Annotated in this window: 112 protein-coding genes and 1 tRNA gene (2 of these 113 running past the window's edge); 60 read left to right on the forward strand and 53 right to left on the reverse strand. The window is 55.8% G+C overall.

What is annotated here, in order from left to right:
* Positions 1–865, reverse strand: the 5' portion of a protein-coding gene (locus tag AC2VLR_RS04590; RefSeq protein ID WP_486881054.1) for an ABC transporter permease. 242 nt of this gene lie to the left of the window's left edge; only the first 865 of its 1,107 coding nucleotides appear in the window; its start codon is at positions 863–865; its stop codon lies off the left edge, out of view.
* 71 nt (positions 866–936) lie between these two features.
* Here AC2VLR_RS04590 and AC2VLR_RS04595 point away from each other — a divergent pair, with 71 nt between their 5' ends.
* A complete protein-coding gene (locus AC2VLR_RS04595) occupies positions 937–1,443 on the forward strand; it encodes an LEA/WHy family protein (protein ID WP_486881055.1) in 507 nt (168 codons plus the stop codon).
* Here the strand turns inward: AC2VLR_RS04595 and AC2VLR_RS04600 are convergent.
* Genes AC2VLR_RS04600 through AC2VLR_RS04630 form a run of 7 tightly spaced genes read right to left on the reverse strand, consistent with a single transcriptional unit; the run spans position 1,382 to position 8,121 of the window.
* On the reverse strand, positions 1,382–2,164 hold the full coding sequence (locus tag AC2VLR_RS04600) for an endonuclease/exonuclease/phosphatase family protein (RefSeq protein ID WP_486881056.1): 783 nt from the start codon (positions 2,162–2,164) through the stop codon (positions 1,382–1,384). The two genes, AC2VLR_RS04595 and AC2VLR_RS04600, sit on opposite strands and share 62 nt — an antisense overlap.
* Positions 2,157–2,522 (reverse strand): hypothetical protein, encoded by a 366-nt coding sequence (locus tag AC2VLR_RS04605; protein ID WP_486881057.1) that lies wholly within the window; start codon positions 2,520–2,522, stop codon positions 2,157–2,159. The genes AC2VLR_RS04600 and AC2VLR_RS04605 overlap by 8 nt, the downstream gene beginning before the upstream one ends.
* On the reverse strand, positions 2,519–3,289 hold the full coding sequence (locus AC2VLR_RS04610; protein ID WP_486881058.1) for a HesA/MoeB/ThiF family protein: 771 nt from the start codon (positions 3,287–3,289) through the stop codon (positions 2,519–2,521). The genes AC2VLR_RS04605 and AC2VLR_RS04610 overlap by 4 nt, the downstream gene beginning before the upstream one ends.
* The gene (locus AC2VLR_RS04615) at positions 3,270–3,713 is read right to left on the reverse strand and encodes a hypothetical protein (RefSeq protein ID WP_486881059.1); all 444 of its coding nucleotides are present in this window, start codon (positions 3,711–3,713) and stop codon (positions 3,270–3,272) included. The genes AC2VLR_RS04610 and AC2VLR_RS04615 overlap by 20 nt, the downstream gene beginning before the upstream one ends.
* A gap of 25 nt (positions 3,714–3,738) precedes the next feature.
* Positions 3,739–4,911 (reverse strand): lipocalin-like domain-containing protein, encoded by a 1,173-nt coding sequence (locus AC2VLR_RS04620; RefSeq protein ID WP_486881060.1) that lies wholly within the window; start codon positions 4,909–4,911, stop codon positions 3,739–3,741.
* The gene (locus tag AC2VLR_RS04625) at positions 4,904–7,411 is read right to left on the reverse strand and encodes an ABC transporter permease (protein WP_486881061.1); all 2,508 of its coding nucleotides are present in this window, start codon (positions 7,409–7,411) and stop codon (positions 4,904–4,906) included. The genes AC2VLR_RS04620 and AC2VLR_RS04625 overlap by 8 nt, the downstream gene beginning before the upstream one ends.
* Positions 7,408–8,121 carry an ABC transporter ATP-binding protein gene (locus AC2VLR_RS04630; RefSeq protein WP_486881062.1) on the reverse strand — a complete coding sequence of 238 codons (714 nt, stop codon included), beginning with the start codon at positions 8,119–8,121 and terminating at the stop codon, positions 7,408–7,410. The genes AC2VLR_RS04625 and AC2VLR_RS04630 overlap by 4 nt, the downstream gene beginning before the upstream one ends.
* A gap of 122 nt (positions 8,122–8,243) precedes the next feature.
* Here AC2VLR_RS04630 and AC2VLR_RS04635 point away from each other — a divergent pair.
* From AC2VLR_RS04635 to AC2VLR_RS04670, 8 genes are all read left to right on the forward strand, one after another.
* Positions 8,244–8,336 (forward strand) — tRNA-Ser (locus AC2VLR_RS04635).
* A gap of 400 nt (positions 8,337–8,736) precedes the next feature.
* Entirely contained in the window at positions 8,737–9,063 is a 327-nt protein-coding gene (trxA, locus tag AC2VLR_RS04640; RefSeq protein ID WP_101538327.1) for a thioredoxin TrxA, read from the forward strand.
* Positions 9,060–10,433, forward strand: coding sequence for a transcription termination factor Rho (gene rho, locus AC2VLR_RS04645; protein WP_486881063.1), 1,374 nt, complete (start codon positions 9,060–9,062; stop codon positions 10,431–10,433). Before trxA ends, rho begins: the two co-directional genes overlap by 4 nt.
* Positions 10,434–10,507: 74 nt before the next feature.
* Entirely contained in the window at positions 10,508–10,714 is a 207-nt protein-coding gene (rpmE, locus tag AC2VLR_RS04650) for a 50S ribosomal protein L31 (protein ID WP_010639220.1), read from the forward strand.
* A gap of 47 nt (positions 10,715–10,761) precedes the next feature.
* Positions 10,762–11,958 carry a malic enzyme-like NAD(P)-binding protein gene (locus AC2VLR_RS04655; protein ID WP_486881064.1) on the forward strand — a complete coding sequence of 399 codons (1,197 nt, stop codon included), beginning with the start codon at positions 10,762–10,764 and terminating at the stop codon, positions 11,956–11,958.
* Between the two features lie 6 nt (positions 11,959–11,964).
* Positions 11,965–13,017 carry an AI-2E family transporter gene (locus tag AC2VLR_RS04660; protein WP_486881065.1) on the forward strand — a complete coding sequence of 351 codons (1,053 nt, stop codon included), beginning with the start codon at positions 11,965–11,967 and terminating at the stop codon, positions 13,015–13,017.
* 207 nt (positions 13,018–13,224) lie between these two features.
* Positions 13,225–14,901, forward strand: a complete 1,677-nt coding sequence (ilvD, locus tag AC2VLR_RS04665; RefSeq protein WP_486881066.1) for a dihydroxy-acid dehydratase — start codon at positions 13,225–13,227, stop codon at positions 14,899–14,901.
* Between the two features lie 6 nt (positions 14,902–14,907).
* Complete coding sequence (locus AC2VLR_RS04670) at positions 14,908–15,861, forward strand: LabA-like NYN domain-containing protein (protein WP_486881067.1); 954 nt, start codon at positions 14,908–14,910, stop codon at positions 15,859–15,861.
* Between the two features lie 10 nt (positions 15,862–15,871).
* Here AC2VLR_RS04670 and argA read toward each other — a convergent pair whose 3' ends face one another.
* The 4 genes from argA to AC2VLR_RS04690 all read right to left on the reverse strand — a co-directional run bounded on the left by argA (position 15,872) and on the right by AC2VLR_RS04690 (position 18,454).
* Positions 15,872–17,179, reverse strand: coding sequence for an amino-acid N-acetyltransferase (gene argA / locus AC2VLR_RS04675; RefSeq protein ID WP_486881068.1), 1,308 nt, complete (start codon positions 17,177–17,179; stop codon positions 15,872–15,874).
* Positions 17,180–17,247: 68 nt separating this feature from the next.
* Entirely contained in the window at positions 17,248–17,559 is a 312-nt protein-coding gene (locus tag AC2VLR_RS04680) for a BolA family protein (RefSeq protein ID WP_486881069.1), read from the reverse strand.
* The gene (locus AC2VLR_RS04685) at positions 17,556–17,858 is read right to left on the reverse strand and encodes a YciI family protein (protein WP_486881070.1); all 303 of its coding nucleotides are present in this window, start codon (positions 17,856–17,858) and stop codon (positions 17,556–17,558) included. Before AC2VLR_RS04685 ends, AC2VLR_RS04680 begins: the two co-directional genes overlap by 4 nt.
* A 44-nt stretch (positions 17,859–17,902) precedes the next feature.
* Positions 17,903–18,454 carry a septation protein A gene (locus tag AC2VLR_RS04690; RefSeq protein WP_486881071.1) on the reverse strand — a complete coding sequence of 184 codons (552 nt, stop codon included), beginning with the start codon at positions 18,452–18,454 and terminating at the stop codon, positions 17,903–17,905.
* Between the two features lie 63 nt (positions 18,455–18,517).
* On the opposite strand from AC2VLR_RS04690, the gene AC2VLR_RS04695 reads away from it, so the two are divergent.
* On the forward strand, positions 18,518–19,381 hold the full coding sequence (locus AC2VLR_RS04695; RefSeq protein ID WP_486881072.1) for an ATP-binding protein: 864 nt from the start codon (positions 18,518–18,520) through the stop codon (positions 19,379–19,381).
* 36 nt (positions 19,382–19,417) lie between these two features.
* On the opposite strand, the gene AC2VLR_RS04700 is transcribed toward AC2VLR_RS04695, so the two are convergent.
* Positions 19,418–20,215 carry an inositol monophosphatase family protein gene (locus AC2VLR_RS04700; protein ID WP_215843356.1) on the reverse strand — a complete coding sequence of 266 codons (798 nt, stop codon included), beginning with the start codon at positions 20,213–20,215 and terminating at the stop codon, positions 19,418–19,420.
* 174 nt (positions 20,216–20,389) lie between these two features.
* Between AC2VLR_RS04700 and AC2VLR_RS04705 the strand changes: the two genes are divergently transcribed.
* The 38 genes from AC2VLR_RS04705 to tilS all read left to right on the forward strand — a co-directional run bounded on the left by AC2VLR_RS04705 (position 20,390) and on the right by tilS (position 58,254).
* Positions 20,390–21,157 (forward strand): RNA methyltransferase, encoded by a 768-nt coding sequence (locus AC2VLR_RS04705; RefSeq protein ID WP_486881073.1) that lies wholly within the window; start codon positions 20,390–20,392, stop codon positions 21,155–21,157.
* 50 nt (positions 21,158–21,207) lie between these two features.
* A complete protein-coding gene (gene cysE, locus AC2VLR_RS04710) occupies positions 21,208–21,978 on the forward strand; it encodes a serine O-acetyltransferase (protein WP_486881074.1) in 771 nt (256 codons plus the stop codon).
* A gap of 45 nt (positions 21,979–22,023) precedes the next feature.
* Entirely contained in the window at positions 22,024–22,515 is a 492-nt protein-coding gene (locus AC2VLR_RS04715) for an Rrf2 family transcriptional regulator (protein ID WP_486881075.1), read from the forward strand.
* 23 nt (positions 22,516–22,538) lie between these two features.
* Complete coding sequence (locus AC2VLR_RS04720; protein WP_486881076.1) at positions 22,539–23,804, forward strand: IscS subfamily cysteine desulfurase; 1,266 nt, start codon at positions 22,539–22,541, stop codon at positions 23,802–23,804.
* 24 nt (positions 23,805–23,828) lie between these two features.
* Positions 23,829–24,260 (forward strand): Fe-S cluster assembly scaffold IscU, encoded by a 432-nt coding sequence (gene iscU / locus AC2VLR_RS04725; RefSeq protein ID WP_486881077.1) that lies wholly within the window; start codon positions 23,829–23,831, stop codon positions 24,258–24,260.
* A gap of 10 nt (positions 24,261–24,270) precedes the next feature.
* Positions 24,271–24,594 carry an iron-sulfur cluster assembly protein IscA gene (iscA, locus tag AC2VLR_RS04730; protein ID WP_215844607.1) on the forward strand — a complete coding sequence of 108 codons (324 nt, stop codon included), beginning with the start codon at positions 24,271–24,273 and terminating at the stop codon, positions 24,592–24,594.
* Positions 24,594–25,211: a Fe-S protein assembly co-chaperone HscB gene (gene hscB / locus AC2VLR_RS04735; RefSeq protein WP_486881078.1), complete on the forward strand. Its 618-nt coding sequence runs from the start codon at positions 24,594–24,596 to the stop codon at positions 25,209–25,211. Before iscA ends, hscB begins: the two co-directional genes overlap by 1 nt.
* Before the next feature lie 39 nt (positions 25,212–25,250).
* Entirely contained in the window at positions 25,251–27,116 is a 1,866-nt protein-coding gene (hscA, locus tag AC2VLR_RS04740) for a Fe-S protein assembly chaperone HscA (RefSeq protein ID WP_486881079.1), read from the forward strand.
* The gene (gene fdx, locus AC2VLR_RS04745; RefSeq protein WP_486881080.1) at positions 27,117–27,455 is read left to right on the forward strand and encodes an ISC system 2Fe-2S type ferredoxin; all 339 of its coding nucleotides are present in this window, start codon (positions 27,117–27,119) and stop codon (positions 27,453–27,455) included. It abuts the gene before it with no gap.
* A complete protein-coding gene (gene iscX / locus AC2VLR_RS04750) occupies positions 27,455–27,649 on the forward strand; it encodes a Fe-S cluster assembly protein IscX (protein ID WP_486881081.1) in 195 nt (64 codons plus the stop codon). Before fdx ends, iscX begins: the two co-directional genes overlap by 1 nt.
* A 12-nt stretch (positions 27,650–27,661) precedes the next feature.
* The gene (gene mnmA / locus AC2VLR_RS04755) at positions 27,662–28,729 is read left to right on the forward strand and encodes a tRNA 2-thiouridine(34) synthase MnmA (RefSeq protein ID WP_486881082.1); all 1,068 of its coding nucleotides are present in this window, start codon (positions 27,662–27,664) and stop codon (positions 28,727–28,729) included.
* Positions 28,730–29,044: 315 nt separating this feature from the next.
* Positions 29,045–30,322, forward strand: a complete 1,278-nt coding sequence (locus AC2VLR_RS04760; RefSeq protein WP_486881083.1) for a DEAD/DEAH box helicase — start codon at positions 29,045–29,047, stop codon at positions 30,320–30,322.
* 90 nt (positions 30,323–30,412) lie between these two features.
* Positions 30,413–31,123 carry a phosphate regulon transcriptional regulator PhoB gene (gene phoB, locus AC2VLR_RS04765; protein ID WP_486881084.1) on the forward strand — a complete coding sequence of 237 codons (711 nt, stop codon included), beginning with the start codon at positions 30,413–30,415 and terminating at the stop codon, positions 31,121–31,123.
* Positions 31,124–31,173: 50 nt separating this feature from the next.
* Complete coding sequence (gene phoR, locus AC2VLR_RS04770; protein WP_486881085.1) at positions 31,174–32,514, forward strand: phosphate regulon sensor histidine kinase PhoR; 1,341 nt, start codon at positions 31,174–31,176, stop codon at positions 32,512–32,514.
* Between the two features lie 99 nt (positions 32,515–32,613).
* Positions 32,614–33,381 (forward strand): phosphate ABC transporter ATP-binding protein PstB, encoded by a 768-nt coding sequence (pstB, locus tag AC2VLR_RS04775; RefSeq protein ID WP_486881086.1) that lies wholly within the window; start codon positions 32,614–32,616, stop codon positions 33,379–33,381.
* 13 nt (positions 33,382–33,394) lie between these two features.
* Complete coding sequence (gene phoU, locus AC2VLR_RS04780) at positions 33,395–34,108, forward strand: phosphate signaling complex protein PhoU (protein WP_486881087.1); 714 nt, start codon at positions 33,395–33,397, stop codon at positions 34,106–34,108.
* Positions 34,109–34,110: 2 nt separating this feature from the next.
* Positions 34,111–35,622 carry a Ppx/GppA phosphatase family protein gene (locus AC2VLR_RS04785; protein WP_486881088.1) on the forward strand — a complete coding sequence of 504 codons (1,512 nt, stop codon included), beginning with the start codon at positions 34,111–34,113 and terminating at the stop codon, positions 35,620–35,622.
* A gap of 33 nt (positions 35,623–35,655) precedes the next feature.
* Positions 35,656–36,243, forward strand: coding sequence for a DedA family protein (locus AC2VLR_RS04790; protein WP_486881089.1), 588 nt, complete (start codon positions 35,656–35,658; stop codon positions 36,241–36,243).
* 184 nt (positions 36,244–36,427) lie between these two features.
* Entirely contained in the window at positions 36,428–37,180 is a 753-nt protein-coding gene (rpsB, locus tag AC2VLR_RS04795; RefSeq protein WP_486881090.1) for a 30S ribosomal protein S2, read from the forward strand.
* Between the two features lie 30 nt (positions 37,181–37,210).
* Positions 37,211–38,089, forward strand: coding sequence for a translation elongation factor Ts (gene tsf, locus AC2VLR_RS04800; protein WP_486881091.1), 879 nt, complete (start codon positions 37,211–37,213; stop codon positions 38,087–38,089).
* Entirely contained in the window at positions 38,090–38,815 is a 726-nt protein-coding gene (pyrH, locus tag AC2VLR_RS04805) for a UMP kinase (protein WP_215844391.1), read from the forward strand.
* Positions 38,812–39,372 (forward strand): ribosome recycling factor, encoded by a 561-nt coding sequence (gene frr / locus AC2VLR_RS04810; RefSeq protein WP_215844390.1) that lies wholly within the window; start codon positions 38,812–38,814, stop codon positions 39,370–39,372. The genes pyrH and frr overlap by 4 nt, the downstream gene beginning before the upstream one ends.
* A 4-nt stretch (positions 39,373–39,376) precedes the next feature.
* Positions 39,377–40,141: a polyprenyl diphosphate synthase gene (uppS, locus tag AC2VLR_RS04815; protein WP_486881092.1), complete on the forward strand. Its 765-nt coding sequence runs from the start codon at positions 39,377–39,379 to the stop codon at positions 40,139–40,141.
* The gene (locus AC2VLR_RS04820; RefSeq protein WP_486881093.1) at positions 40,123–40,941 is read left to right on the forward strand and encodes a phosphatidate cytidylyltransferase; all 819 of its coding nucleotides are present in this window, start codon (positions 40,123–40,125) and stop codon (positions 40,939–40,941) included. The genes uppS and AC2VLR_RS04820 overlap by 19 nt, the downstream gene beginning before the upstream one ends.
* Positions 40,938–42,116, forward strand: coding sequence for a 1-deoxy-D-xylulose-5-phosphate reductoisomerase (gene ispC / locus AC2VLR_RS04825; RefSeq protein WP_486881094.1), 1,179 nt, complete (start codon positions 40,938–40,940; stop codon positions 42,114–42,116). The genes AC2VLR_RS04820 and ispC overlap by 4 nt, the downstream gene beginning before the upstream one ends.
* A gap of 12 nt (positions 42,117–42,128) precedes the next feature.
* Positions 42,129–43,484, forward strand: coding sequence for an RIP metalloprotease RseP (gene rseP / locus AC2VLR_RS04830; RefSeq protein ID WP_486881095.1), 1,356 nt, complete (start codon positions 42,129–42,131; stop codon positions 43,482–43,484).
* Between the two features lie 55 nt (positions 43,485–43,539).
* On the forward strand, positions 43,540–45,825 hold the full coding sequence (gene bamA, locus AC2VLR_RS04835; protein ID WP_486881096.1) for an outer membrane protein assembly factor BamA: 2,286 nt from the start codon (positions 43,540–43,542) through the stop codon (positions 45,823–45,825).
* An 18-nt stretch (positions 45,826–45,843) separates the two neighbouring features.
* Complete coding sequence (locus AC2VLR_RS04840; RefSeq protein WP_486881097.1) at positions 45,844–46,377, forward strand: OmpH/Skp family outer membrane protein; 534 nt, start codon at positions 45,844–45,846, stop codon at positions 46,375–46,377.
* A complete protein-coding gene (gene lpxD, locus AC2VLR_RS04845; protein ID WP_486881098.1) occupies positions 46,374–47,435 on the forward strand; it encodes a UDP-3-O-(3-hydroxymyristoyl)glucosamine N-acyltransferase in 1,062 nt (353 codons plus the stop codon). Before AC2VLR_RS04840 ends, lpxD begins: the two co-directional genes overlap by 4 nt.
* Positions 47,425–47,874, forward strand: a complete 450-nt coding sequence (gene fabZ / locus AC2VLR_RS04850) for a 3-hydroxyacyl-ACP dehydratase FabZ (protein WP_226818696.1) — start codon at positions 47,425–47,427, stop codon at positions 47,872–47,874. Before lpxD ends, fabZ begins: the two co-directional genes overlap by 11 nt.
* Positions 47,871–48,653, forward strand: a complete 783-nt coding sequence (gene lpxA, locus AC2VLR_RS04855; protein WP_486881099.1) for an acyl-ACP--UDP-N-acetylglucosamine O-acyltransferase — start codon at positions 47,871–47,873, stop codon at positions 48,651–48,653. Before fabZ ends, lpxA begins: the two co-directional genes overlap by 4 nt.
* Positions 48,650–49,603, forward strand: a complete 954-nt coding sequence (locus AC2VLR_RS04860; protein WP_486881100.1) for a Gfo/Idh/MocA family protein — start codon at positions 48,650–48,652, stop codon at positions 49,601–49,603. Before lpxA ends, AC2VLR_RS04860 begins: the two co-directional genes overlap by 4 nt.
* Positions 49,604–49,618: 15 nt before the next feature.
* Positions 49,619–50,722: a DegT/DnrJ/EryC1/StrS family aminotransferase gene (locus AC2VLR_RS04865; protein ID WP_486881101.1), complete on the forward strand. Its 1,104-nt coding sequence runs from the start codon at positions 49,619–49,621 to the stop codon at positions 50,720–50,722.
* 3 nt (positions 50,723–50,725) lie between these two features.
* Positions 50,726–51,853, forward strand: coding sequence for a lipid-A-disaccharide synthase (gene lpxB / locus AC2VLR_RS04870; protein WP_486881102.1), 1,128 nt, complete (start codon positions 50,726–50,728; stop codon positions 51,851–51,853).
* Entirely contained in the window at positions 51,850–52,449 is a 600-nt protein-coding gene (locus AC2VLR_RS04875; protein ID WP_486881103.1) for a ribonuclease HII, read from the forward strand. Before lpxB ends, AC2VLR_RS04875 begins: the two co-directional genes overlap by 4 nt.
* Entirely contained in the window at positions 52,446–55,943 is a 3,498-nt protein-coding gene (dnaE, locus tag AC2VLR_RS04880) for a DNA polymerase III subunit alpha (RefSeq protein ID WP_486881104.1), read from the forward strand. Before AC2VLR_RS04875 ends, dnaE begins: the two co-directional genes overlap by 4 nt.
* A gap of 30 nt (positions 55,944–55,973) precedes the next feature.
* Positions 55,974–56,924, forward strand: coding sequence for an acetyl-CoA carboxylase carboxyltransferase subunit alpha (locus tag AC2VLR_RS04885; RefSeq protein WP_486881105.1), 951 nt, complete (start codon positions 55,974–55,976; stop codon positions 56,922–56,924).
* Positions 56,902–58,254, forward strand: a complete 1,353-nt coding sequence (tilS, locus tag AC2VLR_RS04890) for a tRNA lysidine(34) synthetase TilS (protein ID WP_486881178.1) — start codon at positions 56,902–56,904, stop codon at positions 58,252–58,254. The genes AC2VLR_RS04885 and tilS overlap by 23 nt, the downstream gene beginning before the upstream one ends.
* A 13-nt stretch (positions 58,255–58,267) precedes the next feature.
* On the opposite strand, the gene dksA is transcribed toward tilS, so the two are convergent.
* A complete protein-coding gene (gene dksA, locus AC2VLR_RS04895; protein WP_486881106.1) occupies positions 58,268–58,762 on the reverse strand; it encodes an RNA polymerase-binding protein DksA in 495 nt (164 codons plus the stop codon).
* 119 nt (positions 58,763–58,881) lie between these two features.
* Here dksA and AC2VLR_RS04900 point away from each other — a divergent pair, with 119 nt between their 5' ends.
* Entirely contained in the window at positions 58,882–59,640 is a 759-nt protein-coding gene (locus tag AC2VLR_RS04900; protein WP_486881107.1) for an HAD family hydrolase, read from the forward strand.
* Positions 59,641–59,695: 55 nt separating this feature from the next.
* Here the strand turns inward: AC2VLR_RS04900 and AC2VLR_RS04905 are convergent, their stop codons facing one another.
* The gene (locus AC2VLR_RS04905; protein ID WP_486881108.1) at positions 59,696–59,935 is read right to left on the reverse strand and encodes an HP1242/YdcH family protein; all 240 of its coding nucleotides are present in this window, start codon (positions 59,933–59,935) and stop codon (positions 59,696–59,698) included.
* A gap of 325 nt (positions 59,936–60,260) precedes the next feature.
* Between AC2VLR_RS04905 and AC2VLR_RS04910 the strand changes: the two genes are divergently transcribed.
* On the forward strand, positions 60,261–61,010 hold the full coding sequence (locus tag AC2VLR_RS04910; RefSeq protein ID WP_486881109.1) for a PilZ domain-containing protein: 750 nt from the start codon (positions 60,261–60,263) through the stop codon (positions 61,008–61,010).
* A gap of 30 nt (positions 61,011–61,040) precedes the next feature.
* Here AC2VLR_RS04910 and AC2VLR_RS04915 read toward each other — a convergent pair whose 3' ends face one another.
* Together AC2VLR_RS04915 and AC2VLR_RS04920 are read right to left on the reverse strand one after the other, a co-directional pair.
* On the reverse strand, positions 61,041–62,210 hold the full coding sequence (locus tag AC2VLR_RS04915; RefSeq protein ID WP_486881110.1) for a glycosyltransferase: 1,170 nt from the start codon (positions 62,208–62,210) through the stop codon (positions 61,041–61,043).
* 27 nt (positions 62,211–62,237) lie between these two features.
* Positions 62,238–63,362, reverse strand: coding sequence for a glycosyltransferase family 4 protein (locus tag AC2VLR_RS04920; RefSeq protein ID WP_486881111.1), 1,125 nt, complete (start codon positions 63,360–63,362; stop codon positions 62,238–62,240).
* A gap of 97 nt (positions 63,363–63,459) precedes the next feature.
* On the opposite strand from AC2VLR_RS04920, the gene AC2VLR_RS04925 reads away from it, so the two are divergent.
* From AC2VLR_RS04925 to AC2VLR_RS04935, 3 genes are all read left to right on the forward strand, one after another.
* The gene (locus AC2VLR_RS04925) at positions 63,460–65,592 is read left to right on the forward strand and encodes a DNA topoisomerase IV subunit B (RefSeq protein ID WP_486881112.1); all 2,133 of its coding nucleotides are present in this window, start codon (positions 63,460–63,462) and stop codon (positions 65,590–65,592) included.
* 89 nt (positions 65,593–65,681) lie between these two features.
* Positions 65,682–68,057, forward strand: coding sequence for a DNA topoisomerase IV subunit A (gene parC / locus AC2VLR_RS04930; protein WP_486881113.1), 2,376 nt, complete (start codon positions 65,682–65,684; stop codon positions 68,055–68,057).
* Between the two features lie 303 nt (positions 68,058–68,360).
* Entirely contained in the window at positions 68,361–68,885 is a 525-nt protein-coding gene (locus tag AC2VLR_RS04935) for a hypothetical protein (protein WP_486881114.1), read from the forward strand.
* A gap of 10 nt (positions 68,886–68,895) precedes the next feature.
* On the opposite strand, the gene AC2VLR_RS04940 is transcribed toward AC2VLR_RS04935, so the two are convergent.
* From AC2VLR_RS04940 to AC2VLR_RS04965, 6 genes are all read right to left on the reverse strand, one after another.
* Positions 68,896–69,018, reverse strand: a complete 123-nt coding sequence (locus tag AC2VLR_RS04940) for a YrhK family protein (protein ID WP_486881179.1) — start codon at positions 69,016–69,018, stop codon at positions 68,896–68,898.
* Positions 69,019–69,600, reverse strand: a complete 582-nt coding sequence (locus AC2VLR_RS04945; protein WP_486881115.1) for a lytic transglycosylase domain-containing protein — start codon at positions 69,598–69,600, stop codon at positions 69,019–69,021.
* A 126-nt stretch (positions 69,601–69,726) separates the two neighbouring features.
* Positions 69,727–71,034 (reverse strand): diguanylate cyclase, encoded by a 1,308-nt coding sequence (locus tag AC2VLR_RS04950; protein WP_486881116.1) that lies wholly within the window; start codon positions 71,032–71,034, stop codon positions 69,727–69,729.
* Positions 71,035–71,160: 126 nt separating this feature from the next.
* Positions 71,161–71,367, reverse strand: a complete 207-nt coding sequence (locus tag AC2VLR_RS04955; RefSeq protein ID WP_486881117.1) for a DUF1289 domain-containing protein — start codon at positions 71,365–71,367, stop codon at positions 71,161–71,163.
* Positions 71,357–73,174, reverse strand: a complete 1,818-nt coding sequence (locus AC2VLR_RS04960; RefSeq protein WP_486881118.1) for a cation:proton antiporter — start codon at positions 73,172–73,174, stop codon at positions 71,357–71,359. The genes AC2VLR_RS04955 and AC2VLR_RS04960 overlap by 11 nt, the downstream gene beginning before the upstream one ends.
* Positions 73,175–73,186: 12 nt before the next feature.
* Positions 73,187–73,444 carry a GlsB/YeaQ/YmgE family stress response membrane protein gene (locus AC2VLR_RS04965; RefSeq protein WP_303646325.1) on the reverse strand — a complete coding sequence of 86 codons (258 nt, stop codon included), beginning with the start codon at positions 73,442–73,444 and terminating at the stop codon, positions 73,187–73,189.
* Between the two features lie 290 nt (positions 73,445–73,734).
* Here AC2VLR_RS04965 and AC2VLR_RS04970 point away from each other — a divergent pair, with 290 nt between their 5' ends.
* Together AC2VLR_RS04970 and AC2VLR_RS04975 are read left to right on the forward strand one after the other, a co-directional pair.
* Positions 73,735–74,676, forward strand: coding sequence for a sulfotransferase family protein (locus tag AC2VLR_RS04970; RefSeq protein WP_486881119.1), 942 nt, complete (start codon positions 73,735–73,737; stop codon positions 74,674–74,676).
* Positions 74,642–75,481, forward strand: coding sequence for a glycosyltransferase family 25 protein (locus AC2VLR_RS04975; protein WP_486881120.1), 840 nt, complete (start codon positions 74,642–74,644; stop codon positions 75,479–75,481). Before AC2VLR_RS04970 ends, AC2VLR_RS04975 begins: the two co-directional genes overlap by 35 nt.
* A gap of 38 nt (positions 75,482–75,519) precedes the next feature.
* On the opposite strand, the gene AC2VLR_RS04980 is transcribed toward AC2VLR_RS04975, so the two are convergent.
* The 7 genes from AC2VLR_RS04980 to AC2VLR_RS05010 all read right to left on the reverse strand — a co-directional run bounded on the left by AC2VLR_RS04980 (position 75,520) and on the right by AC2VLR_RS05010 (position 83,651).
* A complete protein-coding gene (locus AC2VLR_RS04980) occupies positions 75,520–76,068 on the reverse strand; it encodes an HdeD family acid-resistance protein (RefSeq protein WP_486881121.1) in 549 nt (182 codons plus the stop codon).
* A complete protein-coding gene (glgP, locus tag AC2VLR_RS04985; RefSeq protein ID WP_486881122.1) occupies positions 76,065–78,605 on the reverse strand; it encodes an alpha-glucan family phosphorylase in 2,541 nt (846 codons plus the stop codon). Before glgP ends, AC2VLR_RS04980 begins: the two co-directional genes overlap by 4 nt.
* Positions 78,606–78,659: 54 nt before the next feature.
* The gene (locus AC2VLR_RS04990) at positions 78,660–79,577 is read right to left on the reverse strand and encodes an aldolase (RefSeq protein WP_486881123.1); all 918 of its coding nucleotides are present in this window, start codon (positions 79,575–79,577) and stop codon (positions 78,660–78,662) included.
* A 151-nt stretch (positions 79,578–79,728) separates the two neighbouring features.
* Positions 79,729–80,073 (reverse strand): hypothetical protein, encoded by a 345-nt coding sequence (locus AC2VLR_RS04995; protein ID WP_486881124.1) that lies wholly within the window; start codon positions 80,071–80,073, stop codon positions 79,729–79,731.
* A gap of 53 nt (positions 80,074–80,126) precedes the next feature.
* A complete protein-coding gene (ppk2, locus tag AC2VLR_RS05000) occupies positions 80,127–80,945 on the reverse strand; it encodes a polyphosphate kinase 2 (protein WP_486881125.1) in 819 nt (272 codons plus the stop codon).
* Between the two features lie 166 nt (positions 80,946–81,111).
* Positions 81,112–82,191, reverse strand: a complete 1,080-nt coding sequence (locus tag AC2VLR_RS05005; protein ID WP_486881126.1) for a cytochrome d ubiquinol oxidase subunit II — start codon at positions 82,189–82,191, stop codon at positions 81,112–81,114.
* A gap of 11 nt (positions 82,192–82,202) precedes the next feature.
* Entirely contained in the window at positions 82,203–83,651 is a 1,449-nt protein-coding gene (locus tag AC2VLR_RS05010; RefSeq protein WP_486881127.1) for a cytochrome ubiquinol oxidase subunit I, read from the reverse strand.
* Between the two features lie 329 nt (positions 83,652–83,980).
* Between AC2VLR_RS05010 and AC2VLR_RS05015 the strand changes: the two genes are divergently transcribed.
* The 4 genes from AC2VLR_RS05015 to AC2VLR_RS05030 all read left to right on the forward strand — a co-directional run bounded on the left by AC2VLR_RS05015 (position 83,981) and on the right by AC2VLR_RS05030 (position 86,637).
* Positions 83,981–84,613 (forward strand): SPOR domain-containing protein, encoded by a 633-nt coding sequence (locus AC2VLR_RS05015; RefSeq protein ID WP_486881128.1) that lies wholly within the window; start codon positions 83,981–83,983, stop codon positions 84,611–84,613.
* Positions 84,614–84,669: 56 nt separating this feature from the next.
* Entirely contained in the window at positions 84,670–85,320 is a 651-nt protein-coding gene (locus AC2VLR_RS05020; RefSeq protein ID WP_486881129.1) for a Crp/Fnr family transcriptional regulator, read from the forward strand.
* 120 nt (positions 85,321–85,440) lie between these two features.
* Positions 85,441–86,127, forward strand: coding sequence for an MBL fold metallo-hydrolase (locus tag AC2VLR_RS05025; RefSeq protein ID WP_486881130.1), 687 nt, complete (start codon positions 85,441–85,443; stop codon positions 86,125–86,127).
* Between the two features lie 18 nt (positions 86,128–86,145).
* Positions 86,146–86,637: a hypothetical protein gene (locus AC2VLR_RS05030; RefSeq protein ID WP_486881131.1), complete on the forward strand. Its 492-nt coding sequence runs from the start codon at positions 86,146–86,148 to the stop codon at positions 86,635–86,637.
* A 13-nt stretch (positions 86,638–86,650) separates the two neighbouring features.
* Here the strand turns inward: AC2VLR_RS05030 and AC2VLR_RS05035 are convergent, their stop codons facing one another.
* From AC2VLR_RS05035 to AC2VLR_RS05130, 20 genes are all read right to left on the reverse strand, one after another.
* Positions 86,651–87,760: an ABC transporter permease gene (locus AC2VLR_RS05035; protein WP_486881132.1), complete on the reverse strand. Its 1,110-nt coding sequence runs from the start codon at positions 87,758–87,760 to the stop codon at positions 86,651–86,653.
* The gene (locus AC2VLR_RS05040; RefSeq protein ID WP_486881133.1) at positions 87,760–88,875 is read right to left on the reverse strand and encodes an ABC transporter permease; all 1,116 of its coding nucleotides are present in this window, start codon (positions 88,873–88,875) and stop codon (positions 87,760–87,762) included. The genes AC2VLR_RS05035 and AC2VLR_RS05040 overlap by 1 nt, the downstream gene beginning before the upstream one ends.
* Positions 88,876–88,903: 28 nt before the next feature.
* Positions 88,904–90,616 carry an ATP-binding cassette domain-containing protein gene (locus AC2VLR_RS05045; RefSeq protein WP_486881134.1) on the reverse strand — a complete coding sequence of 571 codons (1,713 nt, stop codon included), beginning with the start codon at positions 90,614–90,616 and terminating at the stop codon, positions 88,904–88,906.
* Positions 90,617–90,622: 6 nt separating this feature from the next.
* On the reverse strand, positions 90,623–91,651 hold the full coding sequence (locus AC2VLR_RS05050; RefSeq protein ID WP_486881135.1) for an HlyD family secretion protein: 1,029 nt from the start codon (positions 91,649–91,651) through the stop codon (positions 90,623–90,625).
* A 224-nt stretch (positions 91,652–91,875) separates the two neighbouring features.
* On the reverse strand, positions 91,876–92,175 hold the full coding sequence (locus AC2VLR_RS05055; RefSeq protein WP_486881136.1) for a type II toxin-antitoxin system RelE/ParE family toxin: 300 nt from the start codon (positions 92,173–92,175) through the stop codon (positions 91,876–91,878).
* The gene (locus AC2VLR_RS05060; RefSeq protein ID WP_486881137.1) at positions 92,176–92,445 is read right to left on the reverse strand and encodes a type II toxin-antitoxin system Phd/YefM family antitoxin; all 270 of its coding nucleotides are present in this window, start codon (positions 92,443–92,445) and stop codon (positions 92,176–92,178) included.
* Positions 92,446–93,037: 592 nt separating this feature from the next.
* The gene (gene atpC / locus AC2VLR_RS05065) at positions 93,038–93,553 is read right to left on the reverse strand and encodes an ATP synthase F1 subunit epsilon (RefSeq protein ID WP_486881138.1); all 516 of its coding nucleotides are present in this window, start codon (positions 93,551–93,553) and stop codon (positions 93,038–93,040) included.
* Positions 93,554–93,581: 28 nt separating this feature from the next.
* Positions 93,582–95,921: a plasma-membrane proton-efflux P-type ATPase gene (locus tag AC2VLR_RS05070; RefSeq protein WP_486881139.1), complete on the reverse strand. Its 2,340-nt coding sequence runs from the start codon at positions 95,919–95,921 to the stop codon at positions 93,582–93,584.
* A 10-nt stretch (positions 95,922–95,931) separates the two neighbouring features.
* On the reverse strand, positions 95,932–97,227 hold the full coding sequence (eno, locus tag AC2VLR_RS05075; RefSeq protein WP_486881140.1) for a phosphopyruvate hydratase: 1,296 nt from the start codon (positions 97,225–97,227) through the stop codon (positions 95,932–95,934).
* 2 nt (positions 97,228–97,229) lie between these two features.
* Positions 97,230–98,663: a pyruvate kinase gene (gene pyk / locus AC2VLR_RS05080; protein ID WP_486881141.1), complete on the reverse strand. Its 1,434-nt coding sequence runs from the start codon at positions 98,661–98,663 to the stop codon at positions 97,230–97,232.
* Positions 98,660–100,048 carry an FAD-dependent oxidoreductase gene (locus AC2VLR_RS05085; protein ID WP_486881142.1) on the reverse strand — a complete coding sequence of 463 codons (1,389 nt, stop codon included), beginning with the start codon at positions 100,046–100,048 and terminating at the stop codon, positions 98,660–98,662. The genes pyk and AC2VLR_RS05085 overlap by 4 nt, the downstream gene beginning before the upstream one ends.
* A gap of 15 nt (positions 100,049–100,063) precedes the next feature.
* Entirely contained in the window at positions 100,064–101,023 is a 960-nt protein-coding gene (locus AC2VLR_RS05090) for a 1-phosphofructokinase family hexose kinase (RefSeq protein WP_486881143.1), read from the reverse strand.
* On the reverse strand, positions 101,020–101,946 hold the full coding sequence (locus AC2VLR_RS05095; protein WP_486881144.1) for a bifunctional enoyl-CoA hydratase/phosphate acetyltransferase: 927 nt from the start codon (positions 101,944–101,946) through the stop codon (positions 101,020–101,022). The genes AC2VLR_RS05090 and AC2VLR_RS05095 overlap by 4 nt, the downstream gene beginning before the upstream one ends.
* Positions 101,946–103,160 carry an acetate/propionate family kinase gene (locus tag AC2VLR_RS05100; RefSeq protein ID WP_486881145.1) on the reverse strand — a complete coding sequence of 405 codons (1,215 nt, stop codon included), beginning with the start codon at positions 103,158–103,160 and terminating at the stop codon, positions 101,946–101,948. The genes AC2VLR_RS05095 and AC2VLR_RS05100 overlap by 1 nt, the downstream gene beginning before the upstream one ends.
* Positions 103,148–104,362: a dihydrolipoamide acetyltransferase family protein gene (locus tag AC2VLR_RS05105; RefSeq protein WP_486881146.1), complete on the reverse strand. Its 1,215-nt coding sequence runs from the start codon at positions 104,360–104,362 to the stop codon at positions 103,148–103,150. The genes AC2VLR_RS05100 and AC2VLR_RS05105 overlap by 13 nt, the downstream gene beginning before the upstream one ends.
* Positions 104,359–105,354 (reverse strand): alpha-ketoacid dehydrogenase subunit beta, encoded by a 996-nt coding sequence (locus AC2VLR_RS05110; RefSeq protein ID WP_486881147.1) that lies wholly within the window; start codon positions 105,352–105,354, stop codon positions 104,359–104,361. The genes AC2VLR_RS05105 and AC2VLR_RS05110 overlap by 4 nt, the downstream gene beginning before the upstream one ends.
* Entirely contained in the window at positions 105,351–106,415 is a 1,065-nt protein-coding gene (locus tag AC2VLR_RS05115; RefSeq protein ID WP_486881148.1) for a thiamine pyrophosphate-dependent enzyme, read from the reverse strand. Before AC2VLR_RS05115 ends, AC2VLR_RS05110 begins: the two co-directional genes overlap by 4 nt.
* Complete coding sequence (locus tag AC2VLR_RS05120; protein ID WP_486881149.1) at positions 106,408–106,758, reverse strand: carboxymuconolactone decarboxylase family protein; 351 nt, start codon at positions 106,756–106,758, stop codon at positions 106,408–106,410. The genes AC2VLR_RS05115 and AC2VLR_RS05120 overlap by 8 nt, the downstream gene beginning before the upstream one ends.
* 39 nt (positions 106,759–106,797) lie before the next feature.
* A complete protein-coding gene (locus tag AC2VLR_RS05125) occupies positions 106,798–108,978 on the reverse strand; it encodes a plasma-membrane proton-efflux P-type ATPase (RefSeq protein WP_486881150.1) in 2,181 nt (726 codons plus the stop codon).
* Positions 108,879–109,385 (reverse strand): cation-transporting P-type ATPase, encoded by a 507-nt coding sequence (locus AC2VLR_RS05130; protein ID WP_486881151.1) that lies wholly within the window; start codon positions 109,383–109,385, stop codon positions 108,879–108,881. The genes AC2VLR_RS05125 and AC2VLR_RS05130 overlap by 100 nt, the downstream gene beginning before the upstream one ends.
* A 220-nt stretch (positions 109,386–109,605) precedes the next feature.
* Between AC2VLR_RS05130 and AC2VLR_RS05135 the strand changes: the two genes are divergently transcribed.
* A complete protein-coding gene (locus AC2VLR_RS05135) occupies positions 109,606–110,985 on the forward strand; it encodes a dihydrolipoyl dehydrogenase (protein ID WP_486881152.1) in 1,380 nt (459 codons plus the stop codon).
* A gap of 48 nt (positions 110,986–111,033) precedes the next feature.
* On the opposite strand, the gene AC2VLR_RS05140 is transcribed toward AC2VLR_RS05135, so the two are convergent.
* The 3 genes in view from AC2VLR_RS05140 to ppsA are tightly spaced (each overlapping or abutting the next) and all read right to left on the reverse strand, a layout consistent with a single transcriptional unit that may run on beyond the window.
* Positions 111,034–112,515, reverse strand: coding sequence for an MFS transporter (locus AC2VLR_RS05140; RefSeq protein WP_486881153.1), 1,482 nt, complete (start codon positions 112,513–112,515; stop codon positions 111,034–111,036).
* The gene (gene gpmI / locus AC2VLR_RS05145) at positions 112,512–114,035 is read right to left on the reverse strand and encodes a 2,3-bisphosphoglycerate-independent phosphoglycerate mutase (RefSeq protein ID WP_486881154.1); all 1,524 of its coding nucleotides are present in this window, start codon (positions 114,033–114,035) and stop codon (positions 112,512–112,514) included. Before gpmI ends, AC2VLR_RS05140 begins: the two co-directional genes overlap by 4 nt.
* Positions 114,032–114,184 carry the 3' portion of a phosphoenolpyruvate synthase gene (ppsA, locus tag AC2VLR_RS05150; protein WP_486881155.1) on the reverse strand. 2,253 nt of this gene lie beyond the right edge of the window, so the window shows 153 of its 2,406 coding nt (coding positions 2,254–2,406); its start codon lies off the right edge, out of view; its stop codon occupies positions 114,032–114,034. The genes gpmI and ppsA overlap by 4 nt, the downstream gene beginning before the upstream one ends.

Here is a 114,184-nt window from a genome sequence, read left to right on the forward strand (position 1 = left end):
GATAACTGATGCCCAGGTTGGCTTTGGCCACCAGCATGGCCCCAAGAATGCCGACCATGTCCGTCCAAAGCACCAGCAGGGGGACAACGATGGCGAGGGCGATGACCTTGGGCAGCACCAGACGGCGAATGGGGGGGATGCCAAAGGTGCGTAGGGCATCCAGTTCTTCGGTGACGCGCATGGCACCAATCTGGGCGGTAAAGGCCGAACCCGACCGCCCGGATAGAATCACCGCCGTGATCAAGGGGCCAAACTCCCGCAAAATACTCAGCCCGGCAATGTTGACGATGTAAATGTTGGCGCCATATTGAGCCAGGGTAGATGCCGACTGAAAGGAAATCACAATACCGATCAGAAAACCGATGAGGGTCAGGATGGGTAGTGAACTGGGACCGGTATTGACAATGGTGGCGGAAATCTCCCGCCAGGGAAAACTGCGGGGATGCCGCAGACCACGTCCGAATTCCAGGAGCAGGGCGCCCATCAGCAGAAAAATGCCCCAGAGATCACGGCCGGTTTCCACCAGAAACGCGCCCAGGGCATCCAGAAACTGAAAAGGACGGCGCGGGGGGTGGGTCAGGGGTTGCAGATCGGCCAGTCTGGAAAACACCGCCCGATGGGTATCATTCAGTTCCAGTTGGTCGGGCAGGCGATTACCCCAAACCTGCCAGAGCAGCAGAGCCCCGGCACTATCCATCGCATCCACCGCGCGCAAGTCCCAGACAAAATTGCCCTGTATCTGGCGCAGCATCTCTTGCTGGCGGGCAAAGTTCCCGCCCAGCCTGCGCAGGGTCCAGCGGCCGCTCAGGGTGATGGTCTGATCCTCAAGCTGCCAGTGAGGTTGTTGGAGGTTTTGCTCTGTCATGCGCGATTTCGGGCTTTTATGAGATATTCCTTGGGTTATACTCGGTCACGGACATTTTCTGGAGTGGACTGATGCGTATTGTGGCACGAAGTAATCCCTTGTCCCAAAGGTTTTGGCATTGGCCCCTGCTGACGCTCATGGTTCTACCGTTGACCGCCTGTAGTGCTTTTCCGGCCCACTCTCCACAGGTGCAGCTGGAGAGTATTCATCCGCAAACGGTGGGCTTGGTTTCCCAGACTTTTGATCTGGACCTCAAAATCAGTAATCCCAACAGTTCGGCGTTGAGCGCCAAGGCGGGTGAGGCGCGGCTCTATGTGCAAAACCGCCAGGTAGCTTATGGTCTGCTGAGCAAGCCGGTGCATATTCCGGCCTATGGCAGCAGCATCGTTTCTGTCCCGGTCACCGGTAATCTCCTGCCCCTGCTGGGGGATCTGGGCAGTGTGGATAGTCAGCAAGGCTTGCCCTATGCGGTCAAGGGCTATCTGGTGACGGGGATGTTCAACAGTCGCATTCCCTTTAATGTGACGGGTGCTCTGCATTTACCCCTGAATTCGAGCTCCAGCGCAGTCGCGCCTTGAGGGCGAGATGGTCGGAGAGAGGGGTGCCGATACTTTCGATTTCGGTGAATTCCAGGTCCGGGCTGCAAAAAATATGGTCGAAGGAAAAACGCGGGGACCAGCTTGGAAAGGTGGGGGGATTCCAGGGTGGTGCGCGCAAACCGCTTTCAGCCAGCAGCAGGCGGATTTCCGGGGAGCGCGCCGTGCAGTTCAGGTCGCCCATGAGAATAAGCGATCTACGATGGCGCAGGCGTTGGGCCAGATCGCGGATTTGACTGAATCGGGCATGCCGGCTTAATCCCAAGTGGGTGATGACGACAGTCAGGCTTCGGCCATTGATTTCTAGGCGGGTTTCCAGCATGCCCCGGCCTTTCATGAAGCTCGGCAAAGCATGAGGTTCGCTGTGGGCAATGGGCCAGCGCGACAGCACGCTATTGCTATGCTGGGCCAGTTCGCCAAAGTCCCGGGTACGTTGCTGAGCCCAGTAGGGAAACTGGGCGCGTTCGGCCAGAAAACCGGCCTGATTCACATACTGGCTGCGAAAGGAACCCGCATCCACTTCATTCAGGCCGGCGATGTCGGCTTCACGGAGAATTTCAGCAATGCGTTCCAGATTGCGCAGGCTCTGGCCGTGGGGCATGACATATTTCCAGCCATGCAGGAGCATGTGCCGGGCACGGTGCGAGCCAATACCTACCTGAATATTGAAGGACATCACGGAAAAATCGTCGCGCTCAGTCATTGTCCAGCACGATCAGGTTTTCCTGCCAGCCCTGTCCGTCATCCCGGGTATAGGCGCGCAGGACAATCACCCCGCGTATGTCGGTAGCCAGCCGCAGCTGATAGGGCGGGTCGAAGGGAGGCTGAGACGTTTCCGGCAGGGACGGGGTAGGATCCTGGGGGGCTGCTGCGTAGCAGGCAAACAGACTCTCGCCCCGGCTGGCCAGCATTTCCAGGGCGCTGACTTGTTGATCGCCCTGCGCCGGATACACCGAGCAGGGGCGTCCGTGCAGAGATCCCACCAGGCCTTCGCCCTGACCCGATTGCAGATCACTGAGCAGGGCATTGGCGAGGGTGCGGGGGAGACGGAGAGTATTCATGCGCAGACTCCGCAGGCCGGGTCGCGGCGCAATTGCACCTGTCGCCACTGCCAGTGCCGGGCATCGAGGAGGAGCAATTGTCCGTTCAGGGGTGAATCATGACCACTGAGCAGGCGAATCGCCTCAACGGCCTGCATGCTGCCGAGAATGCCGAGTAAGGGGCCGAGGACGCCATTGCGGGAACAGCTGTCTTCCGTGATGTCGGTGCTCTGTTCCGGATAGAGACAGGCGTAACAGGCCGTATCAGCCAGGCGAAAATCAAAAACGCTGATTTGTCCTTCCCAGCGAATGGCAGCGGCGCTGACCAGCGGTTTGCGCGCCCCCCGACAGGCGCGGTTGATGAGATGGCGACTCTGGAAATTATCGGTGCAATCCAGCACCAGATCATGGGTCTCCAGAGCGATTCCCAGGGATTCGGCCTGGGCATGCTCGGTCCAGGCACTCACCCGAATCTGGGGATTCAGAGCCAGCAGCTGTTCCCGGGCGACCGTGGCTTTGTGGCGTCCGACATCAGCGTCGCGGTAGAGAATCTGGCGCTGCAAGTTGCTGGATTCGATCTGGTCCCCATCACAAACCGTCAAATGTCCCACCCCCGCTGCGGCCAGATACTGGGCAGCGGGGCATCCCAGCCCGCCCATGCCGACAATGAGCACCCGGCTGTGCAGCAGTTGTTCCTGGCCGGTCAGGTCAATCTCGGGCAGCAGAATCTGGCGGGAGTAGCGCAGCAGGCTGGCGTCATCCAGTGCCTCAGTCATTATTGAAGTCATAGTCGATATCATTGTCTTCCACGGCCATCCCCGGCACTGCCTGATAAGTTCCCTGCTGGCGATCCAGACGTACATGATAGCGTTCGCGGATGGCGTCCAGCATCCAGAGAATCTCGCTGGGATGCCCGGCATGGGTGCCATGCAAGAGATGGCGCAGATAGAGGGCGTCGGCATCTACCTTGATCAGTAACGGCAGAGGTAAGTCGAGAGGCAGAACATGCTGGTGCACGACCCACTCGATGGGAGTTGGCGGATGACCCGGGGGAATGCGGCTGTCTATCCGGAAATGCCCGCCGCCACCCGGTTGCTCCAGCAACTCCTTGAAATACTGATCCGGAAACCCGCGATGGACGATGAGCGTGCGCCCGCGAAAGCGGTTGATGAACTGCTCCTGCAGGAGGATATGCGGTATGGAGTTAGGCATGTATCAATTGTAGCAACGCAAGGCATTATCGGCCACCGTTGGTCTCTCCCAAGGCCAGACGACCACCATAACCGGTCATTTCCAGATAGCCCTTACCCAGCGTTTTACCCTGATGGACGGCGCGGACAGCACCTTCCCAGTAAAGGGTGCCGCTGCTGTGGCTGGCATTGAATTCCTGATTATCCATCAACGGCGTGACGGTAAAGTCCTGTTTCCCTACCTGAATGCGCCAACGCACCGGATAGCGGATGCCAGTTTGCGGAGAGTGCCACCATCCGGTGGCCTGCATGTGAATTTGATCGCCATGAAAATACTGCACCTGACCATTGCCCAGACGTTGGGTGGCTGACAGCCAGAGCGGGCTGCCGTCAGCTCGACGCATCATGAACAGCATTAGTGCGCCACCATGGTCGAGATTGAGCCCCAGCCAGTCCCAGCCAACCGCCGAGGGCGGCAGGTAGGCCGCAGACCATTCATGATCCAGCCAAGCTTCGCCTTTGACGGCTTGGGTTTTGCCCTGAATGCGGAGCTGCCCGCTGACTTGCAGGTGCGGGATGCTGTAATAATAACTGGCATTATGGGGATTGGGACCTTTCTGACTGATGCCCAGGGGGCCTTCCAGCAGGGGCGGCTGCGTCTGCTGGAACTGCAGTGCATAGCCCATGTTTTTTCCCTGGATTTCGGCGTGGTAGCCATCCGGGGTCTGACGCAGAAACCAGTGACGAATCCAGACCTGGGTATGGTCGCGGTCAGCTCCGGCCAGCCCCAGTCCGGCCCTGGCAATGCGCTGCGCTGTCAGTAAATGGCCGATGCGTGGATCGCTGATGGCAGCTTCGGCAAATATCAGCTGGCGCGGGTTGAAAGCGCTGGGATTCGCCCAGACCTTGTTGGGCCGCACCCGGAAAAAAGTCAACTGAAAGCCGAGAGGATGGCCTGTACGGTTCTTGAGCCAACCGGTGATATACCACCATTCGATAGGAAAATGCGGGTGACTGCCATAGGCATTGGGAAATTGCAGGGGATGCTGCGGCGTTACTTGCACCCGGGGCGTGGGCTGCAAGGGCAGCACGGCAGGCGGAAGCTCGTTAGCCTGGGCTGCAAAGGGGCTTAGCAGCAGGAGCGGTAGCAGCAGGAATATAAACCCTGTGCAGCAGGCCATGCTTGGCCGTGAGCGTGTCCAGAAATGCGCCTTAGTCATCGCGTATCACCGCTGAGCTGTGACGCAGGGCACGTCTTCCCGCCAGCATCATGGTGCCGGTACTGGCTATCCATAAGACAAGGCTCATTAGCCCCAACATGGGCCAGGGCGGCTGAAAACCCATGTGCCAGTGAAAGGATTCGGGATTGACCACCATAATCAGGATGACACTGATGGCGAGGCCCAGACTGCCGCCGATGACAATGCCGGACAGGGAGAGAATACTGCCTTCGGCAAAAAGAATGGCCAGCAGATCGCGCTGACGTAGTCCCAGATGCCGAAGCATGGCAAATTCATTGCGCCGCATCAGCGTTTGTGCGCCAAAGCCACTGCTCACGCCCAAGAGGCCGATGATCATGGCGACTGCTTCCAGGGCGTAGGTGGCGGCAAAGCTCTGGTTGAATATTTGCAAGCTGTGTTGGCGGATTTCCCGGGGGGTGGCAATCAGAAATTGTCGGGCATCAGGGATTTGCTGATGCAATTGTGCCAGTGCTGCAGCAACCGGTATGTGGGGCCGCAGCCACAGGGCCACGCCATTGACGCCATCGTCATGGGACCATTGGCGATATTGCTGGATGGGCATGGAAATCGATCCTTCCTGATAGGCATAGTCCCGGTAAATGCCGGCTATACTGACGCTGCGTTGTTGCCCACCCAGGGGAATCTGCACCTGCTGCCCCGGCTGCCAGTGACTGATGCCCGCCAGAATATCCGATATCCATATAGGCGGCGCCGTCAGGGTGGTCAGAGGCACCGCACGAATAATCTGAATCTCCCGTCCGGGATTGTGCAGATTCATGCCCCGGGCCAGCAAGGTAACCGGCGGATGCCCGGGGAGAAGATTGAGCGCCACCCGGCGCAGGGGAGAGCAATGGCTGACATCAGCCAGCTGACAGAGAGATGCCGCGCTGCCCGCCGGGAGCAGGGTGTCCTTGTTCATGCCAGCCTGCACATATACATCGGCACGCAGAATATCGCTGAGCCAGTTGGCCACCGAATCCCGAAAGGATCCCACCATGATGGCCATGGCCACCACCAGGCTGAAGGCCACCACCACTGCTGCCAGACTTTGCGCTGCCCGTCCCGGAGCACCGCGTAACTGTTGCAGGGACAGTCGCCAGAGAGTGCCCCCGGGAAGCGGAATGAGATGGATGATCAGGCGGAGCAGGGGGGTCAACAGAAATAGCAGGGCGAAAAGCAGGCTGGCAATGGCGCCATAGGCCAGGTAAGGAATGCCGTGGATGGAGGGTGCCAGAGAACCCATGAGTGCCAGTAACAAGAGCAGGAAGCCGATGCTGGGATGCTGACGATGCAGATGTCCTTGTTCTTCGGCACCGGCACGCAGCGCCTGCGCGGGCATGGCCTGACTGGTTTCCCAAGCGGGCAGGAGCGCACCAATCAAGGCAGCCGCGAGCCCCGCCGCAAAAAACAGCAGCATCAGCAGGGGATGCCACTGCAACTGCAGGGCCGCTCCGCTGAAATAACCGGCTCCCAGATCGCCACCCAGATGCGTCAGAGCCAGTCCGGCGGTGACCACCCCCAGGGGCAAGCCCAACAGGGCGCCCGGCACCCCCAGGGTCAGACCCTGTAACAGGACCGCAAAAATGATTTCCCGTCGCCGTAAACCCAAAACCCGCAGCAGGGCGAGTTGCTGGCGTTGCCTTACCACGCCCATGGCCAGGGTCGCATATACCAGAAAGGCGCCGGTAAACAGAGCGACCAGAGATAGTACCAGCAGATTGACGCGATAGGCCCGGGACGCATCGGCAGCAACCCGCCCCTGTTGGACCGGGCTTTCCAACACCGCGCCGGGAGGCAGCAGGGGCTGCCATTTTTGTTCAAAGGCGGCATTGCTGATGCCTGGCTGAAGGCGCAAGTCGATCTGATTAATCTGATTACCCCGTCCCCATAACCACTGCACGGCCGCAATATCCATGACCCCTATGGCTCCGATGCTGTGTATGTCCGGCAGCTCAGCGATGATATGAAGACGGCGCGGGTGGCCCGCTGCATTGACTGTCATATAGTCACCCACCTTCAAGCCCAAGGCCTGCATGGCGGATGGGCTCAGCGCAATGTTCCGGGGGTCCAGTAGTGCCAGGGGACTATGGAGATTGAGAGGGATCAGGGGTTGCCCCATCCGCGCTGCCTGAAAGGCATCTATGCCCAGAATGTGTAATGGCGCTTTATGGGCCGGCTGCACCATGGGTGCCTCCAGACGGATTTCCGGCGCGGCCACTTCCACTCCGGGCGCTATGCTCAAACGAGTGTACCAGGACTCCGCAAAGCCTGGTCCGGGAGCGCTGAGGGTCAGGTCTGCCTGCCCCGCCAGATGCCGAAGACCGGCTGAAAAATCACTGACCGCCTGGACATTGATGAGGGCAATGGCCAGACCCAGGGCTACTCCCAAAGCAATACCCAACATGGCGAGCATGGTTGCACCGGGACGTTGGCGCAGCGGGCGCCAGACGGCTGCCTGCCAGGGAATACGGGTGATCACTGCGGATGGAATCCCTGGGCATCAAAGCGCAATAGACGTTGCGCACGTTCGGCGGCGGCCGGGGAGTGAGTGACCAGCAGGACAGCCGGACCTTCGGCTTCCAGGGCAGTGTACAGTAAATTCATGACCGACTCGGCCGATTCGGCGTCAAGGCTGCCCGTCGGTTCATCGGCCAGAATCAGGGCGGGGCGGTGCACAATTGCCCGGGCCACGGCAACCCTCTGCATTTCGCCACCGGAGAGTTCCCGGGGCCAGGCCTGCAGTCGTCCGGCAATACCCAGCTGTTCGCCAAGCTGGCGGACGCGCCGGGAGAGATCTTTGCGTGGCAAGCCATTCAGACGCCAGGGCAGGGCGATATTTTCAGCCACATTGAGTTGCGGTATCAGGTGAAAAGCCTGAAATACGAAACCCATCTGGCGGCGGCGCAGCAAGGTACGATCATCGTCATTCAGCGCGTTCAGGTCCTGATCCCGAAAATGCATCTGCCCGGCATCGGATTTTTCGAGTCCGGCGATAATGTGCAGCAAGGTACTTTTACCTACCCCGCTTTCCCCCATGATAGCCACAAAATCTCCTGGGTTCACGGCAAGGCTGGCATCACGAAACAACCATCTGTCCGGGGTTCCGGGGAGGCGTTTGGCTAAATCCTGCAAAACCAGAAGGGCTGTCACTGGAATGTTCTCCATGATGGGACGTGAATAGATTAGCATATTGCGATACCTTATTGTCAGACGCTCAAAGCTCAGGAAAATTCGTTGCGTTGCTGAGGGTCGATCTGGCGGTTGCTCAGGCTTTGACCTGTGCCCGAACAACAGGGTATTATCTGCCCACCGGAGAGATGGCCGAGCGGCTGAAGGCGCTCCCCTGCTAAGGGAGTATGGGGCTAAACACTCCATCGAGGGTTCGAATCCCTCTCTCTCCGCCAATTTATGCTATTCCTGATTCAACCCTGTCCGTGGTCAGATCAATACTTCAATATGCATTTCCAGTCTCCTTTATCGTAAGCCTTCGCCATAGCAAAGCAGGCTTTCACTGCATAAAAATTATATTAATATGCCGCTCAAGCCGGCGGCAGGCCAACGTTGACTGGGCCATGCTTCTCGAGCAAAAAAACCATGGTGCACGTACTCCATAACCGGTGTCAGGACAACTTACTTGCATCCCGTGCATATCGTGCTATGCTTTGCTTACCTTCAATTTGAAAGAAGAGCAAACCTGCAAGCGCCGTCCGGTGCAATAGAGTTTGGGATTATCCCACATGAATCAAAATCAATGACTTTCCACCCAAGGTGCTATACCAAACTGAGACAGAGGAGCTATCTCCCATGAGCGACGCTATTATGTATGTGTCTGATGACAGTTTCGAGACGGATGTACTGCAATGTTCCAAACCGGTTCTGGTCGATTTTTGGGCAGAATGGTGTGGTCCCTGCAAAATGATCGCCCCGATTCTTGAAGAAGTGGCAGTTGAATATGCTGAAAAGTTACAAATTGCCAAGTTTAATATCGACGAAAATCCCAACACCCCTCCGCAGTATGGTATTCGTGGTATCCCCACCTTGTTGCTGTTCAAAAATGGAAAACTGGAAGCAACAAAAGTGGGTGCCTTGAGTAAAGCCCAGCTGACGGCCTTTCTGGATAGCCAACTTTGAATACACCACGTCCCCGCCGTAAATCGCCCCGTACACCCAAGTCCTTTCCCAACGAAGATATTCTGATCGAAGAAGAAGAGTCTTTGCTGTTGCCAAACCCGGGCGCGACAGCCATGAATCTGACGGATTTGAAAAGAAAAACTGCCGCTGAACTGGCCATCATTTGTCAGGATATGGGTCTGGATGGCACTGCCCGTCAGAAAAAACAGGAAATCATTTTCAATATCCTGAAAGCCCATGCCCGCAATGGCGACGCGATTTATGGTGAGGGCGTGCTGGAAATCCTGCAGGATGGTTTCGGGTTTTTACGAGCAGCCTCCGGGTCTTATATGGCTGGACCCGACGATATTTATGTTTCTCCTTCGCAAATCCGCCGCTTTCATTTGCAGACCGGTGACACGGTGTCCGGACAAATTCGGCCACCCAAGGAAGGGGAGCGCTATTTTGCTTTGCTTAAAGTAGAAAGCATCAATTTTGAATCTCCCGAAGCGACCCGCAACAAGGTCAACTTTGATGATTTGACGCCTTTGTTTCCCGATGAGCCCCTGCGTCTGGAATATGATAGCGTGGCTTACGGGGAAGTGGCACCGCGTATTATCGATCTGGTGTCGCCCATCGGCAAAGGCCAGCGCGGCTTGATCGTAGCGCCCCCCAAAACCGGTAAGACGGTATTATTACAGCAGATTGCTCACGCCATCACGGCCAATCATCCTGAATGCTATCTGATTGTGTTGCTGATTGATGAACGTCCCGAAGAGGTGACGGACATGCAGCGCTCGGTCAAAGGCGAGGTGGTTTCCTCCACTTTTGATGAGCCGGCGACCCGCCACACTCAGGTCGCTGAAATTGTGCTTGAAAAAGCCAAGCGTCTGGTGGAGCACAAACACGACGTGGTGATTTTGCTGGATTCCATTACCCGTCTGGCCAGAGCTTTCAATACCGTGGTGCCGTCATCTGGCAAGGTTTTGACGGGAGGCGTGGACGCCAATGCCCTGCAGAAGCCCAAACGGTTTTTTGGCGCTGCCCGGAATATTGAGGAAGGTGGTAGTCTGACCATTATTGCCACGGCCCTGGTTGAAACCGGCTCCAAGATGGACGAAGTGATTTTTGAGGAATTCAAGGGCACCGGCAATATGGAAGTACATCTGGATCGCCGTCTGGCGGAAAAACGCACCTATCCGGCCATTAACCTCAATAAATCCGGAACGCGTCGGGAAGAACTGCTGGTCCCTGCAGATTTGCTCAGCAAGATGTGGGTGTTGCGCAAATTGCTGGCACCCATGGATTCTCTGGAGTCCATGGAGTTCCTGCTGGACAAGGTCCGCGCGACCAAAAACAATGCGGAGTTCTTTGACTCCATGAACCGCTGAGGATTGGCTGGACGCCTGCCCCCTCTATCCCTATAATTCGCCTCTTTGTATTCAGGCCCGAGAGTAGCTTAATCATGAAATCCGAAATTCATCCCAAGTACGAAGAAATCACGGTCACCTGCAGTTGCGGGAATGTGTTCAAAACCCGTTCAACTGCCAATCGCGATCTGCACATCGATTTGTGCTCCGAATGCCATCCGTTTTACACCGGCAAGCAGCGTAATGTGTCTGCCGCTGGGCAGGTTGAAAAATTCCGCAAGCGCTACGGCGGCGGTCAGTAAAATTCCATGGAAGCCAAGGAAGCCCAGGCAGAATTGGACGGAGGGCCTTGGAGTATCATTCCCGGCCCCCCGCTGGCAAGCTGGCGGTCATTCCCAGCAAGTCCTGCAAGAGCCAGGATGATTTGTCCCTGGCTTATACCCCCGGGGTTGCTGCCCCGGTGCGGGAAATAGCGGCCGATCCTGAAAAAGCCTATGACTATACGGGCAAAGGCAATCTGGTCGCTGTGGTCAGTAATGGTACTGCCGTGCTGGGGCTGGGCAATGTCGGCCCTCTGGCCGGCAAACCGGTCATGGAAGGGAAAGCGCTGCTGTTCAAGCATTTCGCCGATATTGACGCTTTTGATATCGAAGTCCAGACGCGTGATGCCGAACATTTGATTGATGTGGTGGCCGCCATTGCTCCGGGTTTCGGTGGGATCAATCTGGAAGATATCGCCGCTCCCCTGTGTTTTCAGGTGGAAGAAGCTTTGCAGAAAATGCTGGATATACCGGTGTTCCATGATGATCAGCATGGCACGGCGGTGATCGTGGCGGCGGCTTTGCAAAATGCTCTGGAATTGCAGGGCAAAGCTTTTAGTGGCGTTAAAGTCGCCATAGTCGGCGCGGGTGCCGCTGGTCTGGCCATAGCCCGCATGTTGCGGGCGCTGGGTGTCACGGCTGTTTATTTGAGTGATGTCCATGGGGTACTGCATGAAGGGCGTAATGACCTGACCCATTGGCATCAAGCTTTTGCTACAGCCCCGGCGCACTGGACCCTGAACGATATGCTCGAAGGCGCCGATGTGCTGATTGGTGTGTCGGTGCGCGGTGCCATTCCTGAAAGTGCTTTGCCCGGATTGGCGCCGCGACCGGTGATATTTGCCCTGGCGAATCCCGATCCGGAAATTGATCCGGCGGCTGTCAAGCGCCTGCGGCCTGATGCCATCATGGCAACCGGGCGCTCGGATATGCCCAATCAGGTCAATAATGTCCTGGGCTTTCCCTTTTTGTTTCGGGGTGCTCTGGATTGTCGGGCCCGGCAGATCAATCAGGAGATGCTGCTGGCTGCGGTGGATGCGCTGGCGCGTCTGGCCAGAGAACCCGTCCCGGAAGAAGTCCAGCATGCTTATGGCTTTTCCGGAGTTGCAGGACTGCAATTCGGGCCGGACTATTTTATTCCCAAACCGCTGGATCCGCGTTTGCGGCAATGGGTGGCGGGCGCAGTCACTGCTGCCGCGCGAAAAAGCGGCGTCGCCCGGATTTAGCTTTACATGCGTGTCGCGGATCTGACGGTTCGCGATCTGCGCTTCGTCTTCGGGCAAGGGCTCGCTGCGCTGTTATTTTTTTGGCTGGTCTGGCAAATCCTTTCGCCTTTTCTGCCAGCTATTGTCTGGGCAGCCATTCTGGTGTACGCAACCTGGCCCCTGACCGCACCCCTGCGCCGTCACTGGCCGCCCTTTCTGGCTGCTGGCGCAGCCACCCTGCTGCTGGCGCTGATTTTTATTCTACCCGTATTGTTTCTCAGCATGACTTTGGGCACGGAATTGCACCATGTCCTGACGGAGCTGGGACAGCAGGATACGCAAAAGCTGATCAGTAATACATGGCACAGTAATCCCTGGCTCCAGGATATCATCCAACAGATACCCGCTTCCTGGAAGGCCCAGTGGCGTCCCGGCGCATTGTCACCGGATTTGTCCGCCTGGGCGGGACGCATTGGCGTGCTGGCTGGTGGTATCGGCCGGCTGGGAGCCTTGCTGGTGTTGGTGCTCATCACGGCGTTTTTCTTTTATCGCTACGGGCTGGAGCTTCTGGAGCAACTGCGGCGCTTCGTGCATCAAGTGTTGGGGCAGCGCGGAGACGCTTATCTGCAGACGGTTGCCAGCACGATTCGCGCGGTCATCTATGGAATTCTCGCTACGGCGCTGGCCCAGGGCGCTCTGGCAGGTCTGGGTTATTGGGTGACGGGCCTGTCCGCCCCGGTGCTGCTGGCCGTAGTGACGCTGCTGTTTTCCTTTTTGCCATTCGGCACCCCCCTGGTCTGGGGGGCGGCCAGTATCTGGCTGCTGATTCATGGGCAAACCTGGGCCGGCATCGGGCTGGCACTGTGGGGAACTCTGGTGGTCAGCTGGATAGATAATCTGATTCGTCCGTTGGTGATCTCCAGCGCGGTACATATTCCTTTTCTCCTGGTGCTCTTTGGGGTGCTCGGCGGTATTCTGGCTTTTGGTTTGCTCGGATTATTTCTCGGTCCGGTCATTCTGGCCATCCTGCTGGCTATCTGGCGCGAATGGCTACCCCCTGCTCAGGAGAGCGAAAGCTGAGCCTTGATCCACTCCCAGTTTCGGCAGGGTGCTGCCCAAGGGGATGGAGAGGAATAACTGCACGGATGGCTGCGCCTTGGCCTCTGCGGCACTTGGTTCTATACTCGACAGAATGACCAGTTGGCGGACAGGGTGATTATCCTCCTGCCCCGTCGTTTCCGGGTCCCGCCGCAAGGCACGGCCCCTTGAATATGCCCCGAGGTTGACATGCGCTCTGATATGATCAAAAAAGGTTTTGAACGGACTCCCCATCGCTCCTTGTTGAAAGCGTGCGGGGTCACTGACCGCGACATGGACAAGCCCTTCATCGGGGTGGCGAATTCTTACATTGATATTATTCCCGGCCATGTGCATTTGCAGGAGTTCGGGCGCATCGTCAAGGAAAATATCCGTGCGGCTGGGGGCATTCCCTTCGAGTTCAATACCATTGGCGTGGATGACGGTATCATCATGGGTCATGACGGTATGCGTTACTCATTGCCGAGCCGGGAGTTGATTGCCGATTCCATTGAAACCGTGGTTCAGGCCCATCATCTCGATGCCCTGATTTGTATTCCCAACTGCGACAAAATTGTTCCGGGGATGATCATGGGCGCCTTGCGCTGTGACGTGCCGACCGTTTTTGTCTCTGGCGGTCCGATGGAGGCGGGCAGGCTTTCCGACGGCACTTCCATTGATCTGGTGACGGCTTTTGAAGCGGTGGGACAGTTCAAGCGCGGCCAGATTACGGAAATTCGCCTCAAGGAAATCGAAGACAAGGCCTGTCCTACCTGTGGTTCCTGTTCGGGTATGTTCACCGCCAACAGCATGAACTGTCTGATGGAGGTGTTGGGTATTGCTCTGCCGGGCAATGGCACCATTCTCGCCACAGCGGCAGAGCGACGTGATCTGGTCAGACAGGCCGCAGATCGGGTGGTGGCTCTGGCCATGGCCGAGGGGCCGACTATGCGCCAACTGGTCGATTTTGAGGCCATTGATAATGCCTTTATTCTCGATATGGCCATGGGCGGCTCTACCAATACCGTATTGCACACCCTCGCTATCGCCCGCGAAGCAGGCATCCAGTATCCCTTGGCCCGTCTCAACGATCTGGCCCAGCAAGTAGCTTATCTGGCCAAGGTATCGCCAGCCCTATCGACGGTGCATATTGAAGATATCGGACGCGCGGGCGGTATTCCGGCAATTCTCCATGAGGTGCACAAGCGTAATCCTGATGTGCTGCATCTGGACAAGCCTACCGTCAGTGGCCAGAGTTTGCGGGAAATTGTCACTCAAGCCAGTGTCAAAGACAGTAAAATCATTCATTTGGCCAGTGATCCCATTGCGCCTACCGGGGGTTTGCGGGTGGTTTTCGGGAATCTCGCACCGGAAGGGGGCATTGTCAAAATCGGCGCGGTAATACCGGAAATGCGCCGCTTTTCCGGTCCGGCAAAAATCTTTGAGAGTATGGATAGTGCCGCTGAAGGCATCCTGGCGGGTGAGGTCAAGGCCGGAGATGTGGTGGTCATTCGTTATGAAGGCCCCAAAGGTGGCCCCGGTATGCCGGAAATGCTGACGCCTACGGCCAATATCATGGGCATGGGGTTGGGAGAAAGTGTCGCCCTTATTACCGATGGCCGTTTCAGTGGTGCGACACGGGGTGCCTGTATAGGGCACATTTCGCCGGAGGCGGCGGAGGGCGGACCGATTGGCCTGCTGAAAGCAGGAGATATTATCTCGCTGGATCTGGACAATGGCAAAATTCATGTGGAACTCAGTGATGAAGAACTGGCCGAACGGCGCAAGCATTGGGTACCGATTGAAAAACCATTGTCTTCTTCCTGGCTGCGCCGTTATCGCAAGTTGGTGACCAACGCCGCCAATGGTGCCATTCTGGAGTCATGATTACGCATGAGTAACGGTGAATTGCATATTGGTGTATATGTAGACGCGGAAAATGTCCGTTATAACGGCGGCTATGCCATGCGCTATGACGTGCTGCGCCGTTTTGCCGCGCGGGAAGATCAGGCCCGCCTGCTGCGTCTCAACACCTATATGGCCGTCGATGGCGAGCGGATGAAAAGTGATCGCGAATACCGGGAAGGTATTCGCAGTTATCAGCAGGCGGTGCGCGATCTTGGCTGGAAAATCATTGAAAAGCCGGTGCGCTGGTTTGTGGATGATGAGGGTAACCGGGTTTCCAAAGCCAATGCCGATCTGGATCTGGCTGTGGATGTCATGCTTCAGTCCGAACGTCTCGATCAGTTACTGCTGGTGACCGGCGATGGCGACTTTCTGCAGGTGGTCAGAGCATTGCAGAATAAGGGCTGCCGTGTAGAAGTCCTGGCATTCCGCAATGTTTCCAGAGAATTGCAACACGAAGCCGATGCCTTTTATTCGGGCTATCTGGTACCGGGCCTGTTACCCACCCGGGGAGATATGCGTGTTCCCTGGGGAGAAATGGGTTCGCGTATTCGTGGCATATGCATCCGTTGGGAAGCCGAGCGGGGTTTTGGTTTCATTCGCTTTTTGACGGGGGTCTCCGCCCGGCTCTGGGTCACCGATACCCGGCATGAAGATTCTCCCTATGAGTCGGCCTTTGTGCATATTTCTGATTTACCCCGCGAACTGGATACGGACGATCTGCCCAGTCGGGATATCATTCTGGAATTTGATATTGAACCCAGTGAGACCGAAAAAGGCGGATTCATTGCCCGGCGCTGTACCGTGGTCAACCGTTATGATGGCCGCAGCGGCGGGATGAACAAAACCAGCGACAAGCCGCCCCTGACCCGTGAAGAAGAGGTGCTGGAAGAGGATTCTGCGTCTGTCGAGGTGCCGCTGGAGGCAGAGGCAGCGCTGTAGGCACAAAAACTCAGAGAGTCTGAAAAAAAACCTGACTGCGGCGTTGAAAGTTGTACAGTTGTTGCCGGGGGATCGGCAACTCCTCCAGGGAGCCCTGGCGGAATTTGCGTTCCAGGAACCAGTGGGTCGTTTGCGTGCTCAGGACAAAAATGCGGGATAACTGCCTTTCCCTGGCCCAGTTCTCGCAGAAGGCCAGCAGCCTTTCACCACGTCCCTGACGACGGTAAAGACTGTCTACCGCCAGGCAAGCTACTTCCGCCATGCCTTGTTCCGGATAGGGATAAATGGCCGCACAACCGATGATCTTGCCATCGCGCTCCATGACCACGAAATGATCGGCTTCCATTTCCAGGCGTTCCCGGCTGCGCTTGACCAGAATCCCTTTTTCTTCCAACGGCCGAATCAGGGCGAGGATGCCGGGAATATCGGTGACCGTGGCCATGCGCATATGTTCAAAGGAATCGCGGGAAATCAGGGTGCCGAGGCCGTCGCGGGTAAATAGTTCGCGGAGCAGGGCACCATCCACATGCCGGGAAATCAGATGAATGCGCTCCACGCCCTTGGCGCAGGCTGTTGCGGCGCTGTGTAAATGTTCGCGGACTTCCGTAGAAAGATCTTGGCGTTCCAGCAAGGCGGGGATTTCCGAAGAGGTCAGTTGACGCAGTAATGTTCCTTGCGCATCGATAATACCCTCCTCATCCATGTAAAACACCAGCTTGGCAGCACCCAGGGCAACGGCGGCCGCCACTGCCACTTCTTCGGCACGGATGTTGAACAGAGTACCGGTGGGAGAAACCCCGATGGGCGAGAGTAGTACAATTTCATCGGCAGCGAGATGGCGTTCCATGACCTCACTTGCCACCCGCCGGACCTTGCCGGTGCTTTGGTAATCCACCCCGTCCAGAATACCGACGGGCTGAGCAATGATGAAGTTGCCGCTGACCACCTGCAGCCCGGCATGGGCCATGGGTGAGCCCATCTGCCCTTCGGACAGGGCCGCTTCCACGACCAGGCGGGCACCGCCCACAGCTTCGCGCAGCACCTGCATGGCTTCCGGGCTGGTGATGCGTTTGCCATGGATGCGTTGAGTCTGTAATCCATGTAGTTGCAGGGCTGCATCGATTTGTGGTCCGGCACCATGCACCAATACCACGTTAATGCCCAGACTGTTGAGCAGGGCAATATCATGGGCGAGCACACGGATGCTGCCATCGGCAATGGCATCGCCGCCAAAATTGATGACGAAGGTCTGCCCCCGGAAGCGGTGGATGTACGGGGAGGATTCGCGAAAGCTGCGCACGAAACTATCGGCCGGCATTCGATTATCCTGCCAGTTTCGGGGCAAATAGGGCGTTGCGCGCAATCAATGCGGTTTTTCCAGACACTTTACTGGGTATTGAGGGAGATGCTTCGGCGCGGAGCTTTGGGCTGATTCAGCGCGGCAAATTCTTCGGGAGTATAGGCTTTTACGGCCAAAGCATGCATCTGCTCACGAACCGACTCGGTAGCGGCATTGATCAGTCGATGCCGGGCGAGGGGTGCCATCCCTGCAAACTGGGCGCAGACAATGCGTAGCTCATAGTGTCCACCGCCATCGGATTGCTCATGTTCACTATGGGCTTCCGTGCGATCTTTCACTTCCAGAAATTCGGGGTGGAGGGCATCTTCCAGTAATTGTTCCAGTTGTTGCTTGTTCATGGCAGAAATACTCCTTTATAGGGGCGCACGCTGACATCTGCATAGACCCCGGCACTGAGATAGGGTTCGGCAGCCGCCCAGGCGTGGGCTTCGTCCAGGGAATCAAAGCGGGCAATAATCAGGCTGCCGGTGAAACCTGCTTCACCGGGTTCTTCCGTATCCAGGGCAGGGAAGGGACCTGCAGTCAGCAGCCGTCCTTCGGATTGCAGCTGATGCAGGCGTGCCAGGTGATCGGCGCGGGCCGTCTGGCGTTTGCTCAGGGAATTGGGGTTATCGGTACCAATGATGCAGTAATACATAGTGTTGTCCTGTCAATAAAGAGAGTCTGGCCTCTGTACGGGAGTCATGAGTCACCGTCTTTCACTTCCTGGGGCAGCGCCCGGGAAATGAGCACCGCCTGGAACAATACAAAAATGATGGTAATACCCAGCATACCGAACAGCTTGTAATCCACCCAGATGCCCGTGGAAAAACTGTAGGCTACCACCAGATTCAATATTGCACTGAAAAGAAAAAAAATGATCCAGTATGCGTTGAGACGGCGCCAGAACGATGGGGGCAGGGTTGCGGGCAATTGCCCACCCATGAGACGTTCCAGTAAAGGCTTTTGCCGCCAGTGGGTGAAAAACAGGACCCCGGCAAAGAGCAGATAGAGTATGCTGGGTTTGACTTTGATAAAAGTATCATTATGAAAATAAAGGGTCAGCCCGCCGAATATAAGAATCAGAAGGGTGGATACCCAGGTCATGGTTTCAATACGTCCGTGCCGCCACCACTGCCAGGCCATCAGTATAATGGCAGCCACAATCAACACTTCCGTGGCCGTATAAATGCCATGAATCTTGTAAGCAATAAAAAACAGGATAATGGGTAGAAAGTCGGTAAACAGTTTCATGACAGGACGCAGTAAGATAAAGTGGTTCGGAGCTATCTAATCACAGAAAGGAGTTTAAGGACAGTGGAACGTCAGCACTTGCTGGAAGGTTTGGCCGCGCTGCTGGGAGATGGCGGTAGTCATCCTCTGCCCGATTTTGCTCAGGTGAAGGCCGCGCGTTGGCGCCATTTGCCTCTGGGCGGGCGGCTAGAAGGCGTGACCCGGGTGGATTTGCCGGAAATGGACGAGCTTCTGGGTATCGACGAAACCAAGGCAGCCCTGGATCTGAATACCCGTCAGTTTGTGGCGGGATATCCGGCCAATGATGCTCTGCTCTGGGGCGGCAGGGGAACGGGAAAATCCTCTCTGGTCAAAGCCCTGCTGCAGCGTTATGCCGATCAGGGGCTGCGCCTCATTGAAATGGATGCCGATGGCATTCTCGATTTACCGGAGATTTTGGCGGCATTGCAGGCCGCTGATCCAGAGCAACGCTATCACTTTGCCCTGTTTTGTGATGATTTGTCTTTCAGTTCTGACGATCCGGGCTACAAGGCGCTCAAATCCCTGCTGGATGGCGGTGTCGAGGCGCGCCCTGATAATGTCCTCCTGTATGCCACCAGTAACCGCCGACATCTCATGCCCCGGCACTTTTCCGACAATGAAGAATATCATCGTCATGGTGAAGAGATTATTGCGGGAGAAACCGCCGAGGAAAAAATCAGCCTGTCCGAGCGCTTTGGGCTATGGTTGGGCTTTTATCCCTTCGATCAGGCCATGTATCTGGATATTTGTGCGATCCATCTGCGCCGCCTGGAGGTGGCTGCAGATGCCGGAGAGTGGCGGGAAGAGGCCTTGCGCTGGGCGCTGCAGAGAGGATCACGCAGTGGTCGGGTGGCGCGCCAGTTTGCCAGGCACTGGGCCGGGTCGCGGGCATTGGCAGCGCAGTAAGTATCAGAAACGCTGACGGCCTCGACGCGCTGCTGTTCAGGCTTGAGGCCTGTTGATTTCCTGGCTGATGATGTGGAGCATTTGCGCATGTACGCGCAAATTGCCGGCGACAATATTGCCATTATCCAGATAACCCTGGTCACCCGTGAAGTCGGTGGCCACACCACCGGCCTCCTGAACCAGCAAGGCTCCTGCTGCCAGATCCCAGGGCTTGAGATTGAACTCCCAGAATCCGTCATAACGACCGGCGGCCACATAAGCCAGATCCAGGGCGGCGGAACCGGGGCGGCGGATGCCCGCAGTTTTGAGCATGAAGGCCTTGAAGGTCGCCATGTAAGTGTCGAGATAGGAGAAGTCCCGGAACGGGAAACCAGTCCCGAGCAGGGCACCCTCCAGATCCTTGCGCTGGGCAATGCGCAGGCGGCGATCATTGAGGTGGGCGCCGGCGCCGCGAGAGGCCGTGAACAGTTCATCATGAATGGGATTGTACACGACTGCATGTTCCAGACGATCAAAGTGCTTGATGCCAATGGATACGCAAAGTTGCGGCATGCCGTGAATGAAGTTGGTGGTACCGTCGAGGGGGTCGATGATCCACTCGAATTCCTTGTCGGCAATGCGACTGCCTTCCTCGGCCAGAATGCCATGCTCGGGATAGGCGCGACGGATGATTTCGACGATGGCAGCTTCGGCGCGCTGGTCCACGTCGGTCACAAAATCGTTATGGGCCTTGGGGGTGATGGTGATTTCATTGACCCGCGCAAAACTGCGGTTGATGATATCGCCGGCTTTACGGGCGGCACGAATGGCGGTTACAAGAATGGGATGCTGCATGGGAACCCTATGGGAAAACAGAATGGATGCTTTCCAGTATAAAGGAGAACGGCATAGACCGCACGAATGCCATTGAAAGTGGTGCCAGGAAGCGGTGACTGGGGGAGAGGCTTCCAGGTTGGTTGGAAACAGTAATGCACGGGGCAGGAAGTAGATGATCAGGAGTAACACATTGTGAGTGCAGAGATTTTACAGGGTTTGCGAGTGGTGCTGGTGGAAACCAGCCATCCGGGAAATATTGGCGCCACGGCTCGCGCCATGAAAGTCATGGGCTTACAACACCTGGTGCTGGTAAACCCGCGCTACTTTCCCCATCCCGAAGCCACAGCCCTGGCTTCGGGAGCGGAGGATATTCTCGATCGGGCCCAGGTCACGACGGATCTGGCCACTGCCTTGCAGGGGTGTCACAAGGTATATGGCACCAGTGCCCGGGACCGGCGCATTCAGTGGCCGGTGCTGGATGCCCGGGAGGCGGCGTTGGACATGGTGCAGGAGCTGGCAGGCGGTCATTGCGCCCTGGTTTTTGGTCGGGAGCGCACCGGGCTCAGTAACGAAGAGCTGGATCACTGTCAGGTGCTGGTCAATATTCCCACCGCCGAATTATATCATTCATTGAATCTGGGTCAGGCAGTACAGGTGCTGGCTTATGAATTGCACATGGCGACTCTGGCCGAGCGTGCAGACGTGTCTGGCGAAGCTACTGCTGCGCTTCTGGATTCGCCCGCACCCATGGAGGACATGGAGGGTTTTTATCAGCACTTGGAGCAGGTGCTGCGGCAAAGTGGTTTTCTCCAGGAAATTCGTGCCGCCCGCATGATGCGCCGCTTACGGCGTCTGTATGACCGGGCACGACCCAGTGCCAATGAAGTCAATATCCTGCGCGGTATTCTCACGGAAATACAGCGCTGGGCGACGAATAGTAGACAAAAAGGGTCGGGATAGTCTTTAATGCGGGCTGAGAAGAACAGACGAAACCGGGAGGAGGCAAGGGGATGACTGGTCATTGGCGTGCTGACCTGGATGCTGTTTTTGCCCGTGATCCCGCCGCCCGCAATCGTCTTGAGGTGTTGCTGACCTATCCCGGGGTCCACGCCCTGTTCCTGCACCGTCTTGCCCATGGCCTGTGGAAACGGCACTGGCGCTTGCTGGCCAGGATTATCGCCGCATTTTCACGATTCTGGACCGGGATTGAAATTCATCCCGGTGCCTGCATTGGTCAACGTTTTTTTATCGATCACGGGATGGGAGTGGTGATTGGTGAAACGGCGGAAATTGGCGATGACTGCACGCTCTATCACGGGGTTACCCTGGGGGGCACTTCCTGGCAACCGGGCAAGCGTCACCCCACTCTTGGAAACGGGGTGATTGTGGGGGCCGGCGCCAAGGTGCTGGGGCCGATAGTGGTGGGCGATCAGGCTCGAATCGGTTCCAATGCGGTGGTGGTCAAAACGGTTCCTGCAGGAGCTACTGTTGTGGGTATTCCCGGCCGGGTGGTCAATAAAGCCGAACAGCATCCCGATAATTTTGAGGCCTATGGCCTGACCGGTCAGATGCCGGATCCAGTGGCCAGGGCCATAGAATGCATGCTCGAACACATGCACCGGCAGGATGCCGAAATAGCCCAACTCAGGGAGGGGGTGCAGCAGTTGCAGCCCAGACAAAGCTTGATGCCGGTGGAAGAAATTGCCTGCTCTCTGGACCCGGATCCGGCTGCCCCGGAACAAACTCCGCCAAGACGGGGAACTTCATCCGTGAATACTTGACTAATTTAGTAGAGATAGTAGGATGTGCCACAGAGGTATTCCGATATGAAATTGACGACAAAGGGCCGTTATGCCGTAACCGCCATGCTCGACTTGGCTTTGCATCAGCAGGACGGGGTGGTGACGGTGGCGGATGTTTCCCAGCGTCAGCAGATTTCAGTGGCTTACCTGGAGCAGTTGTTTGGGCGTATGCGGCGTGTGGGGTTGATTGAAAGTGTGCGCGGTCCTGGCGGTGGTTACCGGCTGGCACTGCCGGATTCGCAGATTTCCCTCACCCGTATTGTCGAGGCGGTCAACGAATCCATCAGCACCACTCAGTGTGGTGGTGAGCCGCAGAATTGCTGCAAGGGCGACGGCCAGCAGTGTCTGACCCACGATCTCTGGGAAGAATTGGGTGACTTGATTGCCGGGTTTCTCGGAAGCATTACTCTGGGCGATCTGGTGACGCGGCACTTGAAAAAAGAATCGATGCAAGCTATGCCGGTTCGTCTACAAAATCGCCATACGTTGCGTACGGCAACGCATGATACCGCTTGATACCATGAGGTGAGGTGCAGAATATGAGTTCATCGCAAATTATCGAACTGGAGAGCAAGAAACCCTTGCTGATCGATCCGGATCGTCCCATTTATCTGGATTACCAGGCAACCACGCCTGTGGATCCGCAGGTGCTGGAGCAGATGCTGCCCTACCTGACCCATGATTTCGGGAATGCGGCGAGTCGTTCTCATGCTTACGGCTGGACTGCGGAAAAAGCCGTGGATAAAGCGCGGCAGCAGGTGGCTGATGCCATTCATGCCGATCCCCGGGAGATTGTCTGGACCTCCGGTGCCACCGAGTCCACCAATCTGGCCCTGAAGGGGGCGGCCCATTTTTACTCCGGCAAGGGTAAACACATCATCACCCTGCGGACCGAGCACAAGGCGACCCTCGATACCTGCCGGCAGCTGGAGCGGGAAGGTTTTGAAGTGACCTATCTCGAAGTTCAGGAAGATGGCCTCGTCGATCTGAAAGCTTTTGAAGCCGCCATTCGTCCGGACACCATCATTGCTTCGGTGCTCTTCGTCAATAACGAAATCGGGGTCATTCAGCCCATGGCCGAGATTGGCCGGATTTTGCGGGCCCACAAGGTGCTGTTCCATGTGGATGCAGTCCAGGCACTGGGCAAAGTACCCGTGGATGTGGAGGCCATTCAGGCGGATATGATGAGCTTGTCCGGTCACAAGATTTATGGTCCCAAAGGCATCGGCGCTTTGTACGTGCGGCGCAAACCCCGGGTGCGGGTAGAAGCCCAGGTACACGGTGGTGGTCATGAGCGGGGTATGCGTTCGGGCACATTGCCTACCCACCAGATTGTCGGGATGGGGGCAGCGGCGGAGTTGGCAGTGCAGCTCATGGACAGCGACGGCCAGAGAATCGGCAAGCTGCGTGATCGTCTGCTCAAAGGCATTCAGGACCGCGTCGAGGAAACCTACATCAATGGCAGTATGGAACATCGGGTACCTCATAACCTGAATATCAGTTTTGCCTTTGTTGAAGGCGAATCCCTGATCATGGCCCTCAAGGAAATCGCGGTTTCCAGCGGTTCAGCCTGTACTTCGGCGAGTTTGGAGCCATCTTATGTACTGCGGGCGTTGGGTAAATCCGACGAGCTGGCCCACAGTTCCATTCGTTTCGGTATCGGCCGCTTTACGACCGAAGCTGAAATTGATGCCACCATCGAGTTGATTGCCGGCAAGGTGGGCAAGCTGCGGGAATTGTCCCCGCTCTGGGAAATGCATCTGGAGGGCATCGATCTTAACAGTATTCAGTGGGCCGCTCATTAAGGCCCCCAAGCAAGGAGAACAGTCATGGCATACAGTGAAAAAGTCATCGATCATTATGAAAATCCCCGCAATGTCGGGGCAATGGACAAGGACGACAGCGGCGTCGGTACTGGCATGGTAGGTGCCCCCGCCTGCGGTGACGTGATGCGTCTGCAGATCAAGGTGAACGCCCAGGGCATTATCGAAGATGCCAAATTCAAGACCTATGGTTGTGGTTCGGCCATCGCCTCCAGTTCTCTGGTCACGGAATGGGTCAAGGGTAAAACGCTTGATGAAGCCATGACCATCAAGAACAGTCATATTGCCGAGGAGCTGGAATTGCCTCCGGTCAAAATCCACTGTTCCGTGCTGGCTGAAGACGCCATCAAGGCGGCCGTGGAAGACTATCGCAGCAAGCAGGGTGCTGCTCAGGCCAGCCAGGGTGGCGAAGCGTTGTCCGCCCAGGTGGCGCACTGAGGATGCCGCTATGGCTTTGACTTTATCCGAAAGTGCTGTCCAGCAGGTACGCAAGAGTATTGCCAAGCGTGGGAAGGGGCTGGGTATTCGCATTGGGGTCAAAACCAGTGGCTGTTCCGGCTTGTCTTATGTGATGGAATTTGTGGACACGCCCAATCCGGAGGATATGGTATTTCCACATGATGACGTCAGTCTTTTTGTGGACCCCAAGAGCCTGATTTATCTGGATGGTACCCAGCTAGATTTCACCCGTGAAGGCCTTAATGAGGGGTTCCGTTTCAATAACCCCAATGTCAAGGATTCCTGCGGCTGCGGCGAGAGTTTTACGACCTGATGGCGGATTCGTGTATTCAGTGCGGGGCGGAGCTTGGTGTTCCCCCCGCATTTTGTCATATTTGCGGCACTATTCAGCCGTTTCGTCCGGAATTGTCCCTGTTTGCGGTGGTCGGCCTTCCAGCCAGTTTTGACCTGGATGCCCAGTCTTTGCGGCAGCGGGTGCTGGATTTTCAGAAAATGCTCCATCCCGATCGCTTTGCCCATGCCGATGCGACCAAACGCCGTTATTCCCTGGAATGGAGTACGCGGCTGAACGAGGCGCTGGCGATTCTGCGGGATCCCCTGAAACGCGCCGATTATCTTCTCCAGGCCCAGGGTGTGGATGCCCTGGGTGAGCAGGTCAAAGTTGCTGATCCGGCGCTGTTGATGTCTCAGATGATGTATCGGGAACGTCTGGAAGATCTGCTGGCGGCCAAGGACCTGCAGGGGCTGGAGGCGCTGCGCACAGAGGTGACCGCAGCAGGCGATAAAGCCATTGCAAAGCTCGGCATCTTTCTGAAAACCTTGCCCTGTTCGCAAAGCGCTGCTGCCGGAGCCGTGTTGCGTGAACTGCAGTTTCTGGACAAGCTTCAGGACGAAATCGACCGTGGCGAAGAATCCTTGCAGAACCTCTAATGCTGGAGGGCAGACTATGAATACACAAGGTGTTACAGTATGGCTTTGATGCAAATTGCAGAACCGGGCATGACCGCAGATCCCCATCAACGGCGTCTGGCTATTGGTATTGATCTGGGAACCACCCACTCGTTGGTGGCTTCCGTGCTGTCGGCGGTGCCTACCGTCATGCGCGATCATGCTGGCAAGTACCTCCTGCCTTCGGTGGTGCGCTATCTGGAAAATGATGAGGTTTCCGTAGGTTATCCGGCGCTGGCAGCCGCAGGCCAGGATCCGCATAACACCATAGCATCGGTCAAACGCTTCATGGGGCGGGGCCATGCCGATGTCCAGAAGCTGGCGGGCCATTTGCCCTATGATCTGGTACCTGATGAGGGTATGTTGCGGTTGCGAACCCGGGCGGGCGAAAAGTCGCCAGTAGAAGTCTCTGCTGAAATCCTCCGGGTACTCAAAGCCCTGGCTGTGGAAACCCTGGGTGCTGAGCCGGAAGGGGCGGTGATTACCGTGCCTGCCTATTTTGATGAGGCACAGCGCCAGGCGACCAAAGATGCGGCCCGCCTGGCCGGTCTGCAGGTGCTGCGCCTGCTGGCCGAGCCGACGGCGGCGGCGGTAGCTTACGGACTGGATAAAAAAAGTGAAGGTTTGTTCGCCATTTATGATTTGGGCGGGGGCACTTTTGATATTTCCATATTGCGTTTGCAGGCGGGGGTGTTCGAGGTGCTGGCGACGGCCGGAGATACTGCCCTGGGTGGCGACGACATGGATCACGCCATTGCTGAGTGGCTGATTGCCGAATCTGGTTCCCGCCAGGGTGATCCCGTCTGGCGGCGGCAACTGTTGCAGCAAGCCCGTCAGGCCAAGGAGGCGCTGACCGAGCAGGAACAGGTGCCGATTCATCTGGAGCGCGAAGCGGGCCACTCCCGCGCGCTGACTTTGTCGCGCAAGCAGTTTGCAGAGCTGATCCAGCCGGTGCTGCAACGTACTTTGCCCGCCTGTCGCCGCGCCCTGCGCGATGCGGGTCTTAAAGTGAGTGATTTGGATGGTGTGGTGCTGGTGGGCGGGGCAACCCGGGTACCGGCTTTACGCAGCCTCGTCGCTGAATTTTTTCAGCAGCCGCCGCTGACAGATATTGATCCCGACCAGGTCGTAGCCCTGGGAGCTGCTATCCAGGCAGATGCACTGGTCGGCAATCAGCGTGAAGACCTGTTGTTGATGGATGTTCTGCCGCTGTCTCTGGGCCTCGAAACCATGGGCGGTCTGGTGGAAAAAATCATCCCCCGCAATACGCCCATACCTGCTGCCAAAGCCCAGGAGTTCACGACTTTCAAGGACGGCCAGACGGCTATGAGTATCCATGTACTGCAGGGTGAACGGGATCTGGTGCAGGACTGCCGTTCCCTGGCACGCTTCAGTTTGCGCGGCATTCCCCCCATGGTAGCCGGAGCTGCCCGTATTCGCGTGACTTTCCAGGTGGATGCCGATGGCTTGTTGACGGTGTCGGCGGATGAAAGTAGCACAGGGGTGCGCTCGGAAGTGATCGTCAAACCCAGTTTTGGTCTGGATGACGCGGAAATTGCCCGCATGCTCCAGGAATCTTTTGCGCATGGCGCCGATGATGTGGCCCAGCGGCGTCTTGCTGAAGCCCGGGTAGAGGGAGAGCGGGTCCTTGAGGCCTTGCAGGGGGCATTGCAAAGCGATGCAGCACTGCTGGATGCTACAGAACAAGCCCGCCTGGATGCGGCACGCCAAGATCTGCAGCAATGCCTGAGCGGCAGCGATGCCGATGTCATTCAGAAAGCGGCCGAGGCCGTCGAAGCGGCGGCTGAACCCTTGGTGCAAAGGCGTATGGATAGTGCCCTGCAGCGGGCCATTGCCGGCCGTTCCATAGATGATCTGGGAGATTAAATGACGAAAATACAAGTCCTACCCAACGCCGAATTATGTCCCGAAGGGGCGGAATTCGAGGCAGAACCGGGGGAAACCATCATTGCTGCCGCCATGCGCCATCATATTGCCATTGAACATGCCTGCGAGATGTCTTGTGCCTGTACCACCTGTCATGTCATTTTGCGGGAAGGTTTTGACAGCCTCGAAGCCGCCGAGGAAAAAGAGGAAGATCTGCTGGACAAGGCCTGGGGACTGGAGCCGACTTCGCGCCTGAGTTGTCAGGCCAAAGTGGCGGATACGCCCCTGGTCATTGAAATACCCAAATACACCATCAATCTGGAAAAGGAGCGGCACTGATGCACTGGGGCGATACCATGGACATTGTCTTCGCGCTGGATGAGGCGCATCCCGAAGCGGATGTGCAATTGCTCCGTTTCACGGACTTGCATCGCTGGATTGTGGAACTTCCAGATTTTGATGATGATCCGGACAAGTCCAGTGAGGGTATTCTCGAAGCCATCCAGATGGCCTGGCTGGCCGAGAAGGACTGAGGGCTACTGAAGATGGCGGCACCCAAGGCGCTGGTGGCCCTTTCCGGTGGGGTGGATTCTGCGGTAGCCGCTATTCTCATGCAGGAACAAGGCTATGATCTGGTAGGCGTGACCATGCGTCTCTGGCCGAAAAGTCGCTGTTGTGACGAAAAAGATATTGAAGATGCCGCCGAAGTCTGTGCCCGTCTGCAGATTCCCTATCAGGTGCTGGATTATCGGGAGGCTTTTCGCCAGCAGGTCGTAGATGTGTTTGTCGCAGAATATCAGGCTGGGCGCACGCCCAATCCCTGTGCGCGCTGCAATCAATTTCTGAAGTTCGATGCGCTGTTGGAAGAAGGTAAAAACCTGGGCGCCAGTATCCTGGCTACGGGCCACTACGCCCGGCTGCTGGAGACGGAATCCGGCACCGCCCTGTTGCGCGGCGAAGATGCCGGCAAAGACCAGTCCTATTTTCTTTTTGCCCTGGGTGCCGGACTGCTCCCGCAGTTGCGTTTTCCCGTCGGAGCCATGCACAAGGACGAGGTCCGTGCCTTGGCCCGCAAACATGCCTTGCCGGTGGCCGCCAAACAGGATTCCCAGGATATCTGTTTTGTCCCGGACGGAGACTACCGCCGTTTTCTCGCCGATTACGCCGGACTGGATCTGGAGCAGGAAGGGGAGATGGTGGACAGCAGTGGTCAGGTCATCGGTCATCATGCCGGCGTCCTCAATTTTACCGTGGGACAACGCAAGGGCTTGGGCGGAGGTGGTGGTCAGCCACGCTATGTGCTGGCCTTGGATCCCGTCCGCAATCAAGTCCGGGTAGGCAGCGAAAAGGAGCTCTACCAGCCCCGGGCTTATTTGCAGGAATGTAACTGGCTGTTGCCCTTGGATGCCTCCAGGGAGCATCCGGTCACGGTGAAATTACGTTATCGTTCCCGCCCTGAACCGGGGATTTTGTTTCTGAAAGAGCAGGGGCGGGCCGAAATCCACTTTGCCGAGGGACAACGGGCCATCACTCCCGGACAAGCGGCCGTCTGTTATGCGGGGGAGCGGCTGCTCGGCGGGGGCTGGATCTGTATCGCTGAAAAGCCAGCCTGAAGGAAAACTGCAGTCATAAGCTCTATCAGCCTCAGAACGCCGGTTAGGGGAGATGTTTTTTGCGACTTTGGCCCGAGCCCCAGAACAACAGGCAAGGGACGTTGGAGCAAAAAACATCTCCCCTAACCGGCGTTTTTATGGAGTGATTCGTTTCTGACAGGCATTCCTCGTATTTATGTTGATATTCTGATAGAGTCCGCTTGCCGTCATGAAACAGTCTGTGTGACGGTCGTTTGCATTGGTCCCCACCTTGATGAAGCGTCTGCCCAGACTGGCGCCCCTGTGGCGAGGCCGGTGTTTTCGGAGTACTTCCCTATGTCTTCTGATTTCGCATCACTCGGACTTTCCGAGCCCATTTGCCGTGCTGCCGCCGAACGCGGTTATACCACCCCCACCCCCATCCAGACCCAGGCTATTCCTGCGGTGTTGTCCGGGGTCGATTTGCTCGCTGGCGCGCAAACCGGTACCGGTAAAACGGCGGCGTTTGCCATGCCGATTCTCCACCAGCTCGCTGCCACGTCGGCAACGGCGTTTCACGGTCCTTCCAGTGTGCGGGCATTGATTCTTGTCCCGACCCGCGAGCTGGCGGCCCAGGTGGAAGAAAGTGTGCAGCTTTACGGAAAAAACTTATCCCTGCGCTCCCTGATCCTTATTGGCGGCGTCAAAATTAATCCGCAAATGCAGAAGTTGCGCCGCAGTGTGGATGTGCTGGTGGCGACTCCCGGACGTTTGCTGGACCATATCCAACAGCGTAGTGTGGACTTGTCCCATGTGGAGATTCTGGTACTCGATGAAGCCGATCGTATGCTGGATATGGGTTTTATTCGTGATATTCGCCGCATTCTCGCCATACTCCCCAAAAAGCGTCAGAATTTATTGTTTTCGGCCACTTTTTCGCCGGAAATCCGGGCCCTGGCCGATGGCCTGCTGAATAATCCGGTCAGTGTCGAGGTGGCCAGCCGCAATGCCACAGCCGATACGGTATCCCAGCGCTTTTATGCGGTTGATCAGGAGCGCAAGCGCGAACTGCTGGCTCATCTCATTCGGGAAGACCAATGGCATCAGGTGTTGGTGTTTACCCGGACCAAGCATGGCGCGGATCGCTTGGCAAAGCAGCTTTCCCAGGAAGGGATGCAGGCCATGGCGATTCATGGCAATAAAAGTCAGGGCGCACGCACCCGGGCCCTGGCAGAATTCAAGGAAGGCAAAGTTCGGGTGCTGGTGGCCACCGACATCGCCGCACGCGGCATAGACATCAGCGAACTCCCTCATGTGGTGAATTTCGAACTGCCCCATGTGCCGGAAGATTATGTGCATCGCATCGGCCGCACGGGCAGAGCCGGAAATAACGGGCAGGCGGTGTCCCTGGTCAGTGTGGATGAACGCAAGCAGTTGGCTGATGTCGAGAAACTGCTGAAACGGTCGTTTGCCAAGGAAACTGTGCTTGGCTTTGAACCCCGACAACATTTTCCCAGTCATCAGCCGGCAGCCCAGGCGCGCCGTCCATCGACTCCCGGGGCTCAGCGCAGAACCCCGAGCCGGTCTGCGGGTGGCGGAATTCGCGTCCGGGAGCGGCCCAAAACGTCTGCATAGCGTGGAATGGCCCGCTTTGGCCTTGGCAGACCCCCTGCTGATCGGTCACAATGCTCGATCTAAAGAGCGTTAATCCGAGATAAGTCAGATATGGAAGAAGAAAAGGTTTCCTCTGCGCGCATTCTGGTTGTTGAGGATGAGGAAGGTATTCAGGAGTTGCTGCGGGTAGCCTTGCAACGTCATGGTTTTGAAGTGCGCTGTGAAGGCAGCGTGGAAACCGCAGAGCCCGCCCTTAAAAACTGGGCTCCGCAAATGATGATTCTCGACTGGATGCTGCCGGGAGAAAACGGGGTGGCCTGGTGCAGACTGTTGCGGCGCCGTGAGGAAACCCAGAAGCTGCCGATTATCCTCCTGACCGCACGGGGAGAAGAGGGCGACCGGGTACATGGTCTCGAATCCGGTGCCGACGACTATCTCGCCAAACCCTTTTCCCCCCGTGAACTGGTAGCGCGAGTCAACGCGCTGTTACGGCGCAGCTATGGCAATCATTCAGCGGGCGTGGTCAAGCTGGGTGAATTGCAGGTCGATTTGCGCGCGCATCGGGTCTATGTGCAAGAGGTTCAGCTGCACCTCGGTCCTACGGAGTTTCGCCTTTTACGCCTTTTCGTCACCAATCCTGATCGCGTTTTTTCCCGGGATATGCTCCTGGATCAAATCTGGGGACGCCAGAGTTTTATTGAAGAACGCACCGTAGATGTCCATATCCGGCGTCTGCGGCGAGTGCTGGATGAGTATGGTCATGCCCATATTATCGAGACCGTGCGCGGCGAAGGATATCGCTGCAGCGCCGTTACCGGATGAAGCATGTTTCTTCATTCCCTTGATGTCCGGCAAGCGCTCTACCTGATCCTGTGAAAATACTGCGCGCCTGGATTTTCCCACTGGCGGTATGGGCATTGATCCCCCTGTTTCTGGCCGCAGATAACTTGCGCGCCTGGTCTTATCTTCCTCCGGTGATTATCGCCCTGATTCTGGCGGCCTGGGTGGCCTGGCATCGCCAGCAGTCCCAGAGTTTCAGCGCCTGGTTTCGTAATCCGGATACCCAGCTTCCGCCGCTGGCCGGAGGGCTCTGGGAGGAGACCTTCGCCGACGGTTATCACTGGCGGCGTGATCAGGAAGCCCGGCAACGCCAGTTGAGTGCCCAGATTCTGCAGTTGCGTGATGCCCTTCAGGCGATGCCGGACGTGGTGGTGCTCATGGATGAACGCGGGCAACTGGTCTGGGTGAATCCTTCGGGTATTCGTCTTTTGCAGTTGCAATGGCCTGATGATGTGGGTAAACCCCTGGCGTTCTGGTTGCGCACCCCTGATCTGCGCGCTTTTTTGAGTGGCGATGGGCCTTCCAGTATGCAGTTACCAGCCCCGGCAGATACCCAGTTGCTGCTGGAAGGGGTGCGTTATCCTCTGGCAGGTGCCGGCGCATTGGTGATTTTTCGCGATGTTACGCGCATCCGCCAACTGGAACAGGTCCGACAGGATTTTGTGGCCAACGTATCCCACGAGCTGCGCAGCCCCTTGACGGTAGTCCGGGGCTTTCTGGAGAATTTACTGGACGGACCCCTGGCAGACGATGAGGAAGTCGGCAGTCAGCTGTATTTGATGGAACAACAAACCCTGCGCATGCAGTCCCTGGTCGAGGATTTGCTGTCACTGGCACGCATGGAAGCTGCCGAAGCTGAACCCGAGCGCTGTGATACGGTCCAGATCAGCCCTCTGGTGCTGGGCCTTCTGGAAACCTTGCGACCCGCTATCGTCGAAAAAAATCTGCAGATGCATACGGAGCTGGATGAGTCTCTCGGCATTTTTGCGGAGCAGGTGGACCTCACCAGTATCATCCGCAATCTGCTCGAAAATGCCATCAAGTACACCCCTGTGGGAAGGTGTATTACCGTGCGCTGGGGACAGAGTCCCGATGGGCTGCGCCTGATGGTAGAGGATACGGGGGATGGAATTGCCGCCGAGCATCTACAAAGAATTACCGAGCGTTTTTATCGCGTCGACAAAGGCCGGTCGCGGCGGATGGGGGGGACGGGTCTGGGGCTGGCGATTGTCCGTCATGCCGTGGAACGCTACTACGGTCATCTGGATGTTCGCAGTGAAATTGGCGTGGGGACAACTTTTACGGCACAGTTTCCTCTGTCTTTGGCGCGAAATGTGACGGTTGGCGCCGACACTGTCATAAAACGGTCATAAAACCTTGCTATGGTACGTGCGTCAGGCTCAGGATGATCTGTGCTGTGTTAATCTTATTGTCTCAGGATGTTTTCTCTTGAAAAACAGGAGCCCGCTTTGATGTCGGAAACCCATAATACCAAGCTTTCGGTACGTCATCTGGATTTTTTTTATGGCAGCAATAAATCCCTGAAGGATATCAACCTGGAAATGCCCGAGAAGCAGGTCACCGCTTTTATCGGCCCATCGGGCTGCGGCAAGTCCACCTTGCTGCGGGTATTTAATCGCATGTATTCCCTTTACCCCGGACAACGTGCTACAGGAGAGGTTCTGCTGGATGGCGAAAACATTCTGTCTCCGAGTATGGACGTCAATATGCTGCGCGCCAAAATCGGTATGGTCTTCCAGAAACCGACGCCTTTCCCCATGTCCATTTACGACAATATTGCCTTTGGTATTAAGCTGTACGAAAAGCTCCGCAAAGTGGAAATGGATGAACGGGTGGAAGAGGCCCTGCGTCAGGCGGCGCTCTGGGATGAGGTCAAAGACAAGCTCAAAACCAGTGGTCTGGGTCTTTCCGGAGGACAGCAACAACGTCTGTGTATTGCCCGGGCTGTAGCGGTCAAGCCGGAAGTGATTTTACTGGACGAACCTACCTCTGCACTCGATCCTATTGCCACCCTGAAAATTGAGGAACTGGTCAGTGAGCTGCGCAACCAGTTCACCATTCTGATTGTGACCCACAACATGCAGCAGGCGGCGCGGGTGTCTGATTACACCGCTTTTATGTACTTGGGCGAGATGGTAGAGTTTGGGATGACAAATCAGATATTTACCAATCCCACCAAAAAGCAGACAGAAGATTACATCACCGGTCGGTATGGTTAAGGAGGCCTGAAACATGGACAAAGATCAGCATATTTCCCAACGTTTCAACGATGATTTGAATGAGGTGCATGAACTGGTTCTGGCGATGGGAGGAATCGTTGAGGAGCAGATCAGCAATGCCATTCGTGCCTTGCAGACCGGGGATAACGAACTGGCCCGGGAGGTCGTCGCCAGGGATCATGAAGTCAATGGTTATGAGGTGCGGATTGAGGAGGAGTGCATCAATATCCTCGCCATGCGTCAGCCGGCCGCCTCGGATTTGCGCCTGGTGATGACCCTGATCAAAAGCATCGCCGATCTTGAGCGGATGGGTGACAAGGCCAGTAAAATTGCCGATATGGTTCTGGCGATGGGGCATGGCACCCGCAATGCCAATCCGGCCTTCATGCGCGATGTCGGGGTCATGGCCGACTATGCCCTGAATATGTTGCGCCGGGCCATGGATGCTCTGGCCCGGGCTGATGCCGAGCAGGCCATCGCTGTTGCCAAGGGCGATGAGGTGCTCAATCAGGAGTATCGCTCGGCGCTGCGCCGTCTGATCACCTATATGATGGAAGATCCCCGGACCATCACCCCGGCCATTGACGCTCTGTTCATTGCCAAGGCCATTGAGCGTATTGGTGATCATGCCCGCAACATTTGTGAGTATGTGATTTATCTTGCCAAGGGCAAGAATGTCCGGCATCTTCCTCTGGAACAGGTAGAGCAAAGCATCCAGGGAAAATAATCATGACCGAACCCGAAACCACTGCAGTTCTGGAGCATTATTTGGCGGCGGTGGATCTGGGTTCCAATTCTTTTCATATGGTGGTGGCCGAAGAGTTGGGTTCAGAAATCCGGCTGCTCGATCGTCTCCGGGAGGGGGTGCGTCTGGCCGAGGGGTTGCGGGAGGATGGTACCCTGGATCCCCTGGTAGAAAAACGGGCCATAGATTGTCTGGCGCGCTTTGGTCAGCGTTTGCGGGGTATTCGTCCAGAGCGGGTGCGGGTCATCGGTACCAACACCCTGCGCCAGGCCAGCGCCGCCGAAGGCTTTGTCCAGGCCATTGAAAACACCCTGGGTTTTCCTCTGGAAATTGTGGCCGGGCGTGAAGAAGCCCGGCTGGTTTATCTGGGGGTATCTCACAGTCTGGCGGTGGATGCCAATGAACGGCGTCTGGTCATTGATATTGGCGGCGGCAGTACGGAGCTGATTGCCGGGCAGGGTTTCATCCCCCACCATCGCGAGAGCCTGCATTTTGGTTGTGTGGCTTCCAGTCGCGCTTATTTTCCCGATGATCTGATTACGGCGGTGGCTTGTGAGCGTCTGGAAAAACGGGTGCGGATGGCCGTGGATCCCATGCTTGAAGAATTTACCGGTCATGGCTGGGATCAGGCTGTGGGTTCTTCAGGAACCGTCAAGGCCATCGCCAGAGTTCTGTCGGAAAATGGTCAGGGCACCCGGATTACCCGGGATGGTATGCACTGGTTGCGTCAACAACTCCTGCAACTGGGCTCGGTGCGGGCCCTGACCCGGCTGAAAGGCCTCAAGGCCGATCGCGCCCCGGTGTTTGCGGGCGGTTTCATGATCCTGTATGGCTTGTTCGAAGCCTTGAATATTCGGGAAATGCGCTTTTCCGAAGGCGCCCTGCGCGAGGGGGCCATTTATGACCTGCTGGGCCGGATTCACCAGGAAGACACCCGTGAACTGAGTATTGTCAGTCTTCAGGAGCGCTTTCATAGTCAGGTGTTGCGCAATCGCGGGGTCCTGGCCTGGGCTGAGCATTTTTTTGCTGCGGCCCGGGAAAGCTGGTCTTTGGATGGCGCCAAGCAGCAGTGGTTGCAGTGGGCCGCTCTGACCCACGATATTGGGTTGGATATAGCCCACTCCGGCTTTCACAAACACGGAGAATATATCTGGCGAAATGCGGATCTCGCCGGATTTTCCCGTCGCGAACAGGGCGTGGTCGCGGCCTTGCTGCGCGTGCAACGCAAGCGTTTACCCCAGCAGACCTTTTTTGCGACATTGGGCATCGTCAGTGAAGATGTGCAGACGGTGCAGCGTCTGGCAGTGCTGCTGCGGCTGGCTATCCTCTTTCAACGGGATGCACAGCTATCCCGTAGCGATCTGGGCGTGCAGATAGCGGGCAAGGATTTGCGTTTTGTCCTGCCTGCTCAGGTGGCGCGCTCGATGCCTCTGCTATTGGCCGATCTGGAACAGGAACAGGAAAATATAGCTCCTGATTTCCATCTGCACTGGTAAGAGGGTGCTCTCATCGAATTTCTGAATCCGCTGTTGCACTGGTTGCATCTCCCACCCCTTACCCTGGCTGTTATCAAGGAATTTCTTCGCCAGTATGGTTACTGGATTCTTTTTGTCGGGACTTTGCTGGAAGGTGAGGCGGTGGTCATTATTGCTGGGGCTCTCGCCCATGCCGGAGTGCTCGACCTGGGGATGGTGATCCTGGTTTCCTGGTTGGGGAGTACCATCAATGATCAGGTGTTGTATCAGTTAGGTGCCCGCTATGGCCAAGGTCTGATCGATTGGTTGCCGCATTTTCTCAAGCGCCATGTGGTCCGGGCCGAGGGGCTCATTCGTCGCTTTGGTGATTGGGTGACACTGTTATTTCGCTTTATTTATGGAACCCGCACCATTACACCGATCCTCCTGGGCGTACATCATTATCCACCCCGACGCTATCTGTTGATGAATCCTCTGGCCGCAGCGGTGTGGGCGGCTGTGATTGCCGGCATCGGTTATCTGCTCGGGGCTTCTTTGCAAAGTCTGCTCACTGGCGTGCGTTATGTGCAGATCATTTTATTGCTGCTGCTTTTGATGGGCGCTTTGTTCTACTGGCTCTGGCACCGGCGCAAGGCCACCTGATTTTTACGCCTGGCGCTGAACACCGCTTGGTCTGCGCTTGCCCGGAAGGGCCGAATCATGATAAAACCCGCTGGGCTTTGCCCAAATACGCACACGTCCCCTGAGGAAATTTCCGGGTGTCCGCAAGGATGGGATTTCCGGTGGCGTGGTGGATCTTAACCCTATGAAAATTGGAGAAACATTTATGAGCAGCAATGTAAGCATGCGCGCCCTGCTGGAAGCCGGCGTACACTTTGGTCATCAGGCCCGTTACTGGCATCCCAAAATGGCCCCTTACCTTTTTGGTGAGAGGAATCGCATTCACATTATCAACCTTGAACATACCCTGCCCATGCTTCGGAGCGCGCTGGCTTTTGTCGAGCAGGTGTCGCGCAAACATGGCCGGGTTCTGTTTGTGGGTACCAAGCGCCAGGCCCGTGAGGCGGTGGAGCAGGAAGCCCGTCGTTGTGGCGCGTTTTTCGTGAATCAACGCTGGCTCGGCGGTACCTTGACCAACTTCAAAACCATCCGCCAGTCCATTCGTCGTCTCGACGAACTGGATCAGATGTCAGCCGATGGCACCATGGACAAGCTGACCAAAAAAGAAGGTTTGACCCTGTCCCGTGAGCGGGAAAAACTGGAGCGCAGCCTGGGCGGTATCAAGGAAATGAACGGCCTGCCCGATGCGATTTTTGTGATTGATGTGGGTCATGAAAATATTGCCGTGCTGGAAGCGCGCAAGCTCGGCATTCCAGTGATCGGGGTAGTAGATAGTAATTGTGATCCCCTGCTGATTGATTATCCGATTCCGGGTAATGATGACGCCACCCGGGCTATTCGTCTGTATGCTTCACTGGTGGCTGATGCCATTCTTGCCGGTCGCCAGGGAAGTGAATCCGATCTGCTCGATGAATTCGTCGAAGTGGATGAAGAAACCATTGAAATTGATGCCGACTGACGCTTTCACCACATCAGCTAAGGAGTGATCATGGCTATTAGTGCACAACAGGTAAAAGAATTGCGTGAGCGCACCGGCGCCGGCATGATGGAATGTAAAACCGTTTTGACCGAAGCCGACGGCGATATGGAAGCCGCCATCGATTTGCTGCGCACCCGTGGTCTGGCCAAGGCCGACAAGAAGGCCAGCCGGGTGGCGGCCGAGGGCGTTATCGTGACGGCCCTGGGTGCGGATCAGAAGCAGGGGATCGTTCTGGAGGTCAACTGCGAGACCGACTTTGTGGCCAAAAATGATGATTTTCTGGGTCTGGCCCGGGATTGCGCCGAGCAGGCGCTCAAGCAGGGCCTGAAAGAGGTGGATGCGCTCCTGGCGGATTCCAGTATTGAAGAGCGGCGCAAAACCCTGGTCAGCAAGCTGGGTGAAAATATCAGCGTGCGCCGCTTGCAGCATCTGCAGGTCAAGGAAGGTGTGGTCGGCGCTTATGTGCATGGCAGCCGCATCGGCGTGTTGGTAGCCCTCGAAGGGCAGGCGGCTACCGATGAGTTGGGTAAGGATGTGGCCATGCATGTGGCGGCGGCGCGCCCTGAAGTCGTCCGCCCTGATCAGGTTTCACCTGAGCGTCTGGCCCGGGAAAAAGATATTCTCGTTGCTCAGGCGGCGGAAAGCGGCAAACCTGCCGATATTATCGAAAAAATGATTTCGGGACGGCTGAACAAGCTGGTGAATGAAATCGCTTTGACTGGACAGGCTTTTGTGAAAGATCCGGACAAGACCGTGGGACAGCTGGTCAAAGCCTTTCCCGGGGTGGAAGTGGCTGAATTCATCCGTTTCGAGGTGGGTGAGGGTATAGAAAAGGCGCCGACAGCCGATTTTGCCAGTGAAGTCATGGCGCAAGTCCGGGGGTCCTGAATGACCGCCCCCCAGTACTCACGGGTGCTCCTCAAGCTCAGTGGTGAGGCTTTGATGGGGGACGGGCAATACGGTGTCGACCGCGAGGTGGTGCGCCGTATGGCCCGGGAAATCAAGGATGTGGTCGATTCCGGAGTACAGGTGGCCATTGTCATCGGGGGTGGCAATATCTTTCGCGGAATGGCTAAGGCCGCCGAAGGCATGGATCGCGCTACTGCCGATTATATGGGAATGCTGGCCACGGTCATGAATGCTCTGGCGGTACAGGATGCTCTAGAGCATTTGGGCCTGCCCACACGGGTGTTGTCCGCCCTCCACATTGAACAGGTTGCCGAGCCCTACATCCGGCGCCGCGCCATCCGCCATCTGGAAAAAGGTCGGGTCGTTATTTTTGGAGCCGGAACCGGCAATCCCTTTTTTACTACCGATACCGCCGCCAGCTTGCGGGCGGTTGAAATCAATGCTGAACTGGTTCTGAAAGGTACCAAGGTTGATGGCGTCTATACCGACGATCCGGTCACCCATCCCGAAGCGATGCGTTACCGGGAACTGTCCTACAATCAGGTCCTGGAACAGAATCTACAGGTGATGGATGCCACGGCCATTACCCTCTGTCGGGATAATGACATGCCCATTATCGTTTTTTCCATCAATAAATCCGGCGCACTGATGCGGGTGATGCTGGGTGAAGAGGAAGGCACTTCGGTGCGTAGAGAGATCCCATGAGTATTCAAGAAATCAGGAAAGATGCTGAAACCCGGATGAAGAAAAGCATCGAATCCCTCAAAGGGGAGTTGACGCGTTTGCGTACCGGACGGGCCAGCGCCGGGTTGCTGGATCATGTCATGATTGATTATTACGGTGCGCCGACGCCTCTGGCCCAGGTGGCTTCGGTTTCTGTTGCCGACGCTCGTTCACTGGTAGTCACTCCCTGGGAAAAAAACCTCATTCCCAAGATTGATAAAGCCATTCGCGATGCCGGGCTGGGATTGAATCCGGTGGCGGGTTCGGACAATATTCGCGTGCCCTTGCCTGCCCTGTCAGAAGAGCGCCGCAAGGAGATGGTCAAGGTGGTCCGCCAGGAAGGGGAGGGTGCCCGGGTGGCGATTCGCAATATCCGCCGTGACAGCATCTCCCAGGTCAAGGATCTGCATAAACAGAAAGTCATTTCCGAAGATGAGGAACGTCAGGCAGAAGAGGCTTTCCAGAAGCTGACTGATCGTTTTGTGGACGAAGTGGATGCGGTGGTGGAGGCCAAGGAAGCTGACCTCATGGAGGTCTGAATCGGTGTCCGCACAGCCGATGACGCATTTTTCAACAACCCCTCGTCATGTCGCCGTGATCATGGATGGGAATGGACGTTGGGCTTATCGCCAGCATCTGCCCCGGGTGGCAGGTCACCGGCGCGGAGCCGAGGTGGTTCGGGAGATGGTCCAGTCCTGCGTCGATCTGGGCATAGCGCATCTCACTCTGTTTGCATTCAGTACGGAAAACTGGCGGCGTCCTGCCCTAGAAGTTCGTTTACTTATGAATCTGTTTCGTCTCTTGCTGAAACGCGAAGTTCGCAAGCTCCATGAAAACGGTGTGCGTTTGCGCATTATCGGCGATCGCGTTCCTCTGGAGCGGGATATCCGGCAGTTGATGGAAGAGGCGGAAGCGTTGACCCGGAATAATACCCGCTTGCAGCTCAACCTGGCCGTGAACTACGGGGGCCGCTGGGATATTTCCCAGGCCGCCAGAGCCGCAGTGGGCGCTATTTTAGCCAATGGTCAGGATCCTCAGACCCTGAGCGAACAGGATATTGCCAAGTATCTGAGTCTGGCCGAAATTCCGGAACCGGATTTACTGATTCGTACCGGTGGAGAAGAGCGGATCAGTAATTTTCTGGTCTGGCAGCTGGCTTATACGGAATTTTATTTTACCGATACGCTCTGGCCGGATTTCGACCGCGCTTCACTGGAGCATGCCCTGCATTCTTTTGCCCAGCGGCAGAGACGTTTCGGGCGAACCGGAGATCAGGTTCTGGAGGGCGATTGCTCCGTCAGCGACTGATCACCGCCGCCTTCTTGTTTCTGCTGGTCTTTATCCTGATTTTTCAGGCTTCTTCCGGGATTTTTCTGGGCTTTTTACTGGTCCTGGCGCTGCTTGCCGGACAGGAATGGGGACGCCTCAGTTTACTCCCCAAAACCTGGATCCTATTATTATCTCTCAGCTTGCTGCTGCTGTTACTCCTGCCACTCTGGCTGCGAGCTCTGTCAGGTCCGCTATTGGCGGATATGGCTGTGCTGGGATGGGTATTGTGGGCAGTAATCATGCTGGCACGCCGCCCCAGCCCGTTGCGGGACGCTCCATTCTGGCAGCGTCCATTGACCGGCATTTTACTTTTACCTGCTTTTTTACCGGCTTTCTGGTTGTCCCTGCGTCTTCAAGAGCAGATTCCCTATGCATTCTTATGGGTCATTTTGATCATCAGCGCCGGTGACATAGGGGCGATGACTTTTGGCAAATTATGGGGGAGGCGGCAACTCATCCCGCAAGTCAGCCCGGGCAAGACCTGGGAAGGATTGCTGGGTGGCTTGCTTGCCAGCGCCATTGTGGGCACACTGGGAGCCTGGATCTGGCTGGGTACCTATTGGCTTGTGCTCATGTCAGGGGCTGTGCTGGGAGCGGTGACTGCGCTATTTGCAGTCATTGGTGACCTGGCCGAAAGTTATCTGAAACGCCGCGCAGAGTGTAAGGACAGCGGGCAATTGCTGCCGGGGCATGGTGGGCTGCTCGACCGTCTGGACAGTATCAGCGCGGGTATCCCGGTGTTTGTGGCCGGGCTTTACTATCTGGGTTGGTGGAAATGACAAGAGGCATCTGCATTCTCGGAGCCACGGGCTCCATCGGTAAAAGTACTCTGGATGTGCTCTCCCGCCATCCCGAAACATTTCGAGTGGTGGCTTTGACAGGTAATCAGCGGGTTCAGGAGATGCTGGAGCTCTGCAAAATCCACCAACCGGAGCAGGTGGTGATGGCCTCGCCAGAGGCTGCCCAGCAGTTACAGGTGTTGCTGCGCGACGCCGGGCTCAAGCAAATTCGGGTAGAGAGCGGCCCCGAGGCGCTTGCCGGGGTGGCGCGTATGGATGGCGTGGATGAAGTGATGGCCGCCATCGTCGGCGCTGCCGGACTGCTGCCTACTCTGGCTGCGGTGGAGGCCGAAAAAAAAGTCTACCTGGCCAACAAGGAATGTCTGGTCATGGCCGGCAAGCTGTTCATGGACCGAGTGCGTGCTCGCAACGTGGTCCTGCTGCCCATTGATAGTGAACATAATGCGGTTTTCCAGTGTTTTGCGGATGGGCGCGGTGTGCGCCGCATTTTGCTGACGGCTTCCGGCGGTCCGTTCCGGACCTGGCCCCTGGAGCGTCTGGAAGGGGTGACTCCGGACCAGGCCTGTGCGCATCCCAACTGGGTGATGGGCCGGAAAATATCGGTGGATTCGGCGACCATGATGAACAAGGGCTTGGAAGTCATCGAGGCGCACTGGTTATTTCAGCTTCCTGCCGAACAAATTGATGTGGTCATCCATCCCCAGAGTATCATTCATTCCATGGTGGAGTACGTGGATGGCTCGGTGTTGGCGCAACTGGGCAACCCGGACATGCGCACACCCATTGCCCATGCCCTGGCCTATCCGGAGCGGATGGAGAGCGGGGTATCTTCCCTGGATTTGGCCCGGACGGCGGACTTGCAGTTCGAACAACCCGATCTGCGACGTTTTCCCTGCCTGGCCCTGGCTTTTGCGGCCCTGCGCAGCGGTGGAGCTGCGGCAACCGTTCTCAATGCTGCCAACGAAGTGGCGGTACAGGCCTTTCTCGATGAGCAGCTGCCTTTTGCCCGGATTGCAGCGCTTGTCGAAGATACACTGGCAGAACTGCAACCGGCGGCACCCGATGAACTGGATGCTGTTCTCGCCATTGATCACGAAGCCCGGGTGGTAGCTGGTCGGCATTTGCGCCGCCATGCTGCAGCTCCTTCGGCCTGATTACGGGATCCCGTGCAGGTTCTGGAAACCATCGCTGCCTTTATTCTGGCGATCGGCATTCTGGTGCTGGTCCACGAATCCGGACATTTCTGGGTAGCCAAATTCATGGGTGTTAAAGTGCTGAAGTTCAGTATTGGCTTTGGCCCGGCCCTGATCAGCCGGCGCTGGGGGCGCGACCGCACCGAGTATGTGATTGCCGCCTTGCCCCTGGGCGGTTATGTCAAAATGCTGGGTGAGCAAGCGGGAGAAGACATCCCGCCCGAAGACAGTAGCCGGACTTTCGACGTGTTGGCGCCCGGCAAACGCTTTTTGATTGCCCTCGCTGGGCCTGTCGCCAATCTGATTTTTGCAGTGATTGCCTATGCGGGAGTAGCCTGGATTGGTATTCCTGGTCTGGCCCCTATCATTGGCCTGGTCAATGCGCATTCCCTGGCTGCCCAGGCCCAGTTGCAGCCGGGCCAACGGATCACGGCCCTGAACGGGCAAAAAGTATACACCTGGGAAGATATGCGCACGGGCCTGCTGTCAGCGGCCATTGCCCGTGTCCCGGCGCATCTGCAGACCGACAATCAGGGACAGGTGGCTACCCATACCTTAGCTTTGCAGTCCCTGAAGGCAGATTCGGTAGGGCCGGATTTTCTCGGGAAAGTGGTCGGCATGGAGCCCTATCTGCCCGCGACTGTAGGAGCGGTGGAGCCTAAAAGTCCGGCAGCCGCTGCGGGGTTGGTTGCTGGCGATCAGATCACCCGCATCAACCAGCATCCGGTGCCGAGCTGGGAGAGCCTGGCCCGCCAGATTGAGTCCCATCCGGACAAGGTGCTTGAGCTGACCTATCGAACGGCAGCCGGGATCAGCAAAAGCGTACAAATCAAACCGCAGATGTTTCTCGACAAGACCGGAAAGGCCATTGGCCGCATCGGCATCGTGATGGCTCCTCTGCCCCGGGATTTGATCGTCATGCGGCAGCGGGGGCCGGGGGAGGGACTGCTTTACGGCCTGCACAGTACCTGGCAGATGTCCTGGATGACTCTGGAGATGATCGTGCGGATGATTCAGGGTTTTGTCTCCCCCGACAATATCAGTGGACCCATTGCCATTGCTGAATATGCGGGCCAGTCCGCTCAGGCTGGGGTGGCGCCATTTTTGTCTTTTCTGGCGCTGGTCAGTATCAGCTTGGGTATCCTGAATTTGCTGCCCATTCCCATTCTCGATGGTGGGCATCTGGTGTTTTACGCCCTGGAGATGCTGCGCGGTAAACCCCTTTCACCGGCAGTGGTGCAAAAAGCGCAGCAGATCGGTATAGTGCTGCTTCTGATGCTGATGTCCTTCGCTTTTTACAATGATATTACGAGATTGATGACTCCGTGAAAAAATTCAGCCTGACTTCGCCGACCCTCTTGTTCTTGCCTCGGGTATTGCCTGTATGGCTGCTGTCTGGGCAGCCCCAGCCTGGGCGTTTACGCCCTTTACGGTAAAAAATATCGAGATCAGAGGTCTGCAGCATATTGCTCCAGGGACGGTGTACAACTATCTGCCCATCCATATTGGCGAAGAAGTGGATGACCAGAAAGCCCAACAGGCCATCAAGGATTTATACTCGACCGGCTTTTTCAAGGATGTGACCATCGCCCGTTCTGATGACAATCTGCTGGTCGTTGTGCAGGAGCGTCCCATCATCGCCAGCATTAAAATGCATGGCATCAAGGCGTTTTCCAAAACCGAGGTGGAAGGTACCTTGAAGGGAATCGGCCTGGTGGACCGCCATATTTTCAACCAGTCCATCCTCGATGAAGTGGTCCATGGCTTGCAACAGCAGTACGAAGGCATGGGTTACTACAACGCGAAGATTCATGCCAAGGTGCAGAAACTGCCGCGTAATCGGGTCGCCATTGCCATTGATGCCCAGGAAGGTGAGCAGGCGACGATCAAGCAGGTGACGATTGTGGGCAATCACGCCTTCAGTGAAAGTCGCTTGCGCGGACTTTTCAGTATTGGTGCCCCCGACGCTTTTTCGTTTTTTACCAAAAATGACCGTTACTCTCAGGAAAAGCTGATGAAGGGTCTGGAGGCCCTGCATAACTTCTATCTGGATCGGGGCTACCTGAATTTTGATATCGAATCCAGTCAAGTCCAGGTCACCCCTGATCGCCGTTTTGTGTATATCACCGTCAATATTCACGAGGGACCGGTTTATCATATTAAATCCGTGAATTTGAGCGGTAACCTAGTGCTTCCCAAGCCGGAACTGGAAAAGCTCGTTGAAATTCATCCCGGTGAAGTGTTTTCCCGAGCGAAAATCAATGACACCAACAGTGCCATTGCCGACAAGCTGGGTAATCTGGGCTATGCCTTCGCCAACACTACACCAGTACCTACAGTGGATGAAAAAACCCGGGAAGTAGCCCTGAATTTTGAGGTGGATCCCGGTCGTAAGGTCTATATCCGGCGGATCGAAATTACCGGCAATGATCGCAGTCGGGACTATGTGGTGCGGCGTCAGTTCCGGCAACTGGAAGGGTCGCTGTATAATGGCGCCCAGATCAAGCGTTCCAAGGAACGTCTCCAGCAGACCGGCTTTTACGACAAGGTGGATACCAAAACCGTTCCGGTTCCCGGTCATCCCGATCAAATGAACCTGGACGTCCATGTCAGTGAAAGGCCGACCGGCAGTTTCAGTCTTGGGGTGGGATACTCCAACGCCCAGGGTATTTTGTTCAACGGCTCCATCAGCCAGAACAATTTTATGGGTACGGGTAACGCCCTGTCGTTTTCGGCCAATGTGGGTGGTCTGGGAACAGCCTTTAATTTGTCCTTTACCGATCCCTATTTTACCCCGGATGGCATCAGCCTCGGTTTTAACCTGTACCGGAATGATACCAATCTCTCCAGTCTGGCGGTCGCGCCGTATCAGGAAATTGACTATGGCGCCACGGGGACGCTGGGTATCCCTGTCATGCAGTATGTCTATGATTATATGTCGTTGGGTTACAGTAACACGACGATTAATCTGACTTCGGGTAGTCCCGCTATTTATAACAACTACGTGAACGATTTTGGAAATAAAACCACAGCGGTCACTGTTGGTAACAGTCTGGTTTATGACAGTCGCAACTCGCCAATTTTTCCGACCAAAGGCCTGTATACTAGCCTCGATCTCAAGGCGGCCGTGCCGCCCGGCAAGCTGAAATGGTACAAGGCAGAAGTTAAGGCCGATTATTATCATCCCATTACTTCCTGGCTGACTGGTGGGCTAAGTGGCCGCTACGGCTTCATCAATGGCTACGGTGGCAAACCAGTGCCATTCTTCAATAACTATTATCTGGGTGGTCCGACGACACTGCCGGGCTATCAAACCTATGCCCTGGGTCCCCAGGTGGGAGGCTACCCGGTGGGTGGTACCCGTGAGCTTTTGTTTAACGCCAGCTTGTATTTCCCATTGCCGGGGCTTGCGGATAATCACAATTTCCGGATGTCGCTGTTTGCTGCCAGTGGTTGGGTCTATGGCGTCCAATCCAATACCGATGGTTCAGTCTATAACTACACCAATAATTACTTCCCCAGCCTCGGTGAAATGCGGACCACTGCGGGTATCGGGTTCTTGTGGATCAGCCCCCTGGGACCGTTGCGCCTCTCCCTGGCTATCCCGCTGGATAAAAAGCCCGGTGATCTTACCCAACCCCTGCAGTTCACTGTGGGTAACAACTTCTGATGTTCCGGTGAAGTGTTTATGATGCGGCAGTGGTTTCTGGGGTTGTTGTTGCTGGCGCTTGCCGGGGTGGCCTCGGCAAGTCCCATGAAAATCGGCTTTGTCGATCTGGACAAGGCCTTGCGCGAGCTGCCGGAGGCTCAGGCCGGGGCTGCAAATCTGAACAAGCAGGTGGCAGCTAAGCAGAAAGCCATCGAAGCCAAGCGCCAGCAGATTGATTCCTTTCAAAAGACACTGGAAAAAGATTTCCCGCATTTGAGTAATGCCCAGCGTCAGGATCGCGAAGCCCAGTTGCAGAGCATGATTCTCAGTTTGCAGCAATTTCAGCAGCAGGCTCAGGACAGTCTCAATTATCAGCGTAACCAGATTCTCAAAAACATCCAGAATCAACTGGTCAAAGTGGTCAGTCAAATTGGAAAGACGGGACATTACACGGTCATTCTCAACGATAAATCGGTGCTTTATGTGAGTGGTGCTATCGATTTGACCGGACAGGTAGTGGCTGCCATGAAAAATTCGGCGCTTCCGCCAGTTGCCCCAGGTAAAAAACCATGAAAACCGGAACCCGGCAACTCCGGGATTTGGCCCGGCACATTGGCGGCGAATTACGTGGTCAGGCGGATTACCTGATTACGGGTGTCGCCCCTCTTGAATCGGCCCGGTCTGGAGATATTACCTTTTATCTCAGTGGTACCGCATTGAGCACATTGCAGTCCAGTCAGGCTGGAGCCGTGATTCTCAGTCCGCAAGCGGCGGAGGATTTTGGCGGAAACTGTATTGTGGTCAACAATCCCTATGCCGCCTTTGCCAAAATTCTCCAATATCTGTTTCCGGTGCCGCGCCATGAACCTGGTTTGCATCACAGTGTGCAACTGGATCGCGATGTGCAAGTGCATCCCGAGGCGCGGCTGGATGCGTTTGTCCGGGTCGAATCCGGGGCGAAAATTGCGGCAGGCGTCTGGTTGGAGGCGGGTGTATTTATTGGCGCCAACGTCGAAATCGGGGCGGGCACCCATATCTATCCCGGGGTGAAAATTTATCGGGACTGTCGTATTGGGGAACGGTGCATTATTCACGCTGGTGCAATTATTGGTGCAGATGGCTTTGGTTTTGCAGAAGAAAACCAGAAATACATCAAAATTCCACAAGTGGGAGGTGTGCTTGTAGGGAATGATGTGGAAATTGGTGCCAACGCCTGTATCGACTGTGGCGTCATGACCGATACGGTATTGGGCGATGGGGTCAAAATCGATAATCTGGTCCAAGTAGGTCATAATGTACATATTGGTGCTCATACCGTCATCGCCGGGCAAACCGGGGTTGCCGGGAGTGCTCGAATTGGTCGTCATTGCCGGATTGGTGGACAGGTAGGCATTGCCGGGCATATTGAAATTGCCGATGGCTGCGTGATCGCCGGACAGAGTGCCATTACCCATTCTCTGCGTATCCCCGGGGTCTATTCCGGCGTGGTCCCGGCTCATGAAATTACCCGTTGGCGACGCATTGTTGCCCGTTTTGACAGTTTGGATACCTTGTTTCGGCGCGTGAAGTTTCTGGAGAAGAAATCTGCGCGCCCGGCATCATCTGACGGAGAGCCATTGCATGGTGAGTGAATTGAATATTCAGGATATTATGAAGCGATTACCACATCGCTATCCTTTTTTGCTGGTGGATCGTGTGCTTGATGTGCAAGTGGGTAAGTCCCTGCGTGCTATCAAGAATGTCACCATGAACGAACCGTTTTTTCAAGGCCACTTTCCGGCAATGCCGGTCATGCCTGGAGTTTTGATCATCGAGTCATTAGCCCAGGCAGCAGCACTGTTGGCCTTTGTCTCGGAGGACAAGTTTGGGGAAAATGCGGCCGTCTATTTTGCAGGGATAGACAAGGCACGGTTTCGTAAGCCGGTTACGCCGGGTGATCGTCTGGAATTGCTGGCCAATGTGAGTCGCCGCCGTTCTGGCATGTGGCAAATGGAAACTCAGGCATTGGTAGATGGCACCGAAGTGGCTTCGGCGCTGTTGATGGCGACCCTGCGGGAAACTGCGGCGTGAGTACGGATATCCACCCCACGGCTGTCATCGATCCGAGCGCAATCATCGGCTCCGCATGTAAAATAGGCCCCTATGCCGTGATTGGCGCCCATGTGGAAATAGGCGAGCACTGTCAGATTGGTGCCCATGCGGTCCTGGAAGGACCCGCCCGGATTGGTAGCCATAATCAGATATTTCAGTTTGCTTCAGTTGGCACAGCCCCTCAGGACCTGGGTTATAGAGGTGAAGCTACATCTTTGGAATTGGGCTCGCACAATACCCTGCGGGAATTTGTGACCATCAACCGTGGCACCGTGAAGGGGGGTGGGGTAACCCGCATCGGTAGCCATAATTTATTGATGGCCTATTGTCATGTGGCCCATGATTGTCATATCGGCGATCAGGTAGTGATGGCCAATGCCGCCACCCTGGCCGGGCATGTGCATATTGAAGATCATGCCATTCTCGGCGGATTGTCTGCTGTACATCAGTTTGCCCGGGTGGGGACGCACGCTATTTTGGGCGGAGGAACCATGGCACCCTTGGATGTTCCTCCTTACATGATGGCTGCGGGTAACCATGCCAGCTTGCATGGAATCAATGTGCGCGGTCTGGCGCGTCGCGGGATCTCCCGGGAGACTATCTTACAGATCAAGCGCGCCTATCGGCTTTTATTTCGTTCCGGCCAGCGTCTGGATGCGGCAATGGAAGAAGTCGAGCAGCGTGGACTCGATGCCCCGGAGATCGCCCACCTGCTCGACTTTATTCGCAGCAGCAAAAGAGGAATTACCCGGCCATGAAGCATCTCAAGACCGCTGTTATCGGCGTGGGCCATCTGGGCCGCTTTCATGCCCAGAAGTATGCCAGTCTGTCGGCTTTGCAAGGGGTGTATGATGCCAACCCCGCCCGAGCTGCAGAGGTGGCAGAAGAATTGGGGTGTCGGGTATTTGCCAGTATTCCCGAGCTTCTGGCTTCGGTAGAGGCCATTTCCATTGCTACGCCCACCTCTACCCATCATGAAGTCGCTGAAGCCGCCCTGCGCGCGGGGGTCCATTGTCTGGTGGAAAAGCCTTTTACCCTGAATATTCAGGAAGCTGATGCCTTGATCGCTTTGGCCCGGGAAAAACGACTAGTGCTGGGTGTAGGCCATATCAAGCGGGTCCATCCGGCTATCCGTCATCTGCGTCAGGCTGGTTATGGTACCCCTCGTTATCTGGAAGCCGAGCGTCTGGCGCCCTTCAAGCCGCGCTCTCTGGATATTGATGTCATTATGGATCTCATGATTCACGATCTGGATCTGACCTTACTGTTGACCGGCGCCGAACCTGTCGATGTGCGCGCCGTAGGCGTGGCTGCCGTGACTGACAAGGCCGATATGGCCAATGCCTGGGTTACCCTCAACAATGGCAGTGTAGCCAATCTTGCCGCTTCCCGGGTGGTCCGTGAGCCAGCTCGGCGTCTGCGGATTTTCTGGCAGGATCGTTATGCTTCGGTGGATTTCATCCAGAATACTCTGCACATTTATCATCGCGGGGAAGGGGCGGTACCCGGTATTCCCGGGGTTCGCGATGAAGCCATAGATTTACCCAAAACCGACGCCCTGGCTGCCGAAATTGAAGATTTTCTGGCAGCGGTCATGCACCAATCTCCAGTGTTCTGTGACGGGCAGGCGGGTCGCCGGGTGCTGGCAGCAGCCTTGCAGGTGCGTACTGCAGTGGATGAGTTTCTTTCCCGTAAGCAGGAAAAATAAGCAGGAAAAACAATCATGAGTCAAAATATTCCTATGGTAGATTTGCAGGCCCATTTTCAGCCATTGCGGGAAGAAATTCTCGCAGGTATGGGGAAAATTCTGGATCAGGCCAGCTTCATTCTGGGAGAGCATGGCCGTGCTCTGGAAAGCGAAGTGGCCCAGCTTTGCGGTGTCGCCCACGGCGTGGGCTGTGCTTCGGGTACTGATGCCTTGCTGCTGGCCCTGCGCGCCTTGGGTATCGGCCCCGGGGATGAGGTCATTGTGCCGACCTTCACCTTTATTGCTACCGCCGAAGCGGTGCTCTATGTGGGTGCCAAGCCGGTGTTTGTGGATGTGGACCCACATAGTTATGTGCTCACAGTGCCGCTGATCGAAGCGGCTATTACTGCCCGTACCAAGGCGATTATTCCGGTGCATCTCTATGGCTTACCCGCTGACATGCCGGCAATCATGGCGCTGGCACAGCAGCATGGTCTCAAAGTCATCGAAGATTGCGCACAGGCTATAGGGGCCAGTATTCACGGTCGCCCGGTGGGCAGCTTTGGTGACCTGGGCTGTTTTTCCTTTTTTCCCAGCAAGAATCTCGGCGGGGCTGGTGATGGCGGGATGGTAGTGACCAATGATGCGGCTCTGGACAAGCAGTTGCGGGGCTTGCGCAATCATGGTTCCTGGCAGACTTATCATCATGATGTGCTCGGTTACAATAGCCGTCTCGATGAAATGCAGGCCTTGATTTTGCGTACGGAATTTCCGCATCTGGCGACTTTCACCGCCGGTCGCCAACAGGCAGCGGCCTGGTATGGCCAGCATCTGGCTGGTTTGGATCTGCAACTGCCCAGCGCAGCCGATGGATATCAGCATGTTTATCATCAATATACCATTCAGCTGGAGGGTCGGGATGCGGTGAAGGCGGCCTTGCAGGCGGAAGGCATTGCCAGTGCCATTTACTATCCGATTCCGGGCCACCGCCAGAAAATGTTCGGCGAGCAGGTTCAGGGACATTGTCCCGTCGCCGACAAGCTGGCTGCGCGGGTGCTCTCCCTGCCCATGTTCCCCGAATTGCAGGAGGCGCAAATAGTTCGGGTGGCCGAAGTCATCCGTCGCAGCCTCCGGGCTTAGTGCTTGGGCAAGGTATTTATCCTTGCCGTAGAACGCTCCGGGGAAAACCTCGGGCTGGAAATCATGGCCAATGCGGCGGCCGCCGGACTGGATCTGCAATGGTCCGGAGTGGTCGGGTCGCGCTTGCAGGCTGCCGGGGTGGAAAATATTGCCGATGGAGAAGTGCTGGCCATTATTGGCCTGATTGAAGTGCTGCGCCATTACGCAGCGCTGCGTCGACTTTACCACCGGGTCGTGGCGCATCTGAAAAAAGAAAAGCCTCTCTGTGTGATCCTGATCGACCATCCGGCCTTTAATCTGCGTATCGCCAAGGCGGCAAAGGCTCTGGGTATCCGGGTCCTTTATGTGGTAGGTCCGCAAATATGGGCCTGGCGCGGCCAGCGTATCCATCAGATCAAGCTGATTGTCGATCAGATGCTGGTGCTCTTTCCCTTTGAGGTGTCGATTTACGCTGAAGCCGGGGTTCCCGTGCAGGTACTGGCCCATCCCCTGCTGGAGCAGACGGCTGCCGCACCGGATCGGGTGACTGCCAGAGCGGCCTTGGGTCTGAAATCCGACCAACCGGTCATGGCCCTGTTGCCGGGTAGTCGTCGCGGTGAACTGGAAAAACTTTCTCGCCGTTATGCCGAAACAGCGGTCCTGCTGCGCCAGCAAATGCCTCATCTGAAACTGGTCGTGGCTCTGGCCCGCCCTGAGTTGGCGAGCACCTGGAAGCAACACTGGCAGCGCGGTGCCGGTCCAGATGATGCGCTGGTCGTCAGCGCCCAGACCCGGACAGTGCTGGCCGCCGCCGATGTTGTACTGGTGGCTTCCGGGACAGCGACCCTGGAAACCGCCTTGATGGCACGCCCAGCGGTCGTGGTGTACGTCCTCAATGCCTTGACTTATGCTTTCGCCAGAAGATTGGTCAAAACGCCATTTGTGGCCATGCCGAATATTCTGCTCAAGGAAGCGGTTTATCCGGAATTCCTCCAGAAAGATTTCACGGCAGATCAGGTGGCCGCCACACTATTGTCTTTATTCGGTGCAGCCGGACAGGAGCAGTTGCGGCGCTTGCAAAGGCTGCGCGGCTTGCTGCAGGGAGATTCTCCAGAAGCGTTGCAGCAGGTCCTGCGGAAGATGCTCACATGAAGCGGCCCGTAGCGCCGGTGTTGGAGCATTGGGGGCCGGGGTGTGCCGGGGTGGATGAAGCCGGACGTGGTCCCCTGGCCGGACCGGTCATTGCCGCAGCGGTCATTTTGCGCGAACCATTGTATGGCCTCAATGATTCTAAGAAGATGACGGCCAGGGCGCGTTTGCAATGGGCTCTTCGAATTCGTCAGGAAGCCCTGGCCTGGTCCGTGAGTTGGGCTGCTGTCTGGGAGATTGAGCGTTATAATATTTTGCAGGCATCCTTGCGCGCCATGTCCCGGGCCATTGGTGCATTGCCTGTACGCCCCCAACGCATCGTCGTGGACGGCAACCAGACACCGCCCGGCTGGCAGGTCGAGACCGTGGTGGGCGGCGATGGGCGGGTCGATGCCATTGCAGCCGCCAGCATTCTGGCCAAAGTGGCTCGGGATCAGACCATGCAGACACTGGATCGTTATTATCCGGCCTATGGTCTGGCCCGGCACATGGGTTATGGTACCGCCGTCCATTTGCAGGCATTGCAGCGCCATGGCCCGTGTCCGCTGCATCGACGCGGTTTTGGCCCGGTGGATCGGGCCCGGGAGGCAAGACAGTGAGTGATCCCAGTTTCGTGCATCTGCATGTGCATTCCGAATATTCCCTGGAAGACGGCATTATTCCGGTCAAGGCACTGGTGAAACGTTGTGTTGAAAAAAACATGCCGGCGGTGGCCATTACCGATCATGGTAATCTCTTTGCCCTGGTCAAGTTTTACAATGCCGCCCGTAGTCTGGGCATCAAGGCACTGATTGGCAGTGAAGTCTGGATTCATGATCCTGCGGATACAGAGCGCCCCGCCAGCCTGATTTTGTTGTGTATGAATAAAACCGGTTATGGGCATCTCAGTCGCTTGTTGAGCCGGGCCTATCTGGAAGGTCAGCAGCAGGGGCGTCCGCAAATTGACGCGGCCTGGTTGCAGCAAGCCAACGAGGGACTGATTGCTCTGTCCGCCGCCGGGCAGGGCGAAATCGGTCGGGCACTGTTGCGCCATGACCAGGAACAGGCGGAAAGCCTGGCCCGGCAATATGCCGACTGGTTCCCCGAACGCTTTTACCTGGAGTTGCAGCGTAATGGCGAACAGGATCAGGAAAGCCTGGTGCAGGCGACCCTGGCTCTGGCGGAAAAGCTGAATCTGCCCGTGGTTGCCAGCAACAATGCCCACTTTCTCGACGCCGCCGATTTTGCCGCCTTCGATGCCCGTCAGTGTATTTCTGCGGGTCTGACCCTGGATGATCCGCGCCGGCCAAAGCGTTTCACGGCAGAACATCGTTTGCCAGATCCCGAGGAAATGCGGGCGCTGTTTGCGGATATTCCCGAGGCCTGTGACAACACGGTAGAAATTGCCAAGCGTTGTAACCTGGAGTTGGTGCTCGGCCAATATGCCTTGCCCGATTACCCGATACCTCCGGGGCAATCCATTGATGACTATTTGCATGAAGCGGCGCAGAAAGGTCTGCAGCAGCGTTTGCAAGCTTTGCAGATCGGTGGGGAGGCCAGTCTGCCCTATCATGAACGCTTGCTGCGCGAAGTGGGCGTCATTCAGAAAATGGGATTTCCCGGCTATTTTCTGATTGTGGCCGACTTTATCCAGTGGGCCAAAAATAACGGGGTGCCGGTAGGGCCGGGGCGCGGCTCCGGAGCTGGTTCTCTGGTGGCTTATGCCTTGGGCATCACCGACCTGGACCCCATCAGTAATGGCTTGCTTTTTGAACGTTTCCTGAACCCCGAGCGGGTATCCATGCCCGACTTTGACGTGGATTTCTGCATGGATCAGCGTGATCGAGTCATTCAGTATGTGGCGGAAAAGTACGGGCGTGACCGGGTGGGACAAATCATCACCTTCGGTACCATGAAAGCCCGGGCGGTGGTCCGCGATGTGGGGCGGGTTTTGGGCTTGCCCTACGGATTCGTCGACCAGCTCGCCAAGCTGGTGCCCGGGGATCTGGGCATGACTCTGGCCAAGGCCCTCGATGAATCCGAAGAGTTGCGGCGGCGTCAGGCGGAAGAAGATGATGTCCGGGATTTGCTGGATATTGCCCTGCGCTTGGAAGGGCTGCCCCGCCATGCTTCCACCCATGCGGGGGGGGTGGTCATTTCTCCGGAGCCACTGGCTGATCGTCTGCCTCTGTTTACCGACAGTTCGGGTGAAAGTGGCAATGTGACTCAACTGGATAAGGATGATGTCGAAAAAATGGGCCTGGTCAAGTTCGACTTTCTCGGTCTGCGAACCCTGACTATCATTGATATGGCCGTCAAGCTCATCAATGCTGCAGACCCGTCCCGTGCGCCTCTGGCTATCCAGCAGCTACCGCTGGACGACCCGGAAACCTATGCTCTCCTCAAATCCACGGAAACGGTGGCCGTCTTCCAGCTTGAATCTTCGGGCATGCGCGATCTGGTCCGCCGCCTGCAACCCGATACTTTTGAAGATATTGTCGCCCTGGTCGCCCTGTTTCGTCCGGGCCCCCTGCAGTCGGGCATGGTGGATGATTTTATCGCCCGCAAACATGGTAAAGCCCAGGTCACCTATTTGCATCCCGATTTAGCGCCGATTCTCCAGGAAACCTATGGAGTGATTGTCTATCAAGAGCAGGTCATGCAGTCCGCTCAGGTGCTGGCGGGATACTCCCTGGGTGGCGCCGATTTGCTGCGCCGCGCCATGGGCAAGAAAAAGCCCGAGGAAATGGCCAAACAGCGCAGTATTTTTCTGGAAGGCGCCCATAAAAATGGCCTGCAACCTGATCAGGCCGGCGCTATTTTTGATCTGATGGAAAAGTTTGCCGAATATGGATTCAATAAATCCCATTCCGCTGCCTACGCACTGGTTTCTTATCAGACGGCCTATCTCAAGGCGCATTATCCGCAGTTTTTTATGGCTGCCGTACTGACGGCCGATATGGATCACACTGACAAGGTCGTCGCGATGATTGCTGAATGCCAACGCATGGGCCTGCGCATTGCCCCGCCCAGTGTCCAGTGCAGTGGTCTGGAATTTCGCCCCGAGGGTGACCAGGATATCCGCTTTGGCCTGGGGGCCATCAAGGGACTTGGCCGGGCGGCTATTCAGAGTATTCTGGATGCGCGTGGCGAGGGACCGTTTGCCAGTCTTTTTGACCTGCTTTGCCGGGTGGACAGTCAAAAAATCAATCGCCGCGCTCTGGAGGCCCTGATTCGAGCTGGAGCCATGGATGACTGGCAGGTGTCGCGGGCTGATCTCCTTGCCTCGCTGGAAAATACCATGGAAGCCGCCGCACAATATCAGCACAGTCAGGCCAGCCAGCAGGAATCGCTGTTTGCGGGGCTGGAAGCTTTACCGGTTGCGCCGCCTATGAGTCAGGCTGTTCCCTGGACATCCACTGAAACGCTCCGCCAGGAGCGGGAAACCCTGGGTTTTTATTTCAGTGGCCATCCCATGGATACCTTGCGCGACGAGCTGGCGGAACTGGGTGTCCAGCCATTGGGTCAACTTTCGTCGGGGACCGTGGTGCTGGTGGCAGGATTGGTGGTCGCCCGGCGCAGTACCCGCACCAAAAGAGGCGACCGGATTTATTTTCTGACCCTGGATGATGGTGTCGGTCGTCTCGAAGTGGTGGTATTTGCCGAAGTCTGGGCCCAGGCAGGAAAAATCGGCGATGGGGAGGAACCAGTGCTGGTGCTTGGCGAGGTAGGGGAAGATAGTTACTCGGGGGGGCTGCGTCTGAGTGCTTTACGGGTAATGGATCGTCATCAGGCGCGGGCAGAACTGGCCGCAGAATTGATACTGGAGATTCCCGGGGATGCGCCGTTGATCCCTGAGCAACTGCGTGACTGGTTGCAGCAATATCCGGGCACGGTACGTTTGCACTTGCGTATGCCGGTAGACAAGGACCTGCTGGTGCTGTTAAAAGTCCCGGAAAGCTTCAGTTTTGCCGCCAGTGAAGAGGCATTAGAGGCGCTGCGCACCCTGCTGCCCGAGGGGCGCTGGCAGTGGAGTCATCGCGCTGCCCAGTCACTGGTCAATAATGTGATTCCTCTGGAGCGTGGGCCGCGCAAAACCCGCCGTCCTGCTTAAGGTCAATGTTCATGTTTGTCAGGAGTATCGATGAAAATCAGTTATCTGGATTTTGAACAAGGCGTCGCCGAACTGGATGCCAAAGTCGAGGAGCTGCACGCCCTCAACCAGCCGGGTATTGCCGATGAAATCAAACGCCTGGAAGTGAAGGCCCGAAAGGAGCTGCAACGCCTCTATAGCAAGTTGGGCGCCTGGCAGACCGTCCAGGTGGCCCGTCATCCTCAGCGCCCCTACACTTTGGATTATGTGCAGGCACTGTTTACCGAAGTGCAGATTCTTGCAGGGGATCGCGCTTTTGCCGATGATCAGGCGATTATCGGCGGGCTGGCCCGCTTTAATGGTCATCCCATTGTCTGGATGGGGCATCAGAAGGGCCGCGATACCAAGGAAAAAATCCAGCGTAATTTCGGTATGCCGCGCCCTGAAGGTTATCGGAAGGCTTTACGCCTGCTGCGCCTTGCCGAACGCTTTCAATTGCCGGTGTTCACTTTCATCGATACGCCCGGAGCTTATCCGGGTATCGGCGCGGAAGAACGCGGGCAGAGCGAGGCCATTGCCCGTAATCTGGCGGTCATGTCGGATTTACCTGTGCCCATCATCTGCACGGTTATCGGTGAGGGAGGGTCTGGTGGCGCCCTCGCCATTGGCGTCGGCGACCGCATGTTGATGCTGGAGTACAGTGTGTATTCGGTGATTTCTCCCGAGGGTTGCGCATCCATTCTCTGGAAAGATGCGGCCATGGCGGCTGAAGCGGCCGAGACCCTGGGTATTACTGCCCGGCGTTTGCAATCCCTGGGGTTGGTGGATGAGGTGCTGGTGGAACCCCTGGGTGGTGCCCATCGGGACCCGGAGGCAGTTTTCACCCAGCTTCGGGAGAGTCTGGCCCGGCATCTGGAAGAGCTGAAAACCCTGGAAACTTCCAAGTTGTTGACCACCCGCTATGAACGACTCATGCATTATGGAGTGGTTGGCGCGGCCTGAACTGGAGCGGAGGCTCCAGACCTGTTTGCAAGAATGGCCGCTGTCCTCGGGGCGGCCGTTTTTTGTGGCTTATAGTGGCGGTTCCGACTCCACTGCCTTGCTTGCTGCTCTGGTCGCTCTCGAATACCCGGTTCATGCCCTGCATGTCGATCATGGCTGGCATGCGCAAAGCCCGGTCTGGGCAGATTTTTGTGTCACCCGGGCCCATACTTTGGGCGTTCCTTGTACGGTGTTGCGGCTGCCTCCGGAAACGATCGGGGAGGGTCCGGAAGATCGGGCCCGGCGCGGACGCTACGCAGTGCTGGCTGCACAGTTGCAGGAGGGAGATCTGCTGTTGACGGCCCAGCACCAACAGGATCAAGCCGAAACCTTTTTCCTGCAGTTGTTGCGGGGCACCGGCATTGCCGGCCTCGCTGCCATGCCCCGGCAAAAGCCGCTGGGCAAGGGACAATTGTTGCGCCCTCTGTTGCAAATACCCAAAAAGGTTTTGCTTGATTATCTCCAGAAAAAAAATATCCCCTATTTGCAGGATCCCGCCAATCAGGATCCGCGTTTTGACCGGGTGCGGGTGCGCCAGCAGTTGTTACCTCTCCTGCAGGAATTGGGTTGGCAGCACGCGGTAGATTCAGTGGCGCGGACGGCTGAAAATCTGGGGGATGTGCATGCGCTGGTGGAGGACTGGTTTGCCATTTATTGGGAACGCCATCGCGCCGCTTTTCCGCAACTGCGAGCAGAGGCGCTTTCTTTGCATTTTTTGCGGGAATTATCCCCGGCTCTGCAGCGCATGTTTCTGCGCGGCTGGTTACAAAAGTTGCAAGTGCCTCTTCCCAGTCAGGCGCGCCTGGCGGTGCTGCAACAAGCCCTGGATTCCGGGGTGAGTCAGCATATCCAATGGACAGGTGGCGCTTGCTGGTTGCAGGGGCACACCCTTTATCTGTGGCGGAGCCCGGACTTTAGCGGAAATTGGTCGGAGGGGCCCTGGCAAAGCGATGAGCCTCTGCCATTTGCGGGCTGGGAATGTCAGGTTATTCCACACTTGCCTCTGGAATTGTCTCCGGACAAAGGGCATCAGGCATTGACGGCGGAAGTTTCAAGAGAAAACTTGTGCTGGCGACGACGTCAGCCCGGTGAGAAAATCCGTATGCCCTCCGGGCAACACCGGCCATTAAAAAAAATCCTGCTGGAAGCCGCTGTACCCCCTGAATGGCGGGAGCATATTCCTTTACTCCGGGATGCTCATGGACATCTTTTGTTGATACCCGGATTTTATACAGCGCCTTGGGCGCGCGCAGCGCCGGGCAGTGCTGCGCTATGTTTTATCAGGTGTTGAACAGAACTGCTGGCTAATCCTGGGCCATCTGCTTTTCGCGTTTTTCTTCCAGAGTTTTGCAATCAATGCAGAGGGTGGCGGTCGGTCTGGCTTCCAGGCGACGCAGGCCGATTTCTACCCCGCAGGCTTCGCAATAACCGTATTCTCCTTCCTTGATGCGGCCCAAGGCCTGAGTGATTTTGCGAATCAGCTTGCGTTCCCGGTCCCGCGCCCGCAATTCCAAGCCCATATCGGTTTCCAGGCTGGCGCGATCGTTGGGATCCGAATAATTCACATTTTCCATTTGCATGTGCTGAACGGTCCGATCCACTTCTTCCATCAATTCACCACGCCAGTCTTCGAGAATTTTCTGGAAATGGGCGACTTGCGCGGCGTTCATATACTCTTCGCCAGGCTTGGGTTCGTAAGGCACAAAGGCCGTGTATTGCTGAGTGCTTTTGGGCTGCGTACTGTTGTGGTGCAACGGGTTGGCGCTGATGTCAGCAGCCTGAGAGGCGTTGTCTGCCATGTGATCTTCCTGTCTTTGTCATAAATCCGCCTAGGTGTAACAGAGATTGGGTATTTTGGCAATGTTGCGGCTTGTGTTTACAATGCTGTCCTGTTCTCACCAGTACCAGGAAGAAATCCATGCCCTTGCGCGCCTTGATATTTGATGTAGACGGAACTCTGGCCGATACCGAAAGGGACGCCCATCGGGTGGCTTTCAATCAGGCCTTTGCGGCCGCCGGCCTGCCCTTTGAATGGGATGTGCCCACCTATGGACATTATCTGAAAGTAACCGGTGGCAAGGAGCGTTTGCGTTGTTTTTTGAATGACCATCCGACTCTGCCGCAACTCAGTGATGGAGATATTGCCCGGATTCATCAGCAGAAAACGGCTATTTATGTGGAGATGATGCAGGCCGGTTTGTTACCGCTACGGCCAGGGGTGGAGCGACTGCTCAATGCCGCCAGGGATGCCGGATTGCCCTTGGCCATCGCCACGACTACTACACCTGCCAATGTGGAATCGTTGCTGAAAAGTACTCTGGGTCAGGACGGCCCTGAGCGTTTTCAGATCATTGGTGCAGGAGATATTGTGCCCCACAAGAAACCGGCCCCGGATATTTATACGTATGTGCTGGAGCAGTTGGGTTTTCCTGCCGGCGATTGTCTGGCACTGGAAGATTCAAACAATGGGTTACGCTCAGCAGTTGCTGCCGGTCTGGCGACGGTGATTACCCAAACCGAATATACCCGGAATCAGGATTTTTCTTCGGCCCTGAGAGTGCTGGATCAGTTGGGGGATCCCGGCGTTCCGGCGCAGGTGCTGCAAGGCAAGGATGCCGGGAAACCGGTTGTTGTGGATATTCCCGTTTTGAGCCAATGGCTGGCGGAAGAAGCTTGAAGAAGCTTATAAAGAATCCGGCAGCAGTAGGCAGCTTGTCGGATTCTTCAGAAAGTTAAGCAGCAGTCAGCATGCGATAAATTTCGTCTTTGCGCAGCAAACGTTTTTTCTTCAAGTCTTCCAGGCTCTGAGAGCCGGTTGCGGCATCATTGCGTTCGATGTGCTCGATCTCAGCCGTCAACGCATTGAATTCCGCGTATATTTTTGCAAAGTGGCCTTGTTCGGCCAGGAGTTGCTCCATCCGGCCTGCCAGTTCGGGGAATTCTGTTTTTAAATCTTGATGTTCAGTAAGCATGGGTATCCTCCGACATGTATGGATTGCATCGACTAGTGCACGACTAATCGATGTCTGATTGTAGCGGGGGCAGGGAGGCTCTGCAAAGAGCAGTCTGCGCCAATTTAAGACGAACTGTAACAAATATCTTATGCATTGAAAAAAATTTTAGCACTTGTTTTTTAGTGAAATTATGTTTAATTCGCAAAATATGTACCAATTTAATTACATTCCTCGTGGGGTTTCGGGTCCATTGCGGCTGAGAAGCTGAGGATATAAAGGGAGGTCATATGGAGGAATAAATTTTGCTAGGGTTTGCTTCTGGTACCATAAAAAAGAGACAAGTATGTCAGCTTCCGAGATCGTCAAAAGTAATTTGAGCCTGGTTCTTCCTCCCCGAGCTGGAAGAAAATTCGCTCAGTATCTGGAAAGCATCGAAGCTATTTTTCAGGAGATCGTCCAGGAAAACCCGCAGCAGCTGCTCAATCGTCTGCTGTCCCAGGATGTCGTGGTGTTTTCACCTGCCGAGACAGATTCTGGAAAGCTATGTAGTTTATATTCGGTCAGCCCTGAAATGATTCTTTTACGCTTTAATAATGTCTGGCCACGAAGTTACCAGGATGAAACCGGATCCTTACTGGTGACGATAGGGTCAGGTAGTCAACTGTATGCTTTTTTTGCGAAAGTGCTGCAGGTGTCTGAAAATATATTGATGTTAACAGTGCCGGTAGTGATTTATCATCGTGCTGTCCGGCATTTTTCGCGAATTCCCTTGACCGAGCCGTTGCAGGTTTTCTGTAAAGACGGTTTGCAACTGCAGGGAAAAATGGCTGATTTCAGTCCTACCGGAATTCGTTTTTTCATGCCCGCTATGCCTATTCATTCTAAGGAAAAAATGTTACTTGAGTTTGCCACAGGCGAGTGTGGTAGTTGTGAAACTATTGTTCAGGTGGTCCGTAGTGAGCCTCTCACTTCGGGTACGCGCTGTCAGGTGGCCGTAAAGATGTTGCTGACCGGTTTCATGAAGAGAAAAATGGAATATCTCTATTGGTGCTGTCAAAAAACATCTGTCAATACTGGTGTGACGAGCTCTTGAAAACAAGGTGATCTACCCTGTTATGTAGGCTTAACTCGTTGCCCGCATGGATACCTTTGGAGTGATGATATCCTGATAAAAATCAGCCAGCCGGGTAACCATGCTGGTTTCTGACCAATGATCGGCCAGCTTTCTGGCTTCAATGGACAATTGCTCCAGCTGTTTGCGGTCGGCAAGGATGTCGGCGCATATCTGGGCAAATGCGCCGGGATCGGCGGGAGCAGAGCGGGTGCCTATCCCGCTCTTGAGAATATCCGCAGCGCCCATAACGGGTACGGCAACTACCGGCAAGCCTGCCGCCAGCGCTTCCAGCAAGACCATGCCCTGGGTTTCCGTTTCCGAGGCAAATACCAGAAGGTCTGCAGCGGCATAAGCCTGCGGCAGTTCGTGGAGATGATCCAGATAACCCAAAAAACGGACATGTTCCGTGAGTTGGTTGTCCCGCATGGTTTTTTCGAGGGCGGGACGGGCGGGACCATCTCCGGCCAGTAAGAACAAAACCTCCGGCTGCTGCTGACGGAGCTGGCGGAGCATGGCAAGGAGCAGGCCAATGTTTTTTTCCGGGGCGATGCGTCCGGCATATAACAGTACGGGGCGATTTTCGGCAATGGCGTGGCGCTGACGGAATTGCGCACGACCTTCGGATAAACGTGTTTCGTGATGTATGCGAATACCGGTAGGGATAATCTGTATGGGGGTTTTCACCCCATAACTTCGCAGCACTGTAGCCATGGCCTGAGATGGCACAATCAAGCCATCCACAGCGGCGCATTGTTGACGGGAGGGAATACGCGCCATGGCCTGACGGATCCGCCCGGGGATTTTTCTGTAGTAATGACCGAGATAGGCCTCAAAATAGGTGTGATAGGAACTGACAACCGGCAAGTTCAGTCGACGGGCCAGATGCTTGCCCAGATAATGGGCCACAAAGGGCGTTTGAATGTGTAATACATCATATTGCCGGGCAGCCAGCATGGGCTTGCTCTGCAGCAGATTGCGCGGGCGCATGAACCGCTCCTCCGGATACGGAGGAATTTTCCGAGAGGGTATGCGCATTATTCCGGGGCCATCCTCGCTGTTGGTATCATAATCAGGAACGAGCAAATCGACCTGATGTCCGAGTTGCTCCAAGCCCTGACGAAAACTGCGAATGGAGGTGGCCACACCGCTGATACGCGGGAAATAGGTATCTGAAATCATAAGGATGCGCATGGATTTTCCAGAAAATCAGCAAGAGGGGACTTGTTGGCGATAAGCGGCTTCAAGCACGTCAAAGCTGCGCTCCCAACTTTGCGATTCGGCGCGCAGGCGCCCCGCAGCACCCAGGTGTTGACGATCTGCGGGGTTGGCGCAAAGTGCGTGTAGTGCTCTGTCCCAGTCACTACCCCGTGGCAGCAGCAGGCCGTGTACGCCATCCCGAACCTGTTCGCAAACGCCCGGACAGTCATAGGCGATGATGGGTAAGGCGCTGGCCTGGGCTTCCAGAACGACATTCCCAAAGGTTTCGCTGCAGGAAGGAAAGCAGAACAGATCTGCGCTGGCATACCAGCGGGCGAGGTCCATGCCGCTTTTCATGCCGGCACAATAAATCCGTTGCTGGGCAAACTGGCTGATTTCGTCACGTAGGGGACCATCACCGACCAAGGCCAGCATGGCTCGGGGATAATCCTTGCTGAGTTGGCGAAAAGCCGCGAGCAGGGGAGGCAGGTTTTTTTCCCGGGCGAGACGGCCCACATAGAGCAGCAGTAAATCTTGATCTTCCAGTCCCAACTGCTGACGCAGCTGCACATCGCGCCATTGGGGATGAAAGTGCTGAGTATCAACCCCGCGCCCCCATTGCTGAAGATGGAGAAAACCCTGCTGATGGAGTCGTTGCAGGGTTCCTTGACTGGGGACCAGAGTCTGGCGGGTGGCATTGTGAAAGTGCCGTAAGTAAGCACGCGCGAGATGGCGCAGAGCGGGAATCCCGTAGAGGGAGAAATATTGATCGAAATTGGTGTGGAAACTGGTCACGACGGGCAGATTCAGCTTTTTGGCAGCCAGCAGGGCTGCATAACCCAAGGGACCTTCTGTGGCGATATGGACCACTTCGCTACCCCAGCTTTGCAGGCAATGGCTAATGGCGGCCGGACTAGCCCAGCCCAACTTGACCTGGGGATAAAAAAACAGGGGAAATGCCGCGACCAGTCCTTCCTGAAGAGGTTCTTCCTGTTGCCGGGGACGCATGATGTGAACCGTATGTCCGCGTGCTTGCAGGGCTGCCACTGCCTTACCCAGAGTAAGAGCCACGCCATTGATTTCAGGCGGGTAAGTCTCGGTAATCAGGGCAATTCTGAGTCTGCCTGTGGTCATGTTATCCGTGTTAGTGGTTGCTTACCGCGCATCGACACGTGCTTGGAAAAGTCTCGATGCTCATTCCGGGATCATAACGGAGAAATGTGACAATTTGATGAATCTGAAAAAATGCACTTTCATCGCTGTGCTGATGGTGCCTGCTGTCAGCCCTGGCAAAGAGCAAGGACTGCCCAAGGACCGCATTCCCCTTTATGATGGTCCGGGTGGCAAAGCGGCTTCTGCGCCGGGCGATGCGCAACCAAAGGAATTGACTGTCTTGAACTATAGCGCCGAACAATTTACGGTTCTCAAGGGCCTGGAGCCGGTACGCCTGCGCCCCGGCATGTACACACGGACAAGCTGTCCCACCCATATGGTGCAGGAGCTCATTGATAATTCTGCCGATGAAGCTCTGGCGGGACATGCGACCCGCATTGAAGTGACCCTGCTGGGCGATGGATCGGTCATTGTCGAGGATAATGGTCGCGGGATTCCGGTGGGAATCCCTCCCGGAGAAACCCGGCCAGCCGCCGAGTTGGCCTTTACGACCCTGCACGCGGGCGGAAAGTTTGACAAGACCGACAAGGCTTCGGCGTATCGCTTTTCTGGTGGCTTGCATGGTGTCGGTGTGGCCGTGACCAATGCGCTGTCCAGTCGTCTGCAGGTAGATATTCGCACTCGCGATCCTGAAGGGGGTGGGTATGGTCGCTATCAGCTGGGTTTTGTCGAGAGCGCTCTTTCGCAAGGGCTGACCAGGGTCGAAAACAGTCATGCCCGTCAGCACGGCACCCGTGTCCAAGTCTGGCCGGACCCCCGCTATTTTGATTCACCTCGGGTCAATGTGCGTGAATTGACCCATCTTCTGCGTGCCAAGGCTATTCTCCTGCCGGGCCTGCAGGTGATTTTAAATACGCCGGAGCAGGAGCCTCTGATCTGGAAGTATGAGGCGGGGCTGGCCGAATATCTGGAAGAGATGCTCAGTGAAGCGGAGCCCATAACGCCGGTTTTTGCCGGAGAAATGTATCAAAGTGACGATGGTAATGGTTTTGCCCAGGGAGAAGGTGCGAGTTGGGCGCTGTGCTGGGCCGGGCAGGGGAGCCCGCGTCCGGAAACCTATGTGAATCTGATTCCCACTCTGGACGGAGGAACCCACGAATCGGGTTTTCGGGCCGGAGTTTTTGAGGCTGTGCGCAGTTTTATGGAGCATCACAGTCTGGTGCCCGCCAAATTGAAGCTGGTGCAGGATGACGTGACTGGCAAAATGGCGGTGGTGCTGTCCGCCAGAATCCTGGATCCCCAGTTTCAGGGGCAGACCAAAGATAAGCTCACCAGTCGGGATGCTTACAAGCTCATGGTCCAGACCATTCGCGATCCCCTGGAGTTATGGCTGAACAGTCATCCCGAGGCAGGCAAGGCCATTGTCGAGCAGGCCATACAGAGCGCTCAGCTGCGCAGTCGGGCAGCACAGAAAATAGAACGCAAGAAGGGATCGGGTCTGGCGACCTTGCCCGGCAAGCTGACCGATTGCGAAAGTGAGGATATCCAGCGTAATGAGCTGTTTCTGGTGGAGGGAGATTCTGCCGGAGGCTCCGCCAAGGCGGCCCGGGACAAGGAATATCAGGCACTGTTACCCCTTCGCGGTAAGGTGCTCAATACCTGGGAGGTGGATGCGGACCTCATCTTCAAAAATCAGGAAGTCCACAACATGGCAGTGGCGCTGGGTATCGAACCCCACACGTTTGCGGCAAATCCGCAGCAAGTGCTGGCGGGATTGCGCTATGGCAAAATCATGATCTTATCGGATGCCGATGTGGATGGCAGTCATATTCAGGTGCTGATTTTGACCTTGTTTCTCCGCCATTTTCCCGCACTGCTCAGGCAAGGGCACGTATTTGTGGTGAAACCGCCCTTGTATCGGGTGGATGCCACCTGGCGCGGCAAGGCCCGGAAGATTTATTGTGAGGCAGAAGCAGAGCGCGATGCGGCCATGGAGCGTCTGCGCGCCGAAGGGGTCAAGGAGTCGGCCATTGCGGTGCAGCGCTTCAAGGGCCTGGGTGAAATGAATCCGGATCAACTCTGGGAAACGGCCATGTGTCCCGATACCCGCTCTCTGGTACCTTTGATCATACACCCTTCCGAGTTGGCCACACTGCAAGAGCGCTTTACGCTGCTCATGGGCAAGCAGTCGGCAGGAGGGCGGCGGGAATGGATGGAAAGAGATGGCTGGACGGCGGATCTGGATATCTGAAACCGGATAACCGGCGAAAATCAGCGCGGGCTTGTCCGATTGAATTTGTGGGAGATTATGGTGCTGCATGTGTATAAGAGAAATTGGTCATGAGTAATACCCTGGACCTGTTTGCGGGTCTGAGTGCAGAAGAGGCTGACCCCCAAAATCCATCTTCCAAGGCACCAGCGGTTCCGGCAACCAGTGCTTCCGATGCATCACCGCCCCCGCCATATTCTCCGGCTGGCAACGGAGAAAGCCCCGAAGATCCCACCCCGCCCCTCGCGGAATATGCCGCGAAAGCCTACTTGGCTTATGCCATGAGTGTGGTGACCGGACGCGCCATTCCGGCCCTGGCGGATGGTCAGAAGCCGGTACAAAGACGCATTTTGTTTGCCATGCGCGATATGGGTTTGCAACGCTCGCCCAAACACGTCAAATCCGCCCGGGTGGTGGGGGAGGTGATCGGCAAGTGGCATCCTCATGGCGACAGTTCGGTTTATGATGCCATGGTCCGGATGGCCCAGCATTTTACCCTACGTTATCCGGTGGTGGATGGGCAGGGGAATTTTGGTTCTCTGGATGGCGACTCGGCAGCTGCCATGCGCTATACCGAAGCCAATTTGACGCCGATTTCTGAATTACTGCTCGGCGAAATAGACGAAGGTACGGTAGATTTTCGCAGTAATTATGATGGTACCCTCGAAGAACCCGTGACTTTGCCGGCGCGACTTCCCTTTTTGTTGATGAATGGCGCTTCCGGCATTGCCGTCGGGATGGCCACAGAAATCCCCCCCCATAATTTGCGCGAACTGGCAGCGGTTTGCGCGCAGTTGGCCGCTTCCCCGGAGCTGACCGACGCGGCCATTCTGGAACAAATTCCCGGCCCTGATTTTCCCGGAGGCGGGCAGATCATATCCACACCCGAACAGATTCGTGAGGCTTACCAATCCGGGCGTGGCAGTATTCGGGTGCGTGCCCGTTGGGAAGTCGAAAAACTGGCGCGGGGCGAATGGCGCATCAGTATTCATGAACTGCCACCCGGCGTTTCCACCGCCCAGATTCTCTCGGAAATCGAAAACCTCTCCAACCCCCAGCCCCGGGGCGAGGGCAAGAAGAAAACCCTGACCGCCGAACAGCAATCCAGCAAAACCGCCATGCTCTCCCAGATAGAGACGGTGCGTGATGAGTCCGGTAAGGATCACGCCGTACGCATTGTGATTGAACCGCGCTCTCGGAATCAGGATCCCCAGCAACTGATGACCTATTTGCTGGCCCGTACTTCCCTTGAATCCAACCAGTCCATCAATCTGACGGTACTGGATCTGGAGGGGCGTGCGCCCTGCCTGTCGCTGACAGAGATTTTGCGACAATGGGTCACCTATCGTCTTCGCACCGTGCGCCGCCGCAGCCAGTTCCGTTTGGACAAGGCCCTGGCGCGTATTCACATTCTCGAAGGACGCTTGCGGGTGTTGCTGGACATTGATGCGGTGATCCGGGTGATTCGGGAGTCCGATGATCCCAAGACGGATCTCATTCAGCATTTTGCTCTGACGGAAATCCAGGCCGAAGACATTCTTGAAATACGGCTGCGGCAATTGGCCCGGCTGGCCGGCATCGAATTGGAAAAGGAATTGCAGGATAAACGGGACAATGCCGAATATCTGGCGGGTTTGCTGGCCCATGAGAAACGCCTGAGAGCGTTGTTGGTAGAGGAAATCAGCGCAGATGCGCAAAAATTCGGCGACAACCGCCGCACCTTATTGCAGGCTGATGCGGCTATTACCGGCAAGTCAGTACAGACCATCGTGGCGGCCGTCACCGACGAGCCGGTAACGGTGATTGTCTCGCGTAAAGGCTGGTTACGCAGTCGCGCTGGGCATGGAATCGCCATAGACAGTCTGACCTTCAAGGAGGGAGACCAGCTCTTGCAGGTTTTTGAAGTCCGTTCTGTGGATCAGTTGGTGTTGTTGGATCAAACAGGTCGCGCCTATTCCCTGCCGGTCAGTCAGCTTCCCGGCGGCCGTGGCGATGGGGTGCCCGCTTCCAGTCAGGTGGACTTTCAGATCGGGGCGACACTGCAATCTGTGGCTTGTGGTCCCTCCGACAGTTTATGGTTGGTGGCGAGCAGTGGTGCTTATGCCTTTATCACTGCCCTGGAAAACATGACGGGACGCAATCGTGCGGGTAAGGCATTTTTGTCTCTGGAGGCGGATGAGTATCCACTGCCCCTCCTGCCCGTTTCTGATCCTTCTTCAGAAATTCTCTGTGTGTCTTCCGATGGTCATGGCTTGCTGTTTCCTGTGGCGGAAATCAAGCAGCTTCCCAAAGGGAAGGGGGTCAAATTGATGACTCTGGCCGCCCAGGCTTATATGCAAAACTTGTTTATTGATCCTGAAGTACAGACATTACCGCGTAATATCCGCAAGAACCGCCTGGAGATGTGTCGCGGGAAGCGGGCCGGCAAGGGACGTTCCCTGCGTTAAATGGTACACAGTCGCTGTTCAGGTAATGGGTTGAGTCTGGTTCCTGGGATATAGGGGCGGTGCAGAAATGCTCCTCCGCAACGGCCAAATCTCGGGCAGAGAGGATTGTGTGTGTGCACTAACAAGGTGCGAACGCGCTTAAATGGTGCATAAGTCGAGGGCAGCATAGGCTATTCGACAGAAAAAAGGGGTGGCAGCACCAGGAGGTGGCAGTTATTTACCTGGAATGACTTTTGCTGAGGTAAAGGTAAGTCGTTTGTTGTCAGAAAGCGGCTGACTTACTTGCAGACTCAGGAGTCCATCATGTTCATAAACGATTGGTTACGCCGTGATCCTCAGTTGCATAGCCTGCGGAATGATCTCGGTGCTGCCCATACACCGGTTTTTTACAGTACCCTGGCCGATAATGCGGGTGCATTACAGGAGCCCATCACCGGAGCGATTTTTTTGTCTCCGGCGTTGGCGGAGCAGCCACTGGAGTGGCGACGCGCACTCCTAGCCAGGGAGCTGGGTCGAGCCCGGGTGCCCAAGCGCAGTCAGCGTTGGCGTTTGGGAATGGCCGCCTTCCTGCTCTGCGTGATACTGGATATCGTGTTGATGCAGGTGCCTCTCGCGCTGATGCCGCGCTTGCTGGATGCCGGAGTAGCCACGGCGTGTTTCTGGCTCGCAATCTGGCAATTTCGCGGCTTGTATGCCAAAAACACCGTTCAAACCACGGACCAGTTTGCCAGTGCCTGGGCGCGTGAGCGCGTGCCGGATTATGATGATCTGATAGCCAAAGCCACCGCCCGGCTCGGCATCCTGCGTTACCTGAAGCCTGCGCGCTGATGAAGCGGTATTACATATCCCAACTGCTGCCCGGCATTTTCTGAAGATGAATATGGCGGACTAGCCGAATAATCGGTCGAATCAGCAGTTCGGCGTTGCCTATGACGAAAAGCCAAACCCCTGCTGTTTCCAGTCAGGTGGCCAGCGCCATTACCTGTGTGGCATATACTTGTGCCGGTATGGGAATCACTCCCTGGGCGACTGTAGTGGGGCCGGCATTATAGGCTTCGAGGGCCTCGCGCAGATGTCCATGAAAAATCGTCAGCAACCGTCGCAAGTAGCGCGCGCCACCCACGATGTTTTGACGCGGTTTCCAGGGATTGACATGGAGAATACGCCAGGCGGTACTGGGCATGAGCTGCATGGGTCCTACCGCCCCGGCATCACTGACTACATTGCTGGCACGACTTTCGACATGAATCACTGCCGCCAGCAATTTGCGGGAAACCCCGGTTTTCCGGGACGCATACAGCACATCCTGACTATAAATCCCGGCCAGATTCTGCCATGCCCCCATGGATATTGAACTTGCCCCTGCCGAAACGGCGGCATGTTGCCGGTGCTTATGGGCGTGTTCACTGCTTGCAGAGGGCTTGGCGGTCAACAGAGAAATTCTTGTGGGGAGCCCGGGAATGCTACGCTGCAAGGGTTGCGGCGCGATGATAAACAGAAAGCTGATTCCGGCCGTCACTGCGGCCACAAAAAATTTTTTCAAATCAAAATAACCACATCGCTTAAGGGAAGTCTTTTTTACATGGTTTTTTTTGCGGGTGCAAGTTTTGACGGATTCTGATTTGTTGTACAGGTGATCTTGCAAGTATTGCAAGGTTACTACACAAAGTTAGGTAGGAGCAGGGGCTGTGTTTGTGGCGAAGTTGCCCCCTCCATTCTGTTTGACCTGGTAAAGGGCCCGATCTGCCCTGGCCAGGGCCAGGGAAAATGGCTGATCTTCTTGGCAAAGCTCGGTCAAGCCGATACTGGCAGAAATCGATACTGCATCATCAGCCAGGGTGATTTTGACTTTTTTCATTTTCGCCTGCACGCGTGAGAGGATGTCCGTGACTTCCATCAAGTTGCAGTTTCTGAAAATGATGGCAAATTCATCTCCACCCAAACGACCAAAAATATCAGTTTCCCGGAGAGTCTCCCTCAAAAGCGAAACAAAAATCTTGAGAACGCGATCTCCATTCAGGTGTCCATAAAGATCATTGATGGGTTTGAATTTATCCATGTCTATCACCGCGAGCAAACTGTTTTCAGGGTGTCTTCGCAGGTGTTTGATATGCAGATTGGCTTTTTCGAGAAAGGCTCTTCGATTCAATATGCCAGTCATTACATCAATAGTCGCCAGATGCTGCAATTTTTCCTTGAAGGCTACCTGCTCGCTGACATCTCTGAAAATACCTTCCATACCGAGAAAAGTATTGTTGGGGCCATATATAGCCTGGCTGGTGATTTCTATATCAACAATATGACCTTTTTTATGTCGCAAACGTGCCGGAAAGTTTTGAATTTTTTTATGTTTTTTTATCGCGGAAACTACCTTTTCACGATCTTCAGGATAATAATAAAAATTTGCTGCGGGAAGGCCTATTACTTCATCTGGGGTGTAACCTAATACATTATAGGCTGCCGGTCCTACCAGAGTGAGGTTTTGTTCACTATCTGTCCGGTAGAAAACATCCAGCATGTTTTCAAACAGGCGCTGAAAATTCTGTTCGGATTGACTGATACCATGTCCCATTTCCTCATTCAGCTCAGTAGCTATGGACAAAACTAGAGTTTTTCCAGCAATTTCAATTATGGAGCTGATAGAGATAACGTGTTTTATTTTGCCGCAGACGGTGTAGACCCGAGATTCTGTAGGCTTGTTTTGGGGATAATGTGAACTCAGTAATTCCAGGCGATCAAGAATACGTCCATGATCCAAGGGATGAATAAATGCAGTTAGATCCTTACCTAAAAAGAAATCTGCAGTTTCCCCTTCAAAAAGGCTAATGGCGGATTGATTAAGGAAAAGTATTTTTCTGTGCAGCGTTAGGGAATGAGGTAGAGGATGTCGCTTTAATAACTCCAGCCCGGAAATCTGCGCTAGAATCACCTGAGCTTCATCAGGTGCCAGGGTTTCTGTTTTTTCTGGGTAGTTCAAAGGTGGCTTGAATCCTTAATCAGATGAAGCATGACCAGGTAGGTTCTTTATCAGCAAAGGCTATCATCTCAGCTACTGGTTGTAAACATAAGCAAATAATAAAATTGATATTTTTGTTTGGTGGGGTCACAATCCCTTGGCTTTACGTTGCTGATCCCACCAGCCATTTTGGCGAATGCGTTGCCAGGTTACTGCTTTTTGTTCAGGGGTCATGGTAATCCACTGACAAACTTCTGCAAAAGTCCGGCCACAAGACTTGCAGACCTCATCACCCAGTGCGGTGGTACAAAATCCCAGGCAGGGAGAGTCTGGTAGATCGGATTTATGGGACATCTGTGTGGGGAGTTTGATTTTCCGGGGCGACCAAAGCCATCACCTGATCTTCGGCACCCGGCTCCAAGAAGGCGTCATCACTATTGATAATCATCAGTTTTCCATTTTTGGTCAGAATGAATAATACGATATAGCCTTGCGGAAATTGCTGCTGATATTGTGCCCAGTCAAACTGTTCGGTGAGCCCGGTTACCTTTATGTTCCATCCTTTTTCCATTTTGTCCAGCAGCATGCTGGCGGTGGCAGCATCATTAAAAAGATGCCGGCGGCGGTGTTGTCTTGCCGTCCGGTTGCGCGCGCTGGTTTTTTGGCTGCTGCCATCCGCGAGGGTAAAAACGGCGCGGTGCCCGAATTCCGGATCATAGCGCAAAGAGGCGATCAGATTGCGTGCAGCATCCGTCGAGAGAGCCAGCAGATACCCAAAGCCTACCAGATCCAGTTGTCGATCTGCCGCCTCAGAGACCGGGCTACCCAGAAAAGTATCCAGACCGGCCATGCGCGCTGTCTGAATCTGGCGATATTCATCATCAATCAATAACGGCCGAAATCCCCAATCTTTGAGTTTGTCGGCAACCGCAATGGCAAAAGCATTGGCTCCGACAATCAGGATACCATGGGGATCTTTTTCAGAGACACCCAATAGTCTGGCTATGGGACGGGCGGTAAAACTAGCGAGGAGGACGGTTACAATAATGAGCGCAAAGGTCAGGGGGACGAACAAATGGGCTTTCGGATAGTTCAGCGCTTCCAGTTGGGCGGCATAGACGGGAGCCCCAGCTGCCGCGACAATGCCTCTGGGCGCAATCCACCCGGTCATGAAGCGCTCTTTCCAGTTGAGTTCTTTTCCATCATAAGCCAGCAAGACCTTGACGGGTTGGGCGATGAGTTGAATGACCAGCATCAACAACACCCCGGAAACAATGACTTGTTCCAGCGCCTTCAGATCCAGACGGGCGGCAAGGAGAATAAATAAAATGGAAATCAGCAGAATGGAAAGGCTTTCCTTAAAATTCAAGATGTTTTCCAGAGGGACATCACGCATGTTAGCCAGCCAGATGCCCATCAGGGTGACGGCGAGCAGTCCCGATTCATGGGCGATCTGGTTGGCACCGGCAAAAATAATAAAAACGCTTCCCAGAGCGACCACGCCATGCAGATAATCAGGTATGGCCCGCTGCCGCAGTAGCCATCCCAGAATTTGTCCAGCGATGATGCCTAACAGGAGTCCTGCACCCAGCATCTTCAGGAACACGACTACAGCAGTACTGAGTACAGTGGAACCATGGTGGGCGATGACCGCCTCAAAAACCAGCACGGCCAGGAGTGCGCCAATGGGGTCAATCAGGATGCTTTCCCATTTGAGTACATTGCTGATACGCGCGTTGGGTCGCGCGGCTCGGAGTACCGGCCCGATGACGGTGGGTCCTGATACCACCACTACCGCACCAAATAATATGGCCATGGACCAGTTGAATCCGGCTATCCAGTGTGTCGCTGCAGCCAGGATCAACCAACTGCTGAGAGTACCCAGGCTGACCATTCTGCGGATAACGGAACCCAGTCCACCCAGTTCCTGCAAGCGCAGATTCAGCGCCCCCTCAAAAAGGATTACCGCTACGGCCAGGGAGATACCGGGAAAAAGCAGTGGTCCAAATAACTGATCCGGGTGAACCCAGCCAAGGATCGGGCCCACCAGAATACCAATACCTAAAAGAAATAAAATGGCGGGTAGTTTAACCCGCCATGCCAGCCACTGGCTGGCTGAGCCGAGAATGACCAGCCCCGCCAGAATGATCAGGTTGTTCATGAATGGAAACGCTTATAATTTTTTAATGAGCTTGATAATCAACAGAAGAATGATCGCGCCGATCAAGGCTACGACAATGGCGCCAATGATGCCTGCACCAATCAGCCCGGCCAGGCCAACGGCAGTCAGAATGAAGCCACCGATGAAAGCCCCGATGATACCGACGATGATGTCGCCAACAATACCGAAGCCGCGCCCCTTGATGATCAATCCGGCCAGCCACCCGGCAATACCGCCGACAATCAAAAAAACAATAATATTCATTAACATGGTCTTTTCCTTTGAGGTTATAAAACATACTAAGATTATCATAAATACTCTTCAGGTGGCTATAAAAAAATAAAATCATATTAATACATTGTTAAATATTGCGGGATTTGCGCAGTGTCATGAATCAAGATTTGTTCATACTTCTTAACAATTCTTCAGGCTAATGAGTCTTATCATGGATACGCCTTAAGTCTTATAATACATTTTAGGTGAGTGGGACTCGCTTCCGGATGAAGATTCATTATTGATTTATGTAATAAAGCTTTAATAAATAAATGAAAGGTTTTTATATGATTGGTAATATATCAGTACATAATTCAGATAGTCATCAATCTCAAAAAAGTATCGTCTGCGTTATCGGTATGCACCGCAGTGGAACCAGCGCTATTGCTAGAGGGCTTGAGTGTCTTGGTTTACAAATGGGGAATGCGCTGATTGCACCGGGTGATGATAATCCAAAGGGGTATTGGGAGGATAAAGACGTTCTTGAAATAAACAAGGAGATTCTCGAGTTTGCGGACGTTGCTTGGAATGATGTGAGGATACTGCCGGATTCACTATTTATAGAAGGCCCATTAAATGTTTATGTGGATCGTGCAAAAAAATTGCTTGAAAGCCGTATAAAGCAATACCCCAATTGGGGTTTTAAAGATCCGAGAACATTACGGGTACTACCATATTGGTTGCAAGCTGCAAAACAGGCTGACATTGGACTAAGGTTTGTCGTTGCTTTGCGTCACCCTTACGCTGTAGCAGAATCTCTGCATAAGCGTAACGGGATTTCGCGGGTGCGCGGACAATTAATGTGGGGAGCTTACGTATTACCATTTTTGTCACTGATCAGAAAATATCCACATGTTTTCATTTCTTACGATGGTTTGCTTCAGGATCCAATAATTAACGTGAATAAGATGGCTGAAATGCTAGCTCTTGTCGTAGATAATAAAAAGCTTGAAATTTATGTTGAGAATTTTCTTAGTCAATCTCTAAAACACCATTCAGAGCCGCCAAGAGAATCCGGATTATCTAAGCAGGTATTACCTGTTACAGATGAAATATATCATATATTAATGGCCATGAATAGGGAGGATGACGCCAATTTATGGGAACTTTTTGCTTTGCGCTATGAAGAATACAAACGCTATCAAGGTGTTCTTGAAGAGCTGGATGCAGAAAGTGATTACCATTGGAAACGTCGTGGCAGCTTTATTAAAAGATTATTTTATGGCTAAGACTGATAACAGCGAACGCTTTGCAGATGCTGAAACTATCGCAAATGGAAATTATATTCCACCTATTCATGTGATTTCTATAGCTACTCACTCTGAGCGGCGATTACATATCATTGCGGAAAGCCAGCGACTAGGTTTGCAAATTAATCTATTTGATGCATATTCTTTTCAGGATCTTGCTGAGTATCCTGATTTCTATGATCAATCGTATCGAAAAAAACATTTTGGTTATAATATGACACCCGGTGAAGTCGGCTGTTTTCTTAGTCATAGAAAACTCTGGCAGCAATGTGCACAATCTGATGATTTGGCCTGGTGTATTCTTGAGGATGATGTGACATTACATCCCCAATTTGTCCAAAAAATGGCACTAGTTATGGATACCATAAGTGATTGGGATATTTTACGGCTGATGAGTGAGCGATGGGATCGGCGTGGCAGATTATATCGCCGTGTGGATAAGGAATTATGTTTGATGCGTTACATTCGCCAACCTCAGGGGACCGCAGCATATCTTATTCGTCCAGAGGCCGCCCAAATTCTTTTGGAACATACTGAAAAAATTCTGGATGCCGTAGACAAAATGATGGATCAATACTGGTTGCATGGACTGCGGCTCTTGGTGTTGAATCCCGATCTGGTATCGATTAATGAGAAGCTGCCATCCATCATACAGGAACGTGGGTGGTCTGCAGAACACGACAAAACCCGTCCATTATGGCGGAGCTTGCAGAGAGATCTCAGAAACGGCTGGGAAGCTTGCTGTGCACAGGGCTATTTCTGGTCTCATTATTTTCATAAATAAATATAATCTTACTTTTTTATTTGAGTATGGAATCGGTTTTAATCGGGTTTCATATTGCGCAGCATCAGTAAAATAATTCCGTCAAATATCAGATTGACACCCACGAAAATCCCGACCAGGACCAGGGAACCACGCGGCCAGGTGACCACGAAGAGCAGGGCAATGAGCACGTCCACCATGCCGCTGAAAATGGACCAGCCCCGGCTGTGTCCCGGATAGACCTTGGACTGGGTGAAATTACGGTAGGCATCCACAATGAAATACAAGACAAACATCAGACCAATGGCGGCAATGCCGGCGTTGGGCATGGCGATCATGATCCCGCCGGTTATGAACAGCAAAAGTGGCTTCAGCCAGTCCGAGAGCTGATGCTGACGCATTTGCAGGCTATGCCAAATCCAGGTGGCCCCCGACAGGATCAATACAGCGGCAATAATTCCGTCGGTGACTGCAGAAAGGATAATAGGGCTCATAATGCCAAAAATGCCAATCAGAATGAGTAAGATGGCTACAGGCAATAAATGCTTTCCGAACATTTTCTTTTCGGTTTCGATGATGTTTTGCAGATTTGGAATTTGTCCGTTCAATGTCTTGTCCTTTTATCGATACCACAGTATTTCAGCACTTTCCGTGGGGACCAGGCAGTGCGCATGATAGGGAATGATACGCGGGGTATAGTCATCTGCAGGCCGGTCTGCCGGCATATCAACCGTATAATTGTAGCTGTTGATGGCCCCCCTGAGCGCCTCACTGCGCTGCATGGGAATGATTTCCATAGGGCTGTGGTATCGTCGTTCGCAAACAGCTCAACAGCGATGGCCTCACAATCCAGATCATCCAGGTACACATGAACCTGGAAATAATGACGATTATTTTCTGTGTGTATATGTAAATCGCCAAAGCGCAACAGCGGCCAATGCTGGCGGATGTTTTTCTGCCATTGACAAATGGCTTCAATACGGTTTTTTTCACTGCGCGCGGCAAGCAGGCGTGCGGCGGGTTCGTAAAGGTTAGAGACATACTCCCGGAGCATCCGGTTGCTGCTGAAGAGCGGGGTCAGGCGACTCATGCTTTCACGAATTTTTTGTACCCAGCCTTGCGGGCAACCGCTGGCATCACGATCATGGTAAAAAAGCGGCACAATATCCTGTTCCAGCAATTGATAGACCGCTTCTGCCTCCTGAGCGTCCCACTGGAGGTCATCATCATGCTCTGCTCGATCCCCAATCGCCCATCCTGTTTCAGGGCAGTAAGCTTCCGCCCACCAGCCATCCAGTTCCGACAGATTCAGTCCGCCATTGACCAGCACCTTCATACCGCTGGTACCGCTGGCCTCCCAGGGACGACGCGGGGTGTTGATCCACAGGTCTACTCCCTGGACCAGGTGTTCCGCAACCAGCATGTCATAATCCGCAATAAACACGATGTGACTGGCCAGTTCCGGGTGCTGCTGGATAAACTGGTTCCATTCCTGGATCATGCCTTTCCCCACTTCATCCCGGGGATGGGCTTTGCCAGCAATCAGTATTTGCACGGGATAATGGGGGTTGGTCAGTAACCGTCTGAGTCTTTCCGGATTGCTGAGCAGCAGATTAGGCCGCTTATAGGCGGTAAAGCGCCGGGCAAAGCCGATGGTCAGGGCATTGGGATCCAGAGCCAGAGCGGCACGCTCCTGTTCTTCCTGGGGAGCGTGGGCCTGGGCCAGTTGCTGCTGCAGGCGTTGGCGGGCAAAGTGAATGACCTGTTGCCGGCCGCTGCTGCGCAATTCCCAAATGATTTGATCCGGCGTTTTGCGAAATTCGGCTTCGAGATTTTGCAAGTCGCCCAGCCAGCGCTTTTTCCCGCAACAATCAGTCCACAAGGCATCGGCTTCGGCAGAATCCCATGAAGGCATGTGCACACCATTGGTCACATGGGTAACCGGAACTTCTGCTTCGGGCCAGCGCGGGAAAAGCGGTTGAAACAGGTGGCGGCTGACGGCACCGTGCAGGCGGCTGACGCCATTGACGATAATGCTACCGCGAATGGCCAGCCACGCCATGTTGAAAGGCGCATGGATATCTTCAGGATTTTCCCGGCCCAGGGCGAGAATATTTTCTGCATCAATGCCAAAAGCTTCTGGTGCTCCGCCGACATAACGGTTCATCAGCTCCGCCGGGAAACGGTCAAAACCAGCCGCAACTGGAGTGTGGGTCGTGAAAATGTTTCCGGCTCGGGTGGCATTCAGCGCACAATCAAAGAGGCTGCCATGATCCTGCATGTGGCTATATGCCCGCGCCAGAATGGCAAAAGCGGCATGACCCTCATTAAGATGACAGATTTCCGGTTGAATCCCCAGGCGTCGTAATAACATCCAACCACCGATGCCGAGACAGATCTCCTGCTGCAGGCGCGTTTCCAGCCCGCCCCCATACAGTTCGGCAGTAATACCCCGGTCTGCGGGAGTGTTCAGGGGATCATTGCTGTCGAGCAGATACAAGGTCACCCGTCCGACCTGGGCTTGCCAGGCGCGCAATATGACCTTGCGGCCGGGGAAAGGGAGCTGCAGGCGCAACCACTCTCCTTCACTGTCGCGAACGGGAGTGACGGGCATCTGGGTCGGGTCATTATAGGGATAAAATTCCTGTTGGCGGCTGTTTTCATCCAGAGTCTGACGAAAATATCCCTGTTGCCAAAGTAACCCGATACCCCACATGGGAATACCCAGATCGCTGGCCGTTTTCAGGCAGTCACCAGCGAGAATTCCCAGTCCTCCAGAGTAGATGGGGAGCGCCTCGGAAAGGCCGAATTCCATACTGAAATAGGCAACCTGCGTAAACGATGCCTGCCGATGGTTTTCGGCAAACCAGCTGCTTTGCGTGAGTTGTTCTTGATGCAGGGCGGTGAATGCCTGGAGCTTGGCAATAAATGCGGAATTATGGGCCAGATCCTGCAAGGTTTGCCCACTGATGTTTTGCAAGATCAGCCAGGGATTGCGGGTTTGCTCCCAAAGTTCCGGCGCGATTTCGGCCCAAAGCGTATCAGCCGCGTGACTCCAAGACCAGCGTAAATCCAGGGCCAGATCAGCCAGACCACTGAGGGATTCAGGGAGTTGCGGAAGTAAATAGCAGGGGGCGATGGTCACAGCTTCCTCCGGTGCATAAGGGATAAAATTGCTCCATGTCGAACAGGTGAATGGTCATGAAGGGACGAGGTATTTGACGGCTTCTTCAACATCCTGATTATGGACGACCATGGCATGGATGGCCCGACAAAAAGCGATGGCATCAGTCTGGCTGCGCTGGTGGACATTGCGACCGGTGGCACAGCCTTGGGTGCCACCCAGATGGATCTGCTCATGCAGGCGCTGCAGGAAGGATTTTGCGTCCGTTTCCGAGCCGCCAGCACAAATGACCTGGGTACGTCCTGCCGCCGCAACAGCCTCGCCGAGGAGGTATGCGTCCATGTTGCCCTGATCATCCAGCGGCGGATTCACTTTGGCGAAGTCAGCCCCCAGACAAGCTACCAGACCGGCGGCACCCGCTATCATGTGGGGATCCTGCTCGCGCTTGCCGACCGCTTTGCCGCGTGGATATGCCCAGATGACGGCCAGAAGCCCCATGTTGTGAGCATCCTGAATCAGGCGCGCGGCTTCACTTAACATTTGCGCTTCATAGGCTGAGCCGGGATAAATGGTATAGCCGACACCCACCACCTTCAGGCCGGAGTGACGCACAAAATCCTGCACCTGAGACATGCTCTGCCACTGGCTGCTGAGCGGATCCTGTTCTGCCGTTTTCAGCAGATGAGTTTTGCTGTTGAGTTTCAGCAGATAGGGGATTTCAGGATAGTCCCGGCCATAATGACTGATCAGCCCCATCTGCGCTGCAAAACAACCTACGGGCGCAGCATTGGCAATACGAAAAAGGTGCTCCGGATCCGCGTCATCAGCGGCTACTCCGGCGCCCACAAAGTCATCATTGAGGTGTTCGACTTTCTGGTCACCGGCCATCAGAAAAAGGCGACCACTTTCCTGGGTCGCCAATTGATAATTTTCTGTCCAGCGCTTGGCGCTGTCGTTGGGAATGCCCAAAGGCGGGCGGCGTGTTGCAGACATGCGGGTATCTCCTTTCATCATATATCCGGTGAATCTCAGAGGAATGCGCCTGTTTCCGGCTTTACAGCTTCACCAGTAATTATAGAAGATCGCTACGATTTGCGGGTTTTTCGCGACACCGTAGCGATAGCGCTGCATCGGCCTGTCAGCGTCAGGACGTTTGATTCCGCGCTTTTTCGACCCGGTGACTGAGTATGGCGATTTCATGGGCCAGTTGATATTGTGGACGGGTGAGTTCCCATTCTCGTGCCTGTTCCGCATCATAGCTTTCTGCATCGCAGAGTGCGGAAAGCTGATCGCAGCTCATGCTGTCATTCAGAAAACCGATAAATCCAATCATCTGTTCATTGCCCAGGACACCCACTGCGGCATCCAGGGATAATCCCGTCTTGCCGCTGAGTTGCTCGGCAGCGGCCATAGTGGCTGCATCCAGAGGATCCTCGTTTTTAATGGCCAGGGCACGGGTCAGGGCAGTTTGTAAATCCAGGGTAGACATAAATTTCCTCCATAGTAAACAAGGGTTGAACAGAATTGTTGGGTGATGTCCGCTCAGGCTTGGATCATACCGTTTTCCAGATAAAGAGGATTGTACTCAAAAATAATCGATGAATCAGGCAAAACGCCCGTCTCGTCCTTGTCCGCATAGCTGAGCCGGCTCAATATGCCCTTGATAAGCTGCAGGCGCGCTGTTTTTTTGTCATTGGCGTTGATCACCATCCAGGGTGCGAAAGGAGAATGACTACGGGCAAACATGATATTGCGGGCTGCACTATAATCCTGCCAATGTTTTACCGCTTTTTCGTCAATAGGGCTGGTTTTCCATTGTTTAAGTGGATCATCCTTGCGCGATTCGAGACGACGCTTTTGCTCGTCACGGGAAATATCCAGATAAAACTTGAAAAGATGAATGCCCGAGCGTACCAGCATGCCTTCAAAGTCGTTCACTTCGGCAAAAAACTCTTCATATTGATCGTCACTACAAAAGCCCATGACTTTTTCGACACCAGCACGGTTATACCAACTCCGGTTGAAAAAGACTATTTCCGCCGCTGAGGGCAGATGTTCGATATAGCGCTGAAAATACCACTGGCTCTGTTCTCTGTCCGAGGGTTTGTTCAGGGCCACCACCCGGGTTTCCCTGGGACTGAGGTGTTCGATCACTCTTTTGATGGAACCGTCCTTGCCCGCGGAATCCCGCCCCTCCAGAATGACCAGAATTTTTTCATTTTTGTGAATGATGTCTCTTTGTAACTTGACCAATTCAATCTGGAGGTTGTGCAATTCGGCCTTGTAATGGGCCTTCTCCGCATGTTTGTTGTCGGCAGCTGAACTTTCCTCTGATTTGATTGTATGGTCTTTTTTTGTCATTTCAAAACCCCTTCATGATTTTCTGAGTCGATAAAGGCCTTGCAAGGCCGGACAAACACCAGCTTAAGTCGGTATGGAGATTATAGAACATTTCCATGTGATTATGTGAAAGCACAAAAAAAGAGGGCCAAACGGCCCTCCAATGGATCATCACCAGGTAAGCGGTTTAATGACTTTCGTACCCTGCAAGATGGGTGATGCGTTTGCGGAACACCCAGATTTGGTAGATGTTATAGGTAATCATCACCGGCACGAATCCGGTCATGAACAGGGTCAGAATGGCCAGATCATTGGCAGGATTGGCTCCAGCGCTGATGGTCCAGGTCTGAGGGATGATGTAGGGGAAATTGGTTGCCCACATTCCGCCCCACATGAAGACCACAATGGCACCACACCAGAGCAAAGCAGAAAAATCGCGGTGTCCGGCATGATTGGTCATCATCTTGTAAGCAGATATCAAAATGGCAATCAGCAGAATCAACCAGCCGAACCAGCCACTGCCGGTCCATTTGGCGGCATCGGGCATGATGGCATATGACCAGATCAGGGTAATGACCACCGCCGCCAGTGCCAGAAAAGAGAACAGGGTGGCGGCTTTATGAGCCTTCAGATAGATCGGATCATTCTGTTCAAAGCGGGCACATAAATACAGGGTTCCCGCCAGTCCGCCAGCAATCAGTGCAGCAATGCCAGTCCAGACGCTGAAAGCCGAGAGGAAGCTCAAGGCATTTCCGGAAAAATGCGGCACCGTATTCACAAAGGGATCGTTGGCCACCTGGATACCCTGAGCGTTGCCGGTCGCCATGGAAAAACCCAGCAGGGTGGCCCCCAGGGCGATCCCTGCAAACAAGGCGGCAATGAGACTGCCAAAGCCAAACATGAAGCCCCAGAATTTGCGGCTACTTTTGGCATGGACGTGAAACTCAAAGGCCACGGCCCGGGAAATGATACCCCAGAGCGCAAACATCAACGGAATCATGAGGTAATTGAAAGTGGCCCCGTAAACCAGAGGAAAGGCCCCAAAAATGACGCCGCCCGCAACTACCAGCCAGGTTTCATTGGCATCCCAAGTGCCGGCCATGGAGGACATGACTGCTGCCCGATCATTCTCGTTGTTGAGGAGCAGGGAAAATACGCCTGCGCCCAGATCAGCCCCGTCGAGCACAATATAAATGACAAAGAATACGCCCAGCAGAATCCACCAGAAAGTACCCAATGTGCTGTGTATGCGAAATATTTCATTCATGATTACGCTCCTCAGTGCTGCTTGTTCATCGTGGGTTTGGCAAAAGCCGGTTTGGCCATGCCACCACCGGAAGAGTGGGCATCCTGATCCGATGAACCGATGACGGGACTGTTCATATCTGGACCTTTTTGGATGACCCGGGTGAAGAAATACCAGGCCCCACCCCAAACCATGAATTCGAAAATGATGTAACCAATGAGCCAGAAGGATTCGGCTGTGACACCCATGTGGCTGACGCCCTGCCAGGTGCGCATCAGGTTGTACACCACCCAGGGCTGCCGTCCGATTTCCCGGGTCCACCAGCCGGTCCAGACCGCCAGATAAGGCAGGAAACCACTGAATACCAGGAGTCGCAGGAAAAGCGGGTTTTTCCGCAGGTGTTCTGCTGTCAGTTTCCCGCGCAAGCGCAGCCAGTTACCCCAAAGCGCCATCAAAAAGAGGAAAAAGCCGATGGCCACCATGACGCGGAAGGCATAGAAAGGCACCCAGACATTGGGCCGATCATTGGGAGCGAAATGATCCATGCCGGTGACGACCCCATCCCAGGTATGGGTTTCCAGAAGACTCAATACATGGGGAATTTGTATGCTGAACAGGTTTTTGCCGGCAGAAACATCGGGGATGGCAATCAGATTCCAGTTGGTATTGGGTTTGCCATCCGGGAGATAAGTATGGAAATGTCCTTCCATGGCCGCCAGGGAAGTGGGTTGATCATGGGCGACTTCCCGACCCAGTTCATCGCCGATAAAAATCTGCAGGGGCGTAATGATGATGAGTGCCAACAGGGTCGGCTTCAACAGTTTGGTAAAAAGGTCGGCATGGCGATTTTTCAGAATGAACCAGGCACTGACAGCGGCAAAGAAAAACAGGGATAACTCGACCGTGGCGATCCACATATGGGGAAAGCCAATGTTGAAGTTCGGATTGAATATTGCCGTCCACCAGTTGGTCACCTGAAACAGGCCGTTTTTCAGGACGATGCCGGTCGGAGACTGCATCCAGCCATTGGCGACGAGAATCCACATGGCCGAGAGGCTGGAAGAGAGGGCGACGTTAAAGGTCGCAAAAGCATGCATGCCTTTGCCGATTTTACCCCAGCCGAAAATCATCAGGCCGATGAAACCCGCTTCATACATGAATGCGGTGATGGTTTCAAAGCCGAGAATGTTCCCGAAAAATGGACCCACGGCCTGGGAGAAGGGACCATAAAGAATGCCAAAGGCCATTTCCATGGTCACGCCCGTAGCGACGCCGGCTCCGAAATTGACGATAAACAGTTTTTCAAAAAAGCGTTGCAGGCGATACCAGTGTTCATTACCGGTTTTCAGCCAGGCAACTTCCAGAAAGAAAAGCAGCCAGGACATGCCAATGGTCACCGGAGTCCAGAGAATATGCATGGAGGTGATAAAGGCAAAGTCGAGGCGACTGAGAAGCACAGGTAGTGTGTCTTCAATAATCATGATAATTCCCTCGTAACGGTTGTTTTTAGGTGATGCTGGGCACCTGGAATGCAGTTTTTGTTCCCGAGTAAACCGCTCGGATTCAATGCTTATAAAAACATGACATTATATTATTATGTGATGGTGGTCTGTGCGGTTGGTGGGTTAAAACAACCTTTTTGTCTGGTTCATATCCACCACTGTGGTTGATATAAACCATCATCGGTAGCTCGCAGATGGCCCCGCTTGGTATCTGTGATGGGTCTAGGCTTGAAGCGGGCAACATTATAGTATGATGGCACTTTACATTGCTGATTCATGGAGTGCGGGTGTCCCGCAGAACTAAACGCATGGCTGATTCAGATACGACTAGCGGCAATTTTCCGCGCACCCCGAGCAAGCAGCAACGCCTGGGTTTTTTGCTGCTTATCATCATAATCCTGGCGGTTTTGCTGCTGCTGTCTTTTTTCTGGGAGACCCGCTCTATGTCTTCTTCGGCGCAAATAGAGGCTCATGCTTCCAGTGCCAGCAGTGTGTTTCTGACCTTACCGCAAAGTGCGGCCGCATCTGCCTCTGCTGCAAGTGCCGGCAACGAAGCCGTTACGCCTGTGGCTGCAGCCAAATCGGTCATCATTACAGCGGCTACCCATTCATCGCTGCGCCGTGTTGTGGCTGCTAAGATGCAGTCTGCCACTGTACCCGCTCTGGTCAAGCCGGTAAAAGAAGTGGCGCATGCCTGCCGGCAGGCGGGGTGGTACGTACAGTTGGGGGCTTTTGGAAAAGCCGGTATGGCGGAAAATCTGCGCCAGCAAGTGGATCAAGCGGGGGTGAAGGCTTGTGTGGGCACCTTGCCTGTCAATCACTTGTACCGGGTGCTGGTAGGACCACAAGCCGGTAAGGGTGAAGCGGGTACAGCCGCTGTAGGTATTGGCAAAAAGTCCGGACAGAAAGGGGCTTATCCTCAATACTGGTCACCGGAATGATTTTTTTCCGGTAAAGTCCATTGCAGCATAAACACTCAGACTGTCTGCAATGTGCTATGCGCGACCGGAGTATTTTTGCCGGGCTGAATACCGAAGAACTGCGCAGCCTGGGTATGGAGGTGCAGGATATAGCCTGTCATCAGGGCGATGTTCTATATCGGATGGGAGATTCTGCCCGTCATGCCTATACCTTGCGGACGGGTGCGGTGAAACTGGTCAAATCCCTGGAAAACGGGCAGGAAGTGATCATTCGTTTACTGCATCGCGGCGATCTGCTGGGTTTTGAAGGGATGCAGGAAGCGCAGCATCGCCATGCTGCCATAGTCCTTGCGCCCAGTCAGCTGTGCAGGCTCGATCTGGCTGAACTGCAGAGATTGTCAGAGCGTCTTCCCAAGGTCCAGGAGGCGATTCGGCAGCGATGGCAGCAAGCCTTGCAAAGCAGTGAAGATCATATCATGGAATTAGGCGCCAAACGGGCCGAAGCCCGCCTGGCGACTTTTTTGCTGCAATGGGCGGAGCACTATCCGCAGTTGCGGCATCTGCCTTTTCCCCTGTCGCGCCCTGATCTGGCGGCTTTTCTGGGGCTTTCCACGGAGCATGTCAGCCGGATTATGGCGGATTTCAAACGCCACGCCTTTATTCAGGAGCAGCGCGGTCATCTGGAAATTCTGGCACCCCAATCCCTGGCGGAATTGGCCGGCAAATAGCCAGATCATAAACCCGACTAAATCAGTCAAAATTGATTTTTCTCAATGCGCCTTCTCTGAACCTGCAGGATACTTTTGCTCGAAAAGTTTCTGAGGGCCCATCGGCCAGGGAGAAATGCCATGCTTTTTCGACAAATTTTTCATGAAGCCAGCAGCACCTATACCTATATTCTTGCGGACAGTACTTGGCGCGACGCGGTGGTTATTGATGCCGTGGCAGATAATTGCGACCAGATTCTACAGATCCTCCATGCCGAAGATTTGCAACTGACCCATATTCTCGAAACCCACTTGCATGCTGATCACATCAGCGCGGCCCGTCAATTACGGGAAAAAACCGGCGCAAAAGTGGTTTTAAGTGAGCTCGCCCAGGCCGATTGCGCGGATATGAGCGTGGTGGATGGAGATTTTCTGGTGCTGGGGGATGATGTCATCCGGGTCCTCAGTACGCCTGGACATACGCCGGAATCCTTGAGTTTTCGCTGGAACGACCGGGTGTTTACCGGTGATGCCCTGCTGATCGGTGGTTGTGGTCGCACGGACTTTCAAGGCGGCGATGCCGGCACCCTGTATGACAGTATTACATCAAAACTGTTTACCCTGCCGGAGGAAACCCTGGTGTACCCCGGTCATGATTATCGTGGTCGCTGGGTGAGTTGTGTGGGCGAAGAGATACGCAACAACCCGCGCCTTGCCGGAAAATCCCGGGAAGAGTTTATGGCCATCATGGCAGCTCTGGATTTGCCAGCTCCGAAAATGATCGACACAGCCGTTCCGGCCAATCGCCTCTGCGGTTCCCTTGACTGAGTATATGGAGCACGAAATATGAATACTTTTCCCGGGAAGATACAACGCGCTGGAGGGTATGGGGGCAGGCATGATCCTGACAGGGCCGCCCGTCATCAACACGATCAGGCGGTTTTTCATCGGCTGCTGAGTTTGCATGAGCATATTCAGCGTGACCTGGAATTGCGCCCCGATGGTATTCGCGCCCGCACCCGTTCAGATGATCCTGAAGTGGTCGCCTTGCTGCATGATCATGTACCTGCCATGAAGCAGCGCTTGCACGAAAATTTTGGTCTGCGCTTCTGGGATCCTGCTTTTGCCGAGCTCTTTGCCCAACATGATAAGGTCGAAATGGAAGTCAGTCTGCTCCCCGACGGGGTGATGATTGAAGAGCGCAGCACGGATCCCAATGTGGTGACTTTGATTCAGGCACATGGACAGGTGATTAATCTGTTTGTGGCCCATGGTCAGCAACAGGCACAACAGGAAAGTCCGTTGCCGGCGGAATACCAGCGGGTATTGCGTCCCTGAGCAGGTGGAGGGGCTAAGCGAGGCGGTGCCGGAATAACCAGGAGGCGGCCAGCATGCTGGTCAGACCGATGATGGCTAGAGGCCAGTACTGGGTCCAGAGAGTCCCGAGGCCATCACCTTCCAGAAACACCCCGCGCAGAATCACCAGGAAATAGCGCATTGGATTGAGATAGGTCAGATCCTGAACCGGGCTCGGCATGTTGGCGATGGGTGTTGCGAAGCCTGAGAGGATGATGGCCGGCACGAGAAAGAGGAAGACCCCCAGCAGACCTTGCTGCTGGGTCACGGCCAGCGAGGAAATCATCAGCCCAATGCCAATGGCTGCAAAAAGAAAGAGCATGAGCCCCAGCCCCAGGGCCAGCAGGCTGCCGATCAGGGGTACACCGAACCAGAATACTGCCACCAGAGCGATGAAGGCGGCCTCCATCCCGCCAATAACAAAGCCGGGAATAGCCTTGCCGATGAGGATTTCGGTGGGTGTCAGCGGAGTGACCAGGAGTTGATCGAAAGTCCCCTGTTCCCGTTCCCGAGCTACGGAGAGGCCCGTTACCAGCAGTGTCACCACCAGGGTCAGGAGGGCGACGATACCGGGGACGATGAACCAGCGGGACAGCAGATTGGGATTGAACCAGGCGCGTATGTCCAGTTGTGCCGGGGGTTTGCCCCAGTGATAACGATCCGCCCAGTTTCGGTCGAAGGCCAGGAGTACACTGTTGACATCATTCAGGGCCAGGGTGGCGGTATTGGAGTTGCGTCCGTCGATGATGATCTGGATGGGAGCTGGCCGGTGCTGGAGCAGATCGCGGGTGAACTGGGGGCCAATGTGGAGGACCAGCAGGGCTTTCTGGGTATTGATCACCGTCGCCAGCTGGTTTTCATTGTGGATGATGGCCGTCTGTCGAAAGGCGGAAGAACCCTGAAAACGCCCCAATAATTCCTGGGAAGCAAAGCCGCTGTCCTGATTGTAAACGGCATAGGGGATATGGTTGAGGTCGAAGGTGGCTCCATAACCAAAGACCAGGAGCTGAATGAGCGGGGGTCCGATGAGTACCGCGCGACTGCTCTTGTCCCGTAGCAATGCCAGGAATTCCTTGATGACCAGGGCGAGAATGCGGGCAAACATCAATCCAGCCTCTTGCGTGAGCGTTTCCAGGTCAGACCCAGAAAGAACAGCGCCATGAGCAGCAAGGCCATGCCATTACCCAGAAAGAGAGGCCAGATGTCGCCGGCCAGAAATATCGTCTGCAGGATAGTGACGAAATAGCGGGCCGGAATGATATGGGTCATGAAGGCGATGGGCGCGGGCATGGACTGTATGTCGAAAATGAAACCCGAGAGAATGAAGGCCGGTAGAAAAGTAACGATGATGGCTACCTGTCCGGCCACGAACTGATTGCGGGCCACGCTGGAAATGAGTAGCCCCATGCCCAGGGCCGCCAGCAGAAAAAGGGCGGAGAAAAACAAAAGAACGAAGAAATTGCCCTGCAGCGGCACGGCAAAAAGTCCGATGGCCAGGGCCACCGAAAAGAGCATGCCGCCCATGCCCAGAACGAAATAGGGGATCAGTTTGCCGAGCAGGATCTCGCCCATGCTGACGGGGCTGGCCATGAGAGCTTCCATGGTGCCGCGCTCCCATTCCCGGGCCACCACCAGGGCGGTGAGCAGGGCACCGATGAGGGTCATGATCACGGCGATGAGGCCGGGCACCAGGTAATCCCGACTGCGCAGAGAGGGGTTGAACCAGATGCGCGCTTCGGGCTGGATGGGCACGAGCAGTCGAGTACCTGAAGCCTTGGCCCGCTGTTCCAGCCAGTTCTGCCAGACCCCCTGCAAATAGCCTTCTACCAGGCGGGCATTGTTGGCATCGACACCATTGACGAAGACTCCGACCTGGGCTGTATCGCCACGCAGCAGGGTCCGGGTGAAGGGGCCGCGCAGCCAGAGGATGCCATCCACCTGGCGCTGCATCATGGCTTTGCGGGCACCCTGGATGCTGCTATAAAAACGCGGCTGAAAATACCGGGATTGCTGCAGCCCGGCGACGAAGCTGCTGCTTTGTGGGCTGGGTTGCTCCACCACCACCCCAATGGGGACATGCTCGGCATTGAGAGAAACACCGTAGCCGAAGAGGAAGAGCAGTACCACCGGCAGCAGAAAGGCGATGGCAATGGCCGACGGGTCCCGGCGGATTTGCAGAAATTCCTTGCGGATCAGGCCCGCCAGGCGTTGACGATTCATGGGTGCTGATTTCCAGTGTCGGGTCGTTTCATGACGCCCTGCGCAGTTGTTGTTCCTGCACCTCGATGAGCCGAATGAAAGCCTCTTCCATATTGCTCGCCGTTCCAGATTCACTGCTGGACGCCTGGTTCCGGATTTCTGCCGGTGTTCCCTGGGCCAGCACGGCACCCTGGGACATGAGGAGCAGTTTATCGCAGTACTCGGCTTCGTCCATGAAATGGGTGGTGATGAGAATGGTCACCCCCTGTGCCGCCAGTTGATTGATCATCTGCCAGAATTCCCGACGGGCCAGGGGATCCACTCCCGAGGTAGGTTCGTCGAGAAAGAGAATGGGCGGGTTATGCAGGAGGGCGCAGGCCAGGGCAAGGCGTTGTTTGATGCCCAGCGGCAGGTCGGTCACATTGATGGGCAGATACTCGCGCAGTTGCAGTGTCTCTTTGGCCCACTCCAGTCGATCACGCCGGGCTTTGCCGCCCAGGCCATAGGCGCTGGCAAAAAATTGCAGATTCTGGCCGCAACTCAGGTTGCCATACAGAGAAAAGCGCTGGGAAACATAGCCGATGCGCGCCCGGGCAGCGGAGGAAGCCTTGCGCATGTCCACACCGGCTACCCGCAGGGTGCCTGATGACGCCGCCAGGAGTCCGCAGAGCATCCGGAAGGTGGTGCTTTTACCGGCTCCATTGGCTCCCAGAAGGCCGAAAATCTCTCCTTTGCGGACCTCGAAACTGATTCCCTTGACGGCCTCGAAGTGCCCGAAAAAACGCCGGAGCTCATGGACTTCCACCACGTTTTCCGGTGTCCCGGTTGCTGTGCCGGGGGCCGCGAAAGCGGCCTGCCCATGGCGCTGCTCCATTGTCCCGAGCAGGCTGACAAAGGCGTCCTCGAAGGCGGGGGCGACCATCTGCCAGCCTTCCCGATCTGGCCGGGAGGGAGCGGAGTCAGCCATCAGAACCCGCATCCCGTCCCGGACAATGCGGGCATCGAGGATACCCGGGTCTTGCAGAAGCTTTGCAGAATCGCGCCGTCGCTCCGCCGTTGGGACCAGATAGCAGCGTCCGGCCAAAGGCCGGGCAAAATCCGCTGGTGTTTGCTGTCCCAGGAGACGGCCCTGGTGCAGGAGTACGATGTCATCACAACGCTCCGCCTCGTCAAAATAGGCCGTACTCATGAGCACCGTCACGGCGTCTTTTTTCAGGTCCTCGATGATGCTCCAGAGCTCCCGACGGGCAATGGGATCAACCCCCACCGTGGGCTCATCCAGCAGCAGGAGTCGCGGCGCCCGGAGCAGGGCACAGGCCAGGCCCAGCTTTTGTTTCATCCCCCCGGAGAGATTTCCGGCGCGGCGATCCCGGAAGGGTCCGAGGGCGGTCTTGCTCAGTAGCTCTTCCTGGCGTTGCTGGCGTATGCCGAGGTCAAGCCTCTGCAGGTCGGCATAGAGATCGAGATTTTCCTGTACCGTCAGTTCTTCATAAAGACCGAAGCGTTGGGGCATATAGCCTATATCCAGGTCGAGTTGCTGCGCGGCGCTGGCGTGGCCGAGGATCTGAATCTGGCCTGAATCGGGAAGCAGCAAACCGGCTGCGAGGCGCAGGAGGGTGCTCTTGCCCGCGCCATCGGGTCCCAGCAGGCCGGTGACGCTTCCTGGCTGGATGCACAGATCCAGTTGCGTCAGCGCCTGTATTCGCTGCTTTCCCTGGGGAAAGCTCTTGCTGACCTGATTGAAGCGAAGCGGAAATTCCATCTGTTCTCAGTCCTGGCAAGGCTGAGTATTGGCGGTCTCGGGTGTGTTGTGGAGCAGAGGAATTTTTACTGTCACCGGCATTCCCAGACGGAGATGATGCTCGGGATTGCAGGCATACACCCGCAGCCGATAAACCAGTTGGGTGCGCAGCTCCGTAGTCTGCACCGTTTTCGGGGAAAACTCCGCCGTGGGCGAAATGAATCCGACCCAGCCTCGGAAGGTCCTGCCGGGAAAAGAATCGCTGTAGATTTCCGCCCGCATTCCCTCCCGCACTTTACCGAGCTGCGGCTCGGGAAGGTAGGCACGGACCCAGATGGGGTTTCTCAGAGCCAGTGTAAAAACTGGACTTTGCGGCGAGGTCATGTCTCCCACTTCCAGAATCCGGTCCTGCACCACCCCGGCATCAGGGGCCAGCAAACGGCTGTCCACCAGATTGCGTTGGGCCAGGGCCAGAGCCGCCCGGTCGGCCGCCAGAGTACTCTCGGCAGCGGCGATGTCTTCCTTGCGGGGACCCCGCAGGGCCAGCTGTAAAGCTTGACGGGCCTGATTCTGCAGGGCTTCGGCCCGACTCAGGGCAGCCTGGGCGTCATCCACATTCTGTTTGGACACATATTGTTCCGCGCCCAGCTTCTGCTGGCGCTGCCAGACCAGGTGGGCATTGTGCAGGGTGGCTGTGGCAGCGGCCAGAGCGGCTCTGGCCTCGGCAATCTCCTCGGGCCGGGTACCGGCATGGAGCTTGTTGACGACCTGCTGCTGGGCATCGACCAAGGCCTGGTCCCGGCGGACCGTGTCCAGGAAACGCTGCCGATCCAGTTCGCCCAGAAGCTGACCCTTCTGCACAGCGTCGCCCTCCTGGACCAGAAGTCGGGCAATCCGCCCGCTGGCATCGAAGGCCAGATGCACGGTGCGGATGTCCACATTGCCATAGAGAGTAAGGGTATTGCTTTGTTGTTGAGGACGGAGGAAGAAATACGCTGCGATACCGGCGGCAATGAGTACGATGATCAGAATCACCAGAATCCGTCGTTTATTCATTGCACCTCTTCCCTGCGGGTGAGCGGATAGCTACCGTGTTATAAAACTAGTTGAGAATATTATGACCCGATTAACTAGATTTGCAAATGGCGCAGGCTTTGACGCAGCGGCCGTTTCCGCTTCCAGCACCGGCTCAGCATCCTCAAGGAGCATGGAGACAAGCTCCTGAAGATGCTCATGCAACTCATCAAGGGAGGTGCCCTGAGAATGTGACACCGGGGGGGTTATGTTTCGTTTGCCGGCAATTCGAGCTGCCTCTCACTTCGCCAGACGCGTATGAGCACAAGCTCTTTAGCCTGTCTGAGATAGACCACTCGAAACGGCACGTGAATCAATTCGCGAACATGATCCATCTTGAATTCAGGAACAACTCGGCCAGCATCAGGGTGGATTTGAAGCATTTCACAGTGCTTCAGTATAGCAGTCACGAAATCATCACCGATATGTGGCACATCCTGCTCTTTGTAATACGCCTGAATACCCTGTAAGTCCTCAAGAGCAGACTGTGCGATGCGCAATTCCATTTACTGGATACCCAACATTTTCCTGGCGTCCTCCAACAATACGGTGTTGCCCTCGCGAACATCCATAAGCCCCTTTGCCACCGCCTTTACAAACCGCAATTCCTCTGCAGTTCTCTCAAAATCCTCAAGCCCCTGAACAACAGCTATGCCGCGGCCACGGCTGGTGAGCAGGATGGGGCGATGCGTATTTTGCGCTCGACCAACCACCTTTCCGGGATTGATCTTCAGGTCTGATATAGGAATGACATCCTCAGAAAATTTCACTTGCATAGTGATTACCTGGTCAACGATTTGGTACTATCAATAGCACCTGTTATTAGCTGCGGTCAAGAAAAATAACTTTCAAGCTAACCCGCCGCTGGAGCGCGACGTGCGGTGGGAACCCGACAGCGCAGCGGGTGGTCGCTCGGGTTGAGCGCGAGGCTGGCCGCTAACTCTCTTCAGCACTACGCCGCGTGACCGCTACGCTGAGCGCAGTGCTTCAACAGGCTTTCGGCCGGAATCGCAAATGTCTCGTGCAGCCCTTCAATCATTCGGAGTGTCAGTGGCCGTTTCCGAGCCAAGATTTCATAGACCCGATTCTTGCGACCAATGACCGGAACAAGGTCTTCAACGGTAAGGCCCTGCTGCTCCATTCGGAACTTGATGGCTTCGACCGGATCAGGGAAATCCATTGCGCCAACTGGAATGGAAACATGCTTTGTGCCATCTTATTCATCGGTTTCTCCTGCAACCCCACCTTCTGGGTGAACTTCTTTCTCCAGATCGTTCTACCAGAAAGGCTTTCAGATCAGCATTTTGTCTGTATTTGCAGCTTCGTAATCGCGGGATTTGGGGTTCTTAACCGTGTGCCGTCCTGCATTCAGTCCTCAAGCGCTTGCACGTTGATTTCAGGAATATCTTCCAGAGGTGGTCGTTCCCAGGCGTATTTCTGCTGTTGGCCCCCTTGTAGCGCCAGCTGATAACGCTGGAATGCTTTGAGCTTGGCCAATTCCTGCTGCAACTCCAGTTCTGCAGCGGCAAAATCCATGTCTGTTCCCTGGCTCGCATTCAGTACGCGTTCTGCAGCGCTGATCCGGTTCTGACTCAGCTTGGGATCAATATCCGACACGCGTATCCCTTTGTGGGCCAGGACCGTGACGATTCCCGGTTGCACCTCAACCAATCCTCCCTCAATAAACAGAATTTCCGGGGGAGCCTTGATGGGCGTGATGCGTAATTCTCCGGCCCGCAGAATGCTGATCAGGGGAGCATGCCCAAACAGGATTCCCAATTCCCCCAGCTCTCCCGGGACCACCACAAAAGTCGCCAGATCATTATAAATTTCGCCGTGAACATCGACGACCTGAAGTCGAAAACGGTGTTGTGCTTCGCTCATGCGCATCCTCTGTGTAGAGTGCAGAATTTTAAACCCGGGTCAGTCGCCGCAACAACGGGACCTTGATCTGATCCAGCAGCAGGGTATAGAGCACGGTAGCTCCTAACAGACAAAGTACAAAAATCCAGGGGATGGGCGTCATGAGCCAGCCGCCGATGGCCAGAGCGCTGACAATCAGGATGTCCACCAGGCTGGCAACGCCCAGAAAAGTGCCGGGTCGGGAGGCCCAGAGATGTTCCCGCTCCCGCACCAAAAAGACATTGGCAAGGCCGGAAAACACCAGCCCGAGAAAATCCAGGGTTTGGGTCTCTGCCATGGCCAGATGCAGGAGGCGGCCCACGGCATAGACGGCGAATATGTAGACCAGCCAGGCGATGGCAATGGCCAGGGAGGAAAAGACCAGGGTGCGGATGGCCCAGCGATCGGGTTGGGAGGAGGGCCGGACGTTGTCCTCGGCCAGGGACATGGTCACGAAGTCGTTGGCAAAAAGCAGCAGCAGTACCAGTAACGGGGTGACCACGAAACTGCGAAAGAGCAAAAAACCCAGACTCAAAAAAAGCGCCACCTGAAAAACCTTGACGATCTTGTTCAGGGTATAGGTGAGCATGCGTTGATAAACCCGGCGGCCGGTGAGCACCGCATCTAGTACTCCTTGCAGGCCGGGGGTGGTGAGGACGATGCTGGCCGCAGCCTTGGCCACATCGGTGGCGCTTTCGACGGCAACCCCCATTTCTGCTTGCTTGAGGGCCGGCGCATCATTGACGCCATCGCCGGTCATGCCGACGATGCGTCCCTTTTTCTGCAGGGCCTGTACCAGGTGAAATTTATCGGCGGGAAAGACCCCGGCATAAACCCCGCAGTCCCCGGTAATATGCTCTCGTCCACAGATCTGGCCGTCGATGTGCAGGGCCTGGGCGACGGTTTGGGCGGTTTCCAGGCTGTCACCGGTCACCATGCGGACCCGGACTCCCAGATTTTGCAATTTCTGGATCACCTCCGCAGCGTCAGGACGCAGGGGATCGGAGAGGGCCAGCAGGCCGAGAAAAGCCGGTTTGCCCTCGGGTCCGGCAGCCACGGCCAGTACCCGGGCGCCGGTTTGGGCGAGTTCCGTGGTGCTCTTTTCCCAATCGGTATTGCCGCAGAGTTGGGCAATGATCTGGGGGCTACCCTTCAGGGCCCGCCAGGAAGCTCCGTCCCGGTTGAAAGTACCCTCGGAACGTTTGGTCGCAGGATCAAAGGGCACGAACTGTTCTCGGCCGGGCAGCCGGGTCTGACGTTTCTGGGCTTCCTGTAAAATGGCCAGATCGATGGGATCCTGGGTGGAGCTGTCGCTGGCAAGAGCCGCCATGCCCAGCAGGTCATCGCCAGAGATCTGCGGCCAGGGCAGGACAGTGCCCAGGCTGAGGGCATTCTGGGTCAGGGTGCCAGTCTTATCGCTGCACAAATCATTCATGGCCGCCGCTTCTTCAATGGCCGCAAGACGGGTGACCAGCACGCCGCGATGGACCAGACGCAGAGAAGCAACGGCTGTAGCCAGGGTGAAAGTGGCGGGCAGGGCCACTGGGACGGAAGCGACCAGCAGAATCAGGGCAAAGGGCAGAATCTCGGCAATAGGGATGTTGGCGATCATGGCATAAGCCAGAATGGCCACCACCAGAACCACATCCATGGCCACCAGATAACGGACAATACTGAGCACGAGCTCTTCCAGGTGGCTTTTGGCACCGGCGTTGCGCACCAGTTCGGCGGTCTTGCCGAAATAGCTTTTGGCCCCGGTCGCCGTTACCTCGCCACTGGCCTCGCCGCGACGAATGATGGAAGCGGAATACAAAGGGCTGCCAGCCGTGCAATCCACGGGCATGGATTCCCCGGTCAAAGCTGATTGATCGACCAGGACATTGCCATCCGTGAGCCGCAAGTCGGCAGGGACGATATCCCCGACCCGGATATGCACCAGATCACCGGGGACCAGCTGAGCGGCGGGCAGGGTCTGCCAGTGGCCGTCCCGACAGACCCGGGCTTGTATGCGCAAGCGTTCACGCAGCAAGGCAAGGGCGTTCTGCGCTTTGCGTTCCTGGGTAAAGCCTAGTATCCCATTGAAAAGTAAAAGTAGCCCGATGATGAGGGCTTCGGGCCATTTGGCCAGCAGCAGTTCCAGGATGAAGGTGGCTTCCAGCATCCAGGGGACCGGCGCCCAGAATTTGTGCAGGAAAAGCCGCCAGTTCTGCGGCTTCTCCTCGACCACGGCGTTGGGCCCGTACTGGGCCAGTCGCCGTTTGGCTTCCTCACTGCTCAGGCCTGCAATGGGTTCCGCAGTCGGTTTTGCTCCCGATGGGGCCTGCTGCGGGTCAAGCGGTGATGTCACCATGATCGATCTCCTAGAAACGTACCCCGCGCACAAAAGCCTGCTTGCCGGCATAAGTGGCTGCCGTGCCCAGTTCTTCTTCAATGCGCAACAACTGATTGTACTTGGCCACGCGCTCGCCCCGCGCCGGCGCTCCCGATTTCAGATGGCCGGTATCCAGGGCCACGGTGAGGTCGGCAATGAAGTCGTCAGTGGTTTCGCCGGAGCGATGGGAGACGAAGGCTCCCCAGCCGTGGAACTGGGCCATGCGGGTGGCGGCGATGGTCTCACTGACCGTACCGATTTGATTCAGCTTGATGAGGGTAGCGTTGGCAATGTTGTCTTCGATGGCCTTGGCGATGATTTTAGGGTTGGTGCAGAAAATATCGTCACCTACCAGTTCGATGCTGCCACCAAGTTTTTCATTGAGCAGCTTCCAGCTCTCCCAGTCGTCTTCGGCCAGGCCATCTTCCAGCAGGACTACGGGATAATTGGCGACGATTTCGGCGTAGTAATCGACCATTTCCGCGCTGCTCAGAGCGCGATTTTCGGTGCGTAACTGATACTTGCCCTCCTTGAAAAACTCCGAGGAGGCCGGGTCAATGGCAATGCCACAGTCCCTGCCCGGCTCAAAACCAGCACGGCGGATAGCGTCTACCAGCAGATCGTAGGATTCATGGTTGGATTTTACTGCGGGGGCAAAGCCGCCCTCATCCCCGACGCCTACCGAGAGGTGCTTTTCCAGAAGGACGCTCTGCAGGGCGTGATAGATTTCGGCCCCCCAGCGCAGGGCTTCGCGGAAGCTGGCGGCGCCGTAGGGCGCCAGCATGCATTCCTGGAAGTCGGCACCTTGCCAGTGGGCGTGCACACCACCATTGAGAACATTGAAACAGGGGACGGGCAAGCGGGTGGCGCCCGGTCCACCCAGGTAGGCATAGAGGGGCAGGTCACAATAATCGGCAGCCGCGCGGGCACAGGCCATGGAAACCCCCAGCAAGGCATTGGCGCCCAGCTTGGCCTTGTTGTCGGTGCCATCCAGACCGATCATGGTTGCATCGATGGCTTTTTGGTCGCGCACATCCAGATCCTGCAGGTCAGGGGCGATGATTTCTTCAATATTTTTTACCACCTGAAGTACGCCTTTGCCGCCAAAGCGATGGTTGTCGCCATCGCGCAGCTCCACGGCTTCCTTGCTGCCGGTGGAAGCCCCGGAAGGGACGGCGGCACGGGCGTACTGCCCATTGCTGAGATACACTTCCACTTCTACCGTGGGATTGCCGCGTGAATCGAGAATTTCCCGGGCGATGATGTCTTCGATCAAACTGTCCATAATCAAGCTCCTGTGCTGGGTGAGGTATCGAGATGAAGGATTTCCAGGCGGTTGGTGCCGCCGGGGTGGCCCTTGCTGGGGCCTTGGGTGAGTAAAATCAGGCCCTTTTCCACCCCATTTTCCACCAGCCAGCGGCGCGCGGCATATTCCCAGCCTCGCTCCGGACTCGCCATTTCGATAGGATGGACGCCATAGTGCAGGCAGAGGCGTTGGCAGGTGGCAGCGTGGGGACTCATGGCGAGAATCCAGGGTTGCAGACGAAAGCGGGCAATGCGGGCCGCCGTGGTGCCGGTTTCCGTCGGGGTTACCACAAAGAGGGGGTGCAAGGCTTCGGCACTGTGCCGGACGCTGTTGGCAATACTGCTTTCGACGCTGGCGCTGTCCTGGAGATCGGCGCTGTGCAGGGGGCTGAGTTCGGCCCGGTGTTGTTCCGTCACCTGAGCGATTTGCGCCAGCATTTTGACCGCTTCCACGGGATAATCCCCCATGGCCGATTCCTCCGAGAGCATGAGGCAGTCGGTGCCATCGAGGATGGCATTGGCGACATCGGTTACTTCGGCCCGGGTGGGTCGCCGGTTATGGACCATGGACTCCAGCATCTGGGTGGCGGTGATGACCGGCTTGCCAACGGCCCGCGCCTTGCGGATAAGCCGTTTCTGAATGACGGCAATTTCCTCGATGGGGACTTCCACACCCAGATCTCCCCGCGCCACCATGATGGCATCTGTAGTGGCAATGATGGCATCGATCTCTTTCCAGGCTTTGGTCCGCTCGATTTTGGCCACCAGGAAGGGGTCATAGCCCAGGGCCTGGGCTTCCCGGCGCGCGGCATGGAGGTCTTCCGCCGTTTCCACAAAGGATACGCTGAGGCCATCGACTCCCGCCTCCAGGGCAAAAGCCAGCAGTTGCCGATCTATGGAGGTGAGGGCGCCGCCATCCAACTGGACGCCGGGCAGATTGACGCCCTTGTGGGACAGCAGGACACCACCGACCACGACCTGACAAAAGAGCCCCTGTTTGTCGTGCTTTTCCACCCGTAGCTGCAGAAAGCCGTCATTCAAGTACACCGTATCCCCCTTGACCAGGGGTTTGGCCAAGGGTGGCAATTCCAGGGGAATGGCCTGGGCTGTGCCGAGAGCGCCGGGCGCCAGGAGGACGTGGTCGCCGTGTTTGAGAGTGACCGGGGTCGGCAGTTTACCGATGCGGATTTTCGGGCCGGGCAGATCGGCGAGGATAGCGACCCGCTGCCCGGTGTTTTCGGCAGCCTGACGGATCCGGGCAATGCGCGCCCGGTGTTCCTCGGCGCTGCCGTGGGCGAGGTTGAGGCGGGCGACGTTCATCCCCGCCCGGATCATGGCCTCCAGGGTCTTGCCCTGATCTGAAGCGGGGCCGATGGTACAGACGATTTTACTGCGGTGCCTGGGCAGTGATTTCATTGCGGATCTTCCACGCAGGGATGGAGCAGGGCGTAATGCTTTTGCAGCGCATTACCCGTGGCGGCCACCAGAGGATGCAGGGAAGGGGTCAGGCGGGGTTGACTGCCAAACTGCATACTCACCAGATCGGGTGCAGTGGCGTGCATCTGGATGGCGAGGCCGATGGTGTTGACCAGTTCGCCGGTGGTAGCGCCCCCCAAAACCTGTCCACCCAGAATTTGCAGGGAATCGGCGGCGAAAATGACGCGACATAAAATGTCCGTGGTGCCGGGCATGGAAGCCGGATGGTGGTCAGGCAGCTGGACCTCACCGATGAGGATGGGGAACCCTTCCTGCTCGGCCTGATGTTGGGTCAGTCCGGCTACTCCGAAGGCCAGGCCGTCGATCTCACTGGCGTAAACGCTGACGGAACCGGCGTTGGTACGAAGTTGGCGCAGACCATAGAGGTTCATGCCGGCAATGCGTCCTTCAGCGGCGGCTTGTGAGGCAATCATGGCATGATTGGCTTTGCGGGTAAAAAAATCCTGCTTGTGGGCGCAGTCTCCCACCGCAAAAATGTGGGGGTCTTCCCGGGAGCGCTGGAAGGCATCTACCCAGATGCCGCCGGAGCGACTCAGGGTCAGGCCCATGGCCTTGGCCAGGTCCACCTGCGGGCGGGTACCGATGGCGATGAGCACTGCATCCACCTCCAGGTTGCTCTGCCCGGCAATTTGGACCTGGGCGACACGCTGATCATCTCCGGCCAGGAGGGCTTCCACCTTGCAGCCCGTATGGATGTGGACGCCGTGGGCTTCCAATTGTTTTTCGACGGCGGTGCAGGCATCCAGATCAAAGGCGGCCTGCATGAGGTGGGGCAGCATTTCGACGATGTGGACCTCGATGCCGCGCTTGCGGATTTCGTCGGCAAATTCGACGCCGATGAAACCGCCGCCGATGATGGCCAGTTTTTTGATTTTCGGAATCAGGGTATTGAACAGTTTATCCAGATATTCGTAATCCTTGTGAATGCTGAACACCCCTTCCAGTTGGGTGCCGGGAATCGGGGGGATGAAATTCTCCGCGCCCGTGGCCAGGACCAGTCGCTCCCAATGTATCAGATCACCGTTTTCCAGAGTGGCGCTGCGGGCATTGCGGTCGATGCCGGCCACCTTGCCGATCTCGATTTTCCCCCCGGCCGCGAGGAGCGGTGCCCGCCCGGCCAGATCTTCTTCGGTCCCGCCCAGGGTGCCGAAAATGTACGGAATCCCGCAGGGGATGACGGCGTCGGTCTCGGGGCGCAGAACCAGCACCTTCTTATGAGGGGAAAACTGGGCAGCGGTGATGCCGGTCATCATTCCTGCGGGACCACCACCGATAATCAAAATATCTGTCTTACTTTCCGTCATGTTCTGCATCTCCTTTCAGATGTCCAGCGTCTTGACATTGATTTGCTGGAGCAGGTCGATCACCATGCTGTGTGAAAATATTTGTGTACCCGGTTGCGCGGCGGTGCCACTGCCACAGGCCACCGCCAGACGCAGAGCTTCGGCAGGGCTTTGCCCACGCGTTAACGCGGCTATCAGACCGGCGACCATGGAGTCCCCTGCACCGACTGTGGATTTGACCGCTACAGATGGCGCCTTGGCCAGATAGCTGCCTTCAGGAGCCACCAGCAAGGCGCCATCACCGCCCAGAGAGACGCAGACATATTGCACCCCTTCGCGCTGGATGGCCCGGGCTTCCAGCGCGACATCTTCCAGGCCGGGTAACTCCCGTTGCCGCAGCAACGACAGTTCGTAACGGTTGGGTTTGATGAGAAAGGGTTGATGGGGAAGGGCGAGCTGCAGGAGGGGGCCGTGGGCATCGACAATGGCCTTACCTCCTGCGGTCTGAACCCGATCCACCATGTCGCCGTAAAAATGATCGGGCACCCCGGGAGGTACGGAGCCGGTCAGCACTCCGAATCCTCCCTGACAAAGACCCAGAAAACTCTCCCGGATAGTGTTGAGGGTTAAATCCGAAACCAGCGGTCCGCTACCTGTTACCTCAAATTGTACCGGCGGATCAGCCTGCAAAATGGTGGCATTGATCCGGGTTTCCCCTTCAACATGCACACAATGGGGGCTATCCAACTGATGTTGCAACAGTTTCTGGAGAAGGTCGCCGATATTGCCAGCGACGATGCAGCAACTGTGCGCGCAGACCAGTAACTCCTTGAGAGCCCGCGCCACATTGACGCCATTGCCACCGGGATCATAGCGGGTGTTTCGGGCATGACTTTTTTGATCGGGGATTAGGTGGGAGACTTCATAGGCGATATCCACCGCCGGATTGAGGGTGAGGGTGGCGATGGGCTGACAATCGTGTTCTGCAGGGATCATGCCGGGTGCGCTCCAGCCTGATGGTAGTGAATCAAGGCCGCCAGTGCTGCCGATACCAGACGGGCGCGGGCGGGGTCCGCCCGGGAAGTGAGAATGACCGGCACTTTTGCTCCCATGACAATACCCGCCATGGTCGCACCCGCCAGATATTCCAGGTCCTTGGCGAGAATGTTGCCGGACACCAGATCCGGGACCACCAGGATGTCGGCATCGCCGGCCACGGCACTGTGGATACCCTTGATTCGGGCCGATTCGCTGGAGATGGCATTGTCGAAAGCCAGAGGGCCATCCACCAGAGCATCGGTAATTTGACCTCGCTCCGCCATTTTCGAGAGACAGGCGGCATCCACGGTCGAAACAATGGCCGGATTGACCACCTCCACGGCCGAAAGAATGGCGGCCTTGGGCCGGGAAACATCGAGAATGTGAGCGAGATCAATGGCATTTTGCAAGATGGCGGCTTTGGTCAACAAATCCGGGGTAATATTGATGGCCGCGTCGGTAATCAGCAGCAGTTTGTGATAGCTGGCAATGTCCGTCACAAAAATATGGGAAAGACGTTTTCCGGCACGGAGTTTGCCGAGAATGGGGTGCAGGAAGGCGTCACTATGCAGGTGACCCTTCATGATGGCCTGGGCTTTGCCCGCCAGGACCATCTCCACGCCGATATCGGCAGCCGCTTCGGGACTGTCCGCCGACACAATCTGAAAGTTGGGACAAGTGCCGGAATCCGCGCCCAATTGCAGCAGCAATTGGCGGATTTTGTCGGCATCGCCAATCAGGATGGGTTCGACAATGCTTTTTTGCTTGGCTTCGCAGGCACCTTGCAGGACATGGGCCTCGGTGGCATCGACGACGGCCACGGGAATATCCGGCAGTGGGGCTATGGCTGCCAGCAGATCATCAAAGTGGGCATAAGACATCAGGACTTCCTCCGGGTTAGAGAAGCATTATGGGGCGAGTCCAGCAATCGCCGGGTGTGGCGGGCAATCATCAGATCCTCATCGGTGGGCATGACCAGAATCTCCACAGAGCTTGTCGGAGTCGAGATCTTGCGTGTTTTCCCGACCGATGTTTCGGCATTGGCCACGGGGTCCAGTTGAAATCCCAATCCCGCCAACGGACGGCAGATGGCCCAGCGGATAGCAGCCGCATGTTCGCCGATACCGCCGGTAAAAATCAGGCGTTGCACCCCTCCCAGTACCGCCATGAGACTGCCGATGTGCTTGCGGGCGCTATAGGCAAACTGGGCGATGGCCTCCGCTGCCAGGGGATTCTGGTCGCGTTGCGCCAGCAGGGTTTGCATGTCGCCACTACAGGCCGAAATGCCCAGCAGGCCGGAAAGATGATTGAGCAGGCGCTCCAGTTGTGAGGCGTTGTAATTTTTTTCAGCGAGCAGATAGAGCAACACACCTGGATCCAGATCGCCGCTGCGGGTGCCCATGATCAGCCCTCCGGTAGGGGTCAGTCCCATGGTGGTATCCAGACAGCGACCGTGAGCAACGGCGGCCATGCTGGCGCCATTTCCGAGATGCGCGATGATGCTGGGTGCCTTCCCGGCGTCCGCCAGCTGACTGACGATATACTCATAGGATAGGCCATGAAAACCGTACTTGCGCACGCCCTCCTGCCAGAGGTTGCGCGGCAACGGCAGCCGCGCCGCGACCTCCGGCAGGCTCTGGTGAAAGGCCGTATCCAGACAGGCCACTTGCATTTTATCCGGCCAGATTTTCTGGAGAGCTTCTATGGCAGCTATTTCCGCCGGTAAATGCAGGGGGGCAAAGGGCAGGGCGTTACTCAGATCGGTCAGAACCTGAGCGTCGATGGGAATATGGGCCAGATGATAGGGGCCACCCGACACAATACGATGACCAATGGCATCGGGATGGGTCATTCCCAGTTCACCCAGTATGCCGACAATGGCCTGCAAGGCGGATGCCTGACTAGGAAAGGCCTGCTGGCGATCCAGCAGGCGGCGGTTTTCCTGATCCAGCCATATTCTTCCGGCGCTTTGCCCAATGCGTTCCACGGCACCATTCAACAACTGCTTTTCCTCTGCGCCATTAAAGGCGAAGAAAGCAAACTTGATGGACGAAGAACCACTATTGATACTCAGGATCCGGGTTATTGCAGCCAAGATGGCTCCTCCAGACGTTTGCCCAGGCGCTGCAGAAAACGTGCTGCATCAGCGCCGAAAATGACGCGATGATCGCAGCTCAGGGTGAGGTCTGTTTTTCCGTCCTGACCAGCAGCGGCGACCGCCAGAATAGCTGCCGCCCCGGTGGGAACGATGGCATTGAAGCGTTCGATTTCCGGGAAAATACCCAGATTGGACAAGTAAAAGCTGGCGCCCTGATAATCCTGGGGCGCAATCCGGCCCTTTTTGATTTTACCCAGCAGAATACGCCAATCCTCCGCCAGTTCCGGCAGAGCGCGATTCGCCGCATCGCGCAGCACCGGTGTAATCAGCCCTTCACCCGTGTCTACGGCAATACCGAGATCAACCCGCTGGCGCTTGGCCAGTCCCTGACTGGTCCAGACATGATTGAACCAGGGATCTTCAGCGACAGTCAGTGCGCAGGCCTTGCCCATTGCCAGGGTAAAACTCAGTCCCTTGGATTTACAATTTTTCTGAAAATTCTCCAGGGCGATACGACTGCTGATCAGAAATGTCGGCGTGTGCAGGGTGGCTGTCATATTACGGGCAACGGCGGCACGCAGGGAACTGAGTTTTTCCAGTTGATAAGGCGGGCCCATCTGCAAATCCACGTCCGGCGCGGACAAGGCGGCGGCCAGTACCTGACTGGCATGAATCAGACCGTCGGGTCCCGGAGAAATCTGCTGGAGTTTGATGCCGAGATCCTCGGCCAGGGCGCGGGCGTAAGGTGATATATTTCCTGCGGCATGGGCGGTGGTGGATGCGGAAGTGGGGGACAAGGTCGGCGATCGAGGCGGGACAGAAACAGCGCTGCCCTGATCGTCGGCAGGAGCAGAGCTTGCCGGGCTTTTGGCTGCGCCTGCTGCGGGCTGCTCAGATGCCGGGGGCGTATTGGCCGTCGCTGGTGGTGAAAGGGTTTCCCCGGTTTTTTCTGTCGCTGCCGGCTGATCCAGGATATAGCCAATGACCTGGCGAACTGGGATGTCGGTGTTGGTTTCGGCCAGTGGTCCAGCCAGATAACCGTCGCTGAAGGCCTCCACATCGAGAATGGCCTTGTCGGTTTCCACCTCGGCAATGGCCTCGCCCTTTTTAACGGGATCCCCCTCGGCTTTGTTCCAGCGGGTCAGGCGCCCGGTTTGCATGGTATCGGAGAGTACCGGCATGGTGATGGGGTTTTTCATGACTGATCTCCTGGGCTGCTGATGAGGCGTCGGGCGGCCGCAATGATGTCTTCCGTGCGTGGAATGCTGGCGGCTTCCAGCTTGCCATTGAAGGGGGTCGGGATATCCAGGCCCGCGACTCTCTGAATGGGCTTGTCCAGAAAATAAAAACAGCGTTCCTGCAAGGTGGCTGCCAGTTCGGCCCCCGCCCCCGCAAAGTGACAGTCTTCCTCGACAATGAGGCAGTGATGGGTTTGCTGTACTGACTGCAGGCATGTTTCCCAGTCGATGGGCGAAAGGCTGCGCAGATCGATGACCGTCATCTCGATGCCTTCGCTAGCCAGTTGCTCAGCGGCCTCAAAAGCCAGATTGACCATCCGCGAATAGGCAATGCAGGTCATATCCCGCCCGGTGCGGCGGAGCATGGCTTGATGAATGGGGGGTGCCACGGCCGTTTCATCCACCACCCCTTTGCTGAAATAGAGCAGTTCATGTTCCAGAAAGATGATGGGGTCGTCGCTGTGAATGGCTTGACGCAGTTGCCAATAGGCATCCTGGGGGGTGGCGGGGACCACCATGCGCAGGCCGGGCACGTTCATCAAGGTATGCTCCAGCCGCTGTGAGTGCTGGGCGCCCAATTGCCGGGCCACGCCGCCGGGCATGCGGATGGTCAGGGGCATGGGAAACTGCCCGCCGGACATGAAGGGAATCTTGGCAGCCATGTTGATGATGGCGTCGATGGCAAAGAGGGCGAAGTTGATGGTCATGATTTCCACCACGGGCCGCAGCCCCAGCATGGCCGCTCCCACTCCCAGCCCGGTGAAACTGTTTTCGGAAATAGGGGTGTCGCGCACCCGCCATTCGCCATATTTGGCCATGAGTCCCTCGGTCACCCGGTAGGTGCCGCCATACAAACCGACATCTTCCCCCAAGGTGATGATGCTGTCATCCGCCGCCATTTCTGCGTCCAACGCACGATTCAGGGCCTGCCAGTAATAGATTTCCTCACTCATACTGGACTCTCCATCAGGCTTTCATAGCGCCGGTTGGCGTGCAGAATGGACCAGGCTGTCTCCATGTCAGGTTCCTCGCTGGCTTCGGCAAAGCGGACGGCGGCGTCGATTTCGGTCTGGACTTCCTGACGCATGCGCTCGATGCCCGTTTCATCCAGATGCTTTTCCCGGCAGCAATGGTCGGTGAAGAGGGTGATGCAGTCGGGGCCTGCCGCCGCCATGGCTGCGGGGCTGGGGTAGCCGCTTTCGGCTTCGTGAATGGCGGCGGCAATGGGATCATTGGCCCGATAGGCGTCCAGCTCGACACTGGGACGATAACTGCCGGGATCAGCCATGGAGTGGCCACGGTAGCGATAAGTCTCCAGTTCCAGAAACTGCGGCCCGTCGCCACTGCGCACCCGTTCCAGGGCCTTCTGGGCGGCGGCATGGACGCTCAGCACATCCATGCCATCGACCTTTTCGGCCGGAATCCCGTACCCGCAGGCCCGTTTATAGACTTCGGTGATGGCCGAGTGCCGGTGGATTTCCGTACCGATCTGGTAGTGATTGTTTTCGCAAACAAAAAGAATGGGTAACTTCCAGAGCGCCGCCATGTTGAGGGATTCGTGAAAAGTCCCCTGGTTGACCGCGCCATCCCCAAAAAAGCAGATCACGGCTTCGGGCAGGCGGCGATAGGCCACCGCATAGGCGGCTCCCAGGGCGATGGGATAGGTTTCCCCGACAATGGCATAGCCACCCAGAAAGCGGCGGCTGGCATCGAAAAGATGCATGGAGCCACCCATGCCTTTGCAGATGCCAGTTTTTTTTCCATGCAGCTCGGCCATGATTTCCCGGGCTGGGATGCCGCGCACCAGGGCATGGACGTGCTCCCGGTAGGTGCTGACCACGTAATCGCCGGGCTCGGCGGCATGAAGTACGCCCACTGCCACTGCTTCCTCACCCGGATAGAGGTGCAGAAAACCCGCGACCTTCCCTTGGGCATAGCCCTGGGCCGCCGCTTCCTCAAAGGATCGGGCGCGCAGCATGTCGCGGAGCATCTGGGTCATTTGCAACCTATCCATGCTGGGCCTCCGGCAGGAACTCGTCCAGGGCCTTGCTCAGCGGCACCAGATACATGAGCGCCGGGCCGCCATGCATGATGACGGCCATGAAGCCGGCACTCATGATTTCGTCGCGACTGGCGCCGGCTTCGACGGCATTTTTGACGTGCAGGGCGATGCACCACTCACATTGGGCGGCCACCGACAGGGCCACATTGATCAACTCTTTCTGGGCTGAGCCCAGTGCCGGATTACCTTCGGCCTTTTCCATGAAACCCAGAAACGAATTGATTTCTGAAGGATAATCCTGCTTGAGACTTTCCATCAACTGCCGGACTTCGGTGATGCGATCTGTTGCCTTCATAACTTTCTCCTGATCATCCAAGGCTCCATTTTTGCAGCGTTATTTCTGTGAGTCCTTCTCCTTGCCGGGGATCAGGCGGGCGAAAGCTTGCCGGATGCCCCGATGCATGGCTGCGTCTTCCTTCTCAATCCCGGCCAGAGCCGGTTGCAGGGACTGGTTGAGAGTCTTCAAGAAACGGCTTTGATGTTTCGCCTCGTTGTCCATCAGGCGGTGAATGCCGAGCTTGGCGAAGTCTGCCAGTACCATCCAGACGATGTTGTAGGCCCAGACCAGAGCAATGATGGTCCAGGGCAGGGCGGGCATCAGCCAGCCAAAAGCCACAATGGCGATGCCGACGACTTGAGTACCCAAAATGGCCAGCAACAGGATGGGGGCCGGGAAGGGCGGCCGCCAGAAGGGTCCCCGCACCCGGGTCAGGAAGAGCATGAGATGCCCTCCGGCAATGAGCTGCAGGAACATGATGCTCTGGGCTTCGAGCAAGGGAATATCAAAAACAAAGCGCGTGAGCATATAAAGAAAAAAAGTGCCTCCAAAAGCCAGTGCGCCCATGGCCGATGACAGGGCCAGCACCCGGGGCATTTCCCAATGGACCGGGGCTTTCTGCACGATGGTGTTATCCCAGGCGATAGTCATGATGGGAATGTCGTCGAGCAGAGAGAGCAGCACGACCATAATGGCAGTCAGGGGATAGTCATTGAAAATCAGCATGGCGACGACTACAAAAAACAGGATGTCCAGGGTCATGGCGATACGATAAATCGTATAACTGGTCATCCGCTCGAAAATCCGCCGCGCCTCTTCCACGGCCTTGACGATCACATTCAGGCCGGGGGCCGTCAGGATCAGCGCCGCCGCACCCCGGGCCGCGTCAGTAGCGCCGGACACGGCAATCCCCACATCGGCCTGCTTGAGAGCCGGGGCGTCATTGACTCCGTCGCCGGTCATGGCGACGATATGACCGCGCTGCTGGAGGATTTTGACGATAGCGTATTTGTGCTCGGGAAAAACCTGGGCGAATCCATCTGAATGTTCGATTTCATCCGCGAGATCTGCAGGCAGAGCGCCCCCGTTGGCGAATTGCGACAAGCGCTCATCCACGGTCAGAATATGCGTACCCAGGTGCAGTTGCCCGGCAATTTCACTGGCGATGGCCTGATGATCGCCGGTGACCATCTTGACCTCGATACCATGATTCTGAGCTTCGATGATGGTTTCCCTGGAGTCCACCCGGGGTGGATCGAGCAGCGCCAGGATGCCGAGAAACTGCCAGCTTTGCCCGTCATCATCGGAGCGAACCACCCCCAGGGTGCGATAGCCTTTGGTCGCCGCATCTTCCACCACTTTTTCCGCCTTGCTGCGTTCCTCACCTGCCAGCTTGGCCATATCCATGAGGATCTGGGGTGCTCCTTTGCTCACCCGGAATTTCTGTCCATCGCCGCCGTGAATCTGCCCTTCGGTACGTTTGGCAACGGGATCGAAGGGAATGAACTTGTCCAGATGAAATGGCGCCAGGACCTTCTCCGAATCTGTGAGCCCGGCGAGCACCGCGTTATCGATGGCGTCGGCATCTTCGGCCTTGCTGGCCAGGGCTGCTGCCAGAATGAGTTCCTGCTCATTCTTGGCGGTAAAGAGGGTCATTTCTCCCAGGCTGATCTTGTTCTGGGTGAGGGTGCCTGTTTTATCGGAACAGAGAATGTCCACACCCGCCATTTCCTCGATGGAGGTCAGGCGGGAAACGATGGCCTTCATCCGCGACAGGGCCAGAGCCCCCAGGGCCATGGTCACCGACAACACCGCCGGCATGGCCACCGGAATGGAGGCCACCACCACCACCAGGACAAAGGCAATGAGCGTCAAAAACGGCAGTCCCCGCGCCAGTTCCACGATGATGAGCAGGGCTGAAAGGCAAAGGGCCAGGATGATCAGAAAATTGCCAATGCCCAGCACGGCTTTCTGAAAGTGGGAAACGGGAGCGGCTTTCTGGACCAGGCTGGCAGTGCGGCCAAAAAAGGTCCGCGAACCGGTGGCATAGACCACCCCCAGCATTTCTCCCTGTTTGGCGATGGTTCCCGAATATACGACGTCCCCGGGTTTTTTGCTGACCGGCAGGGATTCTCCGGTCAGGGCTGACTGGTCCACCGAGAGATAGTCTCCCGAAAACAATTTGATGTCGGCGGGTAAAATGTCACCCAAACGCAGTCGAACCACATCACCCGGCACCAGTTGTGCGGCATCCAGATTCTGCCAGTTCTGGTCACGGAGTACCCGGTTTTGAGGGCAAGCTGGTTTTTCAGGGCCTTGAGGGCATCGTTGGCGCCCTTTTCCTCCCAGAAACCAATGCCGCCGTTGATGAGCAGCATGGCGAAAATCACAAAAAAGCTTTTCCAGTCGCCATTGATGGCCGAAAGGATGGCGGCAGCCTCGATCATCCAGGGAATGGGTGCCCAGAAGTAAGAGATCAGTCGCCGCCACAGCGGGGTTTCCTTTTCTTCCAGCAAATTACTGCCAAACTGAGCAAAACGGTTTTGCGCTTCCTGACTGCTTAAACCCTGCTCGCTGCTTTCCAATTGCTTGAAACTTTCATCCAGGCTGATTTTCTCGAAGTCCTGCGCATCAACCGACGGCATGCTCGCCTCCCTTACCAATTTGTTCTTGAGCTATTGCGACAACAGCATTCTAATATAAGGTAGCACAAGATGAGGGATGGTGACGGCTGATTGACCCACCTTTATCCACCGCAGACAGCTTGTGATCAGTAGATGATCCGACCAGACGATACAGAAAATATCTTGTTTTCGTATGGATGCTATCTTTTTCAGAAGAGAAGCGAAGAGACGGGGGACAACAATGGCAACGCAGGAAGTGGATTTATTGTGTATTGGTGCGGGCGGGGCTGCCTATCCCGCAGCCTTTCGATTGGCCAAAGCGGGACATGAAGTGCTCATGGTGGACCCCAAGGGGGTGATGAGTGGCAATTGTCTTTATGAGGGCTGTGTGCCCTCAAAGGCCGTGCGGGAGACCGTCGCCTTGTATGATGACGTCCAGCGTTTCCAGTCTTTGGGCCTGCAAGGGCATATTGCCGTCGATTTTGCCGCCTTGATGCAGCACAAGGATGCCGTTCAGTCGCGGCGCTATGCCCAGCATGCCGAAGAACTCGCGGCTACCTCCCGCATTCGCTTATGTAAAGGGGTTGCCCGTCTGCTCGATGCCCATACAGTAGCGGTGGACAGTGATAAAGGGACGGAAACCTATCGGGCCGCGCATATTCTCATTGCCAGTGGTTCGGATGTGTTCGTTCCGTCCTTGCCCGGCGCGGAATTGTGCCTCACCAGCCATGATCTCTACAAACCAGGCCCTGCCTTGCAGCGCTTGCCCGATGAAATGGTCATCATCGGTGGAGGCTACATTGGCCTGGAAACGGCTACTTTTTTTGCCCGCCTCGGTACCCGGGTCACCCTTCTGCAAAAAGGCGAACGCATTCTGGCGGGAATGGATCCGGCTATGGTTGACCAGCTGCTGACCTTGCTTCCGGCAGGCTTGCAAATCCATACCGATGTCGAAGTACAGCGGGTAGCAGATCAAGCAGGACGGCGTCAGGTCGTATGGCGGGACCAGGGCCGGGAAGTCTCTCAGTCAGCCGACGTGGTCGTCCTTGCGGTGGGACGTCATCCAGTGATACCGGAAGGTGCGGAATCCATCGGTATCGAGTTTGATCATCATGGTATTGGCGTCGGTCCCGCCTTGCAGACCCGCTATCCCCATATTTACGCGGCGGGCGACGTCAATGGCCGCGTGCCCCTATTCCATGCGGCAGTGCGCCAGTCTCTGGTCGCCGCCCACAATATCCTGGCCGGGAATGTGCCCACGGATTATGCCGATTTTACCCAGGTGCCGACGACGGTGTTCACCTTGCCAGCAGCAGCTTACATCGGCCTGACTCCCGACAAAGCCGGATCAGGAGCCCTGCTGGAAGCGCAATATTCTTTCAAGGAAGATGCGCGGGCACAAATTCTGGAACGGCGGGAAGGTGAAATCCGCCTGTTTTTCGAGCCGGATACCCTGCGTTTGAAGGGTGGCTGGATTGTCGGTCTGGATGCTGGCAGTCTCATCGGCCAGATTGGCACCGCCCTGGCAGCAGGGATGACCGCGTATGATCTGGCCCGCTTTGCCGACCAGCATCCCATGTCCGCTGAAGGCGTCAGCAAGGCCGCACGCAGTCTGTTCTGAGTTTTCATTCGCAGGCTGCAACTATTAGTTGCGGGTGAACAGGTCCAGTCATTGCGGAACTGCTGGACCATGATGTTCTTCCAGGGTTTTGCCGTGACCCTGCACCCGGAAAAACCAGGTGATGCTCAGACCGAGCAGACTGACCAGGATCATCAATGCCAAAACGGCCGATAGCCCCCAGCGCGCCTGAATGAGGGGCAGCAGAAAAACGCTGATGGTCGCCCCGATTTTGGCGACGGCTGCAGCAAATCCAGCGCCGAAAGCACGGACCTGGGTAGGATACATTTCCGTGGGCAAAATGAAGGTGGTGGCATTGGGACCCATGGTCATGAACAGGTTGAAGAGCATGAATCCGGCCAGAATCAGGTAATAGTTGGTGTTCTGATCCCACCGATTATGCAGAGCGCTGTCCAGCAATACCCCCATACCAAGGATCATTCCGGCGAAACCAATGAGTTGCATGTGGATGCGGCCCAGCTTGGGAACAACCCAGAGCGACAGCAGGGAACCCAGCAAAAGAAAGATGTCCACTTTCCCGCTGTCCAGGGCATTACCGAGATCCCGACTCAGTGTAGAACTTAATGCGGGCAGGTTGCTCCGCAGGCTGCCGAGCAGGATGGTTGTGAACAAACCGATGCCATAGGTGGCTACATCCATAAAAAACCAGGGCAGGGTAACCAGCAGGGTGCGGCGACGGTACTCCGGCGAAAATAAAGTGGCCAGGCCAAGATGATGGCCGGGTGGAATTTTCGCGACATGATGCCGTTTTCTGCCGAGGTTTTGGGCTATCTGCTGCAATTGGCTTTTTTTATCCGGTGCAAAGCGCAGCAGGATTTTCGCGGCTTCAGTATTGCGCCCATGACCCATACACCAGCGTACACTCTCGGGTAATCTCAGTCGCCCAACCAAGTAGGGAAGTACCACCAGTATTTCGGCAGCCAGCAACCAGCGCCAGGTGTCATCACCAGATTGGGCATGCTGTAACAGTAAAATAGCCAGACCGGCACCGGCCAGCATGCCGACGGACTGGATGGCAATGGATGCCGCCATCATGCGTCCCCGTCGGCCCTGGGGCATGAATTCGGCCAGATAGCTGCTGGCAACCGGGAAATCCATGCCAACACCAATTCCCAGCAGCAGTTCCGCCTGGGTGAGTATAGTGGCGTTGGGAGCAAAAGCCGCTAATGAGGCCGCTATAATCAAGAGGATCATGTCAGCGATCATGATAGGTTTGCGCCCCCAGCGATCTGCCAGATGACCGCCAAGAAGGGCGCCGATCACTGTGCCGCCCATGAGCATTGCCGCCACCATGCCGACACTGCTGGCCGGCATTGCAAAGCGGGGTATGACCAGGGGCAGGGTGACGCCCAGTAAAAACATGGACACCCCGCTCAGTAGCGTCCCTCCGGTGGATAAAGCCCATATCCGGTAATGCAGGGGTAGCATCGGACTATTGTCGAGAATCCCGGTCATGGTGGCATGGTCCGGGTGAACGGTATGGACTTTCCCTGCCGAATTCGTTGTTTTCAATACAGAGTATCCTTGAGGATCAGGCTTTTTCCGGTCATTTGCGGGGGTTGGGGAATTCCCATGAGATCAAGAATGGTGGGGGCAATATCGGCTGTGCCACGGCCGATACCCAATCTGGCACCCTCGTGGCCCATCAGCAGCATGGGTACCGGATAGACCGTGTGCTGGGTATGGGGCTCGCCGCTGAGGGGATCAACCATTTCATCACAATTGCCGTGATCGGCCGTGAGGATAATTTTGAAGCCCCGTTGCCGGGCGACCTGGACAACCCGATGAAATTGCAGATCCAGCGTTTCCACAGCGCGGAGAATGGCTGGGATTTTGGCAGTATGGCCGACCATGTCGCCATTGGCAAAGTTGACGATGACAAAATGATACTGCTGACTTTCAAGGGCGGCGATAATCCGGTCGGCCACTTGGGGGGCGCTCATTTCCGGCTGAAGATCATAAGTGGCGACCTGGGGTGAAGGAATGATCTCCCGATCTTCTCCGGGAAATGGTTCCTCCCGCCCGCCGTTGAAAAAATAGGTCACATGGGCATATTTTTCAGTTTCTGCACAATGAAACTGCCGTAACCCGGCATCACTGATGACTTCCGCCAGCACTTTATGGGGAATTTCCGGCGGGAAAAGCACTGGAAAGGGATACTCATCATTATAAGAAGTCATGCACAGGGCGTTTCGGGCTTTTTCTGCTCCCCGGTCAAAATAGGTAAACTCCGGCATGGCAATGGCCGCGCTCAGTTGCCGCATGCGATCCGAGCGGAAGTTGAAAAAAAACACGGGTTCATGCTCACCAATACGGTTTTCCCGGGGATTGCCAATGATGGTCGGTTGGATGAATTCGTCGCCCTCTCCACGCTGCCAGGCGGCATGGATCGCTGCTACGGCGCTGCTGGCCTGCAGGCCTTCACCCTTGAGCAGGGCGGCCCAGGCTTGTCGGGTACGTTCCCAGTGATTGGCGCGATCCATGGCGGTATAGCGGCCACAGATTGTCGCAATTTGGCCCTTGCCCAATGCATGTAAGCGCTTTTCCAGAACCCCTGTGAACTGGTCGGCACATTGCGGGGCGGTATCCCGGCCATCGGTGATCATGTGGATGATGGGTTCCACACCAGCCTCGACCACCAGAGGCAGAATCTCCAGCAAATGGGCAATATGGGAATGCACGCCGCCGTCAGAGACCATGCCGACCAGGTGCAGGCGCTTGGTCCCCTTGAGCGTATTTTGCCAGGCTGGAATTTGAGAGAAGCTGCCATCGCTCAAACTGGCGGATATGCGGACTATATCCTGGAGCAATATGCGCCCGGAACCGAGTGTCAAATGACCGACTTCGGAGTTACCGAACTGACCGTCAGGCAAACCCACGGCCCGCCCGGAGGCCTGCAGGGCGGTGTGGGGAAAGCTGGCAAAATAATGATCGAGCTGCGGGGTATGGGCCTGCGCCCAGCCATTGTAGGCGCGATTGGGATTCAGGCCGAACCCGTCAAAAATCACCAGTAATACCGGTTGAATATTCAATGCGTTCCTCGCTTTTCCAGTTCCAGTACGTGCAGGGTGGTTTTGATGACGGTATCGGGATTGAGGCTCATGGATTGGATGCCGATGTCCACCAGAAATTCTGCCATTTCTGGATAGTCCGAGGGTGCCTGACCACAGAGTCCGGAATG

It is taken from the genome of Acidithiobacillus sp. TH-A117 (assembly GCF_057473465.1).

Excerpts from the sequence above, each read along its gene's own strand:
- AC2VLR_RS05130 (WP_486881151.1), bottom strand. The coding sequence starts at position 109,385 with ATGCCGTCGGTTGATGCGCAGGACTTCGAGAAAATCAGCCTGGATGAA.
- pstB (WP_486881086.1), top strand. The coding sequence starts at position 32,614 with ATGTCGGAAACCCATAATACCAAGCTTTCGGTACGTCATCTGGATTTT.
- pyk (WP_486881141.1), bottom strand. The coding sequence starts at position 98,663 with ATGAAATCACTGCCCAGGCACCGCAGTAAAATCGTCTGTACCATCGGC.
- AC2VLR_RS04910 (WP_486881109.1), top strand. The coding sequence starts at position 60,261 with ATGTCAGCTTCCGAGATCGTCAAAAGTAATTTGAGCCTGGTTCTTCCT.
- AC2VLR_RS04630 (WP_486881062.1), bottom strand. The coding sequence starts at position 8,121 with ATGCTAATCTATTCACGTCCCATCATGGAGAACATTCCAGTGACAGCC.
- lpxD (WP_486881098.1), top strand. The coding sequence starts at position 46,374 with ATGAAAACCGGAACCCGGCAACTCCGGGATTTGGCCCGGCACATTGGC.
- iscU (WP_486881077.1), top strand. The coding sequence starts at position 23,829 with ATGGCATACAGTGAAAAAGTCATCGATCATTATGAAAATCCCCGCAAT.
- AC2VLR_RS04690 (WP_486881071.1), bottom strand. The coding sequence starts at position 18,454 with ATGAAACTGTTTACCGACTTTCTACCCATTATCCTGTTTTTTATTGCT.
- AC2VLR_RS04610 (WP_486881058.1), bottom strand. The coding sequence starts at position 3,289 with ATGACTTCAATAATGACTGAGGCACTGGATGACGCCAGCCTGCTGCGC.
- AC2VLR_RS05040 (WP_486881133.1), bottom strand. The coding sequence starts at position 88,875 with ATGAATCGTCAACGCCTGGCGGGCCTGATCCGCAAGGAATTTCTGCAA.
- rpmE (WP_010639220.1), top strand. The coding sequence starts at position 10,508 with ATGAAATCCGAAATTCATCCCAAGTACGAAGAAATCACGGTCACCTGC.
- AC2VLR_RS05010 (WP_486881127.1), bottom strand. The coding sequence starts at position 83,651 with ATGATTATTGAAGACACACTACCTGTGCTTCTCAGTCGCCTCGACTTT.
- AC2VLR_RS04935 (WP_486881114.1), top strand. The coding sequence starts at position 68,361 with ATGTTCATAAACGATTGGTTACGCCGTGATCCTCAGTTGCATAGCCTG.
- AC2VLR_RS04965 (WP_303646325.1), bottom strand. The coding sequence starts at position 73,444 with ATGTTAATGAATATTATTGTTTTTTTGATTGTCGGCGGTATTGCCGGG.
- trxA (WP_101538327.1), top strand. The coding sequence starts at position 8,737 with ATGAGCGACGCTATTATGTATGTGTCTGATGACAGTTTCGAGACGGAT.
- AC2VLR_RS05120 (WP_486881149.1), bottom strand. The coding sequence starts at position 106,758 with ATGAAGGCAACAGATCGCATCACCGAAGTCCGGCAGTTGATGGAAAGT.
- cysE (WP_486881074.1), top strand. The coding sequence starts at position 21,208 with ATGACTGGTCATTGGCGTGCTGACCTGGATGCTGTTTTTGCCCGTGAT.
- AC2VLR_RS04860 (WP_486881100.1), top strand. The coding sequence starts at position 48,650 with ATGAAGCATCTCAAGACCGCTGTTATCGGCGTGGGCCATCTGGGCCGC.
- rpsB (WP_486881090.1), top strand. The coding sequence starts at position 36,428 with ATGAGCAGCAATGTAAGCATGCGCGCCCTGCTGGAAGCCGGCGTACAC.
- AC2VLR_RS05060 (WP_486881137.1), bottom strand. The coding sequence starts at position 92,445 with ATGCAAGTGAAATTTTCTGAGGATGTCATTCCTATATCAGACCTGAAG.
- AC2VLR_RS05095 (WP_486881144.1), bottom strand. The coding sequence starts at position 101,946 with ATGTCTTATGCCCACTTTGATGATCTGCTGGCAGCCATAGCCCCACTG.
- AC2VLR_RS05005 (WP_486881126.1), bottom strand. The coding sequence starts at position 82,191 with ATGAATGAAATATTTCGCATACACAGCACATTGGGTACTTTCTGGTGG.
- AC2VLR_RS05105 (WP_486881146.1), bottom strand. The coding sequence starts at position 104,362 with ATGAAAAACCCCATCACCATGCCGGTACTCTCCGATACCATGCAAACC.
- AC2VLR_RS05035 (WP_486881132.1), bottom strand. The coding sequence starts at position 87,760 with ATGTTTGCCCGCATTCTCGCCCTGGTCATCAAGGAATTCCTGGCATTG.
- pyrH (WP_215844391.1), top strand. The coding sequence starts at position 38,090 with ATGACCGCCCCCCAGTACTCACGGGTGCTCCTCAAGCTCAGTGGTGAG.
- AC2VLR_RS04970 (WP_486881119.1), top strand. The coding sequence starts at position 73,735 with ATGATTGGTAATATATCAGTACATAATTCAGATAGTCATCAATCTCAA.
- iscX (WP_486881081.1), top strand. The coding sequence starts at position 27,455 with ATGCACTGGGGCGATACCATGGACATTGTCTTCGCGCTGGATGAGGCG.
- AC2VLR_RS04600 (WP_486881056.1), bottom strand. The coding sequence starts at position 2,164 with ATGACTGAGCGCGACGATTTTTCCGTGATGTCCTTCAATATTCAGGTA.
- AC2VLR_RS04605 (WP_486881057.1), bottom strand. The coding sequence starts at position 2,522 with ATGAATACTCTCCGTCTCCCCCGCACCCTCGCCAATGCCCTGCTCAGT.
- AC2VLR_RS04925 (WP_486881112.1), top strand. The coding sequence starts at position 63,460 with ATGAATCTGAAAAAATGCACTTTCATCGCTGTGCTGATGGTGCCTGCT.
- AC2VLR_RS04840 (WP_486881097.1), top strand. The coding sequence starts at position 45,844 with ATGATGCGGCAGTGGTTTCTGGGGTTGTTGTTGCTGGCGCTTGCCGGG.
- AC2VLR_RS04920 (WP_486881111.1), bottom strand. The coding sequence starts at position 63,362 with ATGACCACAGGCAGACTCAGAATTGCCCTGATTACCGAGACTTACCCG.
- AC2VLR_RS04620 (WP_486881060.1), bottom strand. The coding sequence starts at position 4,911 with ATGACTAAGGCGCATTTCTGGACACGCTCACGGCCAAGCATGGCCTGC.
- AC2VLR_RS05030 (WP_486881131.1), top strand. The coding sequence starts at position 86,146 with ATGAATACTTTTCCCGGGAAGATACAACGCGCTGGAGGGTATGGGGGC.
- hscB (WP_486881078.1), top strand. The coding sequence starts at position 24,594 with ATGGCGGATTCGTGTATTCAGTGCGGGGCGGAGCTTGGTGTTCCCCCC.
- AC2VLR_RS05050 (WP_486881135.1), bottom strand. The coding sequence starts at position 91,651 with ATGAATAAACGACGGATTCTGGTGATTCTGATCATCGTACTCATTGCC.
- AC2VLR_RS04960 (WP_486881118.1), bottom strand. The coding sequence starts at position 73,174 with ATGAACAACCTGATCATTCTGGCGGGGCTGGTCATTCTCGGCTCAGCC.
- AC2VLR_RS04615 (WP_486881059.1), bottom strand. The coding sequence starts at position 3,713 with ATGCCTAACTCCATACCGCATATCCTCCTGCAGGAGCAGTTCATCAAC.
- AC2VLR_RS04700 (WP_215843356.1), bottom strand. The coding sequence starts at position 20,215 with ATGCAGCATCCCATTCTTGTAACCGCCATTCGTGCCGCCCGTAAAGCC.
- tsf (WP_486881091.1), top strand. The coding sequence starts at position 37,211 with ATGGCTATTAGTGCACAACAGGTAAAAGAATTGCGTGAGCGCACCGGC.
- AC2VLR_RS04995 (WP_486881124.1), bottom strand. The coding sequence starts at position 80,073 with ATGTCTACCCTGGATTTACAAACTGCCCTGACCCGTGCCCTGGCCATT.
- AC2VLR_RS04760 (WP_486881083.1), top strand. The coding sequence starts at position 29,045 with ATGTCTTCTGATTTCGCATCACTCGGACTTTCCGAGCCCATTTGCCGT.
- bamA (WP_486881096.1), top strand. The coding sequence starts at position 43,540 with ATGGCTGCTGTCTGGGCAGCCCCAGCCTGGGCGTTTACGCCCTTTACG.
- ispC (WP_486881094.1), top strand. The coding sequence starts at position 40,938 with ATGACAAGAGGCATCTGCATTCTCGGAGCCACGGGCTCCATCGGTAAA.
- AC2VLR_RS05025 (WP_486881130.1), top strand. The coding sequence starts at position 85,441 with ATGCTTTTTCGACAAATTTTTCATGAAGCCAGCAGCACCTATACCTAT.
- AC2VLR_RS04715 (WP_486881075.1), top strand. The coding sequence starts at position 22,024 with ATGAAATTGACGACAAAGGGCCGTTATGCCGTAACCGCCATGCTCGAC.
- AC2VLR_RS04720 (WP_486881076.1), top strand. The coding sequence starts at position 22,539 with ATGAGTTCATCGCAAATTATCGAACTGGAGAGCAAGAAACCCTTGCTG.
- iscA (WP_215844607.1), top strand. The coding sequence starts at position 24,271 with ATGGCTTTGACTTTATCCGAAAGTGCTGTCCAGCAGGTACGCAAGAGT.
- AC2VLR_RS05135 (WP_486881152.1), top strand. The coding sequence starts at position 109,606 with ATGGCAACGCAGGAAGTGGATTTATTGTGTATTGGTGCGGGCGGGGCT.
- AC2VLR_RS04915 (WP_486881110.1), bottom strand. The coding sequence starts at position 62,210 with ATGATTTCAGATACCTATTTCCCGCGTATCAGCGGTGTGGCCACCTCC.
- argA (WP_486881068.1), bottom strand. The coding sequence starts at position 17,179 with ATGCCGGCCGATAGTTTCGTGCGCAGCTTTCGCGAATCCTCCCCGTAC.
- AC2VLR_RS04785 (WP_486881088.1), top strand. The coding sequence starts at position 34,111 with ATGACCGAACCCGAAACCACTGCAGTTCTGGAGCATTATTTGGCGGCG.
- hscA (WP_486881079.1), top strand. The coding sequence starts at position 25,251 with ATGGCTTTGATGCAAATTGCAGAACCGGGCATGACCGCAGATCCCCAT.
- AC2VLR_RS04660 (WP_486881065.1), top strand. The coding sequence starts at position 11,965 with ATGCGTGTCGCGGATCTGACGGTTCGCGATCTGCGCTTCGTCTTCGGG.
- AC2VLR_RS04875 (WP_486881103.1), top strand. The coding sequence starts at position 51,850 with ATGAAGCGGCCCGTAGCGCCGGTGTTGGAGCATTGGGGGCCGGGGTGT.
- atpC (WP_486881138.1), bottom strand. The coding sequence starts at position 93,553 with ATGAGCGAAGCACAACACCGTTTTCGACTTCAGGTCGTCGATGTTCAC.
- AC2VLR_RS05070 (WP_486881139.1), bottom strand. The coding sequence starts at position 95,921 with ATGGTGACATCACCGCTTGACCCGCAGCAGGCCCCATCGGGAGCAAAA.
- phoU (WP_486881087.1), top strand. The coding sequence starts at position 33,395 with ATGGACAAAGATCAGCATATTTCCCAACGTTTCAACGATGATTTGAAT.
- AC2VLR_RS05015 (WP_486881128.1), top strand. The coding sequence starts at position 83,981 with ATGGCTGATTCAGATACGACTAGCGGCAATTTTCCGCGCACCCCGAGC.
- eno (WP_486881140.1), bottom strand. The coding sequence starts at position 97,227 with ATGGACAGTTTGATCGAAGACATCATCGCCCGGGAAATTCTCGATTCA.
- AC2VLR_RS04670 (WP_486881067.1), top strand. The coding sequence starts at position 14,908 with ATGAGTAACGGTGAATTGCATATTGGTGTATATGTAGACGCGGAAAAT.
- AC2VLR_RS04905 (WP_486881108.1), bottom strand. The coding sequence starts at position 59,935 with ATGCTTACTGAACATCAAGATTTAAAAACAGAATTCCCCGAACTGGCA.
- AC2VLR_RS04595 (WP_486881055.1), top strand. The coding sequence starts at position 937 with ATGCGTATTGTGGCACGAAGTAATCCCTTGTCCCAAAGGTTTTGGCAT.
- AC2VLR_RS05055 (WP_486881136.1), bottom strand. The coding sequence starts at position 92,175 with ATGGAATTGCGCATCGCACAGTCTGCTCTTGAGGACTTACAGGGTATT.
- frr (WP_215844390.1), top strand. The coding sequence starts at position 38,812 with ATGAGTATTCAAGAAATCAGGAAAGATGCTGAAACCCGGATGAAGAAA.
- ppk2 (WP_486881125.1), bottom strand. The coding sequence starts at position 80,945 with ATGACAAAAAAAGACCATACAATCAAATCAGAGGAAAGTTCAGCTGCC.
- AC2VLR_RS05020 (WP_486881129.1), top strand. The coding sequence starts at position 84,670 with ATGCGCGACCGGAGTATTTTTGCCGGGCTGAATACCGAAGAACTGCGC.
- AC2VLR_RS05110 (WP_486881147.1), bottom strand. The coding sequence starts at position 105,354 with ATGAGTGAGGAAATCTATTACTGGCAGGCCCTGAATCGTGCGTTGGAC.
- AC2VLR_RS04680 (WP_486881069.1), bottom strand. The coding sequence starts at position 17,559 with ATGAACAAGCAACAACTGGAACAATTACTGGAAGATGCCCTCCACCCC.
- AC2VLR_RS04685 (WP_486881070.1), bottom strand. The coding sequence starts at position 17,858 with ATGTATTACTGCATCATTGGTACCGATAACCCCAATTCCCTGAGCAAA.
- AC2VLR_RS05045 (WP_486881134.1), bottom strand. The coding sequence starts at position 90,616 with ATGGAATTTCCGCTTCGCTTCAATCAGGTCAGCAAGAGCTTTCCCCAG.
- tilS (WP_486881178.1), top strand. The coding sequence starts at position 56,902 with ATGGAGTGGTTGGCGCGGCCTGAACTGGAGCGGAGGCTCCAGACCTGT.
- AC2VLR_RS05115 (WP_486881148.1), bottom strand. The coding sequence starts at position 106,415 with ATGGATAGGTTGCAAATGACCCAGATGCTCCGCGACATGCTGCGCGCC.
- AC2VLR_RS04990 (WP_486881123.1), bottom strand. The coding sequence starts at position 79,577 with ATGTCTGCAACACGCCGCCCGCCTTTGGGCATTCCCAACGACAGCGCC.
- dksA (WP_486881106.1), bottom strand. The coding sequence starts at position 58,762 with ATGGCAGACAACGCCTCTCAGGCTGCTGACATCAGCGCCAACCCGTTG.
- fabZ (WP_226818696.1), top strand. The coding sequence starts at position 47,425 with ATGGTGAGTGAATTGAATATTCAGGATATTATGAAGCGATTACCACAT.
- fdx (WP_486881080.1), top strand. The coding sequence starts at position 27,117 with ATGACGAAAATACAAGTCCTACCCAACGCCGAATTATGTCCCGAAGGG.
- AC2VLR_RS04955 (WP_486881117.1), bottom strand. The coding sequence starts at position 71,367 with ATGTCCCATAAATCCGATCTACCAGACTCTCCCTGCCTGGGATTTTGT.
- AC2VLR_RS04865 (WP_486881101.1), top strand. The coding sequence starts at position 49,619 with ATGAGTCAAAATATTCCTATGGTAGATTTGCAGGCCCATTTTCAGCCA.
- AC2VLR_RS04885 (WP_486881105.1), top strand. The coding sequence starts at position 55,974 with ATGAAAATCAGTTATCTGGATTTTGAACAAGGCGTCGCCGAACTGGAT.
- AC2VLR_RS05085 (WP_486881142.1), bottom strand. The coding sequence starts at position 100,048 with ATGACGGAAAGTAAGACAGATATTTTGATTATCGGTGGTGGTCCCGCA.
- AC2VLR_RS05090 (WP_486881143.1), bottom strand. The coding sequence starts at position 101,023 with ATGATCCCTGCAGAACACGATTGTCAGCCCATCGCCACCCTCACCCTC.
- AC2VLR_RS04900 (WP_486881107.1), top strand. The coding sequence starts at position 58,882 with ATGCCCTTGCGCGCCTTGATATTTGATGTAGACGGAACTCTGGCCGAT.
- parC (WP_486881113.1), top strand. The coding sequence starts at position 65,682 with ATGAGTAATACCCTGGACCTGTTTGCGGGTCTGAGTGCAGAAGAGGCT.
- phoB (WP_486881084.1), top strand. The coding sequence starts at position 30,413 with ATGGAAGAAGAAAAGGTTTCCTCTGCGCGCATTCTGGTTGTTGAGGAT.
- mnmA (WP_486881082.1), top strand. The coding sequence starts at position 27,662 with ATGGCGGCACCCAAGGCGCTGGTGGCCCTTTCCGGTGGGGTGGATTCT.
- ilvD (WP_486881066.1), top strand. The coding sequence starts at position 13,225 with ATGCGCTCTGATATGATCAAAAAAGGTTTTGAACGGACTCCCCATCGC.